The 111213-nt window shown below is 64.1% G+C and carries 109 protein-coding genes, 1 tRNA gene and 1 pseudogene (1 of these 111 cut by a window edge); 61 read left to right on the plus strand and 50 right to left on the minus strand.

The features are described 5' to 3' along the window. Positions 1-437, plus strand: the 3' portion of a protein-coding gene (gene ilvD, locus P6U30_RS18315) for a dihydroxy-acid dehydratase (RefSeq protein WP_407170484.1). 1288 nt of this gene lie to the left of the window's left edge; 437 of the gene's 1725 nt are visible here — the last part of the coding sequence; the start codon falls outside the window, past its left edge; it ends in the stop codon at positions 435-437. Then, positions 424-1251 (plus strand): tetratricopeptide repeat protein, encoded by an 828-nt coding sequence (locus P6U30_RS18320; protein ID WP_407152371.1) that lies wholly within the window; start codon positions 424-426, stop codon positions 1249-1251. Before ilvD ends, P6U30_RS18320 begins: the two co-directional genes overlap by 14 nt. Positions 1252-1273: 22 nt before the next feature. On the opposite strand, the gene P6U30_RS18325 is transcribed toward P6U30_RS18320, so the two are convergent. Both P6U30_RS18325 and P6U30_RS18330 read right to left on the minus strand, forming a co-directional pair. Then, positions 1274-2638 (minus strand): MFS transporter, encoded by a 1365-nt coding sequence (locus P6U30_RS18325; protein ID WP_407170268.1) that lies wholly within the window; start codon positions 2636-2638, stop codon positions 1274-1276. Positions 2639-2666: 28 nt separating this feature from the next. Next, positions 2667-3431, minus strand: a complete 765-nt coding sequence (locus tag P6U30_RS18330) for a GntR family transcriptional regulator (RefSeq protein ID WP_407170269.1) — start codon at positions 3429-3431, stop codon at positions 2667-2669. A gap of 175 nt (positions 3432-3606) precedes the next feature. On the opposite strand from P6U30_RS18330, the gene P6U30_RS18335 reads away from it, so the two are divergent. The 3 genes from P6U30_RS18335 to P6U30_RS18345 are packed head-to-tail and all read left to right on the plus strand — an operon-like array spanning position 3607 to position 6656. Beyond that, positions 3607-4806 carry a mandelate racemase/muconate lactonizing enzyme family protein gene (locus P6U30_RS18335; RefSeq protein WP_407170270.1) on the plus strand — a complete coding sequence of 400 codons (1200 nt, stop codon included), beginning with the start codon at positions 3607-3609 and terminating at the stop codon, positions 4804-4806. A 9-nt stretch (positions 4807-4815) separates the two neighbouring features. Further along, positions 4816-5583, plus strand: a complete 768-nt coding sequence (locus tag P6U30_RS18340; RefSeq protein ID WP_407170271.1) for a glucose 1-dehydrogenase — start codon at positions 4816-4818, stop codon at positions 5581-5583. A gap of 41 nt (positions 5584-5624) precedes the next feature. Then, a complete protein-coding gene (locus P6U30_RS18345; protein WP_407170272.1) occupies positions 5625-6656 on the plus strand; it encodes an L-idonate 5-dehydrogenase in 1032 nt (343 codons plus the stop codon). Between the two features lie 238 nt (positions 6657-6894). On the opposite strand, the gene xth is transcribed toward P6U30_RS18345, so the two are convergent. After that, entirely contained in the window at positions 6895-7692 is a 798-nt protein-coding gene (gene xth, locus P6U30_RS18350) for an exodeoxyribonuclease III (RefSeq protein ID WP_407170273.1), read from the minus strand. 127 nt (positions 7693-7819) lie between these two features. Next, on the minus strand, positions 7820-8245 hold the full coding sequence (locus P6U30_RS18355) for a GNAT family N-acetyltransferase (protein WP_407170274.1): 426 nt from the start codon (positions 8243-8245) through the stop codon (positions 7820-7822). A 253-nt stretch (positions 8246-8498) separates the two neighbouring features. Between P6U30_RS18355 and P6U30_RS18360 the strand changes: the two genes are divergently transcribed. Further along, positions 8499-9629: an efflux RND transporter periplasmic adaptor subunit gene (locus P6U30_RS18360; RefSeq protein ID WP_407170275.1), complete on the plus strand. Its 1131-nt coding sequence runs from the start codon at positions 8499-8501 to the stop codon at positions 9627-9629. Between the two features lie 3 nt (positions 9630-9632). Beyond that, positions 9633-12761: an efflux RND transporter permease subunit gene (locus tag P6U30_RS18365; RefSeq protein WP_407170276.1), complete on the plus strand. Its 3129-nt coding sequence runs from the start codon at positions 9633-9635 to the stop codon at positions 12759-12761. A gap of 42 nt (positions 12762-12803) precedes the next feature. On the opposite strand, the gene erpA is transcribed toward P6U30_RS18365, so the two are convergent. Further along, the gene (gene erpA / locus P6U30_RS18370) at positions 12804-13133 is read right to left on the minus strand and encodes an iron-sulfur cluster insertion protein ErpA (protein ID WP_016846874.1); all 330 of its coding nucleotides are present in this window, start codon (positions 13131-13133) and stop codon (positions 12804-12806) included. Positions 13134-13295: 162 nt separating this feature from the next. On the opposite strand from erpA, the gene P6U30_RS18375 reads away from it, so the two are divergent. From P6U30_RS18375 to surE, 11 genes and pseudogenes are all read left to right on the plus strand, one after another. After that, positions 13296-14504 (plus strand): deoxyguanosinetriphosphate triphosphohydrolase, encoded by a 1209-nt coding sequence (locus P6U30_RS18375; protein ID WP_407170277.1) that lies wholly within the window; start codon positions 13296-13298, stop codon positions 14502-14504. 10 nt (positions 14505-14514) lie between these two features. After that, positions 14515-16311 (plus strand): arginine--tRNA ligase, encoded by a 1797-nt coding sequence (gene argS, locus P6U30_RS18380; protein WP_407170278.1) that lies wholly within the window; start codon positions 14515-14517, stop codon positions 16309-16311. A 118-nt stretch (positions 16312-16429) separates the two neighbouring features. Further along, on the plus strand, positions 16430-17914 hold the full coding sequence (locus P6U30_RS18385; RefSeq protein WP_407170279.1) for an SPOR domain-containing protein: 1485 nt from the start codon (positions 16430-16432) through the stop codon (positions 17912-17914). Between the two features lie 46 nt (positions 17915-17960). Continuing rightward, the gene (nagZ, locus tag P6U30_RS18390) at positions 17961-18983 is read left to right on the plus strand and encodes a beta-N-acetylhexosaminidase (protein WP_407170280.1); all 1023 of its coding nucleotides are present in this window, start codon (positions 17961-17963) and stop codon (positions 18981-18983) included. Beyond that, positions 18980-19801, plus strand: coding sequence for a segregation and condensation protein A (locus tag P6U30_RS18395; protein WP_407170281.1), 822 nt, complete (start codon positions 18980-18982; stop codon positions 19799-19801). The genes nagZ and P6U30_RS18395 overlap by 4 nt, the downstream gene beginning before the upstream one ends. Before the next feature lie 21 nt (positions 19802-19822). Continuing rightward, positions 19823-20561, plus strand: a pseudogene (gene scpB, locus P6U30_RS18400) (SMC-Scp complex subunit ScpB); the annotation flags it as partial. A gap of 280 nt (positions 20562-20841) precedes the next feature. After that, a complete protein-coding gene (locus P6U30_RS18405) occupies positions 20842-21075 on the plus strand; it encodes a twin-arginine translocase TatA/TatE family subunit (protein WP_407152388.1) in 234 nt (77 codons plus the stop codon). A 159-nt stretch (positions 21076-21234) separates the two neighbouring features. Then, complete coding sequence (gene tatB / locus P6U30_RS18410; protein ID WP_407170282.1) at positions 21235-21759, plus strand: Sec-independent protein translocase protein TatB; 525 nt, start codon at positions 21235-21237, stop codon at positions 21757-21759. Then, a complete protein-coding gene (tatC, locus tag P6U30_RS18415; RefSeq protein ID WP_407170283.1) occupies positions 21756-22568 on the plus strand; it encodes a twin-arginine translocase subunit TatC in 813 nt (270 codons plus the stop codon). Before tatB ends, tatC begins: the two co-directional genes overlap by 4 nt. A 204-nt stretch (positions 22569-22772) precedes the next feature. Beyond that, positions 22773-24104 carry a serine--tRNA ligase gene (gene serS, locus P6U30_RS18420; protein WP_407170284.1) on the plus strand — a complete coding sequence of 444 codons (1332 nt, stop codon included), beginning with the start codon at positions 22773-22775 and terminating at the stop codon, positions 24102-24104. A 227-nt stretch (positions 24105-24331) separates the two neighbouring features. Then, positions 24332-25099: a 5'/3'-nucleotidase SurE gene (gene surE, locus P6U30_RS18425; RefSeq protein ID WP_407152392.1), complete on the plus strand. Its 768-nt coding sequence runs from the start codon at positions 24332-24334 to the stop codon at positions 25097-25099. Between the two features lie 33 nt (positions 25100-25132). On the opposite strand, the gene P6U30_RS18430 is transcribed toward surE, so the two are convergent. Further along, the gene (locus P6U30_RS18430; RefSeq protein WP_082747522.1) at positions 25133-25510 is read right to left on the minus strand and encodes a response regulator; all 378 of its coding nucleotides are present in this window, start codon (positions 25508-25510) and stop codon (positions 25133-25135) included. A gap of 381 nt (positions 25511-25891) precedes the next feature. On the opposite strand from P6U30_RS18430, the gene P6U30_RS18435 reads away from it, so the two are divergent. Continuing rightward, positions 25892-26542 carry a protein-L-isoaspartate(D-aspartate) O-methyltransferase gene (locus tag P6U30_RS18435; protein ID WP_407170285.1) on the plus strand — a complete coding sequence of 217 codons (651 nt, stop codon included), beginning with the start codon at positions 25892-25894 and terminating at the stop codon, positions 26540-26542. A gap of 109 nt (positions 26543-26651) precedes the next feature. Next, the gene (locus P6U30_RS18440; protein ID WP_407170286.1) at positions 26652-27986 is read left to right on the plus strand and encodes a peptidoglycan DD-metalloendopeptidase family protein; all 1335 of its coding nucleotides are present in this window, start codon (positions 26652-26654) and stop codon (positions 27984-27986) included. A 68-nt stretch (positions 27987-28054) separates the two neighbouring features. Here the strand turns inward: P6U30_RS18440 and P6U30_RS18445 are convergent, their stop codons facing one another. The 3 genes from P6U30_RS18445 to P6U30_RS18455 form a co-directional block, all read right to left on the minus strand. Next, positions 28055-29683 (minus strand): porin, encoded by a 1629-nt coding sequence (locus P6U30_RS18445; RefSeq protein ID WP_407170287.1) that lies wholly within the window; start codon positions 29681-29683, stop codon positions 28055-28057. Positions 29684-30048: 365 nt separating this feature from the next. Next, entirely contained in the window at positions 30049-30522 is a 474-nt protein-coding gene (locus P6U30_RS18450; protein WP_407170288.1) for a hypothetical protein, read from the minus strand. A gap of 59 nt (positions 30523-30581) precedes the next feature. Further along, a complete protein-coding gene (locus P6U30_RS18455; RefSeq protein WP_407170289.1) occupies positions 30582-31565 on the minus strand; it encodes an ATP-binding protein in 984 nt (327 codons plus the stop codon). A gap of 191 nt (positions 31566-31756) precedes the next feature. Between P6U30_RS18455 and yajC the strand changes: the two genes are divergently transcribed. From yajC to P6U30_RS18480, 5 genes are read left to right on the plus strand one after another with little or no spacing between them, the layout of a single operon-like run. Next, entirely contained in the window at positions 31757-32116 is a 360-nt protein-coding gene (yajC, locus tag P6U30_RS18460) for a preprotein translocase subunit YajC (RefSeq protein ID WP_407170290.1), read from the plus strand. A 38-nt stretch (positions 32117-32154) separates the two neighbouring features. After that, a complete protein-coding gene (gene secD / locus P6U30_RS18465) occupies positions 32155-33756 on the plus strand; it encodes a protein translocase subunit SecD (protein WP_407170291.1) in 1602 nt (533 codons plus the stop codon). 10 nt (positions 33757-33766) lie between these two features. Beyond that, the gene (gene secF, locus P6U30_RS18470; protein WP_407170292.1) at positions 33767-34792 is read left to right on the plus strand and encodes a protein translocase subunit SecF; all 1026 of its coding nucleotides are present in this window, start codon (positions 33767-33769) and stop codon (positions 34790-34792) included. A gap of 6 nt (positions 34793-34798) precedes the next feature. Further along, the gene (locus P6U30_RS18475) at positions 34799-35182 is read left to right on the plus strand and encodes an Mth938-like domain-containing protein (RefSeq protein WP_407152401.1); all 384 of its coding nucleotides are present in this window, start codon (positions 34799-34801) and stop codon (positions 35180-35182) included. Beyond that, positions 35179-36042 (plus strand): phytoene/squalene synthase family protein, encoded by an 864-nt coding sequence (locus tag P6U30_RS18480; RefSeq protein ID WP_407170293.1) that lies wholly within the window; start codon positions 35179-35181, stop codon positions 36040-36042. The genes P6U30_RS18475 and P6U30_RS18480 overlap by 4 nt, the downstream gene beginning before the upstream one ends. 234 nt (positions 36043-36276) lie before the next feature. Here P6U30_RS18480 and P6U30_RS18485 read toward each other — a convergent pair whose 3' ends face one another. The 4 genes from P6U30_RS18485 to P6U30_RS18500 form a co-directional block, all read right to left on the minus strand. Beyond that, the gene (locus P6U30_RS18485; RefSeq protein ID WP_407170294.1) at positions 36277-36561 is read right to left on the minus strand and encodes a DUF1488 family protein; all 285 of its coding nucleotides are present in this window, start codon (positions 36559-36561) and stop codon (positions 36277-36279) included. Between the two features lie 81 nt (positions 36562-36642). Then, positions 36643-37746 (minus strand): serine/threonine protein kinase, encoded by a 1104-nt coding sequence (locus P6U30_RS18490; protein WP_407170295.1) that lies wholly within the window; start codon positions 37744-37746, stop codon positions 36643-36645. 5 nt (positions 37747-37751) lie between these two features. Beyond that, the gene (trmFO, locus tag P6U30_RS18495) at positions 37752-39182 is read right to left on the minus strand and encodes a methylenetetrahydrofolate--tRNA-(uracil(54)-C(5))-methyltransferase (FADH(2)-oxidizing) TrmFO (RefSeq protein WP_407170296.1); all 1431 of its coding nucleotides are present in this window, start codon (positions 39180-39182) and stop codon (positions 37752-37754) included. A gap of 110 nt (positions 39183-39292) precedes the next feature. Continuing rightward, a complete protein-coding gene (locus tag P6U30_RS18500; protein WP_016846063.1) occupies positions 39293-39445 on the minus strand; it encodes a DUF1127 domain-containing protein in 153 nt (50 codons plus the stop codon). Positions 39446-40284: 839 nt separating this feature from the next. Here P6U30_RS18500 and P6U30_RS18505 point away from each other — a divergent pair. Then, on the plus strand, positions 40285-40536 hold the full coding sequence (locus P6U30_RS18505) for a hypothetical protein (RefSeq protein ID WP_407170297.1): 252 nt from the start codon (positions 40285-40287) through the stop codon (positions 40534-40536). A 56-nt stretch (positions 40537-40592) separates the two neighbouring features. Here P6U30_RS18505 and P6U30_RS18510 read toward each other — a convergent pair whose 3' ends face one another. Then, positions 40593-41408, minus strand: coding sequence for a lytic transglycosylase domain-containing protein (locus P6U30_RS18510; protein ID WP_407170298.1), 816 nt, complete (start codon positions 41406-41408; stop codon positions 40593-40595). Positions 41409-41656: 248 nt separating this feature from the next. Continuing rightward, entirely contained in the window at positions 41657-42568 is a 912-nt protein-coding gene (locus tag P6U30_RS18515) for a DUF2189 domain-containing protein (protein ID WP_407170299.1), read from the minus strand. 295 nt (positions 42569-42863) lie between these two features. On the opposite strand from P6U30_RS18515, the gene P6U30_RS18520 reads away from it, so the two are divergent. Together P6U30_RS18520 and P6U30_RS18525 are read left to right on the plus strand one after the other, a co-directional pair. Further along, entirely contained in the window at positions 42864-43283 is a 420-nt protein-coding gene (locus tag P6U30_RS18520; RefSeq protein WP_407170300.1) for a DUF3597 domain-containing protein, read from the plus strand. 99 nt (positions 43284-43382) lie between these two features. After that, a complete protein-coding gene (locus P6U30_RS18525; RefSeq protein ID WP_407170301.1) occupies positions 43383-44174 on the plus strand; it encodes a fumarylacetoacetate hydrolase family protein in 792 nt (263 codons plus the stop codon). Between the two features lie 11 nt (positions 44175-44185). Here the strand turns inward: P6U30_RS18525 and P6U30_RS18530 are convergent, their stop codons facing one another. Continuing rightward, a complete protein-coding gene (locus tag P6U30_RS18530) occupies positions 44186-44458 on the minus strand; it encodes a GNAT family N-acetyltransferase (RefSeq protein WP_407170302.1) in 273 nt (90 codons plus the stop codon). Positions 44459-44714: 256 nt separating this feature from the next. On the opposite strand from P6U30_RS18530, the gene P6U30_RS18535 reads away from it, so the two are divergent. From P6U30_RS18535 to P6U30_RS18545, 3 genes are all read left to right on the plus strand, one after another. After that, positions 44715-45116 carry an SPW repeat protein gene (locus tag P6U30_RS18535; RefSeq protein ID WP_407146059.1) on the plus strand — a complete coding sequence of 134 codons (402 nt, stop codon included), beginning with the start codon at positions 44715-44717 and terminating at the stop codon, positions 45114-45116. A gap of 252 nt (positions 45117-45368) precedes the next feature. After that, entirely contained in the window at positions 45369-47009 is a 1641-nt protein-coding gene (locus P6U30_RS18540) for an acyl-CoA synthetase (protein WP_407170303.1), read from the plus strand. 4 nt (positions 47010-47013) lie between these two features. Next, the gene (locus tag P6U30_RS18545; RefSeq protein ID WP_407170304.1) at positions 47014-47889 is read left to right on the plus strand and encodes a PCC domain-containing protein; all 876 of its coding nucleotides are present in this window, start codon (positions 47014-47016) and stop codon (positions 47887-47889) included. Between the two features lie 350 nt (positions 47890-48239). Here the strand turns inward: P6U30_RS18545 and P6U30_RS18550 are convergent, their stop codons facing one another. After that, on the minus strand, positions 48240-48563 hold the full coding sequence (locus P6U30_RS18550) for a hypothetical protein (RefSeq protein ID WP_407170305.1): 324 nt from the start codon (positions 48561-48563) through the stop codon (positions 48240-48242). Between the two features lie 173 nt (positions 48564-48736). On the opposite strand from P6U30_RS18550, the gene P6U30_RS18555 reads away from it, so the two are divergent. From P6U30_RS18555 to P6U30_RS18565, 3 genes are all read left to right on the plus strand, one after another. Next, positions 48737-49510 (plus strand): AAA family ATPase, encoded by a 774-nt coding sequence (locus P6U30_RS18555; protein ID WP_407170306.1) that lies wholly within the window; start codon positions 48737-48739, stop codon positions 49508-49510. Then, positions 49510-50304 (plus strand): AAA family ATPase, encoded by a 795-nt coding sequence (locus P6U30_RS18560; RefSeq protein WP_407170307.1) that lies wholly within the window; start codon positions 49510-49512, stop codon positions 50302-50304. The genes P6U30_RS18555 and P6U30_RS18560 overlap by 1 nt, the downstream gene beginning before the upstream one ends. A 136-nt stretch (positions 50305-50440) precedes the next feature. Then, the gene (locus P6U30_RS18565) at positions 50441-50773 is read left to right on the plus strand and encodes a PRC-barrel domain-containing protein (RefSeq protein WP_407170308.1); all 333 of its coding nucleotides are present in this window, start codon (positions 50441-50443) and stop codon (positions 50771-50773) included. A 121-nt stretch (positions 50774-50894) separates the two neighbouring features. On the opposite strand, the gene P6U30_RS18570 is transcribed toward P6U30_RS18565, so the two are convergent. After that, entirely contained in the window at positions 50895-51815 is a 921-nt protein-coding gene (locus P6U30_RS18570; protein WP_407170309.1) for a nucleoside hydrolase, read from the minus strand. Positions 51816-52140: 325 nt separating this feature from the next. Between P6U30_RS18570 and P6U30_RS18575 the strand changes: the two genes are divergently transcribed. The 3 genes from P6U30_RS18575 (at position 52141) to P6U30_RS18585 (ending at position 54397) form a co-directional block, all read left to right on the plus strand. After that, complete coding sequence (locus tag P6U30_RS18575) at positions 52141-52566, plus strand: GFA family protein (RefSeq protein WP_407170310.1); 426 nt, start codon at positions 52141-52143, stop codon at positions 52564-52566. 212 nt (positions 52567-52778) lie between these two features. Further along, positions 52779-53318, plus strand: coding sequence for an SRPBCC family protein (locus tag P6U30_RS18580; RefSeq protein WP_407170311.1), 540 nt, complete (start codon positions 52779-52781; stop codon positions 53316-53318). A gap of 125 nt (positions 53319-53443) precedes the next feature. Then, positions 53444-54397, plus strand: coding sequence for a cytochrome D1 domain-containing protein (locus tag P6U30_RS18585; RefSeq protein WP_407170312.1), 954 nt, complete (start codon positions 53444-53446; stop codon positions 54395-54397). 365 nt (positions 54398-54762) lie between these two features. Here the strand turns inward: P6U30_RS18585 and uvrA are convergent, their stop codons facing one another. From uvrA to P6U30_RS18600, 3 genes are all read right to left on the minus strand, one after another. Then, positions 54763-57738 (minus strand): excinuclease ABC subunit UvrA, encoded by a 2976-nt coding sequence (gene uvrA / locus P6U30_RS18590; RefSeq protein ID WP_407170313.1) that lies wholly within the window; start codon positions 57736-57738, stop codon positions 54763-54765. Positions 57739-57987: 249 nt separating this feature from the next. Beyond that, positions 57988-58650: an outer membrane protein gene (locus tag P6U30_RS18595; protein ID WP_407170314.1), complete on the minus strand. Its 663-nt coding sequence runs from the start codon at positions 58648-58650 to the stop codon at positions 57988-57990. Between the two features lie 239 nt (positions 58651-58889). After that, a complete protein-coding gene (locus P6U30_RS18600; RefSeq protein WP_407146073.1) occupies positions 58890-59636 on the minus strand; it encodes an outer membrane protein in 747 nt (248 codons plus the stop codon). Between the two features lie 871 nt (positions 59637-60507). Between P6U30_RS18600 and P6U30_RS18605 the strand changes: the two genes are divergently transcribed. The 3 genes from P6U30_RS18605 to gyrA all read left to right on the plus strand — a co-directional run bounded on the left by P6U30_RS18605 (position 60508) and on the right by gyrA (position 64604). Continuing rightward, on the plus strand, positions 60508-60993 hold the full coding sequence (locus tag P6U30_RS18605) for a single-stranded DNA-binding protein (RefSeq protein ID WP_407170315.1): 486 nt from the start codon (positions 60508-60510) through the stop codon (positions 60991-60993). Positions 60994-61249: 256 nt separating this feature from the next. After that, positions 61250-61648, plus strand: coding sequence for a DUF2306 domain-containing protein (locus P6U30_RS18610; RefSeq protein ID WP_407170316.1), 399 nt, complete (start codon positions 61250-61252; stop codon positions 61646-61648). Positions 61649-61871: 223 nt separating this feature from the next. Further along, positions 61872-64604, plus strand: coding sequence for a DNA gyrase subunit A (gene gyrA / locus P6U30_RS18615; RefSeq protein WP_407170317.1), 2733 nt, complete (start codon positions 61872-61874; stop codon positions 64602-64604). A 371-nt stretch (positions 64605-64975) separates the two neighbouring features. Here the strand turns inward: gyrA and P6U30_RS18620 are convergent, their stop codons facing one another. From P6U30_RS18620 to P6U30_RS18640, 5 genes are all read right to left on the minus strand, one after another. Continuing rightward, positions 64976-66016: an IS110 family transposase gene (locus P6U30_RS18620; RefSeq protein ID WP_407167068.1), complete on the minus strand. Its 1041-nt coding sequence runs from the start codon at positions 66014-66016 to the stop codon at positions 64976-64978. A gap of 184 nt (positions 66017-66200) precedes the next feature. Then, positions 66201-67160: a phosphotransferase family protein gene (locus P6U30_RS18625; protein WP_407170318.1), complete on the minus strand. Its 960-nt coding sequence runs from the start codon at positions 67158-67160 to the stop codon at positions 66201-66203. A 67-nt stretch (positions 67161-67227) separates the two neighbouring features. Then, a complete protein-coding gene (locus P6U30_RS18630) occupies positions 67228-69249 on the minus strand; it encodes a serine hydrolase (RefSeq protein ID WP_407170319.1) in 2022 nt (673 codons plus the stop codon). A gap of 89 nt (positions 69250-69338) precedes the next feature. Continuing rightward, entirely contained in the window at positions 69339-71234 is a 1896-nt protein-coding gene (locus tag P6U30_RS18635; RefSeq protein WP_407170485.1) for a potassium transporter Kup, read from the minus strand. Between the two features lie 144 nt (positions 71235-71378). Then, positions 71379-71636: a hypothetical protein gene (locus P6U30_RS18640; RefSeq protein WP_407170320.1), complete on the minus strand. Its 258-nt coding sequence runs from the start codon at positions 71634-71636 to the stop codon at positions 71379-71381. A gap of 270 nt (positions 71637-71906) precedes the next feature. On the opposite strand from P6U30_RS18640, the gene coaD reads away from it, so the two are divergent. The 6 genes from coaD to P6U30_RS18670 all read left to right on the plus strand — a co-directional run bounded on the left by coaD (position 71907) and on the right by P6U30_RS18670 (position 75932). Continuing rightward, positions 71907-72404, plus strand: coding sequence for a pantetheine-phosphate adenylyltransferase (coaD, locus tag P6U30_RS18645; RefSeq protein WP_407170321.1), 498 nt, complete (start codon positions 71907-71909; stop codon positions 72402-72404). Between the two features lie 44 nt (positions 72405-72448). Then, positions 72449-73012 (plus strand): peptidylprolyl isomerase, encoded by a 564-nt coding sequence (locus tag P6U30_RS18650; protein WP_407170322.1) that lies wholly within the window; start codon positions 72449-72451, stop codon positions 73010-73012. 5 nt (positions 73013-73017) lie between these two features. Further along, the gene (locus tag P6U30_RS18655; protein ID WP_407146083.1) at positions 73018-73455 is read left to right on the plus strand and encodes a hypothetical protein; all 438 of its coding nucleotides are present in this window, start codon (positions 73018-73020) and stop codon (positions 73453-73455) included. Continuing rightward, positions 73431-73895, plus strand: a complete 465-nt coding sequence (locus P6U30_RS18660) for a peptidylprolyl isomerase (RefSeq protein ID WP_280977922.1) — start codon at positions 73431-73433, stop codon at positions 73893-73895. Before P6U30_RS18655 ends, P6U30_RS18660 begins: the two co-directional genes overlap by 25 nt. A gap of 138 nt (positions 73896-74033) precedes the next feature. Further along, complete coding sequence (queA, locus tag P6U30_RS18665; protein WP_407170323.1) at positions 74034-75125, plus strand: tRNA preQ1(34) S-adenosylmethionine ribosyltransferase-isomerase QueA; 1092 nt, start codon at positions 74034-74036, stop codon at positions 75123-75125. A gap of 246 nt (positions 75126-75371) precedes the next feature. Then, complete coding sequence (locus P6U30_RS18670; RefSeq protein ID WP_407170324.1) at positions 75372-75932, plus strand: hypothetical protein; 561 nt, start codon at positions 75372-75374, stop codon at positions 75930-75932. Between the two features lie 95 nt (positions 75933-76027). Here P6U30_RS18670 and P6U30_RS18675 read toward each other — a convergent pair whose 3' ends face one another. From P6U30_RS18675 to P6U30_RS18690, 4 genes are all read right to left on the minus strand, one after another. Next, positions 76028-77065, minus strand: coding sequence for an aspartate-semialdehyde dehydrogenase (locus P6U30_RS18675; protein ID WP_407170325.1), 1038 nt, complete (start codon positions 77063-77065; stop codon positions 76028-76030). A gap of 229 nt (positions 77066-77294) precedes the next feature. Beyond that, entirely contained in the window at positions 77295-77921 is a 627-nt protein-coding gene (locus tag P6U30_RS18680; RefSeq protein ID WP_407170326.1) for a PepSY domain-containing protein, read from the minus strand. A gap of 302 nt (positions 77922-78223) precedes the next feature. Further along, positions 78224-78967, minus strand: a complete 744-nt coding sequence (locus P6U30_RS18685; RefSeq protein ID WP_407170327.1) for a TetR/AcrR family transcriptional regulator — start codon at positions 78965-78967, stop codon at positions 78224-78226. Positions 78968-79063: 96 nt separating this feature from the next. Further along, a complete protein-coding gene (locus P6U30_RS18690; protein ID WP_407170328.1) occupies positions 79064-80203 on the minus strand; it encodes a patatin-like phospholipase family protein in 1140 nt (379 codons plus the stop codon). 233 nt (positions 80204-80436) lie between these two features. Between P6U30_RS18690 and tgt the strand changes: the two genes are divergently transcribed. Continuing rightward, the gene (tgt, locus tag P6U30_RS18695; protein WP_407170329.1) at positions 80437-81570 is read left to right on the plus strand and encodes a tRNA guanosine(34) transglycosylase Tgt; all 1134 of its coding nucleotides are present in this window, start codon (positions 80437-80439) and stop codon (positions 81568-81570) included. Positions 81571-81575: 5 nt separating this feature from the next. Here tgt and P6U30_RS18700 read toward each other — a convergent pair whose 3' ends face one another. After that, positions 81576-81791 (minus strand): hypothetical protein, encoded by a 216-nt coding sequence (locus tag P6U30_RS18700; protein WP_407152551.1) that lies wholly within the window; start codon positions 81789-81791, stop codon positions 81576-81578. Between the two features lie 227 nt (positions 81792-82018). Between P6U30_RS18700 and cysK the strand changes: the two genes are divergently transcribed. Together cysK and P6U30_RS18710 are read left to right on the plus strand one after the other, a co-directional pair. Beyond that, complete coding sequence (cysK, locus tag P6U30_RS18705) at positions 82019-82993, plus strand: cysteine synthase A (protein ID WP_407170330.1); 975 nt, start codon at positions 82019-82021, stop codon at positions 82991-82993. A gap of 3 nt (positions 82994-82996) precedes the next feature. Continuing rightward, positions 82997-83236, plus strand: a complete 240-nt coding sequence (locus P6U30_RS18710; RefSeq protein WP_407146091.1) for a BrnA antitoxin family protein — start codon at positions 82997-82999, stop codon at positions 83234-83236. Positions 83237-83266: 30 nt separating this feature from the next. Here P6U30_RS18710 and P6U30_RS18715 read toward each other — a convergent pair whose 3' ends face one another. After that, entirely contained in the window at positions 83267-84145 is an 879-nt protein-coding gene (locus P6U30_RS18715; protein WP_407170331.1) for a DMT family transporter, read from the minus strand. A gap of 140 nt (positions 84146-84285) precedes the next feature. On the opposite strand from P6U30_RS18715, the gene P6U30_RS18720 reads away from it, so the two are divergent. Both P6U30_RS18720 and P6U30_RS18725 read left to right on the plus strand, forming a co-directional pair. Next, positions 84286-84699, plus strand: coding sequence for a RidA family protein (locus P6U30_RS18720; protein WP_407170332.1), 414 nt, complete (start codon positions 84286-84288; stop codon positions 84697-84699). Continuing rightward, entirely contained in the window at positions 84696-84896 is a 201-nt protein-coding gene (locus tag P6U30_RS18725) for a hypothetical protein (RefSeq protein ID WP_407146094.1), read from the plus strand. Before P6U30_RS18720 ends, P6U30_RS18725 begins: the two co-directional genes overlap by 4 nt. A gap of 65 nt (positions 84897-84961) precedes the next feature. Here P6U30_RS18725 and P6U30_RS18730 read toward each other — a convergent pair whose 3' ends face one another. The 6 genes from P6U30_RS18730 to P6U30_RS18755 all read right to left on the minus strand — a co-directional run bounded on the left by P6U30_RS18730 (position 84962) and on the right by P6U30_RS18755 (position 88772). Further along, on the minus strand, positions 84962-85516 hold the full coding sequence (locus P6U30_RS18730; RefSeq protein ID WP_407170333.1) for a hypothetical protein: 555 nt from the start codon (positions 85514-85516) through the stop codon (positions 84962-84964). After that, positions 85461-85820 (minus strand): hypothetical protein, encoded by a 360-nt coding sequence (locus tag P6U30_RS18735; protein ID WP_407170334.1) that lies wholly within the window; start codon positions 85818-85820, stop codon positions 85461-85463. The genes P6U30_RS18730 and P6U30_RS18735 overlap by 56 nt, the downstream gene beginning before the upstream one ends. Positions 85821-86007: 187 nt before the next feature. Then, positions 86008-86607 carry a formyltransferase family protein gene (locus P6U30_RS18740; RefSeq protein ID WP_407170335.1) on the minus strand — a complete coding sequence of 200 codons (600 nt, stop codon included), beginning with the start codon at positions 86605-86607 and terminating at the stop codon, positions 86008-86010. A gap of 104 nt (positions 86608-86711) precedes the next feature. Then, entirely contained in the window at positions 86712-88001 is a 1290-nt protein-coding gene (locus P6U30_RS18745) for a hemolysin family protein (RefSeq protein WP_407170336.1), read from the minus strand. A 189-nt stretch (positions 88002-88190) separates the two neighbouring features. Further along, complete coding sequence (locus P6U30_RS18750) at positions 88191-88439, minus strand: hypothetical protein (RefSeq protein ID WP_407170337.1); 249 nt, start codon at positions 88437-88439, stop codon at positions 88191-88193. Between the two features lie 132 nt (positions 88440-88571). After that, positions 88572-88772 (minus strand): hypothetical protein, encoded by a 201-nt coding sequence (locus P6U30_RS18755; protein WP_407170338.1) that lies wholly within the window; start codon positions 88770-88772, stop codon positions 88572-88574. A 1296-nt stretch (positions 88773-90068) separates the two neighbouring features. Here P6U30_RS18755 and P6U30_RS18760 point away from each other — a divergent pair. Continuing rightward, positions 90069-90920: a 3-hydroxybutyryl-CoA dehydrogenase gene (locus P6U30_RS18760; protein WP_407164366.1), complete on the plus strand. Its 852-nt coding sequence runs from the start codon at positions 90069-90071 to the stop codon at positions 90918-90920. 178 nt (positions 90921-91098) lie between these two features. Here P6U30_RS18760 and P6U30_RS18765 read toward each other — a convergent pair whose 3' ends face one another. Continuing rightward, a complete protein-coding gene (locus P6U30_RS18765; RefSeq protein WP_407164368.1) occupies positions 91099-91413 on the minus strand; it encodes a hypothetical protein in 315 nt (104 codons plus the stop codon). 305 nt (positions 91414-91718) lie between these two features. Here P6U30_RS18765 and P6U30_RS18770 point away from each other — a divergent pair, with 305 nt between their 5' ends. The 3 genes from P6U30_RS18770 to P6U30_RS18780 all read left to right on the plus strand — a co-directional run bounded on the left by P6U30_RS18770 (position 91719) and on the right by P6U30_RS18780 (position 92814). Then, positions 91719-91973: a DUF3551 domain-containing protein gene (locus tag P6U30_RS18770; RefSeq protein WP_407164370.1), complete on the plus strand. Its 255-nt coding sequence runs from the start codon at positions 91719-91721 to the stop codon at positions 91971-91973. A gap of 146 nt (positions 91974-92119) precedes the next feature. Further along, complete coding sequence (locus P6U30_RS18775) at positions 92120-92284, plus strand: hypothetical protein (RefSeq protein WP_407164371.1); 165 nt, start codon at positions 92120-92122, stop codon at positions 92282-92284. Between the two features lie 71 nt (positions 92285-92355). Then, positions 92356-92814, plus strand: coding sequence for a hypothetical protein (locus P6U30_RS18780; protein WP_407164373.1), 459 nt, complete (start codon positions 92356-92358; stop codon positions 92812-92814). Between the two features lie 12 nt (positions 92815-92826). Here P6U30_RS18780 and P6U30_RS18785 read toward each other — a convergent pair whose 3' ends face one another. The 4 genes from P6U30_RS18785 to P6U30_RS18800 form a co-directional block, all read right to left on the minus strand. Then, positions 92827-93063 carry a hypothetical protein gene (locus tag P6U30_RS18785; RefSeq protein ID WP_407164375.1) on the minus strand — a complete coding sequence of 79 codons (237 nt, stop codon included), beginning with the start codon at positions 93061-93063 and terminating at the stop codon, positions 92827-92829. A gap of 12 nt (positions 93064-93075) precedes the next feature. Further along, positions 93076-93366, minus strand: coding sequence for a hypothetical protein (locus tag P6U30_RS18790; protein ID WP_407164377.1), 291 nt, complete (start codon positions 93364-93366; stop codon positions 93076-93078). 172 nt (positions 93367-93538) lie between these two features. Beyond that, positions 93539-93991 (minus strand): universal stress protein, encoded by a 453-nt coding sequence (locus P6U30_RS18795; RefSeq protein ID WP_407164379.1) that lies wholly within the window; start codon positions 93989-93991, stop codon positions 93539-93541. 558 nt (positions 93992-94549) lie between these two features. Beyond that, positions 94550-94771, minus strand: a complete 222-nt coding sequence (locus P6U30_RS18800) for a hypothetical protein (protein ID WP_407164381.1) — start codon at positions 94769-94771, stop codon at positions 94550-94552. Between the two features lie 286 nt (positions 94772-95057). Here P6U30_RS18800 and P6U30_RS18805 point away from each other — a divergent pair, with 286 nt between their 5' ends. Continuing rightward, on the plus strand, positions 95058-95249 hold the full coding sequence (locus tag P6U30_RS18805) for a hypothetical protein (RefSeq protein ID WP_407164383.1): 192 nt from the start codon (positions 95058-95060) through the stop codon (positions 95247-95249). Positions 95250-95775: 526 nt separating this feature from the next. On the opposite strand, the gene P6U30_RS18810 is transcribed toward P6U30_RS18805, so the two are convergent. The 4 genes from P6U30_RS18810 to P6U30_RS18825 form a co-directional block, all read right to left on the minus strand. Continuing rightward, positions 95776-95940 carry a hypothetical protein gene (locus P6U30_RS18810; RefSeq protein WP_407164385.1) on the minus strand — a complete coding sequence of 55 codons (165 nt, stop codon included), beginning with the start codon at positions 95938-95940 and terminating at the stop codon, positions 95776-95778. A 79-nt stretch (positions 95941-96019) separates the two neighbouring features. After that, positions 96020-96095 (minus strand) — tRNA-Lys (locus P6U30_RS18815). A gap of 218 nt (positions 96096-96313) precedes the next feature. After that, positions 96314-99142 (minus strand): glycosyltransferase, encoded by a 2829-nt coding sequence (locus P6U30_RS18820; protein ID WP_407164387.1) that lies wholly within the window; start codon positions 99140-99142, stop codon positions 96314-96316. Between the two features lie 193 nt (positions 99143-99335). Beyond that, positions 99336-99935, minus strand: coding sequence for a beta-1-3, beta-1-6-glucan biosynthesis protein (locus tag P6U30_RS18825; RefSeq protein ID WP_407164388.1), 600 nt, complete (start codon positions 99933-99935; stop codon positions 99336-99338). 243 nt (positions 99936-100178) lie between these two features. Between P6U30_RS18825 and P6U30_RS18830 the strand changes: the two genes are divergently transcribed. After that, the gene (locus P6U30_RS18830; RefSeq protein WP_407164390.1) at positions 100179-101804 is read left to right on the plus strand and encodes a beta-(1-6) glucans synthase; all 1626 of its coding nucleotides are present in this window, start codon (positions 100179-100181) and stop codon (positions 101802-101804) included. On the opposite strand, the gene P6U30_RS18835 is transcribed toward P6U30_RS18830, so the two are convergent. Both P6U30_RS18835 and P6U30_RS18840 read right to left on the minus strand, forming a co-directional pair. Continuing rightward, positions 101764-102144, minus strand: coding sequence for a hypothetical protein (locus P6U30_RS18835; protein ID WP_407146112.1), 381 nt, complete (start codon positions 102142-102144; stop codon positions 101764-101766). The genes P6U30_RS18830 and P6U30_RS18835 overlap by 41 nt on opposite strands. Before the next feature lie 95 nt (positions 102145-102239). Further along, entirely contained in the window at positions 102240-103418 is a 1179-nt protein-coding gene (locus P6U30_RS18840; RefSeq protein ID WP_407164391.1) for a hypothetical protein, read from the minus strand. 171 nt (positions 103419-103589) lie between these two features. Between P6U30_RS18840 and glmU the strand changes: the two genes are divergently transcribed. From glmU to P6U30_RS18860, 4 genes are all read left to right on the plus strand, one after another. Next, on the plus strand, positions 103590-104948 hold the full coding sequence (glmU, locus tag P6U30_RS18845; RefSeq protein ID WP_407164393.1) for a bifunctional UDP-N-acetylglucosamine diphosphorylase/glucosamine-1-phosphate N-acetyltransferase GlmU: 1359 nt from the start codon (positions 103590-103592) through the stop codon (positions 104946-104948). A 234-nt stretch (positions 104949-105182) separates the two neighbouring features. Next, on the plus strand, positions 105183-105977 hold the full coding sequence (locus P6U30_RS18850; protein ID WP_407164394.1) for an adenylate/guanylate cyclase domain-containing protein: 795 nt from the start codon (positions 105183-105185) through the stop codon (positions 105975-105977). A gap of 217 nt (positions 105978-106194) precedes the next feature. Then, positions 106195-108021: a glutamine--fructose-6-phosphate transaminase (isomerizing) gene (gene glmS, locus P6U30_RS18855; protein ID WP_407164396.1), complete on the plus strand. Its 1827-nt coding sequence runs from the start codon at positions 106195-106197 to the stop codon at positions 108019-108021. A gap of 94 nt (positions 108022-108115) precedes the next feature. After that, on the plus strand, positions 108116-108889 hold the full coding sequence (locus P6U30_RS18860; protein ID WP_407146117.1) for a DUF502 domain-containing protein: 774 nt from the start codon (positions 108116-108118) through the stop codon (positions 108887-108889). A gap of 165 nt (positions 108890-109054) precedes the next feature. Here the strand turns inward: P6U30_RS18860 and recG are convergent, their stop codons facing one another. Then, positions 109055-111163 carry an ATP-dependent DNA helicase RecG gene (recG, locus tag P6U30_RS18865; protein ID WP_407164397.1) on the minus strand — a complete coding sequence of 703 codons (2109 nt, stop codon included), beginning with the start codon at positions 111161-111163 and terminating at the stop codon, positions 109055-109057. Positions 111164-111213: the final 50 nt, after the last annotated feature.

Genomic DNA, 111213 nt, shown 5'->3' on the forward strand with positions numbered 1-111213 from the left:
ACAGGGAAGGCGAGGTCATCGTCATCCGCTACGAGGGCCCCAAAGGCGGCCCCGGCATGCGCGAGATGCTGGCGACTACGGCGGCGCTGACCGGGCAGGGCATGGGCGGCAAGATCGCACTGATCACGGACGGCCGGTTCTCCGGCGCTACTCGTGGCTTCTGCATCGGCCATATCGGCCCTGAAGCGGCCGTCGGCGGGCCGATCGCCTTATTGCAGGACGGCGACATCATCGAGATCGATGCCGACGCCGGTGTTCTTAACGTAAATTTGAGCGACGCCGAACTCGCAAATCGTAAGACCAAATGGGCCCCTCGCGCGACGAACCATACATCTGGTGCGCTGTGGAAGTACGCCGAGCAAGTGGGGCCGGCGGTGGATGGCGCTGTCACCCATCCGGGTGGCGCGCACGAGAAACAGTGTTATGCGGACGTTTAGGCGTACGATATTGGCGTTTGCGTTAGGGGCCATTCCGGTGGCGGGCCCCGGATTCGGATTCGACGGAGCCCCGGTCAACCCGAAGGATACGGCGCTTCCGGTGGTTTCGCCCCAGCCGGGTACGGCGGCCGCCCTGAAGCGGACGGCGGCGCCGGCCGCTTCGGTCGACACCCTGTCGAACTCCACGGTGATGTCGCTGGCCGAGAGCGGCCATCCGATCGCGCAGTGGAAGCTCGGCAAGATGTACGCCGATGGCGACGGGGTCGCGCAGGACGATCTGCGGGCATTCGAGTATTTCAGCCGGATTGCCAATGCCCATGCCGAGGATTCGCCGTCGGCGCCGCAGGCGTCGGTCGTGGCGAACGCCTTTGTGGCGCTCGGCCGCTATTATCTGAGCGGCATTCCCAATTCCAAGATCAAGCCGGATACCGAGCGCGCGCGGGAGATGTTCTCCTACGCCGCGTCCTATTTCGGCAATGCCGACGCCCAGTACGACCTCGCCAGGCTGTATCTGAAGACGCCGGACGCCTCGCGGGACGATTTCCGCTACGGCGCCCGCTGGCTTGGCCTCGCTGCGCAGAAGGGCCAGCACCAGGCACAGGCGCTGCTCGGCCAGATGCTGTTCAACGGCGACCGCCTGCCGCCGCAGCGGGCGCGCGGCCTGATGTGGCTGACGCTGGCGCGCGACAGCGCGACGCCGGATGAGACCTGGATCAAGGAAAGCTATAACCGGGCGATCGCCAAGGCCTCCGACGACGATCGCGCGATGGCACTGCAGATGCTCGAGCACTGGGTGCAGGGCCGCCGGGACTAATTCCCTGACGGCCCTCGCGCCGTCAGTCGTGCTCGTAGCCATAGACCTCCGGCAGGATGAAGATCGCGGCGAGCAGCCCGATCAGCGGGAAGATCGCGACGAACAGCGTCGCATTGGCCTGGCCGATCGCTGCGAACAGCGACGGGAACAGGAAGATCGCCAGGAACGACGGCAGCTTCACAAACATGTAGGCGAACCCCGACGCAGTGCCGCGATATTGCGGCCTGGCGACCATGGTCGGGATCGTCATGCAGTTCGAGGCGTCCCAATAGTGGCCCCACAGCATGCCGGCAGCCGCGAACGGCAGGATGTATTTGTGATCGGTGTAGAGCGCGGCGGCCGCAACCAGCAGCGAGACCAGCACGATCCCGAAGCCTGCGATGGCGATGCCGCGGTGGCCGATCTTCGGCGTCAGCAACGGACCGACCCAGCCTGACACCGCGGCGAAGGTGAACAGTGCCATGGTGACGAGGTTGTTGCCGAGCACGGTCGAGACGCCGACCATCGCGAACAGCACCGGCAAATAGAAGGCGAAGGTGGAGAACTCGCTGCCTTGGGCAAAGCAGGCGATCCAGCCGTACAGCGTGGCGCGCCAGCGGATCGGATCCTTGCGAAGATCGGCGATGAAGGCGGACGTGCTCGGCTTCGGCATCACCACGTCCTGATCGGGCAGCATTGCGAGGTCGTCGTTGTACATGTGCCGCGCGACCTGCTTGGCCTCGCGGAAACGGCCCCGCTGCACCAGCCACACCGCGGTTTCGGGCACGTCGTGGCGCATGATCAGGATGATGAGGGCAGGGACGGCGCCGAGACCGAGCGTTACGCGCCACAGCGTCTCGTGCTGCATGTTGGTAAGCAGGAACAGGATGATGACGCCGATCGTCAGCACCTCACCGACCGCGAACATGAACTGCCAGCGGTTGCCCATGACCTCGCGCTCGCCCTTGGCCATGGATTCCATGATGTAGGTGTAACCGGTCGAGATGTCGCTGCCGAGCGGAATGCCGAGCAGGAAGCGGATCACGATCAGCCAGGTGACGTTTGGCACGACGGCCTGCGCCAGGGCCAGCACGATGAACATGATCATGGTCGCGATGAACATCACGCGGCGGCCGATCTTGTCGGACAGCCAGCCGCCGATCAACGCACCGATCAGCGCACCGCCCTGCGTGCCGGCGGCGGCCAGCCCGAGCATCAGCGGGTCTGGATTGTACTGCTCCTTGATGAAGATCAGCACGAAGGCGATCGAGTAGAGGTCCCAGGCCTCGACCAGGATCGAGGCCATCATCAGCCAGCCGACCTTGTTGCCCTTGGGGCTGTAGTTCGTGACGAGGTAGCGGACCGCGCCGTCGATCGCCGTTTGCTGCGGAAGTGCCATCGTGGTCATTGCCATTCCTTTTGTGTCCGTTGAAGTGTCACGCGCCCAGCAGCGGCTCGATGCTGCAATCGAGCAGCCGCGGATCGATGCCGGCTTCCATGCCTTCGAACATGGTATTCATGTGATCGATCAGCGCGTCGCTCGCCGCCATCGCGCGGTCGATGCGGCGGTTGGCCACCGCGTTGAGAATGGCGAGATGGCTGTCGATGGTGCCCGCCAAGTCGGCCTGTCCGGGCATGTAGCTGTGATGGATGAAGCCGATGCGGCGATAGATGGTGTGCAGCGGCCGCAGGGTGTGAGCAAGAAAAGGTTCGCCGGCGGCGGCCAGGATCAGGCTGTCGACACGGCGGTCGAGGCTGTTGAATTCGTCGAGCGTCAGCGTCGCCCGCTTGTCCTTCATGACCCGCTCGATGTGCAGGGCCTGATTGCGATGCGAGAGGTTGGCGCGCTCTGCCGCCAAGCGAATGACAAAGCGCTCGAGGTCACGGCGCAACGCCAGCAGCAGGCGTTCGCGGGCGAGGTCGATCGGCGCGATCTGTAGTCCGTGGCGCGGGCGGATCGTGATCAGCGTATCGGCGGCCAGCGTGCTGACGGCATTGTGCACCGGCGTGCGGCCGAAGCCGGTGAGGGTCTGCAGGTCCTGCACGGTGAGAAATTGGCCCGGTCGGAGCTCGCAATTGACGAGCAGGTCCTCGATCCGCTGATAGGCGAGCTCGAAAAAGTTGATGCGGTTGCGCCGGCCAGGGGCTTCGTCGCCATCGCCGGGACGCACGATTTCAAGCGCGCGCTTGCGCCGTACCATTGCCTTCCTCCCGCCGGCCCGCGTCCATCGCGTGAGCCCATTGATCCTCGCGTGCTTAAAACATGTTGTGAAATATTACAAGCGGCCGTATCAATGGACCACACGCCCTCCGCGACAGGGGTGTTTGCAATCAAGAACAACGGCCGGTCCGTGCCGGTTCCGGGAGGACATTGCGATGAAGATCATCTCGATCGAGACGTTGCGCACCGAGGAGTTCGCCAATGTGATCTGGGTCCGGGTCCACACCGACACCGGACTGATCGGGCTCGGCGAGACCTTCTACGGCGCAGGTGCGGTGGAGGCGCAGATCCACGACACCTTTGCCGGCCGACTGCTCGGGCGCAATCCGCTGCATATCGAGGCGATCCACCGCGACATGCTCAACCTGCCGATGGCGCAATCGTCGACCGGCGTCGAGTATCGCGCGGCATCCGCGATCGATATCGCGCTGTGGGATCTGTTCGGGAAGGTCTGCGGCCAGCCGGTGCACCAGATGCTCGGCGGCCTGTGCCGCGACAAGCAGCGCATCTACAACACCTGCGCCGGCACCAGCTATGTACGCTCCACCAATATCAGTCCGGTGTCGAACTGGAGCCTGGGCGAAGCGCAAGGCCCTTACGAAGACCTCGACGGCTTCATGAACCGCGCCGACGCGCTCGCCGAAAGCCTGCTGGAGAACGGCATTTCGGCGATGAAGATCTGGCCGTTCGATCCGGCCGCACAGGAGAACAAGGGGCTCTACATCACCGCGGCACAGATGAAGCAGGCGATCGAGCCGTTCGAGAAAATCCGCAAGGCGGTCGGCGACAGGATGGAGATCATGGTCGAGCTCCATTCGCTGTGGAATCTGCCGACCGCAAAGCAGATCGCGCGTGCGCTCGAGCCCTACAAGCCGACCTGGTACGAGGATCCGATCCGCATGAACTCGCCGCAGGCGCTCGCCGAATATGCGCGCTCGACCGACGTCTGGGTCTGCGCCAGCGAGACGCTCGGCTCGCGCTTCCCGTACAAGGACATGCTCGACCGCGACGCCATGCATGTGGTGATGGCCGATCTGTGCTGGACCGGCGGGCTCACCGAAGGCCGCAAGATCGCGGCGATGGCCGAGACCTATCACCGTCCGTTCGCGCCGCACGACTGCATCGGGCCGGTCGGCTTCATTGCGGCGATCCACATGTCGTTCAGCCAGCCGAACACGCTGATCCAGGAGTCGGTGCGCGCGTTCTACAAAGGCTGGTACAACGAACTTGTCACCACCATGCCCGTGATCAAGGATGGCTATGTCTATCCGATGGATGGCCCGGGGCTCGGTGTCGACCTGCTTCCCGCGGTCTACCAACGGTCGGACCTGACCGTTCGCCGCTCCAATATTTGAGGACCTCGCATGAGCATAGCCCTGTTCGATCTCTCCGGCCGCACGGCGCTCGTGACCGGGTCCTCCCGTGGTCTCGGCCACGCAATCGCCGAAGGCATGGCGAAGGCCGGCGCGCGGCTGATCATCAATGGTGCCGACGCTGCGCGGGTGGAAACGGCGGTCGGCGAGTTTCGCGCCGCCGGGCACGAGGCTGAAGGCGCAGCCTTCGACGTCACCGACGAGGCCGCGATCGTGGCGACCTTCGAGCGCTTCGACCGCGAGGGCATCGCGGTCGACATCCTCGTCAACAATGCCGGCATCCAGCGCCGCAAGCCGCTGGTCGAGTTCACGACCGATGAGTGGCGCAAGGTGATCGAGACCAACCTGACCAGCGCGTTCGTGATCGGGCGCGAGGCGGCGAAGCGAATGATCAAGCGCAAGCACGGCAAGATCATCAATATCGGATCGCTCGGCAGTGAATTGGCGCGGCCGACGATTGCGCCGTACACGGCCGCGAAGGGCGGCATCCGCAACCTGACGCGATCGATGGCGGTCGAATGGGCGCAGAGCGGCATTCAGGCCAACGCCATTGGGCCCGGTTACATGCTGACCGACATGAATGAGGCGCTGATGTCCAACCCCGAGTTCAACAACTGGCTGATGTCGCGCATCCCGTCGAAGCGCTGGGGCAAGCCGGACGAACTGGTCGGCGCCGCGATCTTCCTGGCCTCGGAGGCGTCCAATTACGTCAACGGGCAGATCATCTATGTCGACGGGGGCATGCTGGCGGCGATGTAGCCGCATCGATCCAATCGGCCACCAACAGAGAGAGTGAACCCATGCGCGCCGTCGTCATCCACGCTCCCCACGATTTGCGGGTCGACAGTTTCGAGGATCCGACGCCGGCGCCGCACCAGGTGCGGGTCAAGATCGCGGCCGGCGGCATCTGCGGCTCGGATCTGCACTACTACCATCACGGTGGCTTCGGCACGGTGCGGATTCAGCAGCCGATGGCGCTGGGCCATGAGATTTCCGGGACGATCGCCGATGTCGGCTCAGGAGTATCCCATCTGCGCCCGGGAATGCGGGTGGCGGTCAATCCGAGCCTGCCCTGCGGGCAGTGTTCCTACTGCCGCGCGGGCATGCGCAACCAGTGCACCGACATGCGCTTCCTCGGCAGCGCGATGCGCTTTCCCCATGTGCAAGGCGGCTTTCGCGAATTCATGACGGTCGACGCATCGCAGGCGATCCCAATTGCCGATCGCCTGTCGTTCGCCGAGGCGGCAATGGCCGAGCCATTTGCAGTTTGCCTTCATGCCGGACGCCAGGCCGGCAGCCTGCTCGGCAAGCGGCTGCTGGTCACGGGTTGCGGGCCGATCGGGGCGCTCATGGTGGTGGTTGCCCGCTATGGCGGCGCGGCCGAGATCGTCGCCACCGACATTGCCGAGGCGCCACTTTCGATCGCGCGTAAGCTCGGTGCGACGCACGCGATCAACAGCGCAACGGATGCCGCCGCGCTCGACCCCTACAAGGCCGGCAAGGGCCAGCTCGACGTGCTGTTCGAGGCTTCGGGCAATCAGGCCGCGCTGCGGCCGGCGCTCGATCTGCTGCGGCCCGGAGCCGTCATCGTGCAGGTCGGGCTCGGCGGCGAAATGACGCTGCCGATCAACACCATCGTTGCCAAGGAGCTGCAGCTTCGTGGCACCTTCCGCTTCGATCCCGAGTTCGAGCTGGCGCTGCGGTTGATGGGCGAGGGGTTGGTCGACCTGAAGCCGCTGCTGTCGGCCTCGGTGCCGTTCGAATCCGCCGTCGACGCTTTCGAACTTGCCAGCGACCGCTCGCGCTCGATGAAGGTGCAGTTGACGTTCTAAAGCGGGATGGGGTTAGGTTGATCGTCTCGCGGCGGCTTCGATCTACCTCTCCCCGTCGGGGAGAGGTCGGATTGCATCGCCAGATGCAATCCGGGTGAGGGCCCTTGCGCTCTCAATAGACCATAACCCCTCACCCGATTTGCTGCGCAAATCGACCTCTCCCAAGGGAGAGGTGACCTCCGCCGCTGTTTCGGATCAAGCTGATCTCACCATGCTCCAGTCCAGCGCGATTGGCTGGTTACGCCGTCTCGAAATCCAGATCGGCCCAGACCGGGACATGGTCGGACGGTTTCTCCCAGGCGCGGACATGACTGTCGATGCCGACGTCGATCAGCCTGTCGCTCGCTTGCGGCGACATCAGCAGGTGATCGATCCGGAGACCCCAGTTCTTCTGCCAAGCCCCGGCCTGGTAATCCCAGAACGTGTATTGGCCCGGCTCGTCGTTGACCGCGCGCAGGGCGTCGGTCAGTCCGAGCCCGAGCAGCGACTGGAAGGCTTCGCGGGTCTGAGGGCGGAACAGGGCGTCATCGACCCAGGCAGCCGGATTGTAGACATCCCGCGTCGCCGGAATGACGTTGAAGTCGCCAGCCAGGATCAGCGGTTCCTCGGCCTTAAGGCGCTCCTTTGAATACTCAAGAAGCCGGGACATCCATTTGAGTTTGTATGGATATTTTTCGGTGTTCGGCGGGTTGCCGTTGGGCAAATAAAGGCAGGCGATCCGAACCACGCCCTGCTTCAAGGTGACGACCCCCTCGAGGAAGCGCGCGTGGGCGTCCTCGTCGTCACCAGCCAGCCCCGACTTGGTCTCGTCGAACGGTAATTTCGACAGCAGCGCAACACCGTTGAAGGTCTTCTGGCCGTGCGTGACGACGTTGTAGCCGAGCGACTCGATTTCGAGCCGGGGAAAGGCGTCATCGACGCACTTGATCTCCTGCAGGCAGACGATGTCCGGAGAGCACTCCTTCAGCCAGCTCATGAGAGGTTCGATCCGTTGCCGGATCGAATTGACGTTCCACGTTGCTATGCGAACTGCCATCCGAAGTCCTTCGTTGTATGAGACATCCCGCGTTCGCGGTCAGCCTGTACTCTGAGCGATACCCCCAAAGTGGCGAGGTTCACAACACGTCATTGCGGGGTCGCGCGTTCATCGACAAGCAGCTCGCTTAGACCAAACGTTTTCGCATCTCGATGTGCGCGATGCCGGCCTCCTCGAATTCCTCGCCGACCCGCGCGAATCCGACGCGGGCGTAGAACGGCTCCGCATGCGTCTGCGCGTTGAGGATCAGTTGGGGATAGCCGAGTTCGACCGCCTTGGCCATCAGCGCATCCAGCACGCGGGCGCCGAAGCCCGCGCCGCGCGCCGCTTTCAGCACGGCCATGCGGCCGATATGGCCGTCCGGCAGCAGCCGCCCCGTGGCGACGGGCGTGCCGTCCTCGGCAAATGCCAGCGCGTGCCAGCTCGACGCATCCATGTCGTCCCATTCCAACTCCACCGGCACGCTCTGCTCTTCGACAAAGACGTTGTAGCGGATGACGCGGGCGCGCTCGCGAGCTTCTTCCCAGGTGCAGACGAGGACGGAGGTGGACATCAGGCAGCACGTTGAAAGCTGATGAAGGGACAAAATGATGCGCTCGAAGACCCGCCTTGCGGTGTGCCTTTCCCGAATGTCCGGCGGTGCGGATGCGAAGTCCCGGATCGAAGCCCCGCAGTATTTTCACTTAGGTGGCATACCATGTGCCGGCTGCCTGTGCTAACCCTTCAGAAACAAGGCGAAACAATTGCCGTCGGGGAGCTGCGAACCGTTCGGTTTTTTCGGGGACGGGGCGGGCGCGTGCAAGACGATGAAAAAACGTAATCTGCTTCTGATCGTTGCCGTTCTCGGCATTGCGGCCGGAACAGCGTATATCACCCGCTCTTCCTGGACGGGTGGCGTGTCGACGGCACAGGGCACTCAGCGTCCGCGCATCGTGTCCGTCGATCTTGCGAGTGCGGAACGTCGGTCGGTTCCGGTCGATGTCGATGCGATCGGAACGGTTTCGCCGATCTCCAGTGTGGCGTTGAAGTCCCGGCTGGAGACCACCATCGTCTCGGTTCATTTCGAGGATGGCGCCAGGGTCAACGAGGGCGACCTCCTGTTCACCCTCGACGCGCGGCAGATTGACGCGCAGATCGAGCAGGCCGAGGGCGTTCTGGCCAGGGACCGGGCCCAGCTCGAGGGCGCGCAACGGGACCTCCGCCGCTACACTGAGCTCGTCGGCAAGGGCGCGACCACGCAGGTCAACCTCGACAATGCCAAGACCCAGTCCGACGTTCTGATCGGCACCATCAAGGCCGATCAATCCGCCCTCGACAATCTCCGCGTCCAGAAAAGCTATACGCTCATCCGTGCACCGTTCGCGGGCCGGATCAGCGCCGCCAACCTCAAGGTCGGTAACTTCGTCCGCCCGGCCGACACTCAGCCGCTCGCCACTATCAACCAGATGGCGCCGGTCTATGTCACCTTCGCGGTGCCCCAGCGCGCCCTGGTCGACCTGCGCGACGCGATGGGGAAGGGCGATCCGAAAGTCGTTGCGACTATTCCGGGCCACCGGCGCTCGGAACAGGGCAAGGTCGCCATGGTCGAAAACGCCGTCGATGCGACCACCGGCATGGTCACCGTGCGCGGCATCATGGCCAACGAGAACGAGACGCTGTGGCCGGGCACCATCGTGCAGACCAAGCTGATCATCCGCAGCGAGGACGCGATCGTCGTGCCCACGGTCGCGGTCCAGCGCAGCCAGAACGGCAACTTCGTCTTCGTCGCCAAGGACGGCATCGCTCGTGTCCGGCCGGTCAAGGTCGACCGCACCTTCCAGGGCAGCTCGGTCATATCGGAGGGATTGTCGGGCGGCGAAAGCATCGTTGTCGACGGCCAGCTCCTGCTGTCGGACGGCTCGCGGGTCGAGCCGCGAGCGCGCAAGGCCGGGGCCTGACCGATGACGCTCTCCGAGCTCTGCATCCGCCGGCCGGTGATGACGACGCTGATCACCGCTTCGATCATCGCCTTCGGCGTGTTCGGCTTCCGCCTGCTGCCGGTGTCGGCGCTGCCCAAGGTGGATTTTCCGACCATCGCGGTGACAGCGACGCTGCCGGGCGCGAGCGCCGATACCATGGCCGCCTCGGTGGCTGGCATCATCGAGCGCCAGCTCTCGACCATCGCCGGCATCTCCTCGATGTCGTCGAGCTCGTCGCAGGGCACGAGCGTCATCACCATCCAGTTCGATCTCAACCGCAACATCGACGCCGCCGCGCTCGACGTGCAGACTGCGCTCACAATCGCCCAGCGCCGGCTGCCGATCGAAATGATCATTCCGCCGAGCTTCCGGAAGGTGAACCCGGCGGACTTCCCGGTGCTGTTCATCTCGCTGGGCTCGGCGACGCTGCCGCTGTCGGCCGTCAACGAATATGGCGACATCACCATCGGGCAGGCGCTGTCGCAGCTTCCGGGCGTGGCGCAGGTGTTGATCTATGGCGCACAGAAATTCGCGATCCGCGTTCAGGCCGATCCGGAGGCCGCCGCCGCCCGTGGCGTCTCGATGGAGGACATCCGCGCCGCGGTCTCGCGCGCCAATTCCTCGACCCCGGTCGGAACGCTGAACGGCCCCAAGCAGGACGTCGCCTTGCAGGCCTCCGGCCAGATGGACAAGGCTGCCGACTATCGCCAGATCTATGTAGCATGGCGCAACGGCTCGCCGGTGCGGCTCGACGAAATCGCCAAGGTCTATGACAGCGTCGAGAACGACAAGATCGCGACCTGGCTGAACGACGAGCGGGCGATCGTGCTCGCCATCCAGAAGCAGCCGGATGCCAATACGGTTGCCGTGGTCGATGCCGTCCTCGCCAAGCTGCCGTCGCTGCGCGCGGCGATTCCGCCCTCGGTGACCATGCAGGTGATGATGGATCGGTCGGTCTCGATCCGACAGGCGGTCAACGATGTCGAAGAGACCCTGCTGATCGCGATCGCGCTGGTGATCCTGGTGATCTTCCTGTTCCTGCGCTCGGCGTCCGCGACCTTTATCCCGGCGCTCGCGGTGCCGATCTCGCTGTTCGGCACTTGCGCGGCAATGTATGCGCTGGATTATTCCATCAACAACATGACGCTGCTGGCGCTGACGCTCTCGGTCGGCTTCGTGGTCGACGACGCCATCGTCATGCTGGAGAACATCGTCCGCCATATCGAGCACGGCACGAAGCCGTTCGAGGCGGCGTTGAAGGGCGCGCGCGAGATCGGCTTCACGATCATCTCGATCACATTCTCGCTGATCGCCGTGTTCATTCCGGTGCTGCTGATGGGCGGCATCGTCGGCCGCGTGTTCCGCGAATTCGCCGTCACAATCTCGGTTGCGATCATCGTCTCCGGCTTCGTATCGCTGACGCTGACGCCGATGCTGTGCGCCCGCGTGCTGCGCGCCCATGACTCAAGCAAGCGGCCGAACGTCGTGCTGCGCGCCTTCGAGGCGATGTTCGAGGCCTGGCTGCGCGCCTATGAATGGGCGCTGGACTGGGTGCTGGCGAAGAAGGCGCTGATGCTGGCCGTGACGCTCGCCACGCTTGGCGGCACCATCTATCTCTACATGATCGTGCCGAAAGGCTTCTTCCCGCAGGAGGATACCGGCTTCCTGATCGGCGTGACGGAGGCCGCGACCGACACCTCGTTCGAGGCGATGAAGGTCCGCCAGCAGGCGCTGGTCGAGGTGCTGCGCACCGATCCGGCGGTCGACTACATCAATTCCACCGTCGGCTCCGGCGGTCCCAATCCGACCACCAACTACGGCCGGCTGTTCATCGCGCTCAAGGACCAGAAGACGCGTGACAACGCCACCGTCGTGATCGGCCGCCTCAGGCAGAAGGCCCGCGCGATCCCGGGCATGCAGGCGTTCTTTCAGAGCGTGCAGAACCTCAATATCGGCGGCCGGGTCTCGAAGAGCCAATACCAATATGTGATGCAAAGCGGCGATACGGCCTCGCTGTACCGGCTGGCGCCCGAGATGCGCGACAAGGTCGAAAAGATTCCGGGCCTGCTCGACGTCACCACCGATCTCTACATCAAGAACCCGCAGATGACGGTCGATATCGACCGCGAGAAGGCTGCGGTCTACGGCGTCACTGTCGACCAGGTCCGTAACCAGCTCTACAATGCCTACGGCTCGCGGCAGATCGGCACCATCTACATGCCGTCGAACGACTACCAGATCATCCTGGAAGCGCAGCCGCAATTCCGCGTCGACCCGTCCGATCTTTCAAAACTCTACATGAAGACAGCGAATGGCCAGACCATTCCGCTCGATGCCGTCGCCAGGCTCGTGCCGACGGTTGGACCGCTGCAGATCAACCACCAGGGCCAGCAGCCGGCGGTGACGATCTCCTTCAACCTCGCGCCGGGCTATTCGCTCGGTCACGCGGTCGACAAGATCACCGAACTCGAGCGGAACGCAAACCTGCCGCCGACGATCGCGACCGGCTTCTCCGGCACCGCGCAAGTGTTCCAGGATTCGCTGCGCGGGCAGGGGGTGCTCATCCTCGCCGCCGTGTTCGCGGCTTTCGTGATCCTCGGTATCCTCTACGAGAGTTTCATCCATCCGATCACCATCATCTCGGGCCTGCCGTCGGCCGGCATCGGCGCGATCCTGACGCTGATGATGTTCGGGATGGAGCTGTCGGTGATCGCGATGATCGGCATCGTGATGCTGGTCGGCATCGTCAAGAAGAACGCGATCATGATGGTCGACTTCGCGCTGGAGCGCCGCCGCGTCGGACTCAGCGCCGAGCACGCGATCCGCGAGGCGGCGCTGCTGCGCTTCCGTCCCATCATGATGACGACGTTCGCGGCGATCTTCGGCACGCTGCCGATCGCGCTTGGCGCGGGCGCCGGCGCCGAGCTGCGTCAGCCACTCGGCGTTGCCGTGGTCGGCGGTCTCTGCGTGTCGCAGCTACTGACGCTGTTCATTACGCCGGTGATCTACATCTATCTCGATCGCATCGATCGCAGGCTGCGCCGCAAGCTCGATCCGCAGCTCGATGCCGGCGGCGACGTCGAGCGACCGCAAGTGGTCGCGGCGGAGTAGACGCACGCGGTCGCGTGCGGACCACCCGTCAGAGCAAAGCGATCAGATCGAGAAGCTGGTGCCGCAGCCGCAGGACGCGGTGGCGTTCGGGTTGACGACGCGGAACGAGGCACCGATCAGGTCGTCGACGAAGTCGACTTCCGAGCCCGCCAGGAACGGGACCGAGGCCGGATCGATTAGCACCACGGCACTGTCGCGCTCAATCACGAGGTCGTCATCGGCCTGGGTGCGCTCGACGTCGAATTTGTACTGGAAACCGGAGCAGCCGCCGCCCTCGACCGAAATGCGCAGCTTGGCGCCTTCGCCTTCCTTGCTGAGGATCTGCCCGATCCGGCGGGCGGCCCGTTCGCTGACGGTGATGGCAGCAGTCATTTGATCGGTCTCCGAAACCTAGTTGAGCGTGATCTGATCGGAAGACCGGTCTCCGCCTTTCCGGATCGCGCTCGGCGTCATACCCAATTCACTTGGTATTGCGCACCCTGCATAGTTAAGTGCGTCGTGACGTAGAATCAAATGGATAAGGACTAAAATACCGTGTCGGTCGGAATGGCTGCCCCCCGCGCGCCTTATGCCTGCGACCCCGATCGCAGCCGGGGCCGGCTGGTCACGGAGCCGCCGAGCCGGACCCGCAGCCCGTTCCGCCGCGATTGCGACCGGGTGATTCATTCCACCGCGTTCCGCCGCCTCAAGCACAAGACCCAGGTGTTCGTCTTCCACGAGGGCGATCATTACCGCACCCGGCTCACCCATTCGCTGGAGGTGGCGCAGATCGCTCGGGCGCTTGCCCGCCAGCTCGGGCTCGACGAGGACCTGACCGAGACGCTGGCGCTGGCGCACGACCTCGGCCACCCGCCGTTCGGCCATGCCGGCGAGCGGGCGCTTGACGAATGCCTGAAGGCCCATGGCGGCTTCGATCACAACGCACAGACGCTGCGGGTCGTGACCTCGCTGGAGCATCGCTATCCCGAGTTCGGCGGGCTGAACCTGACCTGGGAATCGCTGGAAGGCATCGTGAAGCACAACGGTCCCTTGACCGAGCGCGGCGGCGCCCCGGTCGGGCGCTACCGCGACAGCGGCATTCCGGTCGGGATCGCCGACTACAACACGACCTACGACCTGGAGCTGTGGAGCTATGCCTCGCTCGAGGCGCAGGTCGCGTCTTTCGCCGACGACATCGCCTATGATGCGCACGATATCGATGATGGGCTGCGGGCAGGGCTGTTCGCCGTCGACGATCTCAAGGGGATGCCCTTGACCGCCGAGATCATCGGCGAGATCGACCGGCACTATCCCGATCTCGATGAGGTCCGGCGGGGCGCCGAACTGGTGCGCGAGTTGATCTCGCATTTCATCGGCGCTGTCGTTGCCGAGGCGAACAGGCGTCTGGCCGCCGCCAGGCCGCAATCCGCCCACGACGCGCGGCATCACCACGCGCCGCTGATCGCGTTCCCGCCTAACGTGGCCGAGGAGGAGGCGGCGATCAAGGCGTTCCTGTACCGGCGGATGTATCGCCATCCCCGGGTGATGCAGATCATGGGGGATGCGGAACAGGTGGTCCGGGACCTTTACGAGCGCTACCGGCGCTCGCCGGGCGATCTGCCGCCGGAATGGATCGAGGGCACAGAGCAGGAGACTGAGGGCGCGCGCAGCAGGCGGATCGGCAATTTCATCGCCGGGATGACCGACCGTTTCGCCCTGATCGAGCACCACAGGCTTTTTGACTTGACCCCGGATTTGCGTTAGGCGGCCTGCCATGGCCGACACCACCGCTTCATCACACCTTTTTGCCGACGTGCTGGCGCGCGTGCACGCGATTTGTGGCGCTATTGCTGCCGAGGACAACTGGCCCGCCGGCGTCGATCTGGCCCGCGTCGTGGTCGAACCGCCGCGCGACGCCAGCCACGGCGACATGGCGACCAACGCCGCGATGGTGCTCGCCAAGGACGCCAAGGCCAAGCCGCGCGAGCTCGCTGACAAGATCGCCGAGCGGCTGCGGGCGGATGGGTTGGTGGCCTCGGTCGAGGTCGCCGGACCCGGCTTCATCAATCTGACGCTCAAGCCGCAGGTCTGGGCCGACGCGCTGCGCGCCGTGCTCGCCGCCGGATCGACCTATGGGCGGAGCGACATCGGCGGGGACGAGAAGGTCAATGTCGAATACGTCTCGGCCAATCCGACCGGCCCGATGCATGTCGGCCATTGCCGCGGTGCCGTGTTCGGCGATGCACTGTGCAGCCTGCTGCAATTCGCGGGCTTCGATGTCTGCCGCGAATATTACATCAACGACGCCGGCGCCCAGGTCGAAGTGCTCGCGCGCTCGGCCTTCCTGCGCTATCGCGAGGCGCTCGGCGAAGACATCGGCGCGATCCCTGAAGGGCTCTATCCGGGCGACTATCTGAAGCCGGTCGGCGAGGCGCTGGCCAAGGAGCATGGCGACACGCTGCTGCGCATGAGCGAGGCCGAGTGGCTGCCGATCGTGCGCGACAAGGCGATCGCGATGATGATGGAGATGATCAAGGGTGATCTCGCCGCCCTGAACATCCATCACGACGTGTTCTTCTCCGAGCGGTCGCTGATCGCGAACGGCAACAACAAGGTCGCCGAGACCATCGATTTTCTGCGCGCCAAAGGCGACATCTATGAAGGGCGCCTGCCGCCGCCGAAGGGCAAGCCGGTCGAGGACTATGAGGACCGCGAGCAGTCGCTGTTCCGCGCCACGGCTTACGGCGATGACGTCGATCGTCCGCTGATCAAGTCGGACGGGTCCTACACCTACTTCGCTTCCGACATCGCCAACCACAAAAGCAAGTTCGATCGCGGCTTCGCCAATCTGATCGACGTGTTCGGCGCCGATCATGGCGGCTACATCAAGCGCATGCAGGCCGCGGTGAAGGCGGTGACTGCGGGCAAGGCGACGCTCGATGTCAAGATCGTGCAGCTCGTGAAGCTGTTGCGTGACGGCGAGCCGGTGAAGATGTCGAAACGCTCCGGCGAGTTCGTCACGCTGCGCGAGGTGGTCGACGAGGTCGGCTCCGACGCTGTCCGGTTCATGATGCTGTTCCGCAAGAACGACGCGGTGCTCGATTTCGATCTCGCCAAGGTGATCGAGCAGTCGAAGGACAATGCGGTCTTCTACGTGCAATACGGCCACGCCCGCGGCCATTCGATCTTCCGCAATGCGCGGGAGGAGGCGGTTCCGGATCTCCCGGAGGCCGAAGAGGCGCGGCTCGCTTACCTGCGGAATGCCGCTGTCGAGCGGCTGACCGATCCGGCGGAGATTGATCTTTTAAGGCGGCTGGCGCTTTATCCGCGCATGATCGAGGCGGCGGCCATCGCCCATGAGCCCCACCGAATCGCTTTTTATCTGTATGATTTGGCCAGCGAATTTCATGCGCTCTGGACCAAAGGGCGCGATTTGCCCTATTTACGCTTCATTATCAATAATGATGCAGAACTCACGAGGGCGCGACTGGCAATGGTTCAGGGCGTCGTCTCGGTTCTGGCATCGGGCTTAGCTGTTCTAGGCGTCCACGCTCCGACCGAGATGCGGTAGGTAGGGGCATTTGGCCCTCACGAGTGGGGATTTGTGAGGGCATCTGGCAGGGGCCAACTCGTTCGTACCGGCTGTACCGGCGATCTTGGCGCTGTCCCGAAGGGGATGCATCATCACAATGGCTGATCGATATCAGAACAGACCTTTTCCCGCCGCCGACGATTACGATGGCGGTGCTTATCCTGAAGCGGCCAAGGCCGACAGCGATCCGCTCGCCGAGTTGGCCCGGCTGATCGGCCAGACCGATCCGTTCGGCAACGCCGGCAAGCCCCAGCCGCCGCATCCGCTGCAATCGCGGGCCAATGCGCGGCCGCAATCCTATGAGCCGCCGGGCGAGAATGACATGCCGCCGGCTGGGCCGCCGCCCTGGATGCAGCGCGCGCGCAAGGAGGCTGCGCCGCCGCCCCCGCAGTCCCAGGCGGGCTACGACGAGCCGGAGCGTGACTACCAGCCGCGTCCGGTGCACCCGTTGCACCGATATGCGCCTAAGCAGGCGCAGCCGGAGCCCGAGCCCGAGCCGGTTCAGGCATATCAGCCGGAGCAAACCTATCAGCAGGCCGAAACCTACGGCGAGGACCCGCAGTACCAGAGCGCGGGTCACGACCACGATCCGTCGCGGTACGACGACGCGCTATATGGGCAGTTGGAAGCGAGCGAGCAGGATCTGCAGCGCGCGCCGGCCTATCCCGACGATCCCTATGCCTATCAGGGTTATGAGGAAGAGCCCGAGCCGCGCCGCCGGACCAGCGGCCTAATGACCGTCGCCGCGGTGCTGGCACTTGCGGTGCTGGGGACCGGGGGCGCCTTCGCCTATCGCACCTATGTCGGCTCGCCTCGCAGCGGCGAGCCGCCGATCATCAAGGCCGATAACACGCCGACCAAAGTGATGCCGGCCCAGGCCGATGCGCCCGCCAAGGCGCCGGACCGGATGGCCACGGGTGATGGCACCGAAAAAATCGTGTCGCGCGAGGAGACGCCGGTGGACGTCAGCGCCAACACGGCCGGACCGCGTGTCGTGTTTCCGCCCCTGAACGCCAACGCGAACCCGCCGCCGGTATCGAGCATAGGGACTACGACCGCGCCGCCACCACCGATGACGGCCAACGGGACGCTGCCGAACAACGAGCCGCGCAAGATCCGGACCCTGTCGGTCAAGGGCGATAATCCTGACGGCGCGTCGTCCGCTCAGGCGCCCGCCAAGCCTCAGGCGGCCGTCCGGACGCCGGCCTCTCGGGGCAACCCGGCATCGGCCAATGCGAGCGCGAACCAGCCCATCTCGCTGATGCCGGGCGGCCAGCCCGAGCCGGCTCCGACCCGGGTGGCGTCGACGGCGCCGACCGCTTCGATCAGCAGCGGCGGATACCTGGTTCAGGTGTCATCGCAAAGGAACGAGGCCGACGCCCAGGCATCGTACCGGGCGCTGCAGAGCAAGTTCCCGGGCGTGCTCGGCGGGCATTCGCCGGTGATCAAGCGGGCCGACCTCGGCGAAAAGGGGGTCTACTATCGCGCGATGGTCGGGCCGTTCGGCTCGCCGGAGGAGGCATCCCAATTCTGCGGAAGCCTGAAATCCGCCGGCGGACAATGCGTCGTCCAAAGGAATTAACGGCCGTTTCCTTGACCCGTGAGCCGCATGCGGCCTAATCGGCCGCATGGCGAGCCGTGCATTCATCACCGGTACCTCCGGGCTGGTCCTTAATGACGTCGAGCGCGAATTCATTCGCGCCGAGCGGCCATGGGGCTTCATCCTGTTCAAGCGCAACATCGAGACTCCCGCGCAAGTCTCAGCTCTTGTTGCGGAACTCAGGGCTGCAGTCGGCGATGCTGACGCTCCGGTCCTGATCGACCAGGAAGGCGGCCGAGTGCAGCGCTTGGGTCCGCCGCATTGGCCGGCCTATCCGCCGGGTGCAAGCTTCGCGGCACTGTACGACATCGATCCGAAGTTGGGTCTGACGGCGGCGTGGCTTGCCTCCCGTCTGATTGCTGCGGATCTGGCCGACCTTGGAATTACCGTTGACTGCCTGCCCTTGGCGGACGTGCCGGTCGCCGGCGCCGATGCGGTGATCGGCAACCGGGCCTATGGAACCGAACCGGGAAAGGTCGCAGCGATCGCACGCGCCGTCACCCGGGGCCTGGAACAGGGCGGCGTCCTACCGGTTCTCAAGCATATCCCCGGCCACGGACGGGCCACGGCGGACAGCCATTTCCGGCTCCCGGCCGTCGAGACCGCGAAAGCAGAGCTGGAAAGGACCGACTTCGCCGCGTTCCAGCCGCTCGCGGACCTGCCGATGGCTATGACCGCACATGTTGTGTTTAGCGCGCTCGACCCCGCCCATCCGGCGACGACTTCTGCGACAATCATCGAACAGGTGATTCGCGGCCTGATCGGGTTCCAGGGTTTGTTGATGAGTGATGACGTGTCGATGAATGCGCTGGCCGGATCGATCGCGGAACGGACCCGGGCCATCGTCAGCGCCGGCTGCGACGTGATCCTGCACTGCAACGGCAACATCGATGAAATGCGCGAGGTTGCGCGGGAGACGCCGGAACTGACCGGCCAGGCGCTTGAGCGCGCCAATCGGGCGCTGGCCGCACGGAAGCCGCCAGAGCCGTTCGACAGGCAATCGGCCCGCGCAGAACTGGACGCGTTGTTGAATCGGGTAGGGACGGCATGACCGCTGAAATTCTATCGTTTGAGACGGGGCGGCCGGCCGAGGTGGCGGAAGGCGAGCCCGCGCTGGTGGTCGACGTCGAGGGTTATGAGGGCCCGCTCGATCTGTTGCTGACGCTCGCCCGCCAGCAGAAGGTCGACCTCGCGAAGATTTCGATCCTCGCGCTCGCCGATCAGTACCTCTCGTTCATCGAGGCGGCCCGCAAGATCCGGCTCGAACTCGCCGCCGACTATCTGGTGATGGCCGCCTGGCTTGCGTTCCTGAAGTCGCGATTGCTGCTGCCGGAGCCCCCGACTGTCGAAGGCCCGAGTGCTGAAGAGATGGCGACCGCGCTCGCCAACCGGCTGCGCCGGCTCGAGGCGATCCGCGAGGCGGCCAATCGGCTGATGAACCGGCCGCAGTTCCAGCGCGATATCTTTCCGCGTGGCAATCCGGAGTCGATCGCGGAGATCAAGCATCCGAAATTCACCGCGACGCTCTACGACCTCTTGTCGGCCTATGCGACGCAACGTCAGTCGCGCGTGCTGACCTCGGTGCATCTCGCCAAGCGCACCGTGTGGTCGCTGGCGGAAGCGCGCGCCTCGCTGGAGCGGCTGGTCGGCATCGCCGAGGACTGGAGCTGCCTCGACGAGTACCTGATGAACTACGTCGCTGATCCCACGCAGCGAGCCACGGTGTTCGCATCAAGCTTCGCCGCCGCCCTCGAACTGGTTCGCGAAGGCGAGATGGAGATCAATCAGAAGCAGGCGTTCGCGCCGATCTATTTCCGAAAGCGTCCACCGCAAGCCGCCGCGGCGGCACCGGACCTGTCGGTCGAGTAAGTGGAAGAAGGAGAGCATGCCATGGCAAGCCTGGCAGAACGACGCATTGAAGAGGTCGAGGAGGAGGTTGCTCCTATGGATCCGATCGCGCGTCCCGAAGAATTGCGGCTCCTGGAGGCCTTGCTGTTTGCATCGAGCGAGCCGATTGATCAGGCGACATTGGCAAAGCGGATGCCTGACGGCGTCGACGTCAAGGCCGCGCTCGCGCAGTTGCAGGCGGAATATGCCCCGCGTGGCGTCAATCTGGTTCGCGTCGCCAACAAGTGGACGTTCCGTACCGCGGGCGATCTCTCATGGCTGATGACGCGCGAGAGCACGGAGACCCGCAAGCTGTCGCGCGCGGCGATCGAGGTGCTTGCGATCATCGCCTATCACCAGCCGGTGACGCGCGCCGAGATCGAAGAGATCCGCGGCGTGGTCACCTCGAAGGGAACCATCGACGTGCTGCTGGAGACCGGGTGGATTCGGCCGCGGGGCCGTCGCAAGACGCCGGGCCGACCACTGACCTTCGGAACCACCGACGGGTTCCTGTCGCAGTTCAGTCTGGAAGCGCTGACCGACCTGCCTGGGCTTGAAGAGCTCAAGGGCACGGGGCTGCTCGACTCGCGCCTGCCGACCGGCTTCAGCGTTCCATCGCCCTCTGATGATGCTGCGCTGCGCGAGGACGAAGAGCCGCTCGAGCCCGGTGACACGCTGGAACTGCTGCTCGCGCCTGCCGCCGAGCCGGAGCCCGGCGAACAGAAGGCCGAGACCGAAGCGACCGCCGAAACTGAAGCGACAGCGGAGGTCGAGGCCGAGGTTGCCGCCGAACCGGACGCGGCCGAACCCGACGCCGGCGAACCGGAAGCTCGCGACGGCGATGACGACGGTGCCGAGGAGAAGGGCGAATAGCCCGAAATATTCCTGGTTAAAGGCCTAGCAATATTACGTAGCCGCGACAGCGATTTGCCGCGGCTGAGGTCCTTGTTTTTGACACCCCGCGGGCCTACCTTCCGGCAAAGTTCAGGCCGGCTCGCCGGCCATTTCTGGAGGGTTGCAGGATGGGTTCGCTTAGCATTTGGCACTGGATCGTCGTGATCGCAGTGGTCCTGCTGCTGTTCGGACGCGGCAAGATTTCGGACCTGATGGGTGACGTCGCCCAGGGCATCAAGGCCTTCAAGAAGGGCATGCAGGACGACGACAAGGTTGCAGACAAACCGGAGCCCACCAAGGCTATCGATCACAATGCAGCGCCGTCGGCCGCGCGCTCGGATGTCGGCAGCAAGGCCGTCTGAGGCCATTGTACTGACGCATATTTCGACGTTTTTATTTGCGCGAGGCGGTGACGCCGTCGCTCGGACGCGCTATGGACGCCGGTTGAGAACAGGCGCTGGCAGCCCCAAATCCTGTTTGGGCGGATGAGGCCGTAGCGGCGCGCTTAGGCGGAAGAATTCATGTTCGATATCGGGTGGAGTGAACTGGTCGTCATCGCGGTCGTCGCGCTGATCGCCATCGGCCCGAAGGAGCTGCCCGGCGTGCTGCGGATGGTCGGGCAATGGATGGGCAAGGCGCGCCGGATGGCCGCTGAATTCCAGGGCCAGTTCCAGGAAGCCATGCGCGAGGCCGAAATGGCCGACCTCAAGAAGAGCTTCGACGAGGTCAGGGAAGCCGCGACCGGGCTCACCAGCGGCAACGTCATGACCTCGTTGCAGAAGGACGTCAGCGACGCCCTGCAGATCGACAAGCCCGTGGATGCGCAGGTGGCGTCCGCGACCGACGCGCCGGTGACATCGACGAGCGATACACCGGTGACACCGACGACTCCCGTCGCACCGACGCCGGAGACCTTCGTCGAGGCCGAGACGCACGCCGCGACCGGTGAGCCGCTTGCGGTCACCAACGAAGTCCAGCCACAACCGGTGCCGCAGGACGTGGCGCCGGCGAAACCCGATCTGCTCAAGGACGCCAAAGCGTCATGACTGCCGAAGACATCGAGGCCAGCAAGGCCCCTTTGATGGATCACCTGATCGAGCTGCGCTCGCGCCTGATCAAGGCGCTGCTCGGCTTCGGCTTGGCATTCATCTTCTGCTTCTTCTTCGCCAAGCAGATCTACAATGTTCTGGTGTGGCCGTTCGTGTGGGTGGCGGGGCCGGAGAACTCGAAGTTCATCTACACGGCGCTGCTGGAATATTTCATCACACAGCTCAAGCTCGCGCTGTTCGGCGCCGGCTTCATCTCGTTCCCGATCGTCGCGACCCAGATCTACAAGTTCGTCGCGCCGGGCCTCTACAAGCACGAGCGCAACGCCTTCCTGCCGTACTTGATCGCAACGCCGGTCTTCTTCGTCGCCGGCGCTATGCTGGTCTATTTCGTCGTGCTGCCGATGCTGATCCGCTTCTCCCTCGGCATGCAGCAGGCGGGCGGCGCGGAAACCGCGCAGATCGCACTGTTGCCAAAGGTCGGCGAATATCTCTCGCTGATGATGTCGCTGATCTTCGCCTTCGGTATCGCCTTCCAGCTTCCTGTCATCCTGACGCTGCTGGGGCGGGTCGGCATCGTCACCTCGAGGATGCTGAAGGAGAAGCGGCGTTACTTCATCGTCATCGCCTTCATTATCGCGGCCGTGCTTACGCCGCCGGACGTGCTGAGCCAGGCGTCGCTGGCGATCCCGCTGCTTGCGCTCTATGAGGGCGCGATCATCGCGGTGCGGATCGTGGAAAAGAAGGCCGCGGGGGCGACGGCCTCCTCGTCGTCGGGGGCGCCGCCGGCGGCCAATCCGGCCGAGTAGGGGCGGTTTAGCTCCGCACATTCAGTGTCCTACTCGCGAAGGCGGGTATCCGGTACGCCGCGGCCTCTCGAACGATCCCGGAGCTCCCTGGAATACTGGATCGCCCGCCTTCGCGGGCGATGACGGGTGTGCTAGTGGGGAGCGCTCCATGGAATGTTGATGTTCGGCATTCCGTGAAAATGAGACGTTAGGACCCCGATCACCATGCACGACATCAAAGCGATCCGCGACAACCCGACAGCCTTCGATGCCGGCCTGAAGCGCCGCGGACTTCAGGCCTTGTCGTCGTCGCTGCTCGCGATCGACGAGAAGCGCCGTGCCGCGATCCTGGCGTCCGAGCAGGCACAGGCGCGGCGCAATGCGGCCTCGAAGGAGATCGGCGAGGCCAAGAAGGCCAAGGACGAGGCGCGCGCAGCCAAGCTGACGGCCGAGGTTACCGAGCTCAAGACGACGATGCCGCAGCTCGAGGTCGCGGCGAAGACGGCCGACGAGGAGCTCGCGAAAGAGTTGTCTTCGATTCCCAATCTGCCGCTCGATGAGGTGCCCGATGGCGCCGACGAGCATGGCAACGTGCAGCGCCATCTGTTCGGCAAGAAACGCGACTATGGCTTTGCGCCGAAGCCGCATGACAATCTCGGCGGCGCGCTCGGCTACATGGATTTCGAGGCGGCGGCAAGGCTGTCCGGCGCGCGCTTCGTCGTGCTCAAGAAGGGTCTCGCTCGACTCGAGCGCGCGATCGGGCAGTTCATGCTCGATCTGCATACAGGCGAGCACGGCTATACCGAGATCAACCCGCCGCTCCTGGTGCGAGACGCCGTGATGTTCGGCACCGGCCAATTGCCGAAATTCGAGGACGATCAGTTCTGGGCGATCAAGGGTGAGTTGCTCGCCGCGTCCGGCGCCGATCTGCGCAGCGAGCGCCTCGGCCTGATTCCGACTGCTGAAGTTTCGCTGACCAATCTCGCACGCGAATCCATCCTCGATGAAAGCGAGCTGCCGATGCGGCTCACGGCATTGACGCCGTGCTTCCGCGCGGAGGCGGGCGCGGCGGGCCGCGACACCCGCGGCATGATCCGCCAGCACCAATTCACCAAGGTCGAGCTGGTCTCGATCACCACGCCCGAAGCCAGCAAGGACGAGCTCGAGCGGATGCTTTCCTGCGCCGAGGAAGTGCTGCGTCGCCTCGACCTGCATTATCGCGTGATGACGCTGTGCGCCGGCGACATGGGCTTCTCGGCGCAGAAGACCTACGACATCGAGGTGTGGATGCCGGGGCAGGGCGACGGCGGCGCCTATCGCGAGATCTCGAGCTGCTCGGTGTGCGGCGATTTCCAGGCGCGCCGCATGGATGCGCGCTATCGCGGCCCCGACGGCAAGCCGCGTTTCGTGCATACGCTGAACGGCTCGGGCACGGCGGTCGGTCGCGCGCTGATCGCGGTGATGGAGACCTATCAGCAGCAGGACGGCTCGATCGCGGTGCCCGATGTGCTGCAGCCCTATATGGGCGGGCTCAGGGTTATCGAGCACGGCGCGTAAGCACGGAGCCAGTGCGATGCCACCCCACGGTGACGCCCACTGGCTTGGTCGCCAATGGGCGGTGACAGTCCGCGGATTCCAGCGTCAGGTTCGTCCGTCCCCGGCGTGCCCGATCGGCCGGTTGGCACGGGATTCTGCCGGGTTTGCCTCCGCGGCCCTAGCCGGTTAAGACGACGTGTCAGTTCAAGAAAAACCGCGTCGAATCAGAACAAAAGGCACTTTGACGGATGCGAATTCTCTGCACCAATGATGACGGCATCCACGCTCCCGGCCTGAAGGCCGTCGAGCAGATCGCGCGGGCCTTGTCGGATGATGTCTGGATCGTCGCGCCCGAACTCGACCAGTCCGGCGTCTCGCACTCGCTGTCGCTCAATGATCCGCTCCGCCTGCGCGAAGTCGGCCCCCGTCATTTCGCGGTGCGCGGCACGCCGACCGACTGTGTCATCATGGGGGCGCGCTACATCCTTGGCGAGAAGCTGCCTGATCTGGTGCTCAGCGGCGTCAACAAGGGCCGCAACGTCGCCGAGGACGTGGTCTATTCCGGAACCATCGCCGGGGCGCTGGAAGGCACCATTCTTGGATTGCCGTCGTTTGCGCTGTCGCAGGAATTCAGCGTCGAGACGCGCGACAAGCCGCTATGGGAGACGGCGCTGAAGTTCGGACCGGACATCGTGCGCAAGGTGCTCGCAGCGGGAATCCCGAAGAACACCGTCGTCAACGTCAACTTCCCGTCGTGCATGCCCGACGAGGTCAAGGGCATCCGCATCACACGGCAGGGCAAGCGCAATCTTGGATTCCTCAAGATCGATCGTCGGCACGATGGGCGCGGCAATCCGTACTTCTGGATCGGCTTCGAGCGCGCCGCGATGATGGACGCGCCCGCGGAGGGCACCGATCTCGCTGCGCTTGCGGCACGCTATGTCTCGGTGACGCCGCTGCGGCTCGACCGCACGGACGAAGCGTTTTCGGAAGCGCTGACAGCGACTTTGAAGTAAGCATCAGCAGCGCACCGTGCGCTGTGCTGTGGCCTAGACTGGCGCACCCCTCATCGCGCTGGAGATCACCTGGGCCAGCGTTTCGAGCTGGAACGGCTTCTGCAGCGCCGGCCGGTCGCGATACTCGGGAGGCAGGCCCGAAGACCCGTAACCAGTCGCGAAAATAAACGGACGATTGCGTGCGTTGATCAGTTCGGCGACGGGGGTGATCACCTTGCCGTTGACGTTGACGTCGAGGATGGCGAGATCGAATTCGGTGGATTGCGCGAGCTTGACCGCTTCACCGATTTCGCCGGCTTCGGCCGCGACGCTATGGCCGAGTTCCTCCAGCATGTCGGCGACCATCATCCGGATCATGACCTCGTCTTCCACGAGGAAAACTGAACAGCCCGCCGGCCGTGTCGCTGTCATGATGGAATCCTTGCCCGTCCCAGAGCTAAGCTCGCAAATAAGATCAAAAGGCGCAACGCAAAGGTTTGGGAATTGCTGCCTTTCCGGCGTGCAGCAGCGAATTATCGTGTCCACCCAAGCCTGACTTGTTCGGCGCAGCAGGCTCGGACGTTGGTGGCCTGCTCATCTTCGGCGGTGCCCGCGCAACCGCTTTGGGTACGGGCTTTGATCGCGCGCCGTCGCCGCTCATATGGGGAATGGTGACGGCGCTCGCAAATGAGAAAGCAGCTGCAGTTCCGGATCGGGAACAGACGGAAATTTTTCCTTAACGCGGTATTTCTGATTCCGATGGCATGAAGATATCTAAAATACCCGGATTGCTGCCCAAAGATGCTGACGAGTATGGCCGTGAACCCAGATCCGCCCGAGAAAATGAAGTTCCAGTTGACCCTGCGCCGGCGTGGGATCAGCGACCTGTCCGTGCTGCGGGCCATGGAAGAGGTGCCGCGCGAGGACTTCGTCGAGCCGGGTGACCGCGACGACGCCTATCGTGACAGCGCACTTGGGATCGCCTGCGGTCAGACCATCAGCCAGCCTTTCGTGGTCGCCTACATGACCGAGCAGCTCCAGCTCAGGAAGGACCATCGCGTGCTCGAAATCGGCACCGGGTCCGGCTACCAGGCGGCCATCCTGTCCCGGCTATGTCGGCAGGTGCTGACCATCGAGCGCTACCGCACGCTGGCCGATGCTGCCCGCAAGCGGCTCGAAACGCTCGGCTATTACAACGTCGAGGTGCTGCTTGGCGACGGCTTCGATGTGCCGGCCGGCGCCGGCGACTTCGACCGCATTATCGTAACCGCGGCGATGGAGCAGATCCCGGACAAGCTCATGGAACGGCTGGAGCCCGGTGGCCTCCTGATTGCCCCGGTCGGACCGCATCACGGCACCCAGACCCTGGTTCGCGTGACGCGGACGGAGACCGGATTCGATCGCAAGGACCTGGTCGATGTCCGTTTCGTGCCGGCGCTGTCGGGGATTGCGCGCGAGCTGTAGAATTGCGGATTGCCGCTTGCGGCCAACATCTTATTCCCAGGGTTAAGCCGTTATTTACTCGGCACGTGTTTACTCAAAACAGTCGTTAGTTGCGTACGAGTGAGTAACCATGTCGAGTGTTGTTGAGTTGCTTCGCTCGCGTCGCGCGCCGCAGGTTGCGGTGCTGGCGCTGATGTCCGTCGCCTTTGCCGGCTGCAGCGCCGATATGTCGTCGCGCTTCTCGCAAAGCTCCTACTCGCAAAATCCCTTCGCCTTTGATCCGCAGCCGACCGGCGCCGTGCAGGCGCCTCCACGCGAGCTGCCGCAATATGCGCGGCCGCAGTCGCAGTCTCCGCAGTATCAGTCGCAGCCGTTGCCGCCGCCGGTGTCGGCGCCGCAATCATATCCGGTGTCCAGCGGCGTCGCCGGAGGAGGGCGCGGCCTGGCGTCCTACGCGCCGCCGCCGGCGCGCCCGCACATCGAGGCCACCGGAAGCGTTCCGCATTCGGTCGCGGCTGCTCACAACGGCACCACCATCATCGTCGGCACCAGCGATACGCTGGAGGTGCTGGCGAAGCGCTATCACGTCTCGACGGCCGAGATCCTGCGCGCCAACGGCTACAAGGGACCGCGCGCGCTGTCGCCCGGCCAGCAACTGATTATTCCGCGCCCGACTGCGACGGCGGCTGCGCCCGCCGCGGCCGCCAAGCCGGTTGCGGTGGCGGCTGCTCCGGCCGGGGTCTACTACGTCAATCGCGGTGACACGCTGCACAGCATTGCGCGCCAGCACCACATCTCCGCGGTGGAGCTGGCGCGGGCCAACAATCTCGACCAGTCGGCCAGGCTGAGCCTGGGCATGAAGCTGATGGTGCCGGGCGCCAAGACCGCCGCCGCGCCCGCTGCGCCGGTCGTTGCGGCCGTGGCCCCCGCGCCGGCTCCGGTCCCGGCAGTATCCGCCCCGAAGGTGGTTGCGACCGCGCAGCCGCAGCAAAGCGCGCGGTTGGTCCAGCCGACCGAGAACGTCGAACAGCCGGCCGGTGCGGCGGCAACGCCGGCGGTGAAATCGAGCGAAGCAACCGGCGCCCTGCCAACCTTCCGCTGGCCGGTGCGCGGCAAGGTGATCACCGCCTATGGCGCCAAGACCAACGGCAAGGTCAACGACGGCATCAACGTCGCGGTGCCCGAGGGCACCCCGGTGAAGGCCGCCGAGGACGGCGTCGTCGCTTATTCGGGCAACGAGCTGAAGGGCTATGGCAACCTCGTGCTGGTTCGTCACGCCAACGGCTACGTCACGGCCTATGCCCACGCGAGCGAACTGTTGGTGAAGCGCGGCGACACCATCAAGCGCGGCCAGGTGATTGCCAAGTCAGGGCAGTCGGGTGAGGTGGGCTCACCGCAGTTACACTTCGAGATCCGCAAGGGCTCCTCGCCGGTCGATCCGCTGCAATTCCTCAACGGCGCATAGCCCGAGGTCGTCTCACGTTGTGAACACGCAGGACGGGGAGGCGTGAAGCCTCCCCGTCCTGTTTTGATTTAGAAGTCGAAGGTCATGCCGGTTGTGACTGCTTTGGCGTTGTTGCCAGCCACCACGTTGTTGTTGGCGTCGCGTCCGCATACGCCGTAGCCGTGACCACTCACACCAAGGCAGTAGTGCGCGCCGGGACCATTGCGCAGATAGCTGCCGACAAGATACCAGGTCGCGAATGGGCTGAAGTGGTACTTGACGCCCGCCGCATACTGATCGGCACTGCTGTCCACCGTGTTAAGTGCAAAGTCGGCCGATCCCGCCGGCGGTGCGACGGTGTAGGTATTGAACACGCCGGTCCCGGGCGAGCCCGGTGATGCGTTGGCGTGAGCCCAGGACGCGCTGACATCCCAGGCGCCGATGGATTGCGTGGCGCTGACGAAGTAGCCGTCGCGTGAGCGTTCGTTGAAATCGGCAACGGTGTGCTCGCGCCGCAGCATCTCATAAATGCCATAGAGCTGCAGCTTGCCGATGCCATCGTTGAAGCCGTATCCGGCGCCGAGCTTCGCGGCCCATTCGTTGGCGATGCCGACCGCTCCCGGCGGCACGATCAGCACGCCGCCATTGCTGAGCGGCGTGACGGCCTCGTCGCCGGTGCGGTTGGTGCCCTCATGCATCTCGTAAGCGGCGATCGCCGTGAACGGCCCCTGATTATAGGTCAGCGAGGCGCTGTAGAGGTTGCCGTACGAGCCGTCGGTGCAACCCTCCGGCGCTGAGGTGAGCGGGAAGCCACTGCCACTGCCACGCGCCGACGTGCCGGGGCAGTTAAAGTCTCCGAGCGCGAAGTCGCTGTTGTCCCTTGCGGTGTTCTGTCCGGGCGACACCATCACGGTTGCCTGGAAGCCATTCCAGATCGGCGACTCGTACCAGATGGCGTGCGCTGCACGCCAATCGAACTCGGCGCGCAGATCGCCGCCGGTATTGCCCATGATCGAGTTGTAGTCGCCGAGCGTCGCCGAGAACGGGTCGAACTTTGAAGTCGATCTCTTGTAGGGCGTATCGGACTTGCCGGCCTTGACGGTGCCCCATGGGGTTTCCATTCCGATGAAGCTGTCGCGCGTACCGAACGCCGCGCGCTCGGTCGGGACCGCGGCGACTTCGACGAGAGATTCGAACTGTGCGATCGCAGCCCATCCCGGGAAGCCGTACGGTTCGAGATTGTGTCGCGCGCGAACGCCGAAATAAGTGAGGTTGCTCGCCACGCCGAACTTGGTGCCTTGATCGAACACGCCGGCGTTGAAGACATCGCCGGAGAGATCAACGTGTCCGTATAGGGTTACGGTCGTGTTGTCGACGAAGGCGTTGCCGCCGGGCGCCTTGCTGTAGATCGGAGCGCCGCCGATGCTGACGATTGCATGTTCGGGCGCAGGGGCTGGGGAGGGGGCGACGGCCGCATGCTGCACCGGGTTGCCCTTTGGTGCCGGCGCAGTTGCCACGGCCGGCGCTGGACGGCTCGCGATGTGATTCACGCGGTCCCGTAGCTGCGCGTTCTCCCTGGCGAGCTTCGCGTTGTTGCGTTCGAGTGCATCGAGACGTGCCATCACATCGTCGAGCGTTGCCGCCCGCACCGGCTGCTGCGTGAGCGCAAGGCAAATGGCCGTGCACGCGGTTCCTGCGAGAAGTCCCTTTTTCGTCATCTGATGATCCCCCGTTTGACGAACCGGCTCGGCGGGTGCCGAAGGTCGCAAACGGGGCAGAACGGTAATGTATGCCAAATGCCAAATACACGGATGTGAGATGGATCACGGAGATAAAGGCGGCCTGTGATAAAAATGGTACTATAATACTATTGCACTGCATCAAATTGTCGCAGGGTCGATCTGGGAATAAAGTTCGTCTTCACGCGAAGTAACTGAAATCACGGCATATGTTGCCATGCGACGATGTGTCAGTAAGGCTGACAAATTATAGATGCGTTGCGAGATACGGCCGCGCAATTGGTATTCTGAATGCCACGCAAGGGGCCTAGTTTGGCAAGTTCGGACGCCGCGAGCGGCCTTGGCTACCGCCATGGATCGTCGGCGCGGGCGAGGCGCTCGACCATGTCGCGCAGGAAATCCGGCGGTCCATGGGCCTGCCATTCGCCGTCCGATTGCAGCAACAGAGGTCGACGTGCTTCGCGGCTGAAGCCTTCGAGCCACGCGCGCGCTTTCGCTTTCGGGCGCGCGCCGATGGCGACCGCGACATCGACCGGGATGGTCCGCCACGTGAAGCTGGCCGGAAGAAAGATGAGATGCGATCTGTCAGGCCGCATCCACTCGGGCAGCGGACTTGTCGGAGCGAGCCAACCGCAAACGAAATTCCGGCAAGGATCGACCGGGCGCGCGTCGTAGATCGCGCATTTGCCCGCACCGCTGAACGGGCAGGGATGCCCCGGATAGACGTCGTGCTCACGGATCCGGATTTTCAGCCAGCCGTCGCAGCAGGCGGTGCAATCGCCACATCGTCTCGCGGTTGCGTTTGGGTCGGCTGGCATGAGTCCAGTGTACTCGAGCCAAGCCGAATCAGAAGGCCGTTCGCAAGATCGCGTCCCGGCTACGCGCCGCTCAGCCGCACGCCGAGCCGTCCGGCCAGTTCCTGGGTGAATTGCCAGGCGACGCGGCCGGAGCGCGAGCCGCGCGTGGTCGACCATTCGAGCGCCTCGCGCTCGAGTTCGTCGTCGGCGATCTTGATGCCGAAATGGTCGCAATAGCCCTTCACCATCGCCAGATACTCGTCCTGACTGCAGCGATGGAAGCCGAGCCAGAGGCCGAAGCGATCCGACAGCGACACCTTTTCCTCGACCGCTTCGCCGGGATTGATCGCGGTCGAGCGTTCGTTCTCGATCATCTCACGCGCGAGCAGATGCCGCCGGTTCGACGTGGCATAGAGGATCACGTTGTCGGGGCGCCCTTCGATGCCACCTTCCAGCACCGCCTTCAGCGACTTGTAGGATGCGTCGTTGCCGTCGAAGGAGAGGTCGTCGCAGAACACGATGAAGCGGAACGGGGAGCTGCGCAGAAGCTCCATCAGGCCGGGCAGGCTCTCGATGTCCTCACGGTGGATTTCGATCAGCTTCAGGCGGTCGGCCGCCTTGCGGTCGCGGTTGAGGGTGGCATGCGCAGCCTTCACCAGGGACGACTTGCCCATGCCCCGCGCGCCCCACAGCAGCGCGTTGTTGGCGGGAAGTCCGTCGGCGAAGCGCTCGGTGTTCTCCATCAGGATATCGCGCATCCGGTCGACGCCCTTGAGCAGGCCGATCTCGACGCGGCTGACACGCGGCACCGGGGCCAGGCGCCCGTCGGGGTGCCAGACAAAGGCGTCCGCTGCGCCGAGCGACTCGGCCGTATCAACGGTCGGGGAGGCTGCCGCAAGGCGGCTGGCAATGATCTCCAGAGCGTTCGCGATCCGCTCGGCGGTCGCGCCATCGAGCGCGTTTGCCGGGCGTTTTGTCGCGGCTTTTGCCGGTGTTTTGGCGGCAGCTTTGGGCGGTGTTTTGCTGGCTGTCTTGCTGACTATTTTCTTGGCTTTTTTCGGCATTTTTCCAGTTCCTGACGGCGCAGCCTTATCGGGCTGGCGCTCCTCCCGCAAGCCGCCTAAATGAAGGGCCGTTAACGTTGCAATTGGGACCGCTGCCGCTATAGTCCGCGCGAATTTGCCCGGACCGCCATACCGCCCGAAGGACCAGAGGGCGTGGCCGGTTCTTTCCCGTCTTACCGAGGATTGTTCGAATGCTGATTACTCCTGCCTTTGCCCAGGCTGCCGGAGCCAGTGGCGATACCAACAGCATGTTGATGTCGCTGCTGCCATTCGCACTGATCTTCGTCATCATGTACTTCCTGATTCTTCGTCCGCAGCAGAAGAAGGTCCGGGACCACGCCGATCTGGTGAAGAACATCCGCCGCGGTGATACGGTGGTGACCTCGGGCGGCCTGGTCGGCAAGGTCACCAAGGTGGTCGACGACGACCAGATCGAATTCGAGATCTCGGATGGTGTCCGCGTGCGGCAGATGCGCCAGATGATCTCCGGCGTGCGCTCCAAGGGTGAGCCGGCGAAGGGCGACACCAAGGACGAGGCGTCCGCGAGCTGATTGCCGCGCCGCTGTTTGGACTCTGACGGAACAAGTCGATGTTGTATTTCACCCGGTGGAAGGCGCTGGCGATCATCCTGACAGCGCTGGTGGTCTGCCTGTGCGCGGTGCCGAACTTCTTCCCGGAAGCACAGGTCAAGAGCTGGCCTGCATGGGCGCAGCGTCGCCTCGTGCTCGGCCTCGACTTGCAGGGCGGCTCATACCTATTGCTCGAGGTCGATTCCAACTACGTCAAGAAAGAGAAGCTCGACCAGGTCCGCGACGACGTGCGGCGGGTGCTGCGCGAAGCCAAGATCGGCTACACCGGCCTGAATTCGCGCAATGATGCCGTCGAGGTCCGCATCTCCCGGGACAACGAGCAGGCGACCGCGCTGTCGAAACTTCGCGAGCTGTCGCAGCCGCTCGGCGGCCTGCTCGGCTCGAGCGGTCAGCGCAGCCTCGAGGTCTCGGACGCCGGCGGCGGCCTGATCCGCCTCACGGTGCCACAGGCAGCCATTACCGAGCGCATCCGCCAGACCATCGAGCAGTCGATCCAGATCGTCGAACGCCGCGTCAACGAGCTCGGCACTGTCGAGCCGGTGATTCAGCGCCAGGGCACCGATCGCATCCTGGTGCAGGTGCCGGGCCTGCAGGACCCGACGCGACTGAAAGAATTGCTCGGCAAGACGGCGAAGATGGAATTCCGCATGGTCGATACGTCGGTCTCGCCGGACCAGGCCCAGGCGGGCCGGGTGCCGCCCGAGTCCGAGTTGCTGATGAGCGCGTCGCCGCCTCCCGTGCCCTATGTCGTAAAGAAGCAGGTCCTGGTCTCCGGCGCCGAACTGTCCGATGCGCAGCCTGGCTTCGACCAGCGCACCGGCGAGCCGATCGTCAGCTTCCGGTTCAATTCATCAGGTGCGCGCAAATTCGCCCAGGCGACGAGCGAGAACGTCGGTCAGCCCTTCGCCATTGTGCTCGACAACAAGGTGATCTCCGCTCCGGTCATCCGCGAGCCGATCACCGGCGGCTCTGGGCAGATTTCCGGCAATTTCACCGTGCAGTCGGCTAATGATCTGGCGATCCTGATGCGCGCGGGCGCGCTGCCGGCGCCGCTCGCCGTGATCGAGGAGCGCACCGTCGGTCCCGGCCTCGGTCAGGATTCGATCGAGAAGGGCGAGCTTGCGGCCTATGTCGGCTCGATCCTGGTCATTGTGTTCATGCTGCTGACGTATCGACTGTTCGGCGTGTTCGCCAACATCGCCGTTGCGGTCAACGTCGCCATGATCTTCGGTCTGCTGTCGCTGCTCAACGCCACGCTGACACTGCCCGGCATCGCCGGCATCGTGTTGACCGTCGGCATCGCGGTCGACTCCAACGTGCTGATCTACGAGCGCATCCGCGAGGAGCTACGGGGCGGGCGCAATGCGATCTCGGCGATCGACGCCGGCTTCAAGCGGGCGCTCGCGACCATCCTCGACTCCAACATCACCACATTCATCGCGGCCGCGGTGCTGTTCTATATCGGTACCGGACCGGTGCGCGGCTTTGCCGTGACGCTCGGCATCGGCATCATTACCACGGTGTTCACCGCCTTCACCCTGACGCGCCTGATCGTCGCCTGGTGGGTGCGATGGAAGCGGCCGCAAACCGTGCCGATTTGAGAGGCCTGTTGTGACACACTACGTTCTCATTGGCCTTGGCGTCCTGATCGCCGTGCTCACCGTCGTCTCGGCGCTCGGCCTGCTGCCGTCGCTGCGCATCGTGCCCGACGATACGCATTTCGACTTCACGCGCTTCCGCCGCATCAGCTTCCCGATCTCGGCGCTGCTTTCGATCGTCGCGATCACGCTGTTCTTCACCCATGGGCTGAATTTCGGCATCGACTTCAAGGGCGGTACGCTCTTGGAAGTGCAGGCCAAGTCCGGCACTGCCGACATCGCCGCGATGCGCACGACCTTAAGCAGCCTCGGCCTCGGCGAGGTCCAGTTGCAGCAGTTCGGCGGTCCGGCGGAAGTTCTGATCCGCGTCGCCGAGCAGCCCGGCGGCGATGCCGCACAGCAGGAAGCCGTCCAGAAGGTCAGGACCGCGCTCGGCGATTCCGTCGACTATCGCCGCGTCGAAGTGGTCGGGCCTCGCGTTTCCGGCGAGCTGCTCGCCTACGGCATGCTCGGCCTGATGTTCGCCATTCTGGGCATCCTGATCTATCTCTGGTTCCGCTTCGAATGGCAGTTCGCGCTCGGCGCGATGATCGCCAACGTCCACGACATCGTGCTGACGATCGGCTTCATGTCGATCTCGCAGGTCGACTTCGACCTCACCAGTATTGCGGCGCTGCTGACCATTCTCGGCTATTCGCTCAACGACACCGTCGTCATCTACGACCGTATTCGTGAAATGCTGCGGCGCTACAAGAAGATGCCGATGCCGCAGCTTCTCAACGAATCGATCAACTCGACGCTGTCGCGCTCCATTGTCACCCACGTCACGGTGACCCTGGCGCTGCTCGCGCTGCTGCTGTTCGGCGGCCAGGCGATCCACAGCTTCACCGCGGTGATGATGTTCGGCGTGGTGTTGGTCGGCACCTACACCTCGATCTTCATCGCAGCGCCGATCCTGATCTATCTCGGTGTTCACACCACGCGGGGCGAAGCGCAGGATGCGCCGGCCAAAAAGCCGGACGCGGCAGCCAGGAAGTAACCTGCCATGGCCAATCCCTCGGACGCTCCGCATCTTCCGAGGCCGGCGCCGATCGAAGCCTACGGCAAGGGCGGCTTCGCATTCGCCGACATGTCGCACCGCGGCTCGCTGCTGTGCCTGCCGGATGGAATCTGGGCCTGGCCGGTGACCAGTCCGCAGCAGATCGACCAATATTCGCTGGCCCAGGTGTTCGCGGCGGCGAATGCGATCGACACGTTGATCGTCGGCAGTGGCAATGAAGTCTGGGTGCCGCCGAAGGGCTTACGCGAGGCCTTGCGTGCAGTGCGAGTGGTGCTCGACCCGATGCAGACGGGGCCTGCGATCCGCACCTACAACATCATGCTGGGCGAGCGGCGGCGTGTGGCGGCAGCGCTGATCGCGGTGCCATGAGCGTGACGGAGGCGCCGATCGACGGCGCGGCCTTCTGCGCCGATCTGGTACGAAGCCATGATTTCGTCCGCTACGCCTCGACCCTGTTCGTGCCCGCGGCCGAGCGCCGGTCGCTGCTCGCACTCTATGCCTTCAACGCCGAGGTTTCCCGCGTTCATGAACACGTGAGCCAGCCGCTGCCCGGCGAGATACGGCTGCAATGGTGGACCGATATGCTCGGCGGAACAGAGCATGGCGGCGTCGAAGGCAATCCGGTCGCAGCGGAACTTTTGCAAGCGATCCGCAAGCATCGCTTGCCAGTCTCGGCCTTGTCGCGCCTGGTCGAGGCGCACCAGTTCGATCTCTACAACGACCCGATGCCGTCGATGGCCGCGCTCGAGGGTTGCCTTGCGGATACGGCATCAGCGTTGTTCTCGCTCGCCGCGCGCGTGATGGCGCGACCTTCTGACGAGATCGACCACCTGGCCCGTCATGCAGGTCTGGCGCAGGGAATGGCGCAAGTGATCGCGGCGTTGCCGCGGGATGCCGCGCGGCATCAGCTCTTCCTGCCGCTGCAACTCCTTCAGGAGCATGGTGGGAGCATGGAAGCGGTCTTTGCACGCAAGCAGACGCCGGAAATCGGTGCGGCGGTCGGTCAGCTCGCGCGCGAGGCGCAGATCCACCTCGACACCGCGTTGACACTGCTTGCGGACGTTCCGCCCGCAGCGAGGCGGGTCTTTCTGCCGCTCGCGTACGTTCGCCGCGATCTTGTCCGGGCCACGCAAACGGCCAACGATCCCTTCGTTCCGAAGCCGGCGTCGCGACTGCGCGTGTTGTGGACATTGTGGCGCGCCGCGCGCACGAAGCATTTCGGCGGTTAGAGCGAGGTGAGTTTTGGGTTGAATCGACTCGCAGCGGCTTCTGTACACCGCTCCCCATCGGGGAGAGGTCGGATTGCGCTCGGCGATGCGGAGCATCGTCCGGTGCAATCCGGGTGAGGGGCCTTGCGCTCTCGATAGACCTTTACCCCTCACCCGATTTGCTGCGCAAATCGACCTCTCCCAAGGGAGAGGTGAACCCCATCGCGGCTCCAGCTCAACCTCATCTTCCACGCTTTAGCTTTGCGGCTTCCGGATGTGCTTGGTGAAAATCCGGATCGTCCCACCCTTGACCATCGAGCCACTGTCGTAGAGGTCGGATGCGATCCGTTCGATGGAGTCGCGCAGCGTCAGGAACTGGGCCTGACGTGCGATGCTCGGCGTTCCCTTGGTGTCGGCCAGCTCGTCCATCGCAGCGTCGCTGATCTGGCATTCGACGGTCTGGCCACCGTCCAGCATCGTGAATCCGAACGCCATCCGTTCGGAATCATATCCTCCGATACGGCCACGAGTGAGTGGCATTAATCCTGTCCCTTGCGCGCAGCGCCCCGTCGCAAGAGTGGGACTTCGGGACGCGTTTGTCGAGGGCTGGTGCGCGATGCTCTAGCCGGACGGCCGGTCCATCTCGGCGACTTCAAAATTGAAGCGGTCGCGCAGGTTCTTGCGCTGCTCGAGGATGTCCTTGAGGAATTCGCGATCGGCGTCGCTGTTCATCATCGGCTCGATCAGGTCGACCTGATTCATCGCGACGAGCTGCAGGATTTCGGTGCGCGGCTTGCCGGCGGCATCGCGCGGCAGCGCGTGCACGATCTGGATGTGCTCGGGCGGCTTGATGCCCTTGGCAGCCGCAAGCTCGCCGCGCAGCGTCTTCTCCAACGCCGACCGGTCCGCCTCGACGAAGGCATATAACCCGACGCCGACGCGGCGATCGGCAAAGGCGACGATCGCGGTGTCGCGCACTTCGGGATTCCGGCGGATCAGGTCCACCAGTACGGGGGCGTCGTTGACCAGCCGCCGGCCGCCGCCTTCGCGGTCGGTGAAGTTGAAGAGGCCGCGCGTGATCGCCTGATAGACCTTCTTGCCGGTCTTGAGCCAGATGCTGGCGACCGCCGACTTCTTGGCGAGCACCTTGCGCTCCATCGGCGTCAACGCCGCCGGCGCGTAGCTGCGCTTATGCTTCAGGAGATGGCGCAGATCCTCGTAGGCCGCAATCCGGAACAGCCTGCTTCGGGTCTTGAAACAGGCCGCAAGCTGAAAGTCGGTGAGATAGGCGCGGCCGTCGCGGCCGACCAGCCAGTTCTGCTCCTTGGCGAGATCGTTGTGGCAGATGCCGGCGCGATGCAGCTTGCGCAGGGCCATCTTGGCGGAACGAAAATAGGCAGCGTCGCCGTGCGGCTTCGCCAGATGCAGCGCGACGCCATCGATGAAGCCCCGCACCAATGCGCGTCTGCCGGCCCACAGCAGCCTTGGACCGACGTCGAGATCGCGCGCCAGCGTCAGCGCGCGACGCTCGCGCGCAAACAGGTGCAGCGCGAGCCCGAATGACCAGAACGGCACCTGGTCGAGCCGACGCAGCACGCCGTCGAGCTCGCTACCATCAACACGGAAGCGGCCGCGCTCGACCGTGGAGAACACGTCGCGCTTGAGCAGGACACCCTGGCTCCATCGCGCCGACAGGGTGGCAACGTCGTCTTTCGGCAAGCTCATGTGTCCTAGGCCGCCGCCGCAACACGCAGGTGGTCTGCGATCCAGTGATCGAGGTCGGCGAGCGCCCGGGCGCTGATCGCCTGCTTCTTTGCAACGGTCCTTTCGTTGCCGCGCAGCCGAGAACCGTCCGGCTTCTTCGTCGGCGGATTGGCAAGCGGTGGGAACAGGCCGAAATTGATGTTCATTGGCTGGAACGAGCGAGGACCGGACTCAACCGTTTCGATGTGGCCGCCGGTGATGTGGCCGAGAAGGGCGCCCAGTGCCGTGGTCGCCGGCGGCGGCGTCAGCGATTGGCCACGTGCGTCGGTGGCGGCGCAGAGCCCCGCGATCAGTCCGACGCTTGCCGACTCGACGTAGCCTTCGCAACCCGTCATCTGTCCTGCGAAGCGCAGCCGCGGCTGCGCACGCAGGCGCAATTGTGCGTCGAGCAGCTTCGGCGAGTTCAGGAAGGTGTTGCGGTGCAGGCCGCCGAGACGGGCGAACTCGGCTTTCTCAAGGCCCGGGATGGTTCGGAATACGCGCTGCTGGGCGCCGTGCTTCAGCTTGGTCTGGAAGCCGACGATGTTGTAGAGCGTGCCGAGCTTGTTGTCCTGGCGTAGCTGCACGATGGCATACGGCTTCACGGTCGGATTGTGCGGGTTGGTCAGTCCCACCGGCTTCATCGGCCCATGGCGCAGCGTTTCGGGACCGCGCTCGGCCATCACCTCGACCGGAAGGCAGCCATCGAAATAGGGCGTGTTGGTCTCCCAATCCTTGAAGTCGACCTTTTCGCCCTCGATCAGTGCCGCGACGAAGGCGTCATACTGCTCCTTCGTCATCGGACAGTTGATGTAGTCGGCGCCCGTGCCGCCGGGACCGACCTTGTCGTAGCGTGACTGGAACCACGCCACCGACATGTCGATGGAATCCTTATGCACGATCGGCGCGATGGCGTCGAAGAACGCCAGCGCGCTCTCGTCCGTGAGCTGTCTGATTGCATCCGCGAGCGGTGCCGAGGTGAGGGGACCGGTCGCAACGATCACGTTGCTCCAGTCGGCGGGCGGCAGGCCGGCCACTTCCTCGCGGCTGATCTCAATCAGAGGATGTTCGTTGATTGCCCTGGTGACCGCCGCGGAGAAGCCGTCGCGATCGACCGCCAGCGCCCCGCCGGCGGGCACCTGGTTGGAATCGGCTGCGCGCATGATGAGCGAGCCGAGGCGCCGCATCTCGGCGTGCAGCAGCCCCACCGCGTTGTTGGCGGCATCGTCAGAGCGGAAGGAGTTCGAGCAGACCAGTTCGGCGCAGCCGTCAGTTCGGTGAGCCTCGGTCATCCGGGTCGGTCGCATCTCGTGCAGCACGACGCGGACGCCCGAGTTGGCGACCTGCCAGGCCGCTTCCGAGCCGGCGAGCCCCGCGCCCACGATGTGCACGGGTTGGGAGGAGTGATGCGGAGTCATTGCGCAGCGTTAGCGCGTTTTGATCCCGTATGCATCTGAAACCGAGCTAGAAACGATAACGCCCGCTGCAGGAGCGGGCGTTATCCGTTCATCAGATGGCGGATGAGCGATCAGCCGTTGTAGGTGCCGGCCGCAACGCGCGGAATGTCCGAGCGATCGAGGCCGATATCGGCCAATTCACGGTCGCTGAGCTGGGACAATTCGCTGACATTGCGCTGGTAATCCCGGAAAGCCTGGATCATGCGGATGAGCGAGAGCAGCATTGGTAGTCTCCTAGTAGTTCAGATTCAGCTTTTCCAAAGCCTCATCGTTGAAATGAATATAGATGAGATTTTGCAGTGCAGTAGTTCCGATGTTGCGATGCAGCTAATCCCAAAATGCATGGCAGCGGTAAGTCTCGATTAACCGTTCCTGTCATGCCTGAGACGGCCATCCATCGGAGTTCCAAAGATGCCGGAACTCAATCAGAATGCATTATAATCCAGAAGCTTGCGTCGCCGCGATACGCTCTCGACAGCTCTTTAAGTGGTAACTAAGGACCGCAAAATCAATCCCGCGTGACAGTCGGGCAGGAGCCCCGCCGATCGTGTTCCATGCGCGATTCGCATGCGGAGTTGGATCCATGAGATGAATTTACGTTCATCGCCGCTTCTGCCTGGAGACGTAGTGGCGGGCGGCAATTGGTCGCGTTGACCGATAGATGCTGTCCGCCTCGGCAAGTGGAGTTGGCGGTCGACAGGACCCCGAGTCTTGAGGGCCGCCGACGAAAGCGATGTCACAAGGACGCAGCGGTTGTCTTGCCGAGTTCAGAGCGGGGCGTCGTATCGCTCTGGGCCTCATGTCGAGCACGGCAACTAAGCTTCACCTTGCCGCTCGATCAAAGCGGCGTCACAGCGAACGTGATCGCGGCGGCCTTCCTTACCGACCCGTAACGAAAATGCGGCGCAATGCATGCTGGAGTTGCGCCCAGCGTCGATCACATTCGCATCGCGCGAAGTTCATTCTGAGCGCTGCGGGGAACGGCGAATAATTGTTCCGCAGATTCCGCAATCACGCGGGCGTCTGCCTACGAACAAAATGGATAATTCCCATGATCAGAACAATGATCGGCGCAGCCGCAATGGCTGCCGTTGCTTACGCTGTCGTTCCCGCGCATGCCGCCAAAATGGGCGTCGGCTGCAGCGGCCCGAACCTGACCAAGACCGAGTCTGCGGTCGAGGCTATGGCCGACACTGAAGTCAAGTTTATGGCGGAGAAGGAAATCTCGCTCGCTCAGGACGCGATGCTGAACGGCAAGATGGGTGCCTGCAGCGCGCACCTCGGCAAGGCCGCGCACGCCAGCATGGCGAAGTAAGCTTTTGTACATTGCGACCAGGGCCGGTTGCCTGGGGCAGCCGGTCTTTTGCGATTCTAGGGGGCGTGGGCGAGTTGCGTGGCGAAATAGCCGATGGTCTTGGCGTAGACCTCGCTCTTGTTCCACTGTTGGATCACCGCGAAGTTCTCGCTGCCGGGCTCCCAGCCCTTGCCCTTCTTCCAACCGTAGCTCTTCAGGAAGTTTGCCGTCGATGCCAGCACATCTGGCACGTTATGCAGCAGGTCGCGCTTGCCGTTGCCGTCAAAGTCAACCGCAAACTTGATGTAGGACGACGGCATGAACTGAGTCTGCCCAATCTCGCCCGCCCAGGCGCCGCGCATCTCCTGCGGCGCAAGGTCGCCGCGCTCGATGATGCGCAAGGCATCCATCATCTCACCCTTGAACATGTCGGAGCGACGGCAGTCATAGGCAAGCGTCGCCAGCGACCGCATGGTCGGAAACTTGCCGGTGTTGACGCCGAAATCAGTCTCCAGCCCCCAGATCGCGACCAGGATCTCGCCCGGTACGCCATAGGCCTCTTCGATCCGCGACAGCACCGAGCCATATTGCTTCATCTTGTCGGAGCCGCGGGTGAGGCGCGGCGGGACCATGCGCCCCGAGAACTGTTCGAACGTCTGACTGAAGACCTGCTGCGAGTGATCGCGCGCCAGGATCGCCTTGTCGAGAGTGACGCCACTGAGCCCGGCCTGGATTGCGTTTTGCGAGATGCCCTTGGCGGCGGCTTCCTTCTTGAAATCGTCGAGCCAGGCTTCGAACGTACCTGTGCCGCAGGGGGCGGCGAGCGTCGATGCGGTCGATGCCAGCAGCCACGCGCCGACGGCAAGTGCGCGATAGGAAAGACGAGAGCTCATATGGCCATTCACTCCGGGGCGACGATCCTAACGACACAGTATTAAAAAATCGCCGCGTATGTTCTCGGCAACAGCGGCCAAAACAAGGCTGGTCAACGACCTGTCCGATGTCAGACGGGGTAGCAAATATCGCGCCAGAATCACGTTCCGTTGACAGCGGCATCGCGCTGCGCGGGACAGCAAACCGCCGGTCGAAGATCGGCCGGCGGTTTGCGTTGCAGTCAGCGTTGCGCGATTGCGGCGGGCACTTAGCTCCGATCGCTTCGCCGCCATGGGAACAGGTTGGCCGGGAAATCGGCGGCCGGTTTGCGCTCGCGCGGCTCCGGAATGACCGGCCGCGCATTCGGGTCCTTCACGATCACTTCCCGATAGAGATGCCAGGTGGCGTGACCCAGCAACGGAATCACGACGGCAAGGCCGAGGAAGAACGGGATCGTGCCGAGCACCAGCAAGACTGCGACGATGAGGCCCCAGACCGCCATCGGCACCGGATTCCGTGCAACGACGCGCATCGACGTTGCCATCGCTTCGCCGGCGGTCGCATGGCGATCGAGCAGCATCGGAAATGCGACTACGCTGATGCAAAGCGCCACCAGCGCGAACAGGAAGCCGACGCCGCAGCCGACCACGATTAGCCACCAGCCCTGTGGTGTGGTCAGGACCCGCGCCGCAAAATCCGGAATGTCGGCGGCAATCTGATAGCCGAAGGCGGCGGTGTAGATCGCCTGCGCAATCGCGATCCAGGTCACGAACAGCGCGAACAGCAGCGTTCCGACCCCGAGCATCGCACCGAAGGACGGCGAGCGGAACACCTCCAGGGCGTCCCACGCGGTCGCTGCCTCGCCGTTCTCTCGACGGCGGCTCAACTCGTAGAGGCCGATCGCGGCAAACGGGCCGAGCAGGGCAAAGCCCGCGGCCAACGGAAACAGCAGGGGCAGCACGGAATAGCCGTGCACCGTGCGCGCGAGCACGAGGCCGAGCACGGGATAGATCAGGCACAGCACAATGGCGTGGCTGGGGATCGCCTTGAAGTCCTCCCATCCGAGACGCAGCGCTTGGTGCAAATCGGACAGGCCGATGGTGCGGATAACCGGCGCAGACGCGGCACCTTCGCCGCTCTGCGTCATCGATCTGACATTGCCTTGATATGGAGTGGCCATGGTCGTTGTCTCCCTCTGGACGGCCGCATTCTGCGCCCGCCATACGGGCACCAACGTGCCGCCTCTCAAAGCGTTCACGAGCAGACCAGACGCGAAAGACGGAGCAGGGACCTGGCCATGTCGCGAACTGAACAACCAAGGTACTCCCAAACCGGATCGAAAGCACGCTCTCACGCTTAAGTGAATGTCGCATTGGCAAGGTATGGAGAGGGCGGTACACTTGGCGTGCGACCGCGGTCGGGCGTCTCAGCGCCGCCCGACCTTCAAACCATCTCAAGTCCAGTGGGAGCAAACGATGAGCATTTTCGGAAAAATCATGAGCGCGATCTTCGGTAGCAGCGCGACTGCCGCGCCCGCTGGCGGAGCAGCCACAACCACGGCTCCCGCCGGCGGTTCGCCCTCCGCCAGCGCATCGTCTTCGTCGCCGGCCGCCGCGCCCGGTGCCCCACCCGCGCAGACGGTTGACGTGGCGCCTATCCTCGACGCGGCGGTCGCTGCGAAGAAGGAGAAGCTGGAGTGGCGGACCTCGATCGTCGACCTGATGAAGGCGCTCGACATCGATTCCAGCCTCGGCGCGCGCAAGGAGCTTGCCAAGGAGCTTGGCTACACCGGCGACACCAACGACTCCGCGAGCATGAATATTTGGCTGCACAAGCAGGTGATGGCGAAGCTTGCGGCCAATGGCGGCAAGCTGCCTCCAGACATCAAGCACTGACGAGATAACCGCTGATGCGACTAGGGCCCGCGCCGGTGCGGGCCCTTTTTTATGGACGGGCGAACATCTATAGATCGGCCGATAACAAGGAGAACGCCCATGACTGATCTCGACCGCCGGACGATGCTGACGACCGGCGCTCTGGCGCTGGCGGGTGCTGCCGCGCACGCTGTGCCCGCGGACGCGCAACCCGCGCCGAAAGCGATGTTTGCGGTGCCGGCCGTGACGATCCCGATCGTCGGCGCGACTGAGGTCTTCCAGGTGCGGCGCATCTATTGCATCGGCCGCAACTATGCCGCGCATGCCATCGAGCGCGGCTCCGATCCGACCCGCGAGCCGCCGTTCTTCTTCCAGAAGCCGACCGATGCGATCCAGAACGTCGCGATCGGCACGGTCGCCGATCATCCCTATCCGTCGCTGACCAAGAACTATCACCACGAGGTCGAATTGGTGGCCGCGTTGAAGTCCGGCGGCACCAACATCCCCGCCGAGAAGGCGCTCGATCATGTCTATGGCTACGCACTCGGTCTCGACATGACGCGGCGCGATTTGCAGAACGGCATGGCCGCCGAGAAGAAGCCGTGGGAGATCGGCAAGAGCTTCGACCACGCCGCCGTGCTCGGACCGATTCATCCGTCTGATAAGACCGGTCATTTCACCAAGGGCGCGATCTCGCTCGCCGTCAACGGCACGGTGCGACAGAGCTCGGATCTGAAGAACATGATCTGGAGCGTCGCCGAGCAGATCGCAAAACTCTCCGAGGCGTTCGAGCTCAAGGCCGGCGACATCATCTATTCCGGCACGCCGGAGAATGTCGGTCCTGTGGTCAAGGGCGATGTGCTGCTCTGCAAGCTCGAGGGCTTGCCGGACATGTCGATCCGGATTGTCTGACGGACAGGGCGTCAGCCCACAAGATCCGCGTATTCCGGATGGTTGCGCAGGTAGTCCACCACGAAGCCGCAGCCGGCGATCACCTTGTGGCCGTCGGCGCGGATCAACTCCAGTGCTCCCTTGACCAGCTCCGATGCGATGCCGCGGCCACGCAGGGCGCGCGGTGTTTCGGTATGGGTGATGATCACGGTTGACGGCGTCAGCCGGTAATTCGCAAAGGCGATTCCGCCCTCGGTATCGAGCTCGAAGCGCTGTTGGGCCTTGTTGTCGCGGACGGCTGCCATCGCAATATCCTGATTGATTCACTCTGCCCCTTCTAGGCGCCCGAACCCGTCGGCGCAAAGGCGCGTCGGGTTTTGACCAGGCGAGCTGCGCTGGTCTTCGCGGCGGTCTTTCGCAGCGCACACAGAGGGTCTTGCGGGGGAATGCGGTTCGATTACGCTTGTCGTCAGACATACGCCGCCGCTGCGGCCGGTTGATGGTTTGGCAAGTAGAAGTGCCGGCCGCCGACGTATGCCTCTGTTCGGGAGGAGGACCGTCATGTCGGACAATCGTTTCTTCAAGACACACCATGCCTGGGAGGACTGGTTCGGCATGCTGCTCGGCGTGCTGATCATGGTGTCGCCCTGGTTTCCGGTTCAGGTGAACGACACTGTCGATCTCGAACGCAGCCACCTCGTCCTCAACAGTTTCGTGGTCGGCATGCTGGTGCTGGGCCTGGCCCAGCTCGAATATGTCGCGCTGCACCGCTGGGAGGAGGTGGGTAGCGTCCTGCTCGGGCTCTGGTTGATCGTGTCGCCCTTCGTGTTCGGCTACGCCTCGGATCAAGCGCTGCAGCTCTGGCACATCGTGCTTGGCGCGCTCGTCGCCGTTGTCGGTGCGTGGCAGCTCTGGCAAGACTGGAACCTAAGCGAGCAGGAGTTGGCCAAGCATCCACAGTAGCGCCGGCTTGGACCGGCGGCGGCCTATGATGGTGTCGGCCGCCAGGCATGCGCGGCCCCAACGGTGCCGCGCCGCGATCATGGTACCGCAGCGAGGCCGCATCATGCGGGCCTTGCCGAAGCCCGCGGCTTGACGATAAACCGGATCGTACCCATCCCTTGCGGCGCTTGAAGACGCCCGGTTCTGACCGAGGAAACACCCCATGATTGTCCTGACCATGCCCCTGATGTTGCGCGTGTCGGCGGGGCGGCAATGAGCGGGACGGCTGCTACTGCGCCGCGCGGCGGGATCGCGCGGGTGTCGCGCCGGGTGATGAACCTCGCCTACATCCTGACCCAGAACGCCCGGCGCCACGGCGATCGCCCCGGCTTCATCTGGAACGAGAAGACCTGGTCCTGGCGCCATATCGACCAGACTGTCTCGGCGCTGGCGGCCGCGCTCGCCGCGCGCGGCATCGGCAAGGGCGACCGCATCCTGGTGCATTCCAAGAACTGCGACGAGATGTTCTGGTCGATGTTCGCGGCCTTCCGGCTCGGCGCGGTCTGGGTGCCGACCAATTTCCGCCTGATGCCGGACGAAGTCGCCTATCTCGCCGCGGCTTCCGGCGCGAAAGCGTTTCTCTGCCATGGCGACTTCCCGGAGCACGCCAGGGCGGCGGCCAATCCGGCGCTCGAATTCACTTGGCGGATCGGCGAGCAGGGCACGTTCGGCGAAGCCACAGTCGGCGATGTCATCGCCAAGCATGCGGGCGCCGAGGTCGAGAACATCGCGGTCGAGTACGACGATCCCTGCTGGTTCTTCTTCACCTCCGGCACCACCGGCCGCTCCAAGGCCGCGGTGCTGACCCATGGCCAGATGGCCTTCGTGATCACCAACCATCTCGCCGACCTGATGCCCGGCACCACCGAGGATGACGCTTCGCTGGTGGTGGCGCCGCTGTCGCATGGCGCTGGCGTGCATCAACTGGTGCAGACCGCGCGCGGCGTGCCGACCATCCTGCTGCCGTCGGAGAAGTTCGACATCGCCGAAGCGTTCCGGCTGATTGCGAAGCATCGCGTCAGCAACATGTTTACGGTGCCGACCATCCTGAAGATGATGGTCGAGCATCCCGCAGCCGATCAGCACGATCATTCCTCGCTGCGTTACATCATCTACGCCGGCGCGCCGATGTATCGCGAGGACCAGAAGGCCGCGCTGAGCAAGCTCGGCGGCGTGCTGGTGCAGTATTTCGGTCTCGGCGAGGTCACCGGCAACATCACTGTGTTGCCGCCCGCATTGCACGATCCCGAGGACGGACCGCATGCGCGGATCGGCACCTGCGGCTTCGAGCGCACCGGCATGCAGGTCTCGATCCAGGGCGACGACGGGCGCGAGTTGAAAGCCTTCGAGACCGGCGAGATCTGCGTGATCGGTCCCGGCGTCTTTGCGGGCTACTACGACAACCCCGAAGCCAATGCGAAGGCGTTTCGCGACGGCTGGTTCCGTACCGGCGATCTCGGCCACATGGACGAGGAGGGCTTCGTCTACATCACCGGCCGCGCCTCCGACATGTACATCTCCGGCGGCTCCAACATCTATCCGCGTGAGATCGAGGAGAAGATCCTGACTCATCCGGCGGTGGGTGAGGTGGCCGTGCTCGGCGTGCCTGATCCCTTCTGGGGCGAGGTTGGTGTTGCCGTCTGCGTCGCACGCGAAGGCAGCGATGCGGTCGGCGAGGCGGAGCTGGCGGCCTATCTCGCGCCGAAGGTGCCGCGCTACAAGATGCCGAAGCGGTTCTTCTTCTGGGAGGCGCTGCCGAAGTCCGGCTACGGCAAGGTGCCGAAGCGGCTGATCCGCGACGAGCTCGAGGCGCGCGGGCTGCTCGAGGTGATCGCCAAATCGCCGGGCGGCTAGCACAATGCGCAGCATCGTCCAGCCCGGCGCTCCCGTCCCTGAGCGCGTCCAATGGGTCGCCGCGCGCGGCCGTGCCTTTTCATTCATGCTGGAGGCCGGCATTCCCCTGCTCGAGGCGGTGCGCCGCGGCTTCGCGGCGGAGGGGTTTTCGAGCGGCGTACTCAACGCGACAGGCGGGGCGCTGGGGCCGTTTGCCTACGTCATGCCGGCACTGTCCAAGGACGGCGCCAACGCAGCGTTCTACAGCGACGCGTTTCGTCCCGATGGCGTGACATCGCTCAAGCTCGCGGCGCTAACCTTCGGTGCCCGCGATGGTGCGCCGTTCTTCCATTGCCACGGCCTGTGGATCGAGGCCGACGGCCGTTTCAACGGCGGCCACATGCTGCCTGACGAGACCGTGGTCGCGGAGTCCTTCGAGGTCAGCGCTTTCGGAATCGACGGCGCGACGTTCGTGGCCGAGCCCGACAGCGAGACCAATTTCAAGCTGTTCGGGCCGGTCGCTACCACGCCGCTCGGCGCGAAGACCACCAGCCATGCCTTCGCGCTGCGGCTGCGGCCGAACCAGGATTTCGCCTGCGCGCTGGAGGGCTTCTGTCATCAGCACGGCATCCTGCGCGCGCGCCTACATGGCGGCGTCGGCTCGACCATCGGCGCCATCTTCACCGACGGCCACAGCGTGGTGCCGTTCGCGACCGAGCTTGCGGTGACTGCGGGTGAGATCGCAACCGATTCCGACGGTCAGTGGAACGCCGAGCTCGACGTCGCGCTGGTTGACTATCTCGGCGGTATCGCCGAGGGCCACTTGGTGCGCGGCGACAATCCGGTGCTGATGACGATGGAGCTGGTGCTTGAGGTGCTGCAGGAGGCGGAGCAGCCGTAGGGGCGGGGACGCCTGAGCATAACCTGCGCTGTCAGCACCCGCGCATGCGGGTGATCCAGTATTCCAGAGACGCCGGTGCTTGAAGGGAGAGGCCGCGGCTCGCTCCACCGCGTCGTCCCGGCCTAGTGCGCAATCGCGCACGGGGGCCGGGACCCATACGCCGCGGCTTGTGTTGTGAACGAGACTCGTCGTTCCAGACGGTGCATAACAACATGCATTCGGGGGTATGGGTCCCGGCCTTCGCCGGGACGACGGTGAGCATGTGGCGCAACTTGAAACAGAAATATCTTTGCGGAAGGGACTTGCGCCGTCGGGCAACTCAGTGCCAAGGGCGGTATCATCGGGGCGCATCATCGCAGCTTGCGGACATGGACGTTGATATCGAGGTCGATATCGCTGACGCAGGTTTGCTCGGTGCTGTGCGAACTGCCTTCGTGCCAGCGGCCCTTGCGCAGACCGATGTCGCTGACGCCGGCAAGCCGCAGGCAGCGCCATTGCGGCAGTGGGCCAGAGCTCTGGCCCGCGAACTGCCAGGCCAGCACAACCTCCTGACCGCTCTTGTTGTGTCCGATGATGTGCGGGCAGAGCTCGCGCGGCCGGCCGTCGTAGCGGCAGACGACCTGTTGCTCGGTGAGGATCGCTTTGCGGAAGAGGGCGTAGGCCGAGCTGGGCATGGTGTCAGGCTAACGCGGTTTGCGGGCGACTTCGGGGCGAGGCGCTAAACGGCGCAGGTGCCGGTCTCGACCGGCATCTGGCCCGCGACATAGCGTTCTTGATATGTTCTTGACGCGACGGAGCCACTCTGCAATTGTATCTCGCGATCGCGTCAAGTTTCAGGGGTGGGCGAGTGGCAAGGCGAAACCGCACGATCAACATGCCTGCGCCGTATCTCCGGCGCGTCTGGCTCGATCGGGACCGCATCACCAATCGCAAGGCTTACCCCTTTACACTGCCGCTGCTCCGCGATGATTTCGAGCTAACCTTCGACAAGGCGATTACGATCATCGTCGGCGAGAACGGCACCGGCAAGTCCACGTTGCTGGAAGGCATCGCCGCGATGGCCGGCTACGACGATGCCGGCGGCGGCAAGGGCTATCGGCCGGTCGATCATTCCCGCGCGCTGGAGAAGATGGGTGGATCGCTCGCCAGCGCGCTGCGCGCGAGTTGGATGCCCAAGATCAGCCACGGTTGGTTCTTTCGTGCGGAAAGCTTCTTTTCGGTGGCGCGATATCTCGACGAGGCCGCACTCGATGATCCGTTCGGTGGCCCTCCGCCGGACTTCCTGTCGCATTCTCACGGCGAAGGCTTTCTGCGCTTCTTCAATGAACGCTGCCAACGGCAGGGCATCTTCATCTTCGACGAGCCGGAATCGGCACTGTCGCGCCAGATCGAATTCCTGAAGCTGCTGCACCGGATGAACGGGACAACTCACTGCCAGGTCATCATGGCCACGCATTCCCCGGTGCTGATGGCCTATCCCGACGCGACCTTGCTGCGGTTGACGAAGGGCGGGCTGGAGCCCGTGAGCTTGAAGAGCACCGACCATTACAGGCTGATGCGCCAGTTCTGCGATGACCCAGAGGGCTTTGTCGCAGAGGCGCTGACGGAGGCAACGACATAATGGCTCGCAGGCGGCATCGCCCGATCAACCTTCCCGCGCCGTATCTCAAGCGCGTCTGGCTCGATCCATCGCTCATCCCCGATCGTGAGATCTATCCGTTTTGTCTCCCGATTTTCAGGGATCCATTCGACCTGAGCTTCGAGTCCGCCATCACCATCATCGCCGGCGAGAACGGGACGGGAAAATCCACAATCCTCGAGGGCATTGCCGCGGTTGCCGGCTTCGACAGTGGCGGAGGCGGCAAGGGACATCGGTCGGTCGAAGAGGGCATCGAGGAGACGGGCGCGGACCTGGTGGTCGCGCTGCGTGCGGGCTGGGTGCCGAAAGTCACTTACGGCTGGTTCTTCCGCGCCGAGACGTTCTTCTCGGTCGCGCGATACCTCGATCGTTCGGCAGTAGTGGCGCAACAGGATCTCGCTGCGACCGTCGGGGCGTCGCCGCAATTCGCGCCGGACTATCTGTCCTTCTCCCACGGCGAAGGCTTCATCCAGTTCTTCCAGGAGCGCTGCCAGAAACAGGGCATCTTCATCTTCGACGAGCCGGAATCGGCGTTATCACCCGCGCGCCAGATCGAATTCCTGAAGCTGCTGCGGCGCATGGATCAATCGGGACATTGCCAGGTCATCATGGCAACCCACGCGCCGATGCTCATGGCCTATCCCAACGCGACGCTGCTGCGGCTGTCGAAATACGGGCTTGAGCCCGTCGATGTCGAGCAGACCGATCACTATCGGGTCTTGCGCGAGTTTTGCACGGACCCGCGAGGATTTGTCGAAGCCGCGATCGAGGACTGAAAACGGGCAGGGGCCGCGCCGAGTACGCCGGGCGGAACCTGCCGAGATCGTCGCAGGGCAGGGATGATCCTTCGCCGACCACCGCTGTCATTTCGTGCTAGACTACGGTCAAACAAGCGGAAACAGGGAGGATGCCGTGCATCATGCCTTGGTGCCCAGTGACCGCGTCGAGCGCGTTCACGTCTACGGACGCGACGGCGCCAAGCTTGGATCGATCGAACGGCTCATGCTCGAAAAGCTGAGTGGAACGGTGGCCTACGCCGTGATCAAGACCGGTGGAGTGCTCAGCACCCACCACCATTATCCCGTGAAGTGGAGCGCACTTCGATACGATCCGGTGCGTCAGGCCTACGAGGTCGAGGCGACACTGGAAGACTTGCAGGCGGGCCCGTGCGAGATCGATGGTGACGAATTCGACTGGGGCGATCGCTCGCAGTCGTATACGCATCCGAATTACTGGGCAGTGTAGCGAAGCGAAACGGACGCCGGTGTCCGCCGTAGCTTTCCAAGCGAACCGCGGAAGCCGTAGCGTGTCGCTCGCTCTGGTTCGCAATCGCGTAGCCCGCATGAGCGGAGCGACATGCGGGATGCTACTTCGCTTCCGCAAACGCCTTCAGCTTCAGGAAGAAGTCCTTCAGGATCGCGTTCCGGTCGATGAAGGTGACGTAGCGGATCGGATGCCGCCGGCGATCGGTGCTCCAGGTCATCTGCTCGGTCAGGACAGGAGCGGGAATGATCACGCTCGGCGCCCAACTGGCGTTGAGCAGCCAGCCGACCGGCGCCATGTCCCAGATCTCCTTGGCCCAGCCCGGATGATCCGGCGAATACTCCTTGAAGCGCTGGGCCAGGAAGGCGCCGATGCCGCCGTGTGGCTCGACGTGGCGCTCGATCTCCGGCACCGTTGTGTGCAGGCGCGAGGTGACGCCGAGGCACGGCACCAGCACCAGCGGCACGCCACTGTCGAGCAGCACCTGCGCGCCGCCGACATCCTGTCTCATGTTGAACTCGGCCGTATCGGGCCATTCCAGCGCATGGCCGCCGAGCCACACCACGACGACGCGATCGATGATGTCGGGTGCCTTCAGCAGCGCCGAGGCGACGTTGCTGATGGCGGCGATGGCGACGACGTAGAGCGGATTATCCGGCGATCCGGCCCGGGCCCGCACGATCAGGTCATCGACCGCGGCCGCCTCGCGCGCTTGCTTCGCTTTACCGACATAGTCGATGACACCGTGATGCACCAACCCGTCCGGCGAAACGTTCAGCCGCTCCAGCAGGCGCAGGATCTCCTGGTAGCTCAGCTCCATGCCATGAGCAGGACTATCCGCGCGCTTGTTGAAGAACGGCGCGGCATAGATCGCCTCCACATCGAAGCGATCTCGCGACAGCATCATCTGCACAATCGCGAACTGGTCGTCGATCTCGTTGTAGGTGTCGGTGTCGAGCACGACGCGCACCTTGCCGGCGGGCGGCGCGAGCAGCTTGAGGCGGGTGGCTTCAGAGAGAGGCATTGTGTTCATCCGAACTGAGACTAGGTCTTCGATCGAGGCTCGCATAGCCGCCGTCGGTAGCCGAGCGGACCGACATGCGGGGTTTCCAGGTCGACGGCCCCGGATGTCGCTCCGCTCATCCGGGCTGCTCGTAGCGTTTGGCGATCGAGACGAGAGCCTAGTCTGTCGTCAAAGTTTGCATCGAGCCTTCGCGTGAGTTTTTCTCACATTATGCGCGAGTTTTTGATGGATTGTCCGGCTCAAATTTTAGAGATACGTCCGTGGCAGAGATCAGTCTCAGCCGGCAATTACGGGTGAAGTGATCTGAACAGGAGACACGGGCAACATGGTGGGCGACACGAACGTTCGAGCCGGCCGGTGCCATTGCGGCGCAGTGCGTTTTGAGGTGACGCTCAGCGACGGCCTCAACTCGATCCGCCGCTGCAATTGCTCGTACTGTCGAATGCGGGGCGCCGTCGTTGTCATGGCGGAAGTGGGTGGGATCAGGATCCTGCAGGGCGAGGATGCGTTAACAACTTACCGCTTCCATACCGGATCAGCGCAGCATTTCTTCTGCTCTCGCTGCGGAATTTACACGCATCATCAACGACGATCGAACCAGAATCTGTATGCCGTCAACGTCGCCTGTCTGGACGGGTTAAGCCCATTCGATTTCCCCGAGGTACCGGTCATGGATGGCATCAATCATACGAACGATACCGGCCGGCCAACGCGTCGCGCAGGCACACTCCGCTTCATCCCCGCTGACTAACCGTCATTGTCAACCAAACGACCGCCGTTCCGTCGCCTGAGCGGGAGTCGGGACAGCCGGTGCTGACCGTTGTGCGTGCGGCTTGCCTCCCGAGGAAGACGGCGGCCGCGACTTCGCTCTCGTGCAAGAAACCGACCTCCCATCCAGTCTAAATGCCGAGCGATAAACTTCGGCAGGCGCGCGCGCGGGCCGATCCAATGGAGGAGACGGGGATGAAGGGAACGATCGCGAGGGCCTGCGTCGTGGTGGCGGCGTTGGCGGTGCTGGGGACCGCCTGGGCGCACGGGCCGACCCGCCGCAAGGTGCAGGAATCGATCGAGATCGATGCGCCGCAAGCCAAGGTGTGGGCGGTGATCGGCAATTTCCAGGACATGAACTGGCTTGTGGGCGTCAGCAAGACCGAGGGCGAGAAGGGCAACGAGATCGGCGCGACCCGGCGGCTGACGCTGACGCAAGGCGCGACCATCGACGAGGAGCTCTACAAATACGACGCCGACATGATGAGCTATTCGTACCGGATCACGGCGGTCGATGTGAAGGTGCTGCCGGTCACCAATTATTCCTCGACGTTGACGGTGTCGCCCGCGCCCGACGGCAAGGCAAAGCTGGAATGGGCCGGCGCGTTCTACCGCGGCTATCCCAACAACGATCCGCCGCCCGAGCTGAACGACGAGGCCGCGATCAAGGCGGTGAGCGGGCTCTATCGCACCGGGCTCGAGGCGCTGAAGAAGAAGATCGAGAGCGGCACTTGAGGACATCAGCCCATACCGGGTCCGTCATAGCGAGGAGCGGCAGCGACGAAGCAATCCATTCTTCTGTTTTGCGGAGCCCTGGATTGCTTCGCTTCGCTCGCAATGACGTGGATAGAGTTGTGTGTATGGTGACCCTGAGCGTGCGCGCGATCGCACTGGCGGCGCTGCTCGCCGGCCTCACGGCCGCGCATGCCGAGGAGGCGTTCGTCACCAACCAGCTCAGCGACGACCTCACGGTGGTCGATCTCGCGACCTCGAAGGCGGTCGCGACGATCGCGATCGGCGGCAAGCCGGCCGGCATCGCCGTTACAACAGATGGCCGCTTCGCCTATGTGACGAGCCCCGATGCCAAGGCGCTGACCGTGGTCGACGCCGCCGCGCGCAAGGTCGTTGGCCGGGTCGACGTCGGCGGCGGCCCGCTCGGCATCGCCGTCGCACCCGACGGCGCTGTGGTCTATGTCGCCGACTGGTACGCCGGCGCAATACGGGTGATCGATGCCAAGGAGCAGCGCGTCGTCGCCAGCCTTGCGGTCGGCGCATCGCCGTCCGGGCTCGCTGTGACGCCGGACGGGCGGTGGCTGCTCTCGGCGGATCGCGACGACGACAGCGTGTCCATCGTCGATACCGCCACGCGCGAGCGGAGGGGGATCGTGAAGGTCGGGAGCCGTCCGTTCGGCGTCACCATTGATGCCGAGGGCAAGCGCGCCTACACCGCCAATGTCGGCTCGAACGACGTCTCGGTGATCGACATCGCCGCTGCGCGCGAGATCGCCCGCGTGCATGTCGGCCTGCGGCCTTACGCGGTCGCGCTGGCGCAGGGCCGCGGCTTCGTTACCGACCAGTATGACGGCAAGGTCAGTGTGTTCGACCTCGCGACATTGCAGCCGCTGAAGCGGATCACGGTCGGCGATTACCCCGAAGGGATCGAGGCGACCGCCGACAGCAAGGGGGTCGTGGTCGCGAACTGGGAGAGCAACACGCTGAGCGTAATCGATGCTGCGGAGATGAAGGTTGTCGGCACGGTCAAGGTCGGCGACGGCCCGCGCGCGTTCGGGGCGTTTCTCAGGCGAACGGAGTAGGTGGTGGCATGTAGCCCGCATGAGCGAAGCGACATGCGGGGCAAATTTGACAAGAGATTCCCGGATAACGCTTCGCTCATCCGGGCTACCCGCTGCGTCGCTCTTCCTCCGTCGTCATTGCGAGGAGCGATAGTGACGAAGCAATCCATCCAACCGCTCTTGCGGGCAGATGGATTGCTTCGCGGAGCCTGTCATCGGGCGCGCATTCGCGCGACCCGTTGGCTCGCAATGACGGCTGCATTCGTTGACAGCCCTCGGGATCAGTTCGCCGCAGGCGCAACTCGCCGGTCACGTTAACAACCGATCGGCGGATGGCACTTCGCTAATCCGCCCAACCGCCCGCCACTAAACGCGGAGAGGCGCAACTACTCCGCCGCCTCGCTCGCGCTGCTCTTCCGCGGCTTGCTGTTTGCCTTCTTCAGCACCGGCGCCAAAAACTTGCCGGTATAGCTGCGCGGCGCCTTCACGATGTCTTCTGGCGGGCCCCAGGCGACGATCTCGCCGCCGCCGTCGCCGCCTTCGGGGCCGAGGTCGATCACCCAGTCGGCGGTCTTGATGACCTCGAGGTTGTGCTCGATCACCACGACCGTGTTGCCCTGCGCGACCAGCTCGTGCAGCACCTCCAGGAGCTTGGCGACGTCGTGGAAGTGCAGGCCGGTGGTCGGCTCGTCCAGGATATAGAGGGTACGGCCGGTGGCGCGCTTCGACAGCTCCTTGGCGAGCTTGACGCGCTGGGCTTCGCCGCCCGACAGCGTGGTGGCCTGCTGGCCGACATGGATGTAGTCGAGGCCGACGCGGTGCAGGGTCTGGAAAGTCTCGCGCACGCGCGGCACCGCCTTGAAGAACTCGGCGGCTTCCTCGACCGTCATGTCGAGCACGTCGGCGATGCTCTTGCCCTTGAACAGCACCTCCAGCGTCTCGCGGTTGTAGCGCTTGCCCTTGCAGGTGTCGCAGGTGACGTAGACGTCGGGCAGGAAGTGCATCTCGATCTTGATGACGCCGTCGCCCTGGCAGGCCTCGCAGCGGCCGCCCTTGACGTTGAAGGAGAAGCGCCCGGGCTCGTAGCCGCGCGCCTTGGCTTCGGGGAGCCCTGCGAACCACTCGCGGATCGGCGTGAAGGCGCCGGTGTAGGTCGCGGGGTTGGAGCGCGGGGTACGGCCGATCGGCGACTGGTCGATGTCGATGATCTTGTCGATATGCTCGAGCCCCTCGATGCGGTCGTGCGGGGCCGCGCCCTCGCTGGCATTGTTGAGCTTGCGGGCGATGGCGCGGTAGAGCGTGTCAATCAGCAGCGTCGACTTGCCGCCGCCGGAGACGCCGGTGACGCAGGTGAACAGGCCGAGGGGAATCTCCGCCGAGACGTTTTTCAGATTGTTGCCGCGGGCGTTGACGACCTTGATGGTGCGGCGATGGTTCGGCGGCCGCCGATCGGGCACGGGGACCGAGAGCTCGCCGGTCAGATACTTGCCGGTCAGCGACTTCGGATTGCGCATGATCTGGTCGGGCGTGCCTTGCGCCACGATATGGCCGCCATGCATGCCGGCGCCGGGGCCGATGTCGAGCACGTAATCGGCGAGGCGGATCGCGTCCTCGTCATGCTCGACGACCACGACCGTGTTGCCGAGATCGCGCAGCCGCTTCAGAGTGTCGAGCAGGCGGGCGTTGTCGCGCTGGTGCAGGCCGATCGACGGCTCGTCCAGCACGTAGAGCACGCCGGTCAGCCCCGAGCCGATCTGCGACGCCAGGCGGATACGCTGGCTCTCGCCGCCGGAGAGTGTGCCGGAGGAGCGCGACAGCGTCAGGTAATTCAGGCCGACGTCGAGCAGGAAGGTCAGGCGCTCGCGGATCTCCTTGAGGATGCGGGCGGCGATCTCGTTCTGCTGGGCGTTCAGCGCGTCCGGTACCGTCTCGAACCATTCGCCGGCGCGCTTGACCGAGAGCTCTGATATCTCGCCGATATGCTTAGCCCCGATCTTGACGCAGAGCGCCTCCGGCTTCAGCCGGTAGCCGTGGCAACCCTCGCAGGGCACGTCGGAGAAATATTTGCCGAGCTCCTCGCGCGCCCACTCACTCTCGGTCTCGCGATAGCGGCGGTTGATGTTGGTGACGACGCCCTCGAACGGCTTCTTGGTGTCGTAGGAGCGGACACCGTCCTCGTAGGAGAACTTGATCTCGTCGTCGCCGGAGCCGTGCAGCAGCGCGTTCTGCACCTTCTTCGGCAGATCCTTCCACTTGGTGTCGAGCGTGAACTTGTAGTGCTTGCCGAGCGCGGTGAGCGTCTGGATGTAATAGGGCGAGGACGACTTCGCCCAGGGCGCGATCGCGCCCTTGCGCAAGGTCGCCTCCTTGTCGGGGATGACGAGATCCTCGTCGACATGCTGCTCGACGCCGAGGCCGCCGCAGGCCGGGCAGGCGCCATAGGGGTTGTTGAACGAGAACAGACGCGGCTCGATCTCGGGAATCGTGAAGCCGGAGACCGGGCAGGCGAACTTCTCCGAGAACAGGATGCGCTCGGGGCCGCTCTTGTCGTGGATCTTCGCGGTCTTCTTCTTGTCTTCGCTCGCGGCTGCGCTAGGTGCGTCGGCGTATTCGATCACGGCGAGGCCGTCGGCGAGCTTCAGCGCGGTCTCGAAGCTTTCCGCAAGGCGCTGGGCGAGGTCGGGGCGCACCACGATGCGGTCGACCACGACGTCGATGTCATGCGGGAATTTCTTGTCGAGCGCGGGCGCCTCCGCGAGTTCGTAGAAGGTGCCGTCGATCTTGACCCGCTGAAAGCCCTTCTTGAGATATTCGGCGAGCTCCTTCTTGTACTCGCCCTTGCGGCCGCGCACGACAGGTGCCAGCAGATAGAGCCGCGTGCCTTCGGGCAATGCCAGGACGCGATCGACCATCTGCGAGACGATCTGGCTCTCGATCGGCAACCCGGTAGCCGGCGAATAGGGCACGCCGACGCGGGCCCACAGCAGGCGCATGTAGTCGTAGATCTCGGTGACGGTGCCGACCGTCGAGCGCGGGTTCTTCGATGTCGTCTTCTGTTCGATCGAGATCGCCGGCGACAGGCCGTCGATTTGGTCGACGTCGGGCTTCTGCATCATCTCCAGGAACTGGCGTGCATAGGCCGACAGCGATTCGACGTAGCGGCGCTGGCCCTCGGCATAGATGGTGTCGAAGGCGAGCGAAGATTTGCCGGAACCGGACAGGCCCGTGAACACCACGAGATTGTCGCGCGGAATCTCGACGTCGATGTTCTTCAGATTGTGTTCGCGGGCGCCGCGAATCGTGATGGCACGCGACGAGGAGCCCGCGGTCTGTTGGCGCTTCGACTTCAGCACTTCATCCATTGCGGCGATTCCGGGCGCCTGGTGTTTGCGCCTTTTTGGGCGCGCGTCACCGGTGATGCCGGGACCTTGCGCCGATGGGTGTGTGAGCACTGGAACGTAGGAAGAACGGCGGCGGATTTCCAGTGCCGTGTTGGGTCCATCAACGGATAGTTTGCCGGATGGCAGCAGCCGTCAGTAGAGCGGTTCTGGCCAAGCAAAAAGGCCGGCGCGAGGCCGGCCTTTTCACCACGACGGAGTCGTAGATGTCGATCAGTAGCGCGCGGCGGCCGGACCACCGAAGTGATAGTTCACGCCGACCTGGACGCTGTGCAGGTTCAGGTCGCCGGAGGGAACACCAAAGTAGGTCTCGCTGCCGAGGCTGCGATAGAGGTACTCGCCCTTGACCGACCACTGCGGCGCGAAGAACGCCTCGATGCCCGCGCCGACGGTCCAGCCGGAGTGGAAGTTGCTCTGCGAGACAGTCACGCCGAGCGCGGAGAGACTGACCTCGTTGTTGGCCCAGGCGTAACCGCCGGTGCCGTAGAACAGCACCTTGTCGACAGCGAAGCCGAGGCGGCCGCGCACGGTGCCGAGCGAATCGATCTTGCTCTTCGCCGTGACACCCAGCGCCGACACCGAGGCGTCGACGTCAGCCCAGCCGCCATCGGCCTCGATGCCGAACACGATGTTGCTGGTCTGCCAGTTGTAGCCGACCGTGCCGCCGGCGAAGCCACCGCTCATCTTCGGATCGGAGTCGCCGTTCTCGCTGGCATAGCCGCCGAAGCCGCCGATGTAGAAGCCGGTCCAGTTGTAGATCGCGGCCGGCGGCGGAGCCTTCACGTAGGGCGCACGCGCCGCCAAGTCCGCGGCCGAGGCCGGAGCAAACGCACTCAAAACAAGCAAGCCGGCCGACGCCAGCAAAACGGTCTTCATTTTCAAAATCCCAGTCCCATTCTTCTTGTTGTCCCTTCAATCCTTGAAGGGAACGTCACAGCAGTGTTGCCTGACGTTGGTGCGCTTCTACACGGATAACCGGGAACATGTGTATCCAGAAAACAACAATGCACGGCAAACGCGGGATCTGGAGTCCATGTCGGGTGCTGACCTGTGCTCTCCAGGCAACAAAAAGGCCGGCGCGAGGCCGGCCTTTTCGCTGACTTATGTCAGTTCGATCAGTAGCGCGGGACGACCGGACCGCCGAACTTGTAGTTCAAGCGGACGGTGACGAGATCGACGTCCTGACGGATGCTATCGCTGGCGACCGTAAGGCCGGTGACCGGCGAGGTGAAGTTGAGGGTACGATCCTGCATGAACAGGTGGTCGTACTCGATGCCGGCCGTCCAATTCGGCGCGAAGCCGAATTCAAGGCCCACGCCGACGGTGCCGCCCCAGCGGGTGTCGTCGCCGCTGCTCGCAAACAGCGCGCCGGTGAGATCGTTGATGCGGTACTTGTTCGAGGTCACGGCGGCGCCGCCCTTGAGGTAGAGCAGCACGTTGTTATTGGCATAGCCAATCTGGCCGGTGAACAGGCCGAACGCATCGATCTTCGAGGTGTTGATGAAGCCGGGGAACAGGAGGCTCGCGTTGCTGCCCTTCAGATCGGCCCAGTCGCCCTGTGCTTCAAGGCCGAACACCCAGGTGCCCGCCTGCCAGCGATAGCCGATCTGGCCGCCGGCCACGCCGCCGGTCGCATCATGGCTGCCTTCCGCGCCGATCAGGAACGGCGAGACCGAGTTCCAGCTATTGCGGCTCGAGCCCCAACCGCCGTTGGCGCCGATGTACCACCCGCTCCAGTCGTACACGGCGGCGATCATCGGCGGCGGCGCCTTGGTGTAGGGACGCGCGGCGAGGTCGGCCGCCGACGCGGAGGTGATGCCGAGAGCGGCGATGCTGACCGTTGCGATCAGGAACTTCTTCATGGGATCCCCCTTCCTGAGAATTCGGAAGCTCTAAACTTGAAGCCGAAGCTACCACGGGTTTCCCGGAAGGGCTGTCACTGCGCGGCCACAGTCGCCAACAAGTTGCATCGGTTCCATTTTTTACAACTGCTTAACACTTGAAGGGGTTCCGACCCCACATCGGGAAATCCGAAATCGCAACGTGGTCCGGTCGCCGGCGCGTTATTCAGCGTGCAAGTGTTGTCGTGCATGATTGGGCGGTCGGACAGCCGGGATTCGAGGCGTGGCGACCGCGCGCCACCCGGGGGGGAGATCGGAAGCGCTGCAGGCGACGAGGTGTGTCGATTACGGAGTGTGTCGATTACGTAGGTGCGAAAGCCCGTCCGGGATCAGCACAGCCGCCCTCGCTTCGAGGCCGCAGATATAGAGGCCCGCCTGCTTGTAGCCGGCAAATGCTTCTTTGCTGGCAAGTCTGGACGCCATTCCGCTTCCCTTGGTCCCGAAGCGGCGACGCGAGCGCCCATGCCATCCGATCGCATTTATACGACGATTCAACCGGAAAGGCCGTCTCCGAACAGCCACACTCGCGCGAAGAAGTGTTTCTCGAGCAAGCAATTGACGCGTCTGTAGTTGTTACGAGGCGTGATTTTGGCCGGCTGTTCGCTGCGGCTCTGTCCCGAGCGATTTTGCTACGGCAGGTTGCGCGGAACAAAGCTGGAACATTTCACCGCGCGATGCTATATGTGGGGATAACCGGCGAGGGGCCGCGCGAATAGCGCAGGCGGCGGGGCGGTGCCGGCGTATAGGGTCGTTCGCGACGCCTGCAGTAAGTGGCGAAGGTTGAGAGTGGCGGCTGATGTCCGGCTGCCCGGTTTTGAGTGGAGATGAAGCAATGGCGGGAAGCGTGAACAAGGTGATTCTGGTCGGCAATCTCGGCAAGGATCCGGAAATTCGGCGGACTCAGGACGGCCGTCCGATCGCAAACCTTTCCGTCGCCACCTCTGAAACCTGGCGCGACAAGGGCACCGGCGAGCGCAAGGAAAAAACCGAGTGGCACCGCGTGGTGATCTTCAACGAGGGCCTCTGCAAGGTTGCCGAGCAGTACCTCAAGAAAGGCGCCAAGGTATACATCGAAGGGCAGCTTCAGACCCGCAAATGGACCGACCAGAGCGGCGTCGAGAAATACTCCACCGAGGTCGTGCTACAGGGGTTCAACTCCAACCTGACCATGCTCGACGGGCGCGGCGGAGGTGGCAGCAGCTTCTCCGACGAAGGCGGCAGCGATTTCGGGTCATCTGGTCCGGTGAGCTCCGCGCCGCGGCGCGCGGTCGCCGCCGGCAGCCGCAACAGCGACATGGACGACGACATCCCGTTCTGATCGGGATCGCGCGATTGCGAACAATTCAGCCGGCCGCTGTTCCGTGAAAATCTATGTTCGCGGAACAGCGAACTGTTGCGTGGCGTTCGCGTCTTCACATGAGTTCGCAATGTGCGCCGATAAGCATTTGATATGTCGAACCTACTTTACGTAGTGGGGGCGTGAATTCCTCGCTTTGACAGAATCGAATGTTAATGATATTTACATTGCCCGGCGATCGCGTTGTTGCTGTCGCCGGCCTTGAAAGCCCGTCACCATGAGCCTTGCGCCTCTGCTCGACGCAACGCCTGCGATTCCGCTTCATGCCTTTGCGGCGATGGCCGCCTTCGTGCTCGGCTCCATTCAGCTCGCCGCACCCAAGGGCACGCTGCCGCACCGAACCCTGGGTTGGATCTGGGCAGCGCTGATGCTCGTCGTGGCGGTGAGCTCGTTCTGGATCCATCAGATCCGTCTGGTGGGCCCGTGGAGCCCGATCCATCTGCTGTCGATCTTCACGGTGGTGATGCTGGTGCTCGGCGTGATGGCTGCACGGTCCCACGATGTCCGCCGCCACAAGTTCACGATGATCGGCATCTTCTTTGGCGCGCTCGTCATCGCCGGGCTGTTCACGTTCGTGCCCGGGCGGATCATGCATGCCGCGGTATTTGGCCAGTGAGCGAGAGAAGGCGAATGGCGAAGTGCGGGTAGGCACGCGGTTCCATTGGCTGTTCGGCACTCGCTACGAGTGTCTCGGACCTGGGTGTCCTCGAACCCCAAGATCACCTCGTAAGTCCATGAAAAAACGAGCGGAAAAACGGCTTGCCGAAGCCGGGTGAGGGTGGTTTTCGCGGCCCCGATACGCTATATGATTCCCGAGTAGAACTGACCGGATTTCCCCTTTGTCCGATAACGAAGACCACAAGCCCGGCGAGCCGCCGGGGCCCTCAGATATTCGTCCCGTTTCCATTCTCGACGAGATGAAAAAGTCCTACCTCGATTACGCGATGAGCGTGATCGTGTCGCGTGCGCTGCCCGATGCGCGCGACGGACTGAAGCCGGTGCACCGGCGCATCCTCTACTCGATGAACGAGAGCGGCTACACGCCGGACAAGAAGCACAAGAAGTCCGCCGGTATCGTCGGCGACGTCATGGGCAACTACCACCCGCATGGCGACCAGGCGATCTACGATGCGCTGGTGCGTCTGGCGCAGGATTTCTCGATGCGCGCGCCGTTGGTTGATGGCCAGGGCAATTTCGGTTCGGTCGACGGCGATCCGCCCGCGGCGATGCGCTACACCGAGTCGCGGCTGACCAAGATCGCGCTGCATCTGCTCGACGACATCGACCGGGACACGGTCGACTTCCAGGACAACTATGACGGCTCGCACAAGGAGCCGACGGTTCTTCCTGCCAAATTCCCGAACCTGCTGGTCAATGGCGCCGGCGGCATCGCGGTCGGCATGGCGACCAACATCCCGCCGCACAATCTCGGCGAGGTGGTCGACGCCTGCGTCGCGCTGATCGACAATCCCGGGCTGTCGATCGACGAACTCATCAACATCATTCCTGGGCCGGATTTCCCGACCGGCGGCATCATCCTGGGCCGCCAGGGCATCCGCTCGGCCTATCATCTCGGCCGCGGCTCGATCGTGATGCGCGGGCGGGTGACGATCGACACGATCCGCGGCGGACGCGAAGCGATCATCATCAGCGAAATTCCCTACCAGGTAAACAAGGCCTCGATGGTCGAGCGCATCTCCGATCTGGTGCGCGAGAAGAAGATCGAGGGCATCGGCGACCTGCGCGACGAATCCGACCGCGACGGCTACCGCGTCGTGATCGAACTGAAGCGCGACGCGATGCCCGACGTGGTGCTGAACCAGCTCTACAAGTTCACGCCGCTGCAGACGAGCTTTGGCGCCAACATGGTGGCGCTCGACGGCGGCCGTCCGCAGACGATGAATCTGAAGGACCTGCTCACGATCTTCGTTGCGTTCCGCGAGCAGGTGGTGACGCGGCGGACCAAGTTTCTGCTCAACAAGGCGCGTGACCGCGCCCATGAGCTGGTCGGCTTGGCGATCGCGGTTGCCAATATCGACGAGGTCATCCGCGTGATCCGCGCGTCCCCCAATCCGGCCGCCGCGCGCGAAGCGCTGATGTCGCGCGACTGGGCCGCGCGGGATGTCGAGGCGATGATCACGCTGATCGACGATCCGCGCCATCGTATCAATGCCGACGGCACCATCCGCCTGTCGCTCGAGCAGGCCCGGCACATTCTGGACCTTCGCTTGCAGCGCCTGACCGCGCTCGGCCGCGAGGAGATTTCGGCGGAACTCGACAAGCACGCCGCGGAGATCAAGGACTACCTCGACATCCTGCGCTCGCGGGCGCGCGTGCAGGGCATCGCCAAGGAGGAACTCGCAGCCGTGAAGGCCGAGTTCGCCACCCCGCGCCGGACCGAGATCATTGAGCAGGAAGGCGAGGTCGAGGACGAAGACCTGATCCAGCGCGAGGACATGGTGGTGACCGTGTCGCACGCCGGCTACGTCAAGCGCGTGCCGTTGTCGACCTATCGGGCGCAACGCCGCGGTGGCAAGGGCCGCGCCGGCATGCAGACCCGCGACGAGGATTTCGTCAGCCGCCTGTTCGTGGCCTCAACTCACACGCCGGTGCTGTTCTTCTCCTCGCGCGGCCAGGTCTACAAGGAAAAGGTCTGGCGGCTGCCGATGGCTGCGCCGAATGCGCGCGGCAAGGCGCTGATCAACATCCTTCCCCTGGAGCAGGGCGAGCGCATCACCACCATCATGCCCTTGCCCGAGGATGAATCCTCCTGGGCCAATCTCGACGTAATGTTCGCGACCACGGGCGGCAACGTCCGCCGCAACAAGCTGTCCGATTTCGTCGATGTCCGCCGCTCGGGCATCATCGCCATGAAGCTCGACGAAGGCGAGGCGATCGTCGACGTGCAGATCTGCACCGAGCATGACGACGTGCTGCTGACCGCCGCCGGCGGCCAGTGCATCCGTTTCCCGGTCACCGACGTGCGCGTCTTCACCGGCCGCACCTCGATGGGCGTGCGCGGCATCGCGCTCGCCGAGGGCGACAAGTTGATCTCGCTGGCAATCCTGCGCCACGTCGAGACCACCTCGGATGAGCGTTCGGCCTATCTCAAGATGCGTCGCGCGGTCGCCGGCGAGGCTGCTGCCGAGGAGCCGGCAGAGGCCGAGGGCGAGGAGGCCACCAGCGCGATCCAGCTCTCGCAGGAACGCTATGTCGAGATGTCGGCGCAGGAGCAGGTGGTGCTCACCGTGTCCGTCAACGGTTACGGCAAGCGGACGTCGTCTTACGAGTACCGCACCACCGGCCGCGGCGGCAAAGGCATCGTTGCGATGAGCGTCAACAACCGCAACGGCAAGCTGGTTGCCTCGTTCCCGGTCGAGGACGCCGACCAGATCATGCTGGTCACCGACAAGGGGCAATTGATCCGCTGCCCGGTGGCCGACATCCGCATCGCCGGCCGCTCGACCCAGGGCGTGATCGTGTTCGACACCGCCGAGGACGAGCATGTCGTTTCGGTCGAGCATATCCCGGAAGAGGAGAACGGCGAGAACGGCAACGGAAACGGCGGCTAGTGCGCCGCCGTTTCGGAGAGCCGTAGCCCGGATGGAGCGAAAGCGAAATCAGGGTTCTTTGCCATGTGGCAGTCATCCGTCCCGGATTGCGCTGCGCTCCATCCGGGCTTCTGTAACGGGCCTTGGTTAGTCAATCCCTTTTGCGTCATCCGCTCGCCGGGAACCTGCTTCTGTACGGGATCGGCGCTGTGGCCGTCGCCTGATGGGGTTCTAGGGAGGAGCAGGTCGGCCAATCTACGGAAGCGTGATCGCATTGTTGGATGCGTCGACAACCCGGATGACGGCCTGACCTGATCCATCGTCCCGGCGAAGGGACTTTGCTTCGGGAAGGCTGGTGTCGTGACCCGCCCGAAAACCTGTGCGCTCCTCTGTTAGGCCGCCATTGCGGTTGCCTTGGTAGCCGGATTGAAGGGGACGTTGTCCTTAAGCATGCGCAGCATGATCACGGCGAGTTTGCGCGCCAGCGCCACCTTGGCCTTGTTCATGCCGGCGCGCCTGGCGATCCGCATCGCCCAGCTCTTGAGCTGTGCACAGCCCTTGATCGGCTTGGTCAGGATGATGTGGGCAGCCTCATAGAGGGCCTCGCGCACGGCAGCGTCGCCATTTTTGCTGATGCGGCCGGAGTGGTCGGTCTCCCCTGACTGGTGCTTCTTCGGCGTCAACCCGAATAGCGGTCCCGCCCGCTTCGAGGAGGTGAAGCGCGAGGGATCATCGATGGCGCTGGCATAGGTCAGCGAGATGACCGGCCCCACGGCCGGCGTCGACATCAACAGCCTGGCCTTGGCGTCCAGCACAGACATCGCCCGCACCCGCTTCTCAAGACCGTTGAACTCGCGCAGCAACACCGCATGAACTGCCAGCGTCGCCGCGGCGATCGCCTCGAGGGCTGGATGGCCGGCCACCAGCTCGCCGATCCGTGCCGCAAAGCTGCGCTTCGTCGTCTTGCCGACCTTCAGGCCGAAGCCACGCAAGATCCCGCGCAAGCTGTTCTCGAGGTCCTGAAGCTTGGCCTGGATCAGCTTGCGCGCCGTCAGCATCGCGCGGGTCTCCTGGGCACTCATCGACTTGCAATGCACCGGCCGGAACCAGCCGAGCCGCATCAATTGCGCGATGTTGCGGGCATCGTTGCGGTCCGACTTCACCGGCATCGCTTTGAAGGCATCGCTCACGTGGCGTGTCTCCAATAGCTCGACCGCAAGGCCAGCCTTCTTCATCGCCGCGTAAAGCCACTGTGACAGCGGCCCGGCCTCCAGCCCGATCCTGGCCAGCTCGAACCCGAGCGAACGGGACCAGCCGATCAGCGCTTCCGGTTCGCTCGCCACCTTCGCCTCCCGAGTGATCTTGCCGTTCGCGTCGACAACGCACACGCTGGAGCATTCCAATGACACGTCGATTCCGGCATAATGGTCCATGGTCGTCTCTCCTCGATGCTTGGAGCGAGGCCTTGCCTCGACTCCGTTACACCATCAATGTGAGGGACGACCGCCCCCTTCCAAGCCAGCCGCGCGACGCGCGCCATCCAATAGCGCCGTAGCTAGCGCGGCTGGCTGGGAAGGGGGACTGGGGGCCCGTTACCCCATCTACGCCGCTACGGGATCAGCACGCGTTCTCCAGCTCCCTGGTGAGAGCGGGGAGCGCGTCCGGCTTGCCGATCTGGGCCATCCAGCACCACAGCTCCAGCGTGCAGGCGAGCCGGTAGAGCTCGATCGTGGCCTCCCAGTCCGGGCGGTCGCGCGTGCCGTGACCGGTGAGCAATCCATCTCGCTTGGGCGCATCCTTGGGTGTGAAGTAGTAGAGCGCCTTCGCGACGTCCATCAGCGGATCGCCGGCGGTGGCATTTTCGAAATCGACGATCCCTGAGAGATGCGGCGCGCCATCGGACGTCACCAGCACGTTCCCGGCGTGGAAGTCGTAGTGACAGAGCCGCGGCATGTCGGCCGCGTCGAGCAGGTGCCGGCGGGCGGCGATGCCGGTACGAAGCCGCTCGGCCAGCGTTTCGCTTCCGCCTCGAGTGCAAAACTCGGCGAGCTTCTTGTCGAACTGGGCCGACATGTAGGCGCGGTTGCTGGCGTGAGGCGTCCAAACCCCGTTCGGGCCGATGTAGCCGAAGCTGCCCAGGGTGACGTCGTTGATCCTGCGCAGGCAGGCGCCCATTTCGGCGTAGACCGCGAACAACTCCGCGTCCGTCAGCGACGGCTCGCGCGAGCCGAGCAGGGTGCCGTCGAGCTTGGTCATCAGCACGACGTTGAGGTCGATCACCGAGCGCGTGTCGTCTGCAAGGAGGATGCGAGGCACCGCTGGCCCGATATCGCGCAGAAGTCCCAGGACGTAGACCTCCTTCGCCATCTTCCAGTGCAGCGAGGCCGGATAGACCTTCATGATGCAGGCGGGTGCGTCGGCCAGCGTGATATCGAAGATGGTGCTGATCTCGCCGCCGCGCAATTCGGCGATGCCGAGCACCGTCGAACCGGTCAATGCGCGGTCAACGATCGCCTGCGCCTGATCGCGCGAGACCGCAAGCCGGGGCTTTAGCCGAAGAGGTGGATCGTCTGACATGTGCCGTCCGGAGATCACTCGCACTGCGATGCTAGTCGGTCGCACCCAACAGCCAAAGCGCTCTTTTTCATCTTCCGAATCCAGCGCTAGATACGTTAAGGCCTGACGCCATGATCGTCGCCCTTTGCTCCCAAGGCCCTGGATTCAGGGTCAGCCCAGAGACTTTGCCGACCGCATTTCTGACGAATGCGATGCGGGTGTGATCGTCGTCGTCCACCGTGAATTCGTTGCTCGATGTCGCCGCCAGCGGCGTCGCCTTGCCTTTCTCGAACTCCAGGATCGGCCAAGCCCCCACAGCTTCCGCGACGAGCTTGCCTTGCTCGACGCGAACTTGAAGTTGGACCGTGTTGATGCGGCGGGCGGCTCTCTCGACGCTGAGATCGCTTGCGCCATCCTGGCCCTTGTGGACGAGCTTCAGCTTGATCGTCGTGTTGGCGGGCCCGCGTAGCCTAGCCAGAACGTCGGCGAGCGAGAGACCTTTGAGCGGCGCGCCGTCGAGTTCAGTGATGAGATCGCCCGCAGCCACGCCGGCCTTGATTGCGGGACCGCCGGGGGTGGGCTTGTTGATCCTCAATCCATCCTGCTCCATGGCGACGAACGACTCGATGCCAAGCCATCCGGTCTTGTCATCGGCCAAGCCCTGTCTGTCGCGCGAGCTCACGGAGGAGCCGAAGTCATAGGTCCCGACATAATCGGCGAGCGTCTCGGGGTTCGCATCCGTCGCTGCCGGCGGGGTGGACGTGGAGGGCTCGGGAATCGCCAATGCGCCATAGGTCAGGTGATTGATCCCCGATGGCAGCATCGCCGCGCGCCCTTTGCTGCCGGGCGTCGCCTGGATCATCTGTATGCCGATCAGTTTCTCCGCCGGATCGATCCAGAAATAGGTGCCCCATAGTCCAGCCCAGGAAAAGCTCCCGACCGCTCCGGGAATCCAGCTAAAGACCGGATTGGCGCGGATGCCGAAGCCAAGTCCGAAGGTCGTTCCGGCGCGCGCGCCAACGTCGTCTCCTCCGAAGATGCGAACATCCGGCGGCAGTGCGTTCGTTGTCATCTGCTTCACCGCCTGAGGGCTGAGCACGCGCACGCCATCGAGTTCGCCGTCGTTCAGAACCATCTGGCAGAAGCGAAGATAGTCGGGGGCCGTCGAAACCAGCCCGCCGCCGCCGGCGAACAGTTTCGTCGGTGTCGTGACATCCCAGATCGGCGGCCGCTGTGGCATGGGAGAATCGACGAGCCGGTCGAGCTTCTCGCTGGGGACATAGAAGCCCGTGTCGATCATGTGCAGCGGCGCAAAGATGCGCTCCTGCAGGAATTGGTCGAAGGGCTGACCGGACACGACTTCGACCACACGACCCAGCACATCGGCGCTCCAGCCATACTCGTGGACTTCGCCGGGCTGATGGGCGAGCGGCAGGCCGGCCAAGCTCGAAACGAAATCCGCCAACGTCCTGTCGCGCCGGTACACGGCCTTCCAGCCGTAGAACATGTGGATCGCCCGAATTCCGAAATCGGCGGTCGGGTCGGCAAGACCGCGTTCCGGATACGCAAAATCCATTTCCGGATAAATGAGGCCGGACGTGTGGCGCAGCAGGTCGCGAACCGTCATTGGGCGTTTTTGTGGATCGAGCCCGAATTCCGTCTTGCCGGTAGCGGCGTCCGTCTTCGCGAACCCGACCTTCATGTCTTGAAGCTCGGGCAGATACCGGGCAACGGGTGCGTCGAGGTCGAGCTTGCCGTCGTCGACCAGGATCATGGCGGCGACGCTGGTCACCGGCTTGGTCATCGAAGCGATCCAGAAGATGGAATTGGCCTTCATCGGAATCGTCTTGGCGCGGTCCTGAAATCCGATCGCCTGCAAATAGGCGAGCCTGCCGCCCTTTGCGATGGCGACGACGGCGCCAGGCAGAAGGCCGTCCGACGGCGGGAAAGAATCGAAGCGCGCCTGATACCACGGCGCGATCCGCGCCAGACGGGCGGCTGAGAAGCCGAGGCTTTTTGTATCGCCTGCTGTCGTGAGTTCATCTGCGAACGCCGACCCCAACAAGCATAGCGCGATTGGAATGGTCCACATCGACGCGATGAGTTTCATCGCGCAGCTCCGCAAGAACGCCGCTACAGGTCGATGGTGGCCGCTTTGCCGATGATCGAACCCGGTCTCTAAAGGCTGGGCTTGGACCATCAAATCTCGATCTCCGTGCCGAACTCCACGACTTGTCCGGTCGGCACGCCGAAGAACGCGGCGGTGCGCTCGGCGTTGCGTTGCAGGAAGGCGAATAGTCCTTCCCGCCACACCCACATGCCCGGAATATCCTCGCGCGGGATGATGGTCTCGCGGCCGATGTAGTAGGTCACGTCGGAGAGGTCGATGCCGGGCAGCTTGCCTTGCCGACAGGCGAGCTTCAGGCCCTCATAGATCGTCGGATATTGCATGAAGCCGTAATGCAGGATGATCCGCGTGATGCCCGGGATGATCTCGATCACCTCGGCACGATCGTCATCGGAGATCCGCGGCAGCTCCTCGATCTGCACGGTGACCAGCAGCACGCGCTGGTGCAGCACGTGATTGTGCTTGACGAACTGCGTCAGCGCGAGCGGCACGCCCTTGGGCGCAGAGGCCAGGAATACCGCGGTGCCCGGCAGGCGGCTTCGGCACTTGTTGACTGCGGTCTCGATCAAATCCTCTTCCGGCTGGCGCAGCTTGGCGCGCGCCTTTTCGACGAGCTTCACGCCGCCACGCCAGGTCAGCATCAGGAACGCGACGGCGGCGGCGAGTAGCAGCGGAAACCAGCCGCCTTCGAACAGCTTGGCCGAATTCGCTGCGAAGAAGATCGTGTCGATCACGAAGAAGAAGCCGTTCACCGCGATCACGAGGATCGGCGAGTAACCCCACTGGATCGCGACCAGCGCGGCGAGCAATGTGGTGATCGCCATCAGGAGCGAGACCGCGATGCCGTAAGCGCCGGCGAGCGCGTCCGACGTGCCGAACGCCAGCACGGCACCGAGCGTTGCGGCTGCGAGCAGCCAGTTCACCAGCGGCACGTAAATCTGGCCGATCGCATCGCTCGTGGTGTGTTCGATGTGCATGCGCGGCAGGAAGCCGAGCTGGATCGACTGCTGGGTCAGCGAGAACACGCCGGAGATGATCGCCTGCGAGGCGATCACGGTGGCGACAGTAGCGAGCACAACCATCGGATAATGCGCCCAGTCGGGAGCGAGCTGGAAGAACGGGTTGTCAGCCGAGGTCGGATCCGTGATCAATTCGCCAGCTTGGCCGAAATAGTTCAACACCAGCGCCGGCAGGCAAACCGCGAACCAGGCGAGGCGGATCGGGAACCGGCCGAAATGGCCCATGTCGGCATACATCGCCTCGCCGCCGGTGACGGCGAGGAAGGCGGCGCCGAGAATGGCGAAGCTGATGTGGAAGTCCTGGTGCACCAGGAAATCGAACGCGTAGAACGGGCTGAGCGCAACCAGCACGGTTGGGGCCTTGACGATGCCGTGGATGCCGAGCGCCGCCAGCACCGCAAACCAGCCGAGCATCACCGGGCCGAAGATCCGGCCGATGAATCCGGTGCCCTGCTTCTGCATCACGAACAGGCCGACTAGGATGACGACGGTGAGCGGCACGACGGCAGGCGCCAGCGACGGGGCATCGACCTTCAGGCCTTCGATCGCCGACAGTACCGAGATGGCCGGGGTGATCGCGCCGTCGCCATAGAGCAGGGCGGCGCCGATAAGCCCCACGATCAGGAGTTGGGCCCGCCAGGTGCCCGGCGCGGCATTGCGGGCCGACAGCAGGGCCAGCAGTGCGACGATGCCGCCTTCGCCGCGGTTGTCGGCGCGCAGGATCAGCATCGCGTATTTCAGCGAGATGATGAGAATAAGCGCCCACAGGATCAGCGAGACCACGCCGAGGACGGCGCCGTGCGTGAGCGCGCCGCCGTGGGCGGCGGCCTTGGCCGCCTCCTTCAGTGCGTAAAGGGGGCTGGTGCCGATGTCGCCATAGACGACGCCAAGTGCGCCGAGCGTTGTCGCGAGCGGAAGCGGGCTCGGATGGTGGCCGGAGGAGACGATGGCAGGCGTACTGGTCACGTGCAAACCCCCCGATGCCGCGCGCCCGACCAGAACGTCCGGTGGGCGCGCTAGGTAATAGTCTGCGACGAGACGTCGCAAATTTCCATGGGATTTGCGTGACAGTGAATGGCGTCGCCGTGCCGACTACGGCGCGCGGGGGGCGGTGACGAGGCGGGCTTCACGGACCGATAGCTTGCTGCCGGCAGCGCGCAGGCAGGATGCCTCGAAGTTGGGCCAGGCCCGCTGTGAGCAGTCTTTGCCGACCGGATGGATGTCGAGGCGGTCGGCCTTGGCAAGCGGTTGCGGGGTGCTGGCCGCGACCTGCGGGGCGAAGCCGGGAAGAACGGTGAGCGCCGCCGCAATGAACGCGGCGATGGCGACGGCGGAAAGTGCCTTGATCATGACGGTCCCCTGTGATCGGGCCCCCGGGGCCCATCGTTTTCGTTGTGCAGGCTGTACCGGCGGCGCGTTTCCTGGTGTCTTCGCCGCGCGCAAAAATGGTTTCGTCGCCGAGCGGTTTTGTTTCATCCGCCACTGGCTCACGAAACATTCGGCTTGATCGATGCTGGGATGCCAGGGCTGGTTCACTGGCCGAGGCGAAATCAAGCGGATCGGGGGGGCCTTGGAACCGGGCATGCTTGCCGGGCAAGGCGGGGCGGGTTAGAGGGGACCATGACCCGCATCGCGATTTATCCCGGCTCCTTCGATCCCGTTACCAACGGCCACCTGGACGTGGTCCGGCAGGCCGTCAACTTGTGCGACCGCCTGATCGTCGCCATCGGCGTTCATCCGGGCAAGAAACCGCTGTTCTCGACCGACGAACGGTTGGCCATGGTGCATGAGGTATTTGGCCCGATCGCCCAAAAGGCGGGGTGCGTCTTTGAGAGCTCGACCTACGACAACCTCACGGTCGCGGCGGCGCGCGCGGCCGGGGCCACGTTGATGATTCGCGGCCTGCGCGACGGCACTGATCTCGACTACGAGATGCAGCTTGCGGGCATGAACGAGGCCATGGCGCCTGAGGTGCACACCGTGTTCGTTCCGGCATCGGTCGCGGTTCGCCCGATCACCGCCACACTGGTACGCCAGATCGCCCAGATGGGCGGCGACTTCTCTGCATTCGTGCCGTCATCGGTCGCCGCTAGCCTGAAGGCCAAATTCGCCGGCTGATGCCGGCGCCTGCCACATCCCGAACGTCCTGATCCGGAGTTTCCATGATCCGAATTCTTGCATTCGTTGCCGCGCTGTTCTGCGTCGTTCCCGCGATCGCGCAGCCGCTGCCCGCCGGCCTCGACAAGGCCAATGCGATCGTGATCGACACCACCAAGGGCCGCATCGTCATCAAGCTGCGCAGCGACATCGCGCCGAAGCATGCCGAGCGCATCAAGCAGCTCGCGCGCGAGGGCTTTTACAACAACGTGCCGTTCCACCGCGTGATGGATGGCTTCATGGCGCAGACCGGCGACGGGCAGAACTTCAACGGCACCGGCGGCTCGAAGTATCCGAACCTGAAGCAGGAGTTCTCCAACGTGCCGTTCAAGCGCGGCATCGTCGGCATGGCCCGGCGCGGCGACTCGGTCGACAGCGCCAATTCGCAGTTCTTCATCATGTATGCCGACGGCCCGAGCCTGAACGGCCAGTACACCGTAATCGGGGAGGTGGTGTCGGGCATGGATGTCGTCGACAAGCTGAAGAAGGCGCCGGCGGGCTCCGCCAGCGGCACCGTCACCGATCCCGACAAGATGGTGAAGGTGCAGGTCGCATCCGACATCAAGTGATCCCGATGGCGGCGCGCAGCAAGCCACTTCTCTGGTTTGCCGCGCCGCTCGTGTGGCTTGCGTTGGCCGGGCCAGCACCGGCCGAGCCCCAGCAACTCAACACGATCCGGGATGTTGTCCTGAGCATTCATCGGTGCTGGAGGCCGCCGCCGCTGGACAAGGCCAACCCGATCGACATTACCGTTATTGTGAGCTTCAACCGCGACGGTGCGATCCTCGGGCATCCCAGGATCTCCTACGAATCGGAACAGGCGACCGATAACGACCGGCTGCAATACCGGATCGCGGTGATGGAGGCGTTGCAACGCTGCACGCCGTTGCCATTTACGGAGAGCCTGGGCGGCGCGGTGGCGGGCCGCCCGTTCGCGATCCCGTTCAGAAACAAGAAATATCCACCCCGAAGCCAGGAGAAGCGAGCATGGCTGCTACCGAGAATACTCTGATCCTTGAAACCACCCAGGGACCCGTCACGATCGAGATGCGCCCCGACCTGGCGCCCAACCATGTCGCGCGGATCAAGGAACTGGTGCGCGAAGGTTTCTACGACGGCATCGTGTTCCACCGCGTGATCGACGGCTTCATGGCCCAGACCGGCTGTCCGCAGGGTACCGGGATGGGCGGGTCCGGCAAGAAGCTGAAGGCCGAATTCAACAAGGAGCCGCATGTCCGCGGCACCGCCTCGATGGCGCGCGCGGCCAATCCGGATTCCGGCGACAGCCAGTTCTTCATCTGCTTCGACGACGCATCCTTCCTCAACGGCCAGTACACGGTCTGGGGCAAGGTCACCGAGGGCATGGAGAACGTCGACAAGATCAAGCGCGGCGAGCCGGTGAAGGACCCAGACAAGATCGTCAAAGCGCGCATGGCCGCCGACGCGGCGTAACTGTGTCCCCTCATGGTGAGGAGCCTGCGAAGCAGGCGTTTCGAACCATGAGGCCACGATGCTACAACAAGCTGGCCTCATCCTTCGAGACGCGCTGTCGCGCTGCTCAGGATGAGGGTCAGCAGTGTGCAGGCTAAAATGCGCACCGATCTCTTCGACTTCGAACTTCCTCCTGAACGGATCGCGCTGAGGCCCGCGAGCCCGCGCGACTCCGCGCGGATGCTGGTGGTGCATCCCGATGGCGTGCTGCGCGATGCCACGATCGCGGATCTGCCGCACTGGCTGGAAGCGGGCGACCAGATCGTGGTCAACGATACCAAGGTGATCGCCGCCCAGCTCAAGGGCCGCCGCATCGGGCGCGAGACGGAGCCCAAGGTCGAGGCGACGCTGATCAAGCGGCTCGATGGCTCGCGCTGGCAGGCGCTGGTCAAGCCGGCAAAGAAGCTCGCGGTCGGCGATATCGTCCGCTTCGGCAACGAGGGCAAGGTGTGCCTGCTCGGCCATCTCGACGCCGAAGTCGAGGCCAAGGGGCAGGAGGGCGAGGTGACGCTGTCGTTCTCCTTCCACGGCCCCACGCTCGACCAGGCGATATCAGACGTCGGCGCCACACCGCTGCCGCCCTATATCGCATCGAAGCGCACGCCCGACGACAAGGACGTTGCCGATTACCAGACCATGTTCGCGGCGAATGAAGGCGCGGTGGCCGCGCCGACCGCGGGTTTGCATTTCACGCCGGCGCTGGAGGCGTCGCTACGCCAGCGCGGCGTCGAGCTGCACCGGCTGACGCTGCATGTCGGGGCAGGGACCTTCCTGCCGGTGAAGACCGAGGAGACGTCGGAGCACAGGATGCACGCCGAATGGGGCTGCATCACCGCAGCAACCGCATCCGCCCTGAATGCCGCACGCGCCAAGGGCGGACGGATTGTCGCGATCGGCACCACGTCGCTGCGACTGCTCGAGAGCGCCACGACCGCCGACGGCACCATCCTGCCGTTTTCGGCCGAGACCTCGATCTTCATCACGCCGGGCTATCGCTTCCGCGCGGTGGATATTCTCTTGACCAATTTTCATCTGCCGCGTTCGACGCTGTTCATGCTGGTGTCGGCCTTCTCCGGGCTCGATACAATGCAGGGTGCCTATGCGCATGCGATCAAGCACGGCTATCGCTTCTATTCATACGGCGACGCCTGCCTGCTGTTTCGCGCGCACGAGCCGCACGCTGATTTGTAGTGCGCAAAGCGCGAGCCTCGCGCCCTAAATCAAGCACGCCACGAAAAACCGGGAACGCTTGTGTACGCCCGTTTGCGGACTGAACGGTCGCACAATCCAGTGCGCCATCAATCCGTTGCGCAGTTGCCGACGTACCTAACTTGTCTGTCAGACTCTGATTCACTTGTCATTTGAAGCGCGGGATCATTTGGGAGCTCCGATCGTTTGGTTCGCTATTGCTGCAAACAAGCAAGGAGGAACATTGCCATGAACTGCAAGATCCTTAGCGGCCTCGCCGTTGCCGTGCTCGGAACGGCGCTTGGTCTTGCATCACCGGCCTTGGCCCAGCATGGCGGCGGTGGCGGTATGTCCGGCGGCGGCATGTCTGGTGGTGGCATGTCGGGCGGTGGGGGTGGCATGTCCGGTGGCGGAGGTGCCATGTCCGGCGGTGGAATGGGTGGCGGCCTGTCCCGTGGCGGCGGAGGCGGAGCCGGCGCCGGGATGACCTCCGGCGGCACGGCTGGCGGAATGCAGAGCCCGGCTGGTGGCACGCATGTCGGCACCGCGGCTGGACGGACGCAATTCGGCGGCGGCGGGCGCTTCGCCGGCGAGTCCTTTGCGCATCGAGGCTTCTCGCCCCGGTTCTCAAGGTTCGCTGATCGAGACGACTTTCACCGTCGGTTCTTCGATCATCGGTTCGATCACCGCTTCGCGGACCGCCGCTTCTTCGACCGTCGCTTCCATCGCTTCGCATTCGTCGGCGACGACGGCTGCTTGCGCAGGGTGTGGACGCCGCGTGGACCGCGGTTCGTCAACATCTGCGGCTAGCTAGCGCGAGGAATGACGTGCGGCGGGAGTGTAACGGCGTGCCCACCATCGAAGCGAAGTGGTGGGCACGCTCGCGCTTCGCCGACCCTACAACCTCACGCCGGCACGCGCTCCGGCAACAGCTCGGCGATCTGCACCGCGTTGAGCGCCGCACCCTTCAGGAGCTGATCGGCGGCGACGAACATCGAGATCGAGTGCCCGCTGGGGTCGCTGAGGTCCTTGCGGATGCGGCCGACCAGGACGTCATCCTGACCCGAGGCGTCGATCGGCATCGGGAAGTAGTTGCCGGCGCGGTCGTCGACGATCTTCACGCCCGGCGCCTGCGCCATGATCGCGCGCACCTGGTCCTCGGTGATCGGGTTTTCGCATTCGAAAGTGATCGCCTCGCAATGGGCGCGCAGCACCGGCACGCGTACGCAGGTGACGCCGATCGCGATCTTGTCGTCCTCGAAGATCTTGCGGGTCTCCTTGATGACCTTGGTCTCCTCGTCGTTGTAGCCTGTCTCCGGATCGATCGCGGTGTTGTGGTTGAACAGGTTGAATGCGTAGGGATGCGGCATCACCTTCGGCGTGTAGACCTGTCCGTTGAGATTGGCGCGCGTCGATTCGACGAGCTCCTCCATCGCGGCGGCGCCGGCACCGCTCGCGGCCTGGTAGGTCGAGATGATCACGCGCTTGATGCGGTTCTTCTGGTGAATTGGCCACAGCGGCACCAGCGCGGTGATCGCGGCGCAATTCGGGTTGGCGATGATTCCCTTGTGATCGCGGATGCGGTTCGCGTTGATCTCCGGAATCACCAGCGGCACGTTCGGATCCATGCGGAAGGCGGAGGAATTGTCGACCACGACGGCGCCGGACTTCACCGCAAGCGGCGCGAACTTCTTGGAGATGCCGCTGCCGGCCGAGAACAGCGCGATGTCGACGCCGTCGAAGGCGCGCTCGGTGAGCTCTTCGATCACGACCTGCTTGCCGCGGAAGTCGATGGTCTTGCCGGCCGAGCGGGCGCTGGCCAGGGCCTTCAGCTTGCCGACGCGGAAGCCGCGCTTGTCCATGGTGGCGATGAATTCGGCGCCGACTGCGCCGGTGACGCCGACAATCGCGACGACGGGATCGTTACTCACTTTGTCCTCCATTCGAGATGTGTTGCAGGCAATAAAAAAGCCCCGGACCTTCATCAGGCGGGGCTTCGGATTGAGATGATGCGGTTCGACCGACTACGCGCGCACGTCTCCCGAGGCCCCGGAGGGCTTGGTGGTTTTGGTCGTGCGTTTGGTCGCGGTGATCATGGGGCGGACTTATGCGGCAGAGATCGGCGGCCGTCAATGCTTTTGGGCGAAACCGTGGCGGCGACCGGCTCCAGCGTCATCGCTTACGTGCCGCCCCCGGCGGCTCGAGGATGACCTCTTTCAGATCGGCACCGCTGACCACGACGATCACGAAGTTGAGCCGGCCGCGCTCGCGCGTCAGGCCGCCGCTGATCGCCCGGCCCGACGTTGCGTGTTCGGCCACGCGCACGGCATCCGACAGGCGATGCCGAAGCCCCCGCAGCACGACGAGGTTGCTGCGATCTTCGTCGTCCAGCATCGCGAGCGGTAAGGCGGCCTCGCCGCCCGTCACTTCGCCGGTCGCAGCATTGATGGCGTGCTGCCAGACGCGGTCGCGCTGGACCGTCTTGACCCTGTAGACCGCGGGGTCAGCGCCGCCGTCGAAGCTGATATCCGCCGCGGTCGCGCCTGCATGCTGCGCCTCGGCGATCGCCACGGCTTGACGCAGCGAGATCTGGGCCGCCCGGAAGCTGTCGATCTCGCGGCGAACCGCCTGTGCGTCGAGCTGCGCGCTGTCGTCGTTCTGGAGTGGAGCCCCCCCTGCGGCATCCGTCGTGGCGATCGCGCGGGCCGGGGAGGCGACGAGCAGGGACAGCAGCGCAATCGCAAGCAGCCACGTCCCGAACATCCGGTGTCCCAGCTTGCGCAGTCGTCCTGTCGTCATCGTCGAACTCGTGCTTTTCGCGCTGACGCGCTTGCGCGTCGCGGCCGCCATGCGGATGGAGAAAGTGCGGCCGACCCGTTGCGTGAAGGTCGGCCGCTGAACGTCCAGCGGAGCGACGGCGTAGGCTCCGTTGCGGCGATCGTAGTTTGTCAGGCGACGCGAGACCCTTGGGGGGCTCGTTGCAGTGGGTTCGCATCTCTTTATAAATAAAACCATACGGTATCGTTTTGTTTTGGTCAAGCGCCGAATTGCTGCACTGCGTGAGGTAATCTGATGCGCGAGCCGGATACTTTGCGGAACTGTCAGCGTGCGGGCCGGCGGCGCTGGCTGGCCTTAGGCAAGATAGGAGCCCGTCCGGGCGGACCAAGGGCCCCGGCGAGAAACAACCGGATCGAGACCTCCATGCGCCTCTCGGCGGTTTCCAGGTCCATTGGGATCCCGAAGGTCGCCATCCGATGGGTGTGGCCCACCACCATGTTGAGGAACGTCTCGGCGGCGATCGTGGTGTCCTCGAGTTCGAGGGCGCCGCTCTCGACCAGATGGTCGAAGAACACCGCCGTCGTCGACACGGCCTTCGACCAGCCTTCATCGACTGCAAGTTTGGCAACCTCGGGAAAGTTGATCGCCTGCGCGGTCAGGATTCGGCTGAAGGCGATGGCATCGTCGCCGCAGTTGAGCTGCAGCAATTGGCGTCCGAGGCTGGTCAGCCGCTGCTCGACCGAGCCGTCCGAGGCGTCATTGACGTGCATCTCGGCGGCCGCCGCGGCGAGGGGGGCAAGCCAGCGCGCGATTTCGCGCCGGAGCACCGCAGCGAACAGGCCACGTTTGTCGCCGTACTGCGCATAGACCGTGGGCTTGCTGACCCGCGCGGCTTCCGCCACCGCGTCGATGGAGGTTGCGTCGAACCCGCGATCAAGGAAGAGCCGCGTGGCGACTTCGATCAGCCGCTGGTCGCGCTCGATCGCGGCGTCCCGTGTCGGCCGGCCGCCGCGCGATTTCGCAACATTGCGTTTCGTTGCCCTGACCTTGGTCGCGGTCAATCCCATTCCTGCTCATCTGGTTGCGTTTCGGACGGGTGTGTCCGGTCTATAACCCGTGACGGCCGGATTCGTCCATTCGCGCTGCTGCTTCGCGCCGGCCTGTCATGGAGGCGTTGACGTCCAGGCGTGGCCCGACGCGGCCTTCTGGTAGCCGTATTGATAGAGGGCGCGCATGTAAGCCGTGTCGAAACCCTGCGAAGCCGGCGACGGATAGTTGCGCTCGATGTAGGACAGATGGAAACCCAGCCGGTTGCGGCGGGCGAAGTCGTAGGTCGACAGGATCACGGACCGGGTTTGCGCCTGCGTGATTGCGGAGATGCTTCGCGAGGCGACGTCGATCGTCGAGTTGGATACCAGCTCAAAGCCCTGTTCGAGCTTCTTGTTGACGAGGTTGTAGATATTCAGGCGGCGGTTGGCGGGCCATTTTCCGTCCTGAAAGAGCAGGGCGTCCGGCAACGTCAGCACCGGCGCCGTCACGCCGCCATCGACATGCATCTCCTGGAAGCGCCGGCCCTGGCCCTCGGCGTCGATCATGATCGGCGGAAACACCAAGGGGATGCTGGCCGAGGCCGCCATGACATCGCGGAACAACTGCAGCGCCTCGGGAGTTCCGACGCTGGCGATCCGGCCCATGTCCCAGATCACCGAGCGCTGGGTGTCGAGGTCGGTGGTGACGATCAGGAGCTTCCGGCCCCTGGCGTTCTCCTGGGCCACTTCGCTCAGGACCTCCGGCCCGACGTAGCGGGCCACCAGCTCGCGCAGCCGGGTGTTGCCGAACAGGCCGGACCCGAACAGCACCCGCATCAGGCTTGGATCCTGGAGCAGGCTCTCGGCGATGCCGCTGGTGTAGACGTCCTTCAGCGTCTCGTCGTAGCGGGGCCCGAGGAAGGCAAAGGGGGCGATCAGGCCGCCGGTGCTGACGCCAGACACGACCGAGAAGGTCGGCCGGGTGCCCGCCGCCGTCCAGCCATTCAGGACGCCGACGCCGTAAGCGCCGTCCGCGCCGCCGCCGGACAGCGCCAGATATGTCGTGATCGGCGCGAGGGTTTCCTTGTCGAGGCGGAATTTCGCCGCCGGTTCGTCGGTGTAGCGCCGCAGCCCGTCGAGGTCGAGCACGCGCGCATCGGCGGCGTCGAAGGCAGTGTAAGGCGTTCGCGCCAGGGTGCCGCAGCCCGCCAGCGCGAGCGCAAGGCCACACAGCAGGATGACAGCACGGCGCGTCGTGCGCGCGGGAACTGCCATCAACGCGCGAGCGATGGACGCTGAGGGCTGGCCGGCTGAGTACATCGGTTGCCTGTCACTCTTTGAAGCACATCAGGCGCCGAGGGCATCTCATCGCCATACCGTCAACATAAAACGATACGGTTTCGTTTTGTTTAAAAGAAGGCATCGATGAGCAACCCGCGAGCGGTCGCACCGTCGGGCCGCCGCGAGCCGGGTTGATTGGACCTCGTCGGCACGCAATAAGCAGCCGCATGAGTCTTCCCAATCATTTCGAGCTTCTCGCAACCGACGGCGCGGCCCGCACCGGGCGCCTCACGACGCCTCACGGCGTTGTGCGGACGCCGGCCTTCATGCCGGTCGGTACCGCCGGCGCCATGAAGGGGATGCATTGGCGCGAGGTGCGCGAGGCCGGAGCCGACATCGTGCTCGGCAACACCTATCACCTGATGCTCCGGCCAGGCGCCGAGCGCATCGCGGTCCTTGGCGGTTTGCAGCGGTTTACCGGCTGGGGCGGTCCGATGTTGACGGATTCCGGCGGCTTCCAGGTCATGTCGCTGTCGGAGCTGCGCAAGGTGACCGAGAAGGCCGTCACGTTCCGCTCACATATCGACGGCACCAAGGTCGAGCTGTCGCCGGAACGCTCGATCGAGGTGCAGCGATTGCTCGGTTCCGACATTGCGATGCAAATGGACGAATGCGTCCGGCTGCCGGCCGAGCGCGCCGACATCGAGCGGGCGATGCAATTGTCGTTGCGCTGGGCCGAGCGCTCCAAGCGCGCCTTTGAAGCGGCGCCTGACGGCTACATGCTGTTCGGCATCGTGCAGGGCGGCGATGACCCGGCGCTGCGCCATGCCAGCGCGCGCGGACTGACCGAGGTCGGCTTTCACGGTTACGCGATCGGCGGACTGGCGGTCGGCGAGCCGCAGGATGTGATGCTGTCGATGATCGAGGAGACCGCGCCGGCCCTGCCGGCCGACCGGCCGCGCTATTTGATGGGCGTCGGCACGCCCGAGGACATCCTGGAAGCGGTGGCGCGCGGCGTCGACATGTTCGATTGCGTGATGCCGACGCGGAACGGACGCCATGGAATGGCGTTCACCCGGTTCGGCCAGATCAATCTGCGCAACGCCCGCCACATCGACGATCCCCGCCCGCTGGATGAGGAGAGCCCGTGGCCCGCGGCGCGAACCTGTTCGCGCGCCTATCTGCATCATCTGGTGCGCGCAGGCGAGACGCTGGGCGCGATGTTGTTGTCGGAGATCAACATCGCCTATTACCAGGAGCTGATGCGCGGTATTCGCGAGGCGATCGCCGGCGGCACGTTCGCGCAATTCAGAAACCAAACGCGCGCCGGATGGGCGCGCGGGGACATCACACCGAGGTAGCTTGGTCAGTTGCAGACGATCGGCTTCACCAGGTGTTTGGTCACGAACCCATAACCGCAGGTGTCGCAGGTCCAGAGATAGCTGATCAAATTCTCATGCAGGTAGGCGGACGCTTCCGCCGCGACCATGGAGTCGGCGCACACCGGGCAGGTCGGCAGATCGCTGCCGCGCGGATCTGGCTTAGACGCGACGGTCGACAGGATTTCAGCAAGCGCTGGCATCGTGACCTCCTTTGCGTTCTGAGCTTCGGTGACGAAAGTATATAGCCAGATTTGTTTGACCTTGTCGCAACACAAATGCGTTGGTTTTACGTTATTTGAATTGGTTCTGATTTTGCGATGCAACGAATTCCGGATGAACCGGTTTCTCCCTTGCGCGTCATCCCGCGCCGCATCTAATGACATGAAGATCGCATCTCTCCCGCGCACCTGGCCATAGGAGCCGCTTGATGGACGCATCGTCGACAACGCGTGCAGTGCAACCCGGACGCGGCCGCGTCTACGATTCCATCGTCGACGCGATCGGGGATACGCCGATTGTCCGCCTGCGCAGATTGCCGCAGGCCAGCGGCGTCAACGCGACGATCCTCGCCAAGCTGGAATACTTCAGTCCTGCCGCCAGCGTGAAGGACCGCATCGGCGCCGCGATGATCGTCGCAATGGAGCAGGCCGGCATCATCAATCCCGATACCGTGCTGATCGAGCCGACATCCGGCAACACCGGAATTGCGCTCGCCTATGTCGCGGCGTCGCGCGGGTACCGGCTCAAGCTGGTGATGCCGGAATCGATGTCGATCGAGCGGCGACGCATGCTGGCTTTCCTCGGCGCCGAGATCGTGCTCACGCCGGCGTCGCAGGGCATGAACGGGTCGATCGCGACCGCCGAAGAGCTGGTTCGCACGACGCCGAACGCGGTGATGCCGCAGCAATTCAAGAACCTCGCCAATCCCGAAATCCATCGTCGCACCACCGCCGAGGAGATCTGGAACGACACCGGCGGCGACATCGACTACTTCGTGGCCGGCGTCGGCACTGGCGGCACCATCACCGGGGTCGGGCAGGTGCTCAAGCCGCGCAAGCCCTCGCTGCGGATCGTCGCCGTGGAGCCTGAGGAAAGCCCGGTGCTGTCCGGCGGTCAGCACACGCCGCACAAGATCCAGGGCATCGGCGCCGGCTTCATCCCTGACATCCTCGACCGTTCGGTGATCGACGAGATCGTCAAGGTCAATAGTGCGACCGCGATCGAGACGTCGCGGGCGCTGGCGCGCAACGAGGGGATTCCCGGCGGCATTTCATCGGGCGCCGCGATTGCCGCAGCCTTGCAGGTCGGCAAGCGGCCGGAGGCGGCGGGCAAGACCATCCTGGCGATTGTGCCCTCGTTCTCGGAGCGCTATCTGTCGACCGTGCTGTTTGAAGGAATCTGAGACATGGCCGATCAACCGCGTCGACCGCGAACCCTGAACGACGCCCGCAGCGAGGCCGAGGCGGCGTTCAAGCGAGCCACCACTAAGGTCGCGGAAGCGCCGCCCAAGGCTGCGGCGATCCCCGGTGTCCGGGAGCAGGTCACCCTGCGGATCGATCAGGACGTGCTGGAATACTTCCAGGAGGGCGGCCCCGGCTGGCAGGACCGCATCAATGCGGCGCTACGCAAGGCCGCTGGGAAGTAACGCTCAACCGAGACATCGCCGAGGACGAAATCACGCCCTGGCGCGTGCGGCAACCGGCGTGCCGGGCTTCAGGTTCAAGAGATTGCCGGCCAGGATCATGGCCGCGCCGAGCACTGTGAAAGTATCGAGCCGCTCTGCGTAGAGCAGCCAGCCAAGGATCGCGGTCAGCGGCACGCGCAGGAAATCCATCGGGATCACGACCGTGGCGTCGGCATGCAGCAGTGCGCGAGCCATGCAGTAATGCGAGAAGGTGCCACCGAACGCGATCAGCGCGAGCCAGCCCCAGGTCTGGAGCGGCGGCCAGCTCCAGACATAGAGCGCGGGCCCGAGACTTGCGGCCGACTGCACCACGAGCATCCAGAAGATGATCGCCAGCGTCTGTTCGGTCCGCGTCAGCGACTTCACGATCGCGACCGAAACGCCGAAGCCGACCGCCGCCGCGAGCGCGATCAATTGTCCCGGATTGATCTCGCCGGCGGCCGGCCGCACGATCACGAACACGCCGACCAGGCCGAGCACGATCGCGCCGATCTTCATGGCCGTCATGCGCTCGCCGAGAAAGCTCGCCGCGAGGATCGCGGTCCAGATCGGCATGGTGAATTCGATGGCGACCACCTGGCCGATCGGGATCAAGGTCAGCGCATAGAACCAGCCGAGCTGCGCGCCGAAGTGGATCAGATTGCGTCCGATATGCACGTGGAGCCGCGCCGTCTTTACGATCGCGAAGCCGCCGTTCATCCGGATCAGCGGATAGAGCATCACAAAGCCGAGCACGCCGCGCACGCACATCAACTGAAAGACGTTCACCTCGCGCGTCGCCTCGCGGCCGGCGACTGCGACAATCAGCATCAGCGCAAGCCAGCCTGACATCCACAATGCGGCGCGGGTCTTCGAGGGAGTGCGGTCCATGGCTGCGAAGCGAGCGGAGAGGGACCGCCGGTATCGGCGAGATAGTCCGGATTTGCAACGCGCAATTCTGCCGATCCAGTGATGCGCCGTCCATGCGATCGGTGCTAAGCACTGGCTGGAATAATCAGGAGGATTTGCTCATGCGTGTCTTGCAACCGGCCGAATGGTCGAAACCCCGCGGCTTCTCGCACGGCGTCGCCTTCGACGGCCCGGGCAAATGGATCGTGCTGGCCGGCCAGACCGGAGGCGACGAGCGGGGCGACTATCAGCCCGATATGGCCGCCCAGGTCGGCACCGCGCTGAAGCGGATCGTCAAGCTCCTGAACGAAGCGGGTGCGGGACCCGAGCATATCGTCCGTCTGACCTGGTACCTGACCAGCCGCAGCGAATACGAGGCCGCAGGCCCGGGTATCGGCGCAGCGTGGAAGGAGACCCTCGGGCGCAATTTCCCGCCCTCGACACTGCTCTATATCGACGGGCTAGTCGATCAGCGCGCCAAGGTCGAGATCGAAGTCACCGCATTCGTGCCTGTCGCACAGGATCTGTCATCATGAACAATCTCAGGAAGGCACCGGACTTTCTCACCGGCTTTGCGACCGGCTGGCCGGAGCAGCAGCCCGACATTATGGTGATCTCGATGACGACCGATAAGGGCGTGCACGACTTCGCGGTGAACAAGGAGCAGGCGCTGCTAATCGCCCGCACCATCCAGCAGACCGCCGAGAAGCTCGCCACGCCGCCCAAGGCGTAGCGTTCGTTGGACGCAGCAAAAAGCCCTCGGGGACGACCCCGAGGGCTTCTTCATCGTCGTATCCTTTACCGCACCAATGCGATCGTGGCGCCGCGGAACTGGCTGTCGGCCCGGATCGAAACCGACTGGCGGTTGCCGGTTGTGCGCATCGAGATGTCGGCATTGAAGCCGGGCGCACTGGCAACGACCTGGAAGTTTCCACCGCCGCCGCGACCTCGCAGGTCGCCGCTGACATTGCGGCTGGACTCGCTCCAGGAGCCGGTGACCGCGCTGCCCTCGGCCTGCACGTCAGCCGCCAGATTGAACTTGTAGGCATCGCTGGCGCAGATCAGGCTCATGGCCATGCGCGGGCCGGTGACGCGATAGGTTGCGCGGCAGCGAATACGCTCGCTGGAGCCATCGTCCAGTGTGACCGAGCCGCTACCGGACCAGGTGCCGGCCATGCCGGCGAACGGGCCGGACTGCGCATGTCCAGCCGTGCTTGCTATGGCCGTCACGAAAAACGCGGCGGCTGCAAAAGCAGGCCGCCGCGCCTTGGCAAGAAATCCTGCTGCGTTGCTGATCTTACTGACGGGACGCTTCCCATCGACCGCTGCACGGTACGCCAGCTGATGCCCCATTCCACTTCCCCGATCCGGAGTTGCCACTGAGTTGACCGTTCGCATATGCACCATTGATCGAGACGCGCACAAGTCCCCCGCTGCCGACAGTTCCGGAGATCGCCGCACCCTGGGCCGAAATCCTTCCGTTGGTCACGGTCACGGTCGAGCTGGTCGACGGTTCGCAGCTACCAGTTTTGGTCACGACAGTGACCTGCCAAAGGCCGTCATAGGGCTGCTGGGCAGAAACGGGAGCCGCTGCGACAATGACTGCGGACGCGGCGATGGACGCAACAAGCAGGTCCCGAATGCGGGTCGAACGCATGAATCAAATCCCTGTCATTTGATGAGATAGCGCGGCTTATCCGGGGACAATGTGACGAAAATTTGCTGCGACGCAAGCAAGCAAGAAAGTTCCTGTGGACTCAAACACATCATAGTGAATTACGACGGTGAATCCGCGCCCGGCAGCCGCAGCCCTCGCTCCAGCGCCCTCGGCGGTATTTGGGCACCTAGTGTTTGCTCCCAGGCAGGCTCGGCGCCTTGGTGGCAAACTGTTCGTCCTGCGGCTTGGCCGGCAGCTCCTTGTAGGTCTTGGCGTAATCGATGACTTCGCCGAGCAGCTTGAGGCCGAGCGGCGCCAGCGCGCGCTCCCACAGCTCACGCGCGGTCTCGCCTTTCTTGACGAACACCCAGTCCTGGGCCGCGATCGCGCCGGCATCCATGCGGTCGGCCAGATGATAGATGCTGCCGCCGGCAATCGGATCGCCTTCCTTGATGGTCCATTCCACGGCGGCGATGCCGCGATGCCGGGGCAGCAGCGACGGGTGGTATCCGATGCCGCCGAGCCTGGCGACCGCCAATGCCTCCCTGCTCACGCGGGCGTGGCTGTGGGCCGTCACGATCAGGTCGGTGCCCGGCGCGATTTCGGACGCGGTGACGAGCTTGGGGTCTGCCTGCACCACGACATCGATGCCGGCTGCCCTGGCCGCCGCGGCCAATCGGTCCTCGCCGTCATGGACGACGACCCTGACGATCGTGACGGCGTGTTCACGCAGCATGTTCAGGGTCGCCACGCCAAAATGGCGGGAGCCGACGAGGGTAATGCGCATGGGACCAATTCCGTGGGTTCACTCGGACCGCTATGCCGATAGCACAGCACGGCTGGCCTTTTCGATTTCCTGCCGGTTATCAACAGGGCGGTGGGCAAGCAATTTCAGGCCTTGCGCGACCGGCTCGCCACGACCTTGTCGATACGCCGGCCGTCGAGGTCGACGATCTCGAACTCCCAGCCCTGCGCGGTGACCTTGGCGCCGACCTCGGGGATCGCTCCGAAAGCGTGCAGCAGGAAGCCTGCCGCGGTCTGGTAGGGGCGCGGCGAGGGCAGTGCGATGCCGAGCAGTTCGGCGAATTCCAGCGCGGCCATCCAGCCCGAAATCAGGTAGGAGCCGTCGTCACGCCTGACATAAGCAGGTTCGGCCGGGCCCTCCTCGGTGTGGAAGGCGCCGACGATGGCCTCGAGGATGTCAAAGCTGGTGACGACGCCCTGGAAGGTGCCGTACTCGTCGTGGACGAGGCCGATATGAACGGCGGAGTCGCGCAGGATCGCGACCACGTCGCGGGCATCGACGGTCTCGGGGATGATCGGTGCATCGCGCGTCAGCGCCCGGATGTCGGGGGCGCGGCCGTCGAGATAGACGTCGAGCACCTCCTTGGCCTGCACGATTCCGAGCGCATGGTCGCGATTGCCGTCGAACACCACGCATCGTGAGTGCGTGCTGATCTGCAGCGCCGCAAGGATTTCGGACTCCGGGTCGGACAGGTCGATCAGGCTGACCTCGTGGCGCGGCGTCATCACGGCGCCGACCGGAAGATCACCCAGGCGCATGACGCCTGCGATCATCTCCTTCTCGCCTGGCTCCAGCACGCCGGCATTCTCGGCCTCCACCACCAGCGTCTTGATCTCGTCCTCGCTGACCCGGTCCTGCGGGTCCTCGCGATGGCCGAGAATCCACAACAGGGCCTTGCCGGAGCGGTCGAGCAGCCACACCAGCGGCAGCGATAGTTTCGCCATCAGCGTCATCGCCGGGGCGACCTTCACCGCAATCGCCTCGGGATCGCGCAGCGCGATTTGTTTCGGCACCAGCTCGCCGACGATCAGCGAGGCATAGGTAATCACACTTACGACGAGGCCGACGCCGACCGTATCGGCGATGCCCGGTGACAGCCCCAGATCGAGCAGCCATTGCGTGAGACGCTGGCCGAGCGTCGCGCCCGAAAATGCGCCTGACAGCACGCCGATCAACGTGATGCCGATCTGCACGGTGGAGAGGAATTTTCCGGGATCGGAGGCCAAAGCGAGCGCGAGACGCGATCCGCCGACGCCTTTTTCGACCAACGCCGCAAGCCGCGCGGGGCGCGAGGACACGATGGCGAGTTCCGACATCGACAGAAGGCCGTTGACGATGATCAACGCCATCACGATCGCAAGTTCCAGATAGAGCACGGGTGTCCCTGAGAATCGGCGGCGCTGGCCGCGGCACTACATACAATATAGGCATGCTAGCGCGGGTCTGCCGCGGCATGGCGGGACCGCTGTCGACAAAGCCGCCGGCGCGCATGACCCGCATGCGCGGGAGATCGCGACATTTTGGCGATTGCGCGCCACGCGATCCGGGGATGAAGACCCGAGCGGCTAGCTCCAGGCCAGCAGCCGCAACTGCGGCATCGCGAACGTCTTCCCGGGCGGGGCGTGCGGCTCCGGCCGCCGCTCGGACGCGACCCGCAGATGCCTGCGCAAGTCCGCGCTGCATTGTTTCATCTGGTTGCGCAGCTCGCGGCGGGAGAAAGCGGTGAGGGAGGGGTCTCCGAGCTGCATCCAGGCACTGCGCAGCCATTCTTGCAGGGCGCGAATATTCTGATCTAAGGCTTCGGGCTCGGTCATGCCGCCGACCTCAAGGAGTGATCAGTCCTGAAGTAACGCTGATTCGCGCCGTTTCACCTAGCGAGATTGTAGTGCGGCGTGTTTGCGACGTGCGGATGCGGTCAGGCGGACAATATCGACGGCCGCGCTGCATCAGCCGGCCTTGCCGGGAGGCGTGCGCAGCAGGTCCAGCGCAACCGGAAGCGCGATGAAGAGGGCAGCGCCCATCGACAGGTGGCGAATCTGTGCGCCGGGCAGGCCGAAGCCGTGGGCGATACAGGCGAGCATGATCGCTGCGTATGCCGCAACGCAGACTGCGACCATGATGGTCGCGGCATCGAACTTGCTGTCCATGGCGGCACCGAGTTGTTACGGATGGTGTGGCGTAGCCGACGGACCGCCGACTGCGAGATGGCTCACGGGTGATGCGGTTGTTGTCCGGAGTGTTTACTCCGCGCAGCAGCACGTGCGCAGAACGTGACGGGAGCCGAGCGGTCCGCTGCCCAGGGCCACCAGCAATCTCACCGACGGTCGATCGGCTCGGGACTATTTCCGGATAGGTAGCTTGATCGGGACGTGCGGCGAGGTGCTCACCACGCGCGGACTTCCGTCGGAATAGGTTTGGCTCTGGAGCAGTGTCTCAAGCAGCAAAATGAATTTTTCGGCAAGCATGGGCGTAGCCCCGAAGGTTATTTCCTTTGGTCGCGGCACCAGCGTGAAAAATTCGATCAACTAAATGCGAAGCGAGCCGCTCGCGATGCTGCGGCGCGGAGGCCTCGATGTGCAATCCGGGAGACTCCCGGCCATGCCAAATCGGCGTCGCCACGTGCGGCTGGCCGCCGCGACCTCATCCGCCTTGCGATGCGTGGCAGGTCTAATTTGCGATCTAGTTTGCGCTTGGCTCCGACATCAATGCCTTCCCCGACTGTGTGGGGCAGGCAACTGAGCCAGCGCTTTGCGTTAATCCTTCAAAGCGCCAAAGCGTAATCGGCGCCGTGACTCCGCAATGTTCGCAGCGTAATGGATCGCCGCCGACCAAATACCGACCACGTCGGAACGCCTCGGACGAGGCTATTGCCTTGCAATGCGGGCAAGCCAGCGACAGCTTGCTCGTCTTCCACCGATGAATCAGTTGAAACACCGCACCCCTCAGCGTTTCAGATGGCCAACACTATGACTGATTAGCAATATTTGGGCTCCCGTGGAAGTAGCGTGAGATCGTATTTTGGTTCCATTTCGTGTGGCGCGAGGTCGTCTGGTCGAATGGGATGGCGGGCCGCGCCGGAATGGTTAGGAATTGCTAAACATTGGCCTTGCGCCGGCTCGTCATATCATCGATCGAGGCTAGGGGAGTTGTAGTGGCACTCCACCACAGCTATGGGCGGGTGGCCCGGAGAGTGGTCAGACCGAATCGCATGTTCGAACCGTTCCGTGTTGCCGGGCCAACACACCCTCACATGCCGCCGTTGACATCCGTTCCGCCGCGCCAAACTCGCGCTGCCCGGCCCCGACCAGCACCGCCATAATACCGGTATCCCCCGTATCGGCGGTCCGGGCAGACTGCTATGCATGCGCCATCCGCGGACAGAAGCTCCGCATTATACGACCATGCAGCCGCAAGGCAGCCCAAGCGACGGAAGGACGAATGCGATGATTGAGACGGTTGGCATTATCGGGGCCGGGACCATGGGCAACGGCATTGCCCAAGTCTGCGCAGCGGCGGGGCTTGGCGTCACGATGGTCGACATCTCCGACGCTGCCGTGCAGCGCGGGCTCAAGACGGTGGGCTCGAGCCTCGATCGCCTGGTCAGCAAGGAGAAGATGACCGCGGCGGATCGCGATGCGACGCTCGCACGCATCAACGCGACCACGGACAAAGCGAAGCTCGCCGCGTGCGATCTCGTCATCGAGGCCGCCACCGAAAACGAGGACCTGAAGATCAAGATCCTGAAGGATCTTTGCGCGGCGCTGAAGCCGAGCGCGCTGGTTGCAACCAACACCTCGTCGATCTCGATCACCCGACTTGCGGCCGCGACCGATCGTCCCGACCGTTTCATCGGGATGCATTTCTTCAATCCCGTTCCGGTGATGGCGCTGCTCGAACTGATCCGCGGATTGCAGACCTCCGCCGACACCGTCGCCAAGGCGGAAGCCTTCGCCAAGCGCGTCGGCAAGGTTGCGATTACTGCGAAGAACAGCCCGGGCTTTGCCGTCAACCGCATCCTGTGCCCGATGATCAACGAGGCGATCTTCGCGCTGCAGGAAGGCATTGCGACCGCCGAGGAAATCGATGCCGGCATGAAGCTCGGCTGCAACCACCCGATCGGGCCGCTAGCGCTCGCCGACTTGATCGGGCTCGACACCATGTTGTCGGTGATGGAGGTGTTCTACACCGGCTTCAACGATCCCAAGTATCGGCCGGCGCCGCTCTTGAAGGAGATGGTCGACGCCGGTCATCTCGGCCGCAAGACCGGGCAGGGGTTCTACAGCTACAGCAAGTGACGGCCCGTTCGAGCCGCGTCGCGAAATACCGTAGTCATCCGGAATGGATGGCGTGGCGAAGCTGACGTAACACGCGGCTCATTAGACATCTGATCCGCCACCTGAGGCGGGGGACATAAGATACGAGGCCCGGTCTCCTAGGCACACCGGGCCTCGTGCTTTTGGCGATGCCGAATACTCATTTTGCCGAAGCGACCGGCGATATGTTCGCCTCATCCGGGTCGAAGCCGAACAGGCCGACCAGATACTTGTAGTATTCGGGCATCTCCTCCTTGAGCTTGGCGCATGTGAAGGGCTCGTGGACGGAGTCCGCGCCAACCAGAAAGATGCTCGCCGTCACCGCGAAGAACTCTTGCTGGTTCTTCAACGCGTAGGCGTCCTTGGTGAGCAGCTGCTTCAATTTGGCTTCGCCGAGGAATTGCTTGATCCTCTTGTTGTCATAGCCGCTCAAAAGGACCTGACGCTGCTGCATAAAGTCCCTGGCGCTGCGCATGATATCTCCGCTTTGCGGCAACGCTCGTTCCGAAAGTCGTCGCCTGTAATTCCGGCGGGTATGAGCCCAGGACGCGCGCGTTGCAGCGCGCTTAAGTTGTGCGCCTCAACCGCCCCGACCGCATATGCGCCGGTTAACCAAGCGCGTTCCGGGAGGGTGGAACAGGAACGCCCGCAGAAGGCCGGGCGATCGGTGCGGCGCGAGCTGTCCTCACAGCTTGTTGAGCCTGCACCTGGAAACCTCGCGGATCCCGCACCCGTAGCTTAGATGAGCCATGTACGGCTGACGGTAGAAGGAACGCGACTATGCGCAGGACGATTTGGGCAACTCTGGCGTTCGTGACGCTCGGGACCGGCTCGCTCGTTGGTGTTCCGTCGCCCGCGGCAGCCCGCGACTACCCGTGGTGCATCCAGGGCCGAGAGGAAGGCTATCCGGGTTACTGCGGCTTCCAGACCTACGCGCAATGCCAGGCGACGGCGTCAGGTCGGAATGCGTATTGCGGCTACAATCCACGCTTTGCGTACGGCCAGTCGCGCACATCGCCGCGGGCGTTCCGCTGAAGCAGGATGTCCGCGAAGCATGAGCAAGGAACAGCGGTCTGCCGGCCGGCTGTGAAGGTGGCGGTGAGAGCCGTCGCGGCGTGACCGGCTGGCATGATGTTGGTGCCGCGGGTCGTATTGATCAGACATTCCGCATTGGAGAACAAATGGGCGAGATCGTCCGATTCATCTCGAAGTCCGAACTCGAGCGCGCGCGCCTGATACGCGAAGCCCGCGCGAACTACGAACGCGTCTTTCCCTCCACCGATGGCGGCAGCGAGCAGGCGGATCCGTCCGACGGTAGCGCGACCCAGGCGTCATCCGATCCGTGACGATTCGAACAGAGCACGCCGGCGGCTGCTCTTGAGGCGACCGCAGATGGCTGGAGAGGTGGGACGCGACGATGTGGAAGCGGATGTGGCGGACCTGGACGATCGACAAGCCCGCGGCGTTGGGCGAATGGCTGTGGCAGATCCTGGTCGTGGAGCTCGCAGCCTTGCTCGATCGGGTGACGTTGCGCAAGGTCATCGCGCTCATTCCGGTTGTGATCGTGATCGCGGCGTACATGCACCGGATTCCGATTCCCCCCGAGGTGATGCTGCTTGGCGACGTGCTCGCCTATATCGATATTGTCTCGGTGATCCTGCTGGTCGGCTTGTTCACGCGCGCTGCAACGGTGCTGGCGGCCGTCAAACAGACCGTCGACCAAATCGGTGCAGCATTGCATCGTCTGGCGATCGCGTTACGCAGGGTCGATGGTCGTCACCGTCGTACGACCGGCGGTGGTCAACGCAAGCAGTCCGCTCGTGAGAAGACCGAAGACGAGGACGCGGCCATTGTTTCCGGTCTGGCCTGGGTCTAGCCGAGCCTGCAGCTAGCGCACGCGCCCAGTCTGCGCGTCGCCATCGCCAGCCCTCGGCGGGACCGGAGCGGTTACGGAAGCGCTGTTACCACCGCGCCGGTTCGCACTGCTGAGATCGGTCGATCCGGGTTGGGCGCGATGATAGGCGATGCCCATCTGGAAGCTCCAGACACCGAACAGCAGCGCGGCTGCGATGCACGCTGCCAAGAAAGCCCAATCACGTTTCTTCATCGGATCAAACAAGGTCAAGCCATCGTCGCCTTACAAGCGGCTTCTCTTGAAGAAGCGCTTCGCAGACTCGATCGCCTCGAGCAGAAACGGCGATAGCGCGAAAAATGCACCCATCCCAACCGAGACGATGATGTAGCGCAGCGAGAACTTCGCGTGATCCTCGAGTGGATAGGCGCTCTTGTCGATCGGCGCAGGCGCCAGATCCCTGCCGGCCCGCGCTGCCGGTTCCGGCCGTCGCGCCTTTCTCGGCGGCACCATCACGACCACAAAGAGGACGTTCAGGAGCAGCCAGACTCCCAGAAGGATAAGTAACGTTCGCACCGCGCTGGTCCAAAAAGGCGAACAAAAACAATGTCAGCTTATCTGCTCAAGCCGAGCACCGCCACAATTCATTTTCCGATGACACGCGGCTTTTTCGGCTTCTCCAGCGCCGAATGTCAGGCGGGCAGGCAATTCGGGCGACGAGCGCGGAGCTTACGGCACGGGACGCTAGCTAGTGCACGACTAACACCGGCACACTTCCGTCCACCAACACCTCCGATGTTTGACTCCCCAAGAAGAGCTTCCGGAGGCCGCGCCGCCCGTGAGAGGCCATGACGATCAAGTCGCAGCCCCTGGACTTTGCTGTTTCGATAATCGCAGTGGCTGGGTGCGCATTCGGAACGTGCAGGACCTCCGCGGTGAGCCCGACCTGCTCAGCCATGGACCGAGCTTCATCGAGGATCTTGCCTGCGAGCTTCTTGGCGGCTGCGTCGAAGCTATCGATCTCTTCCTGCGAGGGAATCCATCCCGAAGCCAACCCAGTCCCATAGTCGACCGGCAGCGGTTCCGTCACGGTGATAACGGTCACCTTGGCGTTCAAGGCCTTTGCCAAAGCAATGCCATGGTTGACGCCCTTCCTCGCGACATCCGATCCATCCGTGCTCAAGAGAATATTTGCGTACATCCGGGGCTCCCTTGCTTGTCGAACATCTTCGCTAAAAGAGTGAGCCTTACTTGGAGGGTTGACCGCGCGATTTACGGCTAGTGAAGGCCGGATCGATCCAATGCGAAATCAGATCACAACGGCTTCTCGATGGAAGTGCAATTTGTGCCACATGATAGACCTGCATGTCGGCGATCAATTGGCGCGCCGCTTCAGGCCGGCATCTCGACAAGTCTGAAGGACGAGCCCAGCGGAGGCATCACGGGGCTCAGGATGCATGATTTCCAGATCGCGGCTGCAAAACTCCACGCCGCCGGGTTTGTTCCGAGACATAACGGTTCAGCGCCGGATTGGCCGAGACGCCGTGAGCTAGGGGGCGCTCCACCCGTAGATTGACGGAATTTACTCGGCCGCAGGCACAATGTTAGAGACTTGTAGCAATAGGGGATCTCGAGATGATTGTGGTGCAGGTCGTCATTTTCATCGCAGCGGGGGCATCTCTGTTCGGTCTGATCGGGTATCTCTTTAGCGATCAGATCACGAGCAGGCGTTGAATTAAGGCCACCGACTGAGGTGGCCTCATCGCAAGCCAATCCTGGCTACGGCTGTTTCCGCGATCTCTCTTGCCGACCTCGCACCAGCGGCACTGACCTCGATAACCTTACGAGCAACCATCTCGCAAAGCGGATCGTTACGATCAACCAAGCCTAGTGCGCGCAAGGCTTGGTCGAAGGCCTCGTTCAACACCTCGATTTCATCCGGCGTGTATTTTCTGGTTTTCAACAGGCGACTGATTGGCATTGGACGCGCCTCCGCCAGACCACAGGTTCCACATTATCACGGAACTTCGACCAACCACAGAGGACAGAATTCCCCGTCAGAGGACAGTTTTCCGTCGTAGCGCACTTTCAAAATTGAATTAGGACACCAGGCGTCGAGCGACGGAATGGGCTCTGCAGCCGCGGTAACGCTCCAAATCGGGCCGCGCAAATAGGAACGGGTCCTCACGAGGAATGTTTTTGCCGCAGCCTGTCGAGGTTACCTTTAATTCTGGCCTTTCCAACTGCCATCAGGCGTGATGCCAACAATGGACGAGGGGCTGAAACACTACGTGGCCTTCGCAGTGGACGCCGCGGGCGTAGCGCGCGCGACCTACGAATTTAACAGCCTGGACGATACGGAGGCGCGCAGGCGAGCCGAAACATATTTGGCGACCCACGATATCATTGAGCTTTGGCGCGATCACAGGCGCATCGCTCGCCTTCAGCGCGCAACTTAGCTGTGAAACGGGACATAGCACTGATCGTGCTCTAGTTGCCCGCGCTGTATGCCGGTGCCCCACGGGAGCGCGAGTTCGAAGCCCGTTTGAGTGTCCATCGCCCTGCCAATGCAGGAACACTGCCCGGATCTTTCCGTTGACCGCTTTGACTTGCTGGAGAGCCCTCCATGCACGACTACTTTCGCAATGCCGAGCTTTGGTTAGCTGCGGTGGTCGGCTGGACACCGGCGATTCTGATCGCCGCCCTGATGATCGTATCGCTGCTCCAACCCCAGTTTCCCGGCTGACTGTCGAGAGGCGGCTTAGCCGGAGATGCCCTTGGCGAAGTCGATCACTTCGCTCCAATCCAGACGGGTACCAACCCAACCGATCTTGCCGCAGGCAGAGCACTTGGGAATGCACCTGATCCGCTAGTCCCGGAAAGATACGCCGCCGGGCTCGAAATACATGGTCCCAGCGGCGCCCTGCTTCAAAGCTGGACCTGCAATTCCAGCCTCACCAAGTCTAGCAATTGCGATGCCATGCCTTACTTGGCGTTCTTCTCCGCCCCAGCCTCAGCACTCGCCGTCGTCAACGCATCCCGGGCTGCGCCATGAAAACCGGTCTTGTCGTCGCCATCGTAGCCGAGCTGACGAAGCGCGATCTCGCAGGCGTTAAGCAACACCCTCTCCAACACGGAAAGTCCACGCACGGAGCCTTCCGGCTATGCGCGGTGTGTGCAAGATCTGGGTTTTGAGCTCGGATAGTGGCGCTAAGTTATTGAGTTTGCTTGGTGAGCTCGGAGGGACTCGAACCCTCGACCCCATGATTAAAAGTCACGTGCTCTACCACCTGAGCTACGAGCTCACTCACCTAAAGCGATATGACCGGGGTCGGGATTTCCCTGCGTCCCGGATCATGCTCCAGCCCGCGCTGTGTAGGGGGCAGGGCGCATCGGGTCAATAGCCGAGGGCGCGGCAATCGCGCGCCGGGGCGGGTCGGATTTGCCCTTGCGGGACCTGTGGTTACGACCGCCTTTTGAAGTCAGGCCCGCTGCTCGTCCACGGTATTCCGGCGGTTCCGGTTCAGCCGTCCCGGCGCATTTCGGAGCCGACCGGCTGGGACTGGGCGGCGACCGAAGGCAGGCTGACCGGACGCAACCCGATCAGTTCCGCCGTGCGGATCGCGCTGTTGCGCCAGAACGCGAACTCGTTGATCCGCGAATTCTCCAGGATCGCGATCGCGACCGCAGCGAGGAACGGCAGGCTTTGCAGGACCAGGACGGCAGCGAAGATATAGATCTCGCGCACCTGCTTGAAGCCGTTGCTGGCGACCAGCACGGCCGCGCCGATCAGCAACAGCACGCCGATCACCGCTTCCCAGAAGGCCTGGAATTCGATCGACATCCGCGACAGGCCGCCCTTGGAGGTGCGCGCGAACGCGAGGTGCTCGGTGATCAGGCCCTGGGCCACCGCGCGCGATACGGTCCATTGCACGCTCATCGCCGCGATCATGGCTCCGAGCATCTGGCCGGCCTTGATCTTCACCCGCAGCCGGTACAGCGCCACGAAATGCACCAGCGAGACGATGAAGGAAGCGATGATCGGCAGCGTCAGGATCTTGTCGGGGATCGCAATGTCGGCAAAGGCAACGATCGGCACCCAGATCAGGTTGAGGATCGCGACCACGACACCGAGGCTTTCGGCACCCAGCCAGTTGAGCCAACCAAGCGAGAACTCGCGACGTTGATCGGGGGTCAGGCGACTGCCGCCGGGCAGGAAGCGCCGCCAGTGCTTCTTGACGATCTGGAAGCCGCCATAGGCCCAGCGATGGCGCTGCTTCTTGAAGGCCTCGTAGGTGTCGGGGAGCAGACCCTCGCCGTAGCGTACATTGGTGTAGTGCGTGAGCCAGCCCTGCTGCTGGATCGTCAGCCCGAGATCGGTGTCCTCGCAGATCGTGTCGCTGGACCAGCCACCGGCCTTGTCCATCGCGGCGCGGCGGATCAGGCACATCGTGCCGTGCACGATGATGGCGTTGAACTCGTTGCGCTGGACCATGCCGATGTCGAAGAAACCGGCATATTCGCCGTTCATGATGTAGTGCATCAGCGAGCGATCGCCGTCGCGATGCTCCTGCGGCGCCTGCACGAGGCCGACGCGCGGATCGGCAAAGGCCGGCACCAGATCCTTCAGCCAGTCAGGATGCACGACATAGTCGGCGTCTATGATGCCGATGATCTCGGCGTCCGCCGCGGTGCGGTCCATCGCGATGCGCAGCGCACCGGCCTTGAAGCCTTGCACCTTTTCGGCGTTGATGAACTTGAAGCGCTCGCCCAGCAGCCGGCAATGATCCTGGATCGGCCGCCAGAACTCCGGATCCGGCGTGTTGTTGATGATGCAAATGCATTCGAAGTTCGGATAGTCGAGCCGCGACACCGCGTCGAGCGTCTGCTTCAGCATCTCGACCGGCTCGTAATAGGCCGGGATGTGGATCGAGACCTTCGGGAACGACACGTTCTCGCCGATCGTGGCGGGGGCAAGCGATGCGCTCTTGCGGATCAGGCGGCGCGGCCCACGGCCGAACGCCACCGCAGCGATTTCCTCGATCCGCGCCATCGCGATCAGCACCAGCGGAACGAGCAGGACCAGGCCGAGGCTGAGCGCAAAAGCGGAGCCCCAGACGAAATAGTGCGTGGTCCAATAGGAAAACACCGTCGCAACCCACGCACCGACGCCGTTGGCGGCCGCCGACAGCAGCAACGCTTGCATCAGGGTCGGTGAATCCAGTCGCAGGATCGGCAACGACATGAAGAGCCCGACCAAGACGGCGACCAGGGCGATCTTCCAGTAATTCGGATCGGTGATCGGGCCGGTCCAGGCGAACTTGGCCTCGCGGTCCGCGTTAAGGATGCCCCAATAAGGGCCGACGCCACCTTCAAAGAACTTCCAGGGCTGATCGATCGACTCAACGATGTTGTAGTCCATGCCGATGGCTTCGGCGCGGGCGACGAAATTCCGCAACACCGAGGCCTGCTGGAACGGACCGGGCTCGGCGCTGCGCAGATTGTAGCCTTGGCTCGGCCAGCCGAATTCCGCGATCAGGATGCGCTTACCTGGAAAGGAGTCGCGCAACAGGTTGAAGCGGTCGACCGCCTGGTCCACAGCCTGCCTGTCGGTGAAGTTTTCCCAATAGGGCAGCACGTGCGCGGCGATGAAGTCGGCGGAATTGGCGAGTTGGGGATGATCGCGCCAGATGTTCCAGATTTCACCGGTCGTGACGGGAACGTTGACCGACTTCTTGACCCGCTGGATCAGCTTGATCAGCCGGTGAACGTTGTTCTCGGCGATTGCCCATTTCGTCGCCTCGGCCCGCTTGTCTTCAGGCTGGGCCTCGGCGTCGCGAATTCGCTGGGCTTCCTCGCGAAGGATCCGTTCGGACTCCTCGGGGGAGATGCCGCTCTCAGGGACCGAGCCAAGGTTTTCGAGCGGGATCTGCTCGCCACGAAACACGGTTTCGTTGCCGACCACGATACCGATGACGTTGCTGTTGCGCTTCGCTAGGTTGATCGCCGCCTCGATCTCGCGATTGTTGCGATTGGCGTCCTTGTCGACCCAGGCGCCGACCGTGACCTTCATGCCAAACTCGGCGGCGATCGGCGCCACGAGTTCGTTGCCCTCGGTCGACGAATAGAGACGGACAGCCCGCGTCAGCGTGGATAGCTTCTTCAGGTCGGCGCGCACCTTCTCGGTGTCGGCGGCAGGATCGACGACGGTGTGGCCGGGTTCGAACGGCGCGTAGGACAGGCTCGGCAACGTGCCGCGGAAATCCGGCGCCGACTGCTTCTCCTGAAACAGGCCCCACAATGCGGCGTGAGCGGCGGTAACAAGCAACAGGACGGCGACGACGGCGCGCATCGCGGTTAAACCATACGGGGCCTGAGATTGAGGACTAAGCGAACCCGTCCCCTAGGTTCGACCGGCAGGGCGGTGGACACAAAGATATCTCCACCATCCGATTTAACAACTGGTATGCCGCGATGGCGTTTTAAGGGCGCAAGCCCTTTCGGCCGCGAAAATAAATCGCAGCCGCGCAGCTTGCCGGATGCAGCTATTTTGCAGGCGTCGGTGACGCCGACGGCGTGGGCGCAGGCGAGGCCGGTGGCGCCGCCGGCGTGGGCGACGCATTGCCGGCCGTCGACGATGTGGGGGTAGGCGAGGCTGCTGCCGTAGCCTGCGGCTGGGCGCCCGGGTTGATCCAGCAGGCGTGGATCCGGCCGTCGAGGCTGCGTGGCACCTTGTCGTCGATCTGGGCTCCGAACCGGGTCAAGCAGCGGAAGGCCGCCTGGACATGTCCACCCGGACAGCCGAATCGGTCGTAGAGATCGAGGTGGCGGAAGGCGGTGTCGAGATCGTCGAGCCACATCAGGCGGACGACCCGACGGCCGAGCCAAACGCATTCTGGGTTGCCGGCCGGGCCGTTGATGGCCTGCTGGGCTTCGACGAACTCGTCGGTCTTGCGCTGATTATTTTCCTTCGCCGCCGCTGCGTTGGCGTCGGCGGGATTGCCGGACTGCTGCTTGGTCTGATCCTGCGGACTTGGCGTGCCGCTCTGGGCGAAAGCGCCGCCGACCCCCAACAGAAGGGCAAGGCCTGTTACGGCGAGGTGGCGCAAACCCGTGTTCTTCAACTCAAGCAGCCGTCGACGCATGCATTCCCCGATATGTTCCTACCCCGCGGGACATTCCTAACGGCTCGCGTGATGCCGTCCAAATAGGTCTCCAGTGCGGCGGAGACTCTGCTGCAGTCTGATGACCGGAATTTCAATTTTTGTCCAGCAAAGTCACAACTTTATCGCAGCAGCGCAAAACTGTCGCAGGACAACCATGGTATTGACCAATTCCCGCTCTTGGCAGATGGGCTGTGACCGGCTAATTCGACGGTCCCCCGGAGGATGGAACCGATTTCGCTTCGTACGCCGCTGGCGCTTCTCCTGATTTCACTCTCGGTCATTGCAGCCGTGTGGTGGTGGCTCGCCACGCCGATCACGCTTGCGCGCGCGCCGATCGATCCCAACGCGAAGCTGCAATGCGTGTCCTACACGCCGTTCCGTGGCGCCCAGACGCCGTTGGATCCGACAACGCAGATTCCGGTCGAACAGATCGAGCAGGACCTGACTGAGCTCGCCAAGGTCACCGATTGCGTCCGCACCTATTCGATCGAGAACGGGCTCGACCAGGTGCCGGGCGTCGCGGCCAAGGTTGGCCTGAAGGTGATGCAGGGCATCTGGCTCGGCAGCAACCGCTTCAAGAACCTGCAGCAGATCGCGATCGCGGTGCGGCTCGCCAAGCAATATCCCGACGTGATCACCTCGCTGATCGTCGGCAACGAGGTGCTGCTGCGCGGCGAGATGACGACGGCCGATCTCGCCGCCAATATCCGCGCCGTGAAGGCGCAGGCCAACGTCCCCGTCACCTATGCCGACGTCTGGGAATACTGGCTGAAGAACCGCGAGATCTACGACGCGGTCGATTTCATCACCATTCACATCCTGCCGTACTGGGAGGACATGCCGGTCAAGGCCAAGTTCGCCGCCGCCCATGTCGACGACATCCGCAAGCGGATGGCAGTGGCGTTCCCGGGCAAGGAGATCCTGATCGGTGAGACCGGCTGGCCGAGCGCCGGGCGGATGCGGGAAGGCGCATTGCCGTCGCGTACCAATCAGGCGCGGGTGGTCTCCGAGATCCTGGACCTCGCCAAGCGCGAGGGCTTTCGCGTCAACCTGATCGAGGCCTATGACCAGCCTTGGAAGCGCAAGCTCGAGGGCACCGTCGGCGGCTATTGGGGCCTGTTCGATTCCGTGCACCGGCAGGTGAAGTATCCGCCGGGGGTTGCGATCAGCAACTATCCCGCCTGGAAGCTGCACATGGCCTGCGGCATGGTGCTGAGCGCCTTCACCTTCCTCGCGGCGTGGCTGACGCTGCGGCGCCGGCCCTGGACGCCGCGGCCCTCGGCTTGGCTCGCGGTCGGCATCTCCGCAACGACGGCGGGGGCGCTGCTCGGAATCGCCGTCGACAAGATGACCTATGAGAGCTACGGCGCCGGCGGCTGGACGATGTGGGGCGTCTTGCTGGCCGCCGGGATTGCCGCCCCGCTGCTGACGGCGCATGCACTGGTCGCCGGCCGCCCGCTGCCGACCTTCCTCGAACTCGTCGGACCGCGCGACTACCGCGGCAAGGGCGCGCTCGCGGCGCTGCTCGCCATCGTGCTGGCCGCGACCACCGTCATCGCCACCGAGACGGCGCTCGGCTTCACGTTCGATCCGCGCTATCGCGATTTTCCCTATGCCTCGCTGACCATGGCGGTGGTGCCATTCGCGCTGCTGACCTTGTTCAACCGGCGCAAGGAGGGCACCCGTCCGCTCGCCGAATCGGTGTTCGCCGGCCTGCTCGCGATCGCCGCCGCCTACACGCTCTACAACGAGGGTACGATCAACTGGCAGTCCGACTGGACTTGCGCCATGTACCTGTTGCTGGCGGCTACGCTGTGGCGGGGGCGGGCCGCGCAAAACCCAGGATGAACAGCCCGATCGCAATTCCCGACAGCGCGACGTTGTAAAGCACGATGCCAAGACCGGCGGCGATCAGCCCGCCGGTCAACAGCACGATCGATGGCCGCATCAGGTTCAACACCGCGATGACGAGCGCGGTTATGCCGAACACCGAATTCTTGAACAGCACCGTCGAAAGCGCGCGCGCCTTGCAGATCATCGTCTGCAGGCCGGCATCGCAGGCGAGCGCGACGGGCGAGAATTCGATCGCCAGATAGCGCAGGTAAAGCGCGTAGCCGACGGTCAGAAAGCCGACGACCATCAGGAACTGAACCTGGTAGGGGGAGAGGCGGAACGGAGGTTTCGTCATTGCGGCAATATGGTCCGGAACGGCGTGCGGGACAAGGCTCGGCTAGAACCGCGAAATCAGGTGAGAATCTGGCTACAACGCCTTGCTTGGCATAGTCATTGGCTGTTCCGGCGGAAGATCGAGGAGAACGTCGTCGGCTCCGGCTTCTTCTCCTCCGCAACCGGAGGCGGTGGTGGCGCAGTGACATGTTTGGGGGTGGACCGGCGGTGAACCGGCTTGCTGGTCGGCAGCGCGTCTTCGGATTTGAGCGATAGCCGCTGGCCGTCATAGATCGCCGTTTCGCAGGTTCGGTGGCTCGGACTGAGCTCGGCGCAGATCCTGGCCGCGGTGCCGGCATCGTTCAGCGGTCCGGCGACCAGGCGGAGCTGCATGCCGAGCCCGTTGGCGCCTTCCTTGATCACCATTATCGGTCGCAGCGCGCCGAGCGGCGCGTTTGCCTTGGACTTCAGGAGGCCGCGCCACAGCGCACGCAGCCCATTGACCGAATTCGCAGTGCCGAGATCGACGCCGAACTCGGTGCGCTGGACCTGTGCCCTGGGGGCGCTGTCGTCGTCCGCCGCTTCGCTGACCGGAGCCGCGGTCGCGACTTCCGGCAACGGCCCCGTTGTCACTCCCTTGGCCGGTTCGACCGGTGTGCTGGCGGCGGGACCCGGCGCGGCGGAGGCAGATGCCACCGGGGCATTGTCCGAACCGGGCGCTGACGGCTTGTCGGAGCCGGCCTGCGGCCTTGCGGCAAGGGCCGGCCTCTCCATCGTCGCCGATGGCTTGTCACCTGATGCGGCCGACTTCTCGGGGGCCGCCGGCTTGTCGGCCGAAGCAGGCTCGGCGCTTGCGACTGGCGCCACAGCGGGGGCCGTGGCCGCGCTTAGCGGCGCGGCGACCGGCATCTGGGCCTGTTTTGCGATCGCACCGGTGACGGAATCCAGGCTCTGCTCCAGCGTGGTCACGCGTGAATAGAGCCGGTCACGGTCGCTGTTGAGCGTGTCGACTGCCAAGGCCAGCCGCCGCGTCTCGCTCTGGCTCTCCTTGGTCAGCGTCTGCAACTGCTGGGCCTGACGGACGAAGTCTGCGGCGGCAAGCTGGTTGCGCTTGAACGTCAGCGACGACTGGTTGGCCATCACGGCAACGGTGACCGCACCGACCGCGGCGAAGCCCCACGACCCGAGCCGCCACAGCATACGACGGCCGAACTCGGTCTCCTCGGCCAGCACGCCGCTGAGCAGACCGTCGTCAGTCTGCAACTCAGCCGCCAGCTTGTCGGAATCTTTGGCCAAAGCCCGTTCGGCCCTCCTCTAGGCCTGCCGAATCACAGGGTCAAGATTAACAGGAAATGGCGCGGGAACCTGAATCCGGGCGCGCACGGAGGCGAAACGGTTTCCTCTCCCAACGAAAACAATTAAAGACGGCCCGGCGCAGACGACTGCGCGCGACACAGAGGATACGGAATGACTGTGCGATCGAGCCTGACGGTGGTGCTTGCGGCCGGCGAGGGCACGCGCATGCGCTCGTCGCTGCCGAAGGTGCTGCATCCCGTGGCCGGCCGGTCGCTGCTGTCGCATGTGCTCGATGCCGCCGCTGCCGGCGAGGGATCGTCGCTTGCGGTCGTGATCGGGCCGGACCATCAGGCCGTTGCCGACGAGGCGCGCCGCGTGCGGCCCGATGCGCAGACCTTCGTCCAGCGCGAGCGGCTCGGCACCGCCCATGCGGTGCTCGCCGCGCGCGAAGCGCTGGCCCGGGGCGCCGACGACCTGCTGGTCGCATTCGGCGACACTCCGCTGATCTCGGCTGAGACTTTTGCACGTATGCGCACGCCGCTGCGGCAGGGCGCGGCGCTGGCGGTGCTCGGCTTCCATGCCGCCGACCCGACCGGCTATGGCCGGCTCGTGGTCGAGAACGGAAAATTGGCCGCGATCCGCGAGCAGGCCGACGCCAGTCCCGAGGAGCGCAAGATCACCCTGTGCAATGCCGGCGTGATGGCGTTCGACGGCAAGAGGGCGCTCGCGATCATCGAGAAGATCGGCAATGCCAACGCCAAGGGCGAATATTATCTGACCGATGCCGTTGGTATCGTCAGGGAATTGGGACTGGAGGCCGTCGTGATTGAAACCAGCGAAGACGAAGTGCGCGGCATCAACACCAAGGCGCAGCTCGCAGAGGCCGAGGCCGTGATGCAGGCGCGGCTGCGCAAGCAGGCGCTCGACGCCGGCGTGACGATGGTCGCGCCCGACACCGTCTATCTTGCCGCCGACACGACCTTCGGCAAGGACGTCACCATCGAACCGTTCGTGGTGATCGGCCCTGGCGTGTCGATCGCCGACGGCGCCGTGATCCATTCCTTCTCCCACATCGTCGAGGCCAGCATCGGCAACAAGGCGTCGGTCGGTCCCTATGCGCGGATCCGGCCCGGTACCTCGCTCGGCGACGGCGTGCGGATCGGCAATTTCGTCGAGACCAAGGCGGCGACGCTCGAGGCCGGTGTCAAGGTCAACCATCTCTCCTATGTCGGCGACGCTCATGTCGGCGCCAATTCCAACCTCGGCGCCGGCACCATCACCTGCAACTATGATGGCTTCCTCAAGCACAAGACGCTGATCGGCGAGGGCGCCTTCGTCGGCACCAACTCGTCGCTGGTGGCGCCGGTCAAGATCGGCAAGGGCGCCTATATCGGCTCCGGCTCGGTCATTACCAAGGATGTGCCCGACGACGCGCTCGCGGTCGAACGCAGCCAGCAGACCATCCGCGAAGGCGGCGCCGCGCGCTACCGCGAGGTCAAGCTGAAAGAGAAAGCCGCGAAGGGCAAGTGAACCTCTCGCGCCGCCGTCGGGATCGCGAAGCGGCTTGCGCAAACGAGACGTCATCACTGCGAACCTCGCAACCAATGCCGCGCCGCATCTGCCGTCGTCCCGGCAAGTCCGGGACCCATACTCCGCGGCGCACTGGATGCCGCGCTTTCGCGGGTCCTGTTGCCAACGCGGGACTGTATGACTACGCTTTACCCCAGGTAGGCCCCAAGCAGTCTTTCGATCGGCTGGACGCTCATGCCCAAATTCCTTCGCATCGGAGTCCATCAGTCGAACGTTTCCGGATACACGTCGAAGGCATGGTGCATTCGACGGGCTGGCTCGACCGTTTTCCTGAAGTGGGGCGCCGTGGAGGTCCATGGCGCCGGAGATGGGCGAAAGGTCTACTGGACGCTTCCGCCGAGAGAAAAAACAATTCGTTGCCGCACGGTGCAGCGCGCCAGCGACTATACAAGGGCCGCTATCGCGCGGCGACGCAGCCATCGCTACGAACCGCTGACTGGAAATATTGCGAACCCGCGTCGAACCGCCGATCGTGACGCAGAGCTCAAGCAAGCGCTCGCCACGATCCTGTTTGTCGATATCGTCCGATCGACCGAAAAAGCCGCGCGGCTCGGCGATGCGCGTTGGGCGCAGGTGATGAATCACTATTACGCCGCCGTCCGCAGGGAGTTGAAGGCTCTGCGCGGAAGAGAAGTCGTGACGACCGGCGACGGACTGCTGGCGACGTTCAACGCGCCGGCGGCCGGAATCCGTTGCGCGACCGCGATCCGCGAGGCGGTACGCACGCTGGGGCTGGAGATCAGGGCGGGGCTGCACGCGGGCGAATACAAGGTCAGCGGGGCAGAGGTTATCGGTCTCGCGATCCACATCGGCGCACGCGTCGCCGCGAAAGCAGGTGCTGGCGAAGTCCTGGTCTCGAGCGCGGTCAGGGAGCTGATGTCGGAGTCTGGAATCCGCTTCAAGGATCGCGGCGCTCACCAGCTCAAAGGCGTGCCGGAGCGATGGCGCCTCTACCGGGTCGAACACTGAGGTGTCCCGCGAGAGCGGATACCCACCCCGAAGCGGCAGGGTTGTTTACATCCAACATGGTTAGCCCTGATTAACCAGCGCCGCACTTCGATCGTGCCGTTTAAAACTGTCGCAATCCGCAATAATTATTGAGTATCTTGCGGCCGGCGATTCCCGTTAAGGGACCATGTCGCCGCTTCGGCAAATTTTCGGCGATTTTTGGGGACATTGAAACCGCATGTGCGGCATCGTCGGCATTCTTGGACGCGCTCCGGTCGCGGAGCAATTGGTGGATTCGCTCAAGCGGCTGGAGTATCGCGGCTATGATTCAGCCGGCGTGGCCACGCTGGAAAGCGGCGCGCTGGCGCGCCGCCGCGCCGAAGGCAAGCTGAAGAATTTGGAGACCCGGCTCGAGGCCAAGCCGCTCGGCGGCCATACCGGCATCGGCCACACCCGCTGGGCGACCCACGGCCGGCCGACCGAGAACAACGCGCATCCGCACGCGACCGAGCGCGTCGCCGTGGTCCACAACGGCATCATCGAGAATTTCCGCGAGCTGCGCGAGGACCTCGAAGCCAAGGGCACGGTGTTCTCGACCGAGACCGACACCGAGGTGGTGGTGCACCTGGTCGATGACCTGCTCAAGGGCGGCGTCAAACCGATCGAGGCGGTGAGGGCGGTATTGTCGCAACTGCGTGGCGCCTTCGCGCTCGGCTTCATCTTCGCCGGTGAGGACGATCTGATGATCGGCGCCCGCAATGGCCCGCCGCTCGCGGTCGGCCATGGCGATGGCGAGATGTATCTCGGGTCGGATGCGATCGCACTGGGGCCGTTCACCGACACGGTGAGCTATCTCGAAGACGGCGACTGGGTGGTGCTGACCCGCAAGGGCGCGACCATCTTCGACAAGGACAACGCGATCGTTCAGCGCGAGGCGATCAAGCACACCACCGCGACCGCGCTGGTCGACAAGGCCAACTACCGCCACTTCATGGCGAAGGAGATCCACGAGCAGCCGGAAGTGGTCGGGCATACGCTCGCCCGCTATGTCGACATGGCCACCGAGCGGGTCACGCTGCCGGTGAAGCTGCCGTTCGACTTCAAGGACATCCAGCGCGTTTCGATCACCGCGTGCGGCACTGCGAGCTATGCCGGCTTCATCGGCAAGTACTGGCTGGAGCGGCTGGCGCGGCTGCCGGTCGAGCTCGATGTCGCCTCAGAGTTTCGCTACCGCGAGGCGCCGCTGCGCAAGGGCGACCTTGCGATCTTCATCTCGCAGTCCGGCGAGACGGCCGACACGCTTGCGGCGCTGCGCTACGCCAAGGCGCAGGGCGCGCATACGCTGTCGGTCGTCAACGTGCCGACCTCGACGATCGCGCGCGAGAGCGAGACCGTGCTGCAAACGGTCGCCGGTCCAGAGATCGGGGTCGCCTCGACCAAGGCCTTCACCTGCCAGCTCATGGTGCTGGCCTTGCTCGCCGTCGCCGCCGGCAAGGCGCGCGGCGAACTGTCCGATGCCGACGAGGCCAAGCTGGTGCACGGGCTCGTCGAGATCCCGCGCCTGATGTCGGAAGCCCTCACATCGGAGCCGCAGATCGAGAAGCTGGCGCGCGAGCTCTCGAAGTCGCGTGACGTGCTCTATCTCGGCCGCGGCACCAGCTATCCGCTGGCGCTGGAAGGCGCGTTGAAGCTGAAGGAGATCTCCTACATCCATGCCGAGGGCTATGCCGCCGGCGAGCTCAAGCACGGGCCGATCGCACTGATCGACGAGCACATGCCGGTGGTGGTGATCGCGCCCTACGACAAGGTGTTCGAGAAGACCGTCTCCAACATGCAGGAGGTCGCCGCGCGCGGCGGCAAGATCATCCTGATGACAGACGCCAAAGGCGCGGCGGAGGCGACGATCCAGTCGCTGCTGACGATCGTGATGCCCGACATGGGATCAGCATTCGCGCCGATGGTCTATGCCGTGCCGGTGCAGCTCTTGGCCTATCATACCGCTGTGGTGATGGGCACCGACGTCGACCAGCCGCGCAATCTGGCCAAATCGGTCACGGTCGAATAGTCGCAAGCGGCGCCGTCACGAGCCTCTTCAAAAACCTGCTCGGATGGCTTAGCTGGGGGATGAATTACGGCCGCTTCGACGACCTGGAACCGCAATGACCTCCAACCAAGTGCCTCCCCTCAAGCCGGGTGATCTGCCGCCGGACGCCCCCCGGGGGCTGATGGCGCGTTTCCGCAACTATTTCCTCACCGGCCTGGTCGTGGCCGGACCGGTCGCGATCACCCTGTACCTGACCTGGTGGTTCGTCACCTGGGTCGACGGTCTGGTGCGCCCGTTCGTGCCGATCGCCTACCGCCCGGAGACTTATCTGCCGTTCGGCCTGCCCGGAGCCGGTCTGGTTGTCGCCGTGGTCGCGCTGACGCTGTTGGGCTTCCTGACCGCCAACCTGGTCGGCCGCTCTCTGGTCGATCTCGGCGAAAGGCTGCTCGGGCGGATCCCCGCGGTGCGCGCGATCTATCGCGGCCTGAAGCAGGTGTTCGAGACGCTGTTCTCCAGCAACGGATCGAGCTTCCGCCGTGTCGGGCTGGTGGAGTTTCCGTCGCCCGGCATGTGGTCGATCGTGCTGATCTCGCAGTCGCCGAGCGCCAATGTCTCGGCCAGCCTGCCGGGCAATGAGGAGCACATCTCGGTCTTCCTGCCGTGCTCGCCGAACCCGACCACCGGGTTCTTCTTCTACGTGCCGAAGAGCAAGATCATCGAAGTCGAGATGAGCGCGGAGGATGCCGCGACGCTGATCATGTCGGCCGGCGTGGTGCAGCCCGGCACCAACGACCAGAAGCGCGCCGCCGCGCTCGCCGGCATGGCCAATGCCGCCCGCATCGCCAACCAGGCCTCGCTGCAGCCGACGGCGCCCGCCAAGGTCGAGTAGGCCGGCTGCAATCTTCCCCGTCGTTCCCCCGATCGACGCCTCACGCCTTCATTGCAAGGAGCCTAGCGACGAAGCAATCCATCCTTCCGAATATGTGGCGTGATGGATTGCTCCGCTGCGCTTGCAATGACGATGGGGTGGCGATCGCGATGACGGCGGAATGCGCTAGCCGGCGCCGATCAGCGGCACGGCTTCGTCGCGTTCGTAGAGATAGAGCAGGCAGCGCAACGCTTCGCCGCGCTCGCCCTTCAGCTTCGGATTGTCCTTCATGATGCGCAGTGCCTCGTCGCGGGCCTGGGTGATGAGCTGGCCGTGCACGTCGGAGCGCGCGATGCGGTAGCCTGGCAGGCCGCTCTGCCTGACGCCGAGCACATCGCCTTCGCCCCGCAGCTTGAGATCCTCTTCCGCGATCCTGAAGCCATCGGTCGTCTCGCGGATCACCTTGAGCCGTGCCTTCGACATCTCGCCGAGCGGCTCCTTGTAAAGCAAGAGGCAGGTCGAGGCCTCCGAGCCGCGGCCGATGCGACCGCGCAGTTGATGCAGTTGCGCAAGCCCAAAGCGCTCGGCGTTCTCGATCACCATGATGGTCGCGGCCGGCACGTCGACGCCGACCTCGACCACGGTGGTCGCCACGAGCAGGCCGATCTCGTGCGCGGCGAACTGCGCCATTACGCGATCTTTTTCGGCGCCCTTCATCTGGCCATGCACCAGGCCGACGCGATCGGCGAACCGCTTTTGCAAAGACTCGAACCGCTCCGTCGCGTTGGTGAGATGCTCGGTGCCCTCGGCCTCGGATTCATCGACCAGCGGGCAGATCCAGTAGACCAGCTTGCCGGCGGCGAGCGCGCGGCCGACGCCATCCATGACGTCCTCGATCCGGCTCATCGGCACGGCGCGGGTGTCGATCGGCTGGCGGCCGGCGGGTTTTTCGCGCAGCTCGGAGACGTCCATGTCGCCGAAGTAAGTCAGCACCAGCGTGCGCGGGATCGGGGTCGCGCTCAGCACCAACACGTCGACGGCCTCGCCCTTGGAGGTGAGCGCGAGGCGCTCGCGCACGCCGAAACGATGCTGCTCGTCGACCACGGCGAGCGCGAGGGCGCGATAGAGGACGTCGTCCTGGATCAGCGCATGAGTGCCGACCAGAAGATCGATCTCGCCGGCGTCGAGCCGCGCCAGAAGCTCGCGGCGCTCCTTGCCTTTCTCTCGGCCGGTGAGGATCGCGACCCGCAAGCCGGCACGCTCGGCGAGCGGCACGATGGTCTTGATGTGCTGGCGCGCCAGGATTTCGGTCGGCGCCATCAGCGCGGCCTGCTTGCCGGCCTCCGCCACGGCAGCCGCTGCGAGCAGCGCCACCACGGTCTTGCCGGAGCCGACGTCTCCCTGCACCAGGCGCAGCATGCGTACCGGCTGGCGCAGATCCTCGGTGATCGCCGCGACCGCGTCGCGCTGCGATTTGGTCAGCGCATAGGGCAGGGCATCGATGATCTTCTTGCGCAGGTGCCCGTCGCCGGCATTGCGGTCGCCGGCGGGGCGGCGCAACTGCGCGCGGATCAGGGCAAGCGCGAGCTGGCCCGCGAGCAGTTCGTCAAAGGCCAGCCGCGACCAGAACGGACCGTCGGGCAGGATGTCGGTCAGCTCGACCGGAACATGCACGCGGGTCAGCGCCTCCCGCAGCGGCGGGAAGTTGCAGCGGCGCAGCACTTCGGGGCTGATCCATTCCGGCAGATCCGGCAGCTTTGTCAGCGCCTGCGCGATGGCGCGGCGGAGCGAACCGAGCGCAAGGCCTTCGGTGAGCGGATATACCGGATCGATTCCGGAAAGTTTTGCAAAGCCGGCCTCGTCGACCACACGGTCGGGATGCACGATCTGCGGGACGCCGTCATACATCTGCAGCGTGCCTGATACGTAGCGCTTCTCGCCGACCGGCAGCAGTTTTTCGACATAGCCCGGCTGGGCGCGGAAGAAGGTCAACACGACATCGCCGGTCTCGTCGCTGGCATAAACGAGATAAGGCGCCCGCGAATTGCGCGGTGGTGGCGGGCGGTGGCGATCGACGGTGACCTCCAGCGTCACCACGGTTCCCGGCACGGCGTCGCGGATCTTCGGCCGCGTGCGGCGGTCGATCACGCTGGCCGGCAGATGCAGGAGCAAATCGACCAGTCGCGGCGTCTCGCTGCGGTCGAGCAGATAGCGCAACAGCTTGTCTTGCTTCGGCCCGACGCCTTGCAGGGTCGTGACCGGGGCAAACAGCGGATTGAGCAGGCTGGGGCGCATCGGTGTCCTTCACACATGACCCGCGTCATGCGCGGGCGCCTGTCCTCGAC

The sequence above is a fragment of the Bradyrhizobium sp. ORS 111 genome (genome assembly GCF_045571485.1).
In the GTDB taxonomy this organism is placed as follows: Bacteria; Pseudomonadota; Alphaproteobacteria; order Rhizobiales; family Xanthobacteraceae; genus Bradyrhizobium.

Excerpts from the sequence above, each read along its gene's own strand:
- P6U30_RS18320 (WP_407152371.1), top strand. The coding sequence starts at position 424 with ATGCGGACGTTTAGGCGTACGATATTGGCGTTTGCGTTAGGGGCCATT.
- P6U30_RS18325 (WP_407170268.1), bottom strand. The coding sequence starts at position 2,638 with ATGACCACGATGGCACTTCCGCAGCAAACGGCGATCGACGGCGCGGTC.
- P6U30_RS18330 (WP_407170269.1), bottom strand. The coding sequence starts at position 3,431 with ATGGTACGGCGCAAGCGCGCGCTTGAAATCGTGCGTCCCGGCGATGGC.
- P6U30_RS18335 (WP_407170270.1), top strand. The coding sequence starts at position 3,607 with ATGAAGATCATCTCGATCGAGACGTTGCGCACCGAGGAGTTCGCCAAT.
- P6U30_RS18340 (WP_407170271.1), top strand. The coding sequence starts at position 4,816 with ATGAGCATAGCCCTGTTCGATCTCTCCGGCCGCACGGCGCTCGTGACC.
- P6U30_RS18345 (WP_407170272.1), top strand. The coding sequence starts at position 5,625 with ATGCGCGCCGTCGTCATCCACGCTCCCCACGATTTGCGGGTCGACAGT.
- xth (WP_407170273.1), bottom strand. The coding sequence starts at position 7,692 with ATGGCAGTTCGCATAGCAACGTGGAACGTCAATTCGATCCGGCAACGG.
- P6U30_RS18355 (WP_407170274.1), bottom strand. The coding sequence starts at position 8,245 with ATGTCCACCTCCGTCCTCGTCTGCACCTGGGAAGAAGCTCGCGAGCGC.
- P6U30_RS18360 (WP_407170275.1), top strand. The coding sequence starts at position 8,499 with ATGAAAAAACGTAATCTGCTTCTGATCGTTGCCGTTCTCGGCATTGCG.
- P6U30_RS18365 (WP_407170276.1), top strand. The coding sequence starts at position 9,633 with ATGACGCTCTCCGAGCTCTGCATCCGCCGGCCGGTGATGACGACGCTG.
- erpA (WP_016846874.1), bottom strand. The coding sequence starts at position 13,133 with ATGACTGCTGCCATCACCGTCAGCGAACGGGCCGCCCGCCGGATCGGG.
- argS (WP_407170278.1), top strand. The coding sequence starts at position 14,515 with ATGGCCGACACCACCGCTTCATCACACCTTTTTGCCGACGTGCTGGCG.
- P6U30_RS18385 (WP_407170279.1), top strand. The coding sequence starts at position 16,430 with ATGGCTGATCGATATCAGAACAGACCTTTTCCCGCCGCCGACGATTAC.
- nagZ (WP_407170280.1), top strand. The coding sequence starts at position 17,961 with ATGGCGAGCCGTGCATTCATCACCGGTACCTCCGGGCTGGTCCTTAAT.
- P6U30_RS18395 (WP_407170281.1), top strand. The coding sequence starts at position 18,980 with ATGACCGCTGAAATTCTATCGTTTGAGACGGGGCGGCCGGCCGAGGTG.
- P6U30_RS18405 (WP_407152388.1), top strand. The coding sequence starts at position 20,842 with ATGGGTTCGCTTAGCATTTGGCACTGGATCGTCGTGATCGCAGTGGTC.
- tatB (WP_407170282.1), top strand. The coding sequence starts at position 21,235 with ATGTTCGATATCGGGTGGAGTGAACTGGTCGTCATCGCGGTCGTCGCG.
- tatC (WP_407170283.1), top strand. The coding sequence starts at position 21,756 with ATGACTGCCGAAGACATCGAGGCCAGCAAGGCCCCTTTGATGGATCAC.
- serS (WP_407170284.1), top strand. The coding sequence starts at position 22,773 with ATGCACGACATCAAAGCGATCCGCGACAACCCGACAGCCTTCGATGCC.
- surE (WP_407152392.1), top strand. The coding sequence starts at position 24,332 with ATGCGAATTCTCTGCACCAATGATGACGGCATCCACGCTCCCGGCCTG.
- P6U30_RS18430 (WP_082747522.1), bottom strand. The coding sequence starts at position 25,510 with ATGACAGCGACACGGCCGGCGGGCTGTTCAGTTTTCCTCGTGGAAGAC.
- P6U30_RS18435 (WP_407170285.1), top strand. The coding sequence starts at position 25,892 with ATGGCCGTGAACCCAGATCCGCCCGAGAAAATGAAGTTCCAGTTGACC.
- P6U30_RS18440 (WP_407170286.1), top strand. The coding sequence starts at position 26,652 with ATGTCGAGTGTTGTTGAGTTGCTTCGCTCGCGTCGCGCGCCGCAGGTT.
- P6U30_RS18445 (WP_407170287.1), bottom strand. The coding sequence starts at position 29,683 with ATGACGAAAAAGGGACTTCTCGCAGGAACCGCGTGCACGGCCATTTGC.
- P6U30_RS18450 (WP_407170288.1), bottom strand. The coding sequence starts at position 30,522 with ATGCCAGCCGACCCAAACGCAACCGCGAGACGATGTGGCGATTGCACC.
- P6U30_RS18455 (WP_407170289.1), bottom strand. The coding sequence starts at position 31,565 with ATGCCGAAAAAAGCCAAGAAAATAGTCAGCAAGACAGCCAGCAAAACA.
- yajC (WP_407170290.1), top strand. The coding sequence starts at position 31,757 with ATGCTGATTACTCCTGCCTTTGCCCAGGCTGCCGGAGCCAGTGGCGAT.
- secD (WP_407170291.1), top strand. The coding sequence starts at position 32,155 with ATGTTGTATTTCACCCGGTGGAAGGCGCTGGCGATCATCCTGACAGCG.
- P6U30_RS18475 (WP_407152401.1), top strand. The coding sequence starts at position 34,799 with ATGGCCAATCCCTCGGACGCTCCGCATCTTCCGAGGCCGGCGCCGATC.
- P6U30_RS18480 (WP_407170293.1), top strand. The coding sequence starts at position 35,179 with ATGAGCGTGACGGAGGCGCCGATCGACGGCGCGGCCTTCTGCGCCGAT.
- P6U30_RS18485 (WP_407170294.1), bottom strand. The coding sequence starts at position 36,561 with ATGCCACTCACTCGTGGCCGTATCGGAGGATATGATTCCGAACGGATG.
- P6U30_RS18490 (WP_407170295.1), bottom strand. The coding sequence starts at position 37,746 with ATGAGCTTGCCGAAAGACGACGTTGCCACCCTGTCGGCGCGATGGAGC.
- trmFO (WP_407170296.1), bottom strand. The coding sequence starts at position 39,182 with ATGACTCCGCATCACTCCTCCCAACCCGTGCACATCGTGGGCGCGGGG.
- P6U30_RS18500 (WP_016846063.1), bottom strand. The coding sequence starts at position 39,445 with ATGCTGCTCTCGCTCATCCGCATGATCCAGGCTTTCCGGGATTACCAG.
- P6U30_RS18505 (WP_407170297.1), top strand. The coding sequence starts at position 40,285 with ATGATCGGCGCAGCCGCAATGGCTGCCGTTGCTTACGCTGTCGTTCCC.
- P6U30_RS18510 (WP_407170298.1), bottom strand. The coding sequence starts at position 41,408 with ATGAGCTCTCGTCTTTCCTATCGCGCACTTGCCGTCGGCGCGTGGCTG.
- P6U30_RS18515 (WP_407170299.1), bottom strand. The coding sequence starts at position 42,568 with ATGGCCACTCCATATCAAGGCAATGTCAGATCGATGACGCAGAGCGGC.
- P6U30_RS18520 (WP_407170300.1), top strand. The coding sequence starts at position 42,864 with ATGAGCATTTTCGGAAAAATCATGAGCGCGATCTTCGGTAGCAGCGCG.
- P6U30_RS18525 (WP_407170301.1), top strand. The coding sequence starts at position 43,383 with ATGACTGATCTCGACCGCCGGACGATGCTGACGACCGGCGCTCTGGCG.
- P6U30_RS18530 (WP_407170302.1), bottom strand. The coding sequence starts at position 44,458 with ATGGCAGCCGTCCGCGACAACAAGGCCCAACAGCGCTTCGAGCTCGAT.
- P6U30_RS18535 (WP_407146059.1), top strand. The coding sequence starts at position 44,715 with ATGTCGGACAATCGTTTCTTCAAGACACACCATGCCTGGGAGGACTGG.
- P6U30_RS18540 (WP_407170303.1), top strand. The coding sequence starts at position 45,369 with ATGAGCGGGACGGCTGCTACTGCGCCGCGCGGCGGGATCGCGCGGGTG.
- P6U30_RS18545 (WP_407170304.1), top strand. The coding sequence starts at position 47,014 with ATGCGCAGCATCGTCCAGCCCGGCGCTCCCGTCCCTGAGCGCGTCCAA.
- P6U30_RS18550 (WP_407170305.1), bottom strand. The coding sequence starts at position 48,563 with ATGCCCAGCTCGGCCTACGCCCTCTTCCGCAAAGCGATCCTCACCGAG.
- P6U30_RS18560 (WP_407170307.1), top strand. The coding sequence starts at position 49,510 with ATGGCTCGCAGGCGGCATCGCCCGATCAACCTTCCCGCGCCGTATCTC.
- P6U30_RS18570 (WP_407170309.1), bottom strand. The coding sequence starts at position 51,815 with ATGCCTCTCTCTGAAGCCACCCGCCTCAAGCTGCTCGCGCCGCCCGCC.
- P6U30_RS18575 (WP_407170310.1), top strand. The coding sequence starts at position 52,141 with ATGGTGGGCGACACGAACGTTCGAGCCGGCCGGTGCCATTGCGGCGCA.
- P6U30_RS18580 (WP_407170311.1), top strand. The coding sequence starts at position 52,779 with ATGAAGGGAACGATCGCGAGGGCCTGCGTCGTGGTGGCGGCGTTGGCG.
- P6U30_RS18585 (WP_407170312.1), top strand. The coding sequence starts at position 53,444 with ATGGTGACCCTGAGCGTGCGCGCGATCGCACTGGCGGCGCTGCTCGCC.
- uvrA (WP_407170313.1), bottom strand. The coding sequence starts at position 57,738 with ATGGATGAAGTGCTGAAGTCGAAGCGCCAACAGACCGCGGGCTCCTCG.
- P6U30_RS18595 (WP_407170314.1), bottom strand. The coding sequence starts at position 58,650 with ATGAAGACCGTTTTGCTGGCGTCGGCCGGCTTGCTTGTTTTGAGTGCG.
- P6U30_RS18600 (WP_407146073.1), bottom strand. The coding sequence starts at position 59,636 with ATGAAGAAGTTCCTGATCGCAACGGTCAGCATCGCCGCTCTCGGCATC.
- P6U30_RS18605 (WP_407170315.1), top strand. The coding sequence starts at position 60,508 with ATGGCGGGAAGCGTGAACAAGGTGATTCTGGTCGGCAATCTCGGCAAG.
- P6U30_RS18610 (WP_407170316.1), top strand. The coding sequence starts at position 61,250 with ATGAGCCTTGCGCCTCTGCTCGACGCAACGCCTGCGATTCCGCTTCAT.
- P6U30_RS18620 (WP_407167068.1), bottom strand. The coding sequence starts at position 66,016 with ATGGACCATTATGCCGGAATCGACGTGTCATTGGAATGCTCCAGCGTG.
- P6U30_RS18625 (WP_407170318.1), bottom strand. The coding sequence starts at position 67,160 with ATGTCAGACGATCCACCTCTTCGGCTAAAGCCCCGGCTTGCGGTCTCG.
- P6U30_RS18630 (WP_407170319.1), bottom strand. The coding sequence starts at position 69,249 with ATGAAACTCATCGCGTCGATGTGGACCATTCCAATCGCGCTATGCTTG.
- P6U30_RS18640 (WP_407170320.1), bottom strand. The coding sequence starts at position 71,636 with ATGATCAAGGCACTTTCCGCCGTCGCCATCGCCGCGTTCATTGCGGCG.
- coaD (WP_407170321.1), top strand. The coding sequence starts at position 71,907 with ATGACCCGCATCGCGATTTATCCCGGCTCCTTCGATCCCGTTACCAAC.
- P6U30_RS18650 (WP_407170322.1), top strand. The coding sequence starts at position 72,449 with ATGATCCGAATTCTTGCATTCGTTGCCGCGCTGTTCTGCGTCGTTCCC.
- P6U30_RS18655 (WP_407146083.1), top strand. The coding sequence starts at position 73,018 with ATGGCGGCGCGCAGCAAGCCACTTCTCTGGTTTGCCGCGCCGCTCGTG.
- P6U30_RS18660 (WP_280977922.1), top strand. The coding sequence starts at position 73,431 with ATGGCTGCTACCGAGAATACTCTGATCCTTGAAACCACCCAGGGACCC.
- queA (WP_407170323.1), top strand. The coding sequence starts at position 74,034 with ATGCGCACCGATCTCTTCGACTTCGAACTTCCTCCTGAACGGATCGCG.
- P6U30_RS18670 (WP_407170324.1), top strand. The coding sequence starts at position 75,372 with ATGAACTGCAAGATCCTTAGCGGCCTCGCCGTTGCCGTGCTCGGAACG.
- P6U30_RS18675 (WP_407170325.1), bottom strand. The coding sequence starts at position 77,065 with ATGGAGGACAAAGTGAGTAACGATCCCGTCGTCGCGATTGTCGGCGTC.
- P6U30_RS18680 (WP_407170326.1), bottom strand. The coding sequence starts at position 77,921 with ATGACGACAGGACGACTGCGCAAGCTGGGACACCGGATGTTCGGGACG.
- P6U30_RS18685 (WP_407170327.1), bottom strand. The coding sequence starts at position 78,967 with ATGGGATTGACCGCGACCAAGGTCAGGGCAACGAAACGCAATGTTGCG.
- P6U30_RS18690 (WP_407170328.1), bottom strand. The coding sequence starts at position 80,203 with ATGGCAGTTCCCGCGCGCACGACGCGCCGTGCTGTCATCCTGCTGTGT.
- tgt (WP_407170329.1), top strand. The coding sequence starts at position 80,437 with ATGAGTCTTCCCAATCATTTCGAGCTTCTCGCAACCGACGGCGCGGCC.
- P6U30_RS18700 (WP_407152551.1), bottom strand. The coding sequence starts at position 81,791 with ATGCCAGCGCTTGCTGAAATCCTGTCGACCGTCGCGTCTAAGCCAGAT.
- cysK (WP_407170330.1), top strand. The coding sequence starts at position 82,019 with ATGGACGCATCGTCGACAACGCGTGCAGTGCAACCCGGACGCGGCCGC.
- P6U30_RS18710 (WP_407146091.1), top strand. The coding sequence starts at position 82,997 with ATGGCCGATCAACCGCGTCGACCGCGAACCCTGAACGACGCCCGCAGC.
- P6U30_RS18715 (WP_407170331.1), bottom strand. The coding sequence starts at position 84,145 with ATGGACCGCACTCCCTCGAAGACCCGCGCCGCATTGTGGATGTCAGGC.
- P6U30_RS18720 (WP_407170332.1), top strand. The coding sequence starts at position 84,286 with ATGCGTGTCTTGCAACCGGCCGAATGGTCGAAACCCCGCGGCTTCTCG.
- P6U30_RS18725 (WP_407146094.1), top strand. The coding sequence starts at position 84,696 with ATGAACAATCTCAGGAAGGCACCGGACTTTCTCACCGGCTTTGCGACC.
- P6U30_RS18730 (WP_407170333.1), bottom strand. The coding sequence starts at position 85,516 with ATGGGGCATCAGCTGGCGTACCGTGCAGCGGTCGATGGGAAGCGTCCC.
- P6U30_RS18735 (WP_407170334.1), bottom strand. The coding sequence starts at position 85,820 with ATGCGTTCGACCCGCATTCGGGACCTGCTTGTTGCGTCCATCGCCGCG.
- P6U30_RS18740 (WP_407170335.1), bottom strand. The coding sequence starts at position 86,607 with ATGCGCATTACCCTCGTCGGCTCCCGCCATTTTGGCGTGGCGACCCTG.
- P6U30_RS18750 (WP_407170337.1), bottom strand. The coding sequence starts at position 88,439 with ATGACCGAGCCCGAAGCCTTAGATCAGAATATTCGCGCCCTGCAAGAA.
- P6U30_RS18755 (WP_407170338.1), bottom strand. The coding sequence starts at position 88,772 with ATGGACAGCAAGTTCGATGCCGCGACCATCATGGTCGCAGTCTGCGTT.
- P6U30_RS18760 (WP_407164366.1), top strand. The coding sequence starts at position 90,069 with ATGATTGAGACGGTTGGCATTATCGGGGCCGGGACCATGGGCAACGGC.
- P6U30_RS18765 (WP_407164368.1), bottom strand. The coding sequence starts at position 91,413 with ATGCGCAGCGCCAGGGACTTTATGCAGCAGCGTCAGGTCCTTTTGAGC.
- P6U30_RS18770 (WP_407164370.1), top strand. The coding sequence starts at position 91,719 with ATGCGCAGGACGATTTGGGCAACTCTGGCGTTCGTGACGCTCGGGACC.
- P6U30_RS18775 (WP_407164371.1), top strand. The coding sequence starts at position 92,120 with ATGGGCGAGATCGTCCGATTCATCTCGAAGTCCGAACTCGAGCGCGCG.
- P6U30_RS18780 (WP_407164373.1), top strand. The coding sequence starts at position 92,356 with ATGTGGAAGCGGATGTGGCGGACCTGGACGATCGACAAGCCCGCGGCG.
- P6U30_RS18795 (WP_407164379.1), bottom strand. The coding sequence starts at position 93,991 with ATGTACGCAAATATTCTCTTGAGCACGGATGGATCGGATGTCGCGAGG.
- P6U30_RS18800 (WP_407164381.1), bottom strand. The coding sequence starts at position 94,771 with ATGCCAATCAGTCGCCTGTTGAAAACCAGAAAATACACGCCGGATGAA.
- P6U30_RS18805 (WP_407164383.1), top strand. The coding sequence starts at position 95,058 with ATGGACGAGGGGCTGAAACACTACGTGGCCTTCGCAGTGGACGCCGCG.
- P6U30_RS18820 (WP_407164387.1), bottom strand. The coding sequence starts at position 99,142 with ATGCGCGCCGTCGTCGCCGTCCTGTTGCTTGTTACCGCCGCTCACGCC.
- P6U30_RS18825 (WP_407164388.1), bottom strand. The coding sequence starts at position 99,935 with ATGCGTCGACGGCTGCTTGAGTTGAAGAACACGGGTTTGCGCCACCTC.
- P6U30_RS18830 (WP_407164390.1), top strand. The coding sequence starts at position 100,179 with ATGGAACCGATTTCGCTTCGTACGCCGCTGGCGCTTCTCCTGATTTCA.
- P6U30_RS18835 (WP_407146112.1), bottom strand. The coding sequence starts at position 102,144 with ATGACGAAACCTCCGTTCCGCCTCTCCCCCTACCAGGTTCAGTTCCTG.
- glmU (WP_407164393.1), top strand. The coding sequence starts at position 103,590 with ATGACTGTGCGATCGAGCCTGACGGTGGTGCTTGCGGCCGGCGAGGGC.
- P6U30_RS18850 (WP_407164394.1), top strand. The coding sequence starts at position 105,183 with ATGCCCAAATTCCTTCGCATCGGAGTCCATCAGTCGAACGTTTCCGGA.
- glmS (WP_407164396.1), top strand. The coding sequence starts at position 106,195 with ATGTGCGGCATCGTCGGCATTCTTGGACGCGCTCCGGTCGCGGAGCAA.
- P6U30_RS18860 (WP_407146117.1), top strand. The coding sequence starts at position 108,116 with ATGACCTCCAACCAAGTGCCTCCCCTCAAGCCGGGTGATCTGCCGCCG.
- recG (WP_407164397.1), bottom strand. The coding sequence starts at position 111,163 with ATGCGCCCCAGCCTGCTCAATCCGCTGTTTGCCCCGGTCACGACCCTG.